83 protein-coding genes are annotated in these 84132 nt (G+C 45.7%); 66 read left to right on the forward strand and 17 right to left on the reverse strand.

The genetic code is table 11. The features are described 5' to 3' along the window. Together FFM78_RS14170 and FFM78_RS06495 are read left to right on the forward strand one after the other, a co-directional pair. The coding region (locus FFM78_RS14170; protein ID WP_137637389.1) for an IS3 family transposase at window positions 1–85 on the forward strand (85 nt) is incomplete at its 5' end. 154 nt (window positions 86–239) lie between these two features. After that, on the forward strand, window positions 240–1199 hold the full coding sequence (locus tag FFM78_RS06495) for an L-lactate dehydrogenase (RefSeq protein ID WP_137637638.1): 960 nt from the start codon (window positions 240–242) through the stop codon (window positions 1197–1199). Between the two features lie 127 nt (window positions 1200–1326). Here FFM78_RS06495 and FFM78_RS06500 read toward each other — a convergent pair whose 3' ends face one another. From FFM78_RS06500 to FFM78_RS06515, 4 genes are all read right to left on the reverse strand, one after another. Then, on the reverse strand, window positions 1327–1632 hold the full coding sequence (locus FFM78_RS06500; protein ID WP_137637639.1) for a DUF960 domain-containing protein: 306 nt from the start codon (window positions 1630–1632) through the stop codon (window positions 1327–1329). A gap of 122 nt (window positions 1633–1754) precedes the next feature. Continuing rightward, entirely contained in the window at window positions 1755–2615 is an 861-nt protein-coding gene (locus FFM78_RS06505; RefSeq protein ID WP_137637640.1) for a DUF4097 family beta strand repeat-containing protein, read from the reverse strand. Then, the gene (locus tag FFM78_RS06510) at window positions 2612–3220 is read right to left on the reverse strand and encodes a DUF1700 domain-containing protein (RefSeq protein ID WP_137637713.1); all 609 of its coding nucleotides are present in this window, start codon (window positions 3218–3220) and stop codon (window positions 2612–2614) included. Before FFM78_RS06510 ends, FFM78_RS06505 begins: the two co-directional genes overlap by 4 nt. Then, window positions 3220–3537, reverse strand: a complete 318-nt coding sequence (locus FFM78_RS06515) for a PadR family transcriptional regulator (RefSeq protein ID WP_137637641.1) — start codon at window positions 3535–3537, stop codon at window positions 3220–3222. Before FFM78_RS06515 ends, FFM78_RS06510 begins: the two co-directional genes overlap by 1 nt. A gap of 115 nt (window positions 3538–3652) precedes the next feature. On the opposite strand from FFM78_RS06515, the gene FFM78_RS13850 reads away from it, so the two are divergent. After that, window positions 3653–3790 carry a hypothetical protein gene (locus FFM78_RS13850; RefSeq protein WP_171001855.1) on the forward strand — a complete coding sequence of 46 codons (138 nt, stop codon included), beginning with the start codon at window positions 3653–3655 and terminating at the stop codon, window positions 3788–3790. Window positions 3791–3823: 33 nt separating this feature from the next. On the opposite strand, the gene FFM78_RS06520 is transcribed toward FFM78_RS13850, so the two are convergent. Continuing rightward, on the reverse strand, window positions 3824–4753 hold the full coding sequence (locus FFM78_RS06520) for an SPFH domain-containing protein (RefSeq protein WP_137637642.1): 930 nt from the start codon (window positions 4751–4753) through the stop codon (window positions 3824–3826). 305 nt (window positions 4754–5058) lie between these two features. Between FFM78_RS06520 and FFM78_RS06525 the strand changes: the two genes are divergently transcribed. After that, on the forward strand, window positions 5059–5865 hold the full coding sequence (locus tag FFM78_RS06525) for a Cof-type HAD-IIB family hydrolase (RefSeq protein WP_137637643.1): 807 nt from the start codon (window positions 5059–5061) through the stop codon (window positions 5863–5865). A gap of 43 nt (window positions 5866–5908) precedes the next feature. On the opposite strand, the gene FFM78_RS14085 is transcribed toward FFM78_RS06525, so the two are convergent. Next, the gene (locus tag FFM78_RS14085; protein WP_263390746.1) at window positions 5909–6034 is read right to left on the reverse strand and encodes a hypothetical protein; all 126 of its coding nucleotides are present in this window, start codon (window positions 6032–6034) and stop codon (window positions 5909–5911) included. 150 nt (window positions 6035–6184) lie between these two features. Here FFM78_RS14085 and FFM78_RS06530 point away from each other — a divergent pair, with 150 nt between their 5' ends. Continuing rightward, window positions 6185–6739 (forward strand): TIGR01440 family protein, encoded by a 555-nt coding sequence (locus tag FFM78_RS06530; protein ID WP_137637644.1) that lies wholly within the window; start codon window positions 6185–6187, stop codon window positions 6737–6739. 2 nt (window positions 6740–6741) lie between these two features. Further along, complete coding sequence (locus FFM78_RS06535) at window positions 6742–7611, forward strand: SPFH domain-containing protein (protein ID WP_137637645.1); 870 nt, start codon at window positions 6742–6744, stop codon at window positions 7609–7611. A gap of 1141 nt (window positions 7612–8752) precedes the next feature. Here the strand turns inward: FFM78_RS06535 and FFM78_RS06540 are convergent. Beyond that, window positions 8753–9289 (reverse strand): dihydrofolate reductase family protein, encoded by a 537-nt coding sequence (locus tag FFM78_RS06540; RefSeq protein ID WP_137637646.1) that lies wholly within the window; start codon window positions 9287–9289, stop codon window positions 8753–8755. A 234-nt stretch (window positions 9290–9523) separates the two neighbouring features. Between FFM78_RS06540 and FFM78_RS06545 the strand changes: the two genes are divergently transcribed. From FFM78_RS06545 to FFM78_RS06605, 13 genes are all read left to right on the forward strand, one after another. Further along, the gene (locus FFM78_RS06545; protein ID WP_137637647.1) at window positions 9524–10480 is read left to right on the forward strand and encodes a hypothetical protein; all 957 of its coding nucleotides are present in this window, start codon (window positions 9524–9526) and stop codon (window positions 10478–10480) included. Between the two features lie 4 nt (window positions 10481–10484). Next, window positions 10485–11171, forward strand: a complete 687-nt coding sequence (locus tag FFM78_RS06550; protein WP_137637648.1) for an NAD-dependent protein deacylase — start codon at window positions 10485–10487, stop codon at window positions 11169–11171. A gap of 1030 nt (window positions 11172–12201) precedes the next feature. Then, window positions 12202–12489, forward strand: a complete 288-nt coding sequence (locus FFM78_RS06555; protein ID WP_137637649.1) for a chorismate mutase — start codon at window positions 12202–12204, stop codon at window positions 12487–12489. A 36-nt stretch (window positions 12490–12525) separates the two neighbouring features. Next, complete coding sequence (locus FFM78_RS06560; protein ID WP_137637650.1) at window positions 12526–13011, forward strand: NUDIX hydrolase; 486 nt, start codon at window positions 12526–12528, stop codon at window positions 13009–13011. 44 nt (window positions 13012–13055) lie between these two features. Beyond that, window positions 13056–13517, forward strand: coding sequence for an RrF2 family transcriptional regulator (locus FFM78_RS06565; protein WP_137637651.1), 462 nt, complete (start codon window positions 13056–13058; stop codon window positions 13515–13517). A gap of 128 nt (window positions 13518–13645) precedes the next feature. Further along, window positions 13646–13969 (forward strand): hypothetical protein, encoded by a 324-nt coding sequence (locus FFM78_RS06570; protein WP_137637652.1) that lies wholly within the window; start codon window positions 13646–13648, stop codon window positions 13967–13969. Between the two features lie 21 nt (window positions 13970–13990). Further along, window positions 13991–14833 carry a DUF72 domain-containing protein gene (locus tag FFM78_RS06575; RefSeq protein WP_137637653.1) on the forward strand — a complete coding sequence of 281 codons (843 nt, stop codon included), beginning with the start codon at window positions 13991–13993 and terminating at the stop codon, window positions 14831–14833. Between the two features lie 20 nt (window positions 14834–14853). Continuing rightward, complete coding sequence (locus FFM78_RS06580; RefSeq protein WP_137637654.1) at window positions 14854–15399, forward strand: DNA-3-methyladenine glycosylase I; 546 nt, start codon at window positions 14854–14856, stop codon at window positions 15397–15399. A 214-nt stretch (window positions 15400–15613) separates the two neighbouring features. Continuing rightward, window positions 15614–17644, forward strand: a complete 2031-nt coding sequence (gene metG, locus FFM78_RS06585) for a methionine--tRNA ligase (RefSeq protein WP_137637655.1) — start codon at window positions 15614–15616, stop codon at window positions 17642–17644. Between the two features lie 305 nt (window positions 17645–17949). After that, window positions 17950–18723 (forward strand): TatD family hydrolase, encoded by a 774-nt coding sequence (locus FFM78_RS06590; protein WP_137637656.1) that lies wholly within the window; start codon window positions 17950–17952, stop codon window positions 18721–18723. Then, window positions 18720–19292, forward strand: a complete 573-nt coding sequence (gene rnmV / locus FFM78_RS06595; RefSeq protein WP_137637657.1) for a ribonuclease M5 — start codon at window positions 18720–18722, stop codon at window positions 19290–19292. The genes FFM78_RS06590 and rnmV overlap by 4 nt, the downstream gene beginning before the upstream one ends. Further along, window positions 19285–20175, forward strand: coding sequence for a 16S rRNA (adenine(1518)-N(6)/adenine(1519)-N(6))-dimethyltransferase RsmA (gene rsmA / locus FFM78_RS06600; protein WP_137637658.1), 891 nt, complete (start codon window positions 19285–19287; stop codon window positions 20173–20175). The genes rnmV and rsmA overlap by 8 nt, the downstream gene beginning before the upstream one ends. Before the next feature lie 106 nt (window positions 20176–20281). Next, window positions 20282–20539, forward strand: coding sequence for a Veg family protein (locus FFM78_RS06605; RefSeq protein WP_137637659.1), 258 nt, complete (start codon window positions 20282–20284; stop codon window positions 20537–20539). Window positions 20540–20964: 425 nt separating this feature from the next. On the opposite strand, the gene FFM78_RS14175 is transcribed toward FFM78_RS06605, so the two are convergent. Further along, window positions 20965–21090: an IS3 family transposase gene (locus FFM78_RS14175; RefSeq protein WP_137637660.1), complete on the reverse strand. Its 126-nt coding sequence runs from the start codon at window positions 21088–21090 to the stop codon at window positions 20965–20967. A gap of 516 nt (window positions 21091–21606) precedes the next feature. On the opposite strand from FFM78_RS14175, the gene FFM78_RS06615 reads away from it, so the two are divergent. Continuing rightward, a complete protein-coding gene (locus FFM78_RS06615) occupies window positions 21607–23325 on the forward strand; it encodes an FAD-dependent oxidoreductase (protein ID WP_373280663.1) in 1719 nt (572 codons plus the stop codon). 58 nt (window positions 23326–23383) lie between these two features. On the opposite strand, the gene FFM78_RS06620 is transcribed toward FFM78_RS06615, so the two are convergent. Further along, window positions 23384–24313 (reverse strand): LysR family transcriptional regulator, encoded by a 930-nt coding sequence (locus FFM78_RS06620; protein WP_137637662.1) that lies wholly within the window; start codon window positions 24311–24313, stop codon window positions 23384–23386. 214 nt (window positions 24314–24527) lie between these two features. Here FFM78_RS06620 and FFM78_RS06625 point away from each other — a divergent pair, with 214 nt between their 5' ends. The 10 genes from FFM78_RS06625 (at window position 24528) to FFM78_RS06665 (ending at window position 35894) form a co-directional block, all read left to right on the forward strand. Beyond that, window positions 24528–25409 carry a shikimate dehydrogenase gene (locus tag FFM78_RS06625; RefSeq protein ID WP_137637663.1) on the forward strand — a complete coding sequence of 294 codons (882 nt, stop codon included), beginning with the start codon at window positions 24528–24530 and terminating at the stop codon, window positions 25407–25409. A gap of 26 nt (window positions 25410–25435) precedes the next feature. Then, window positions 25436–26200, forward strand: coding sequence for a type I 3-dehydroquinate dehydratase (aroD, locus tag FFM78_RS06630; RefSeq protein ID WP_137637664.1), 765 nt, complete (start codon window positions 25436–25438; stop codon window positions 26198–26200). 295 nt (window positions 26201–26495) lie between these two features. Next, on the forward strand, window positions 26496–28034 hold the full coding sequence (locus FFM78_RS06635; RefSeq protein WP_137637665.1) for an L-lactate permease: 1539 nt from the start codon (window positions 26496–26498) through the stop codon (window positions 28032–28034). Between the two features lie 186 nt (window positions 28035–28220). Further along, on the forward strand, window positions 28221–29087 hold the full coding sequence (gene ispE / locus FFM78_RS06640) for a 4-(cytidine 5'-diphospho)-2-C-methyl-D-erythritol kinase (protein ID WP_137637666.1): 867 nt from the start codon (window positions 28221–28223) through the stop codon (window positions 29085–29087). 950 nt (window positions 29088–30037) lie between these two features. Continuing rightward, entirely contained in the window at window positions 30038–30865 is an 828-nt protein-coding gene (gene purR, locus FFM78_RS06645) for a pur operon repressor (protein WP_137637667.1), read from the forward strand. Window positions 30866–30868: 3 nt separating this feature from the next. Next, window positions 30869–31381 carry a VanZ family protein gene (locus tag FFM78_RS13980; protein ID WP_223877025.1) on the forward strand — a complete coding sequence of 171 codons (513 nt, stop codon included), beginning with the start codon at window positions 30869–30871 and terminating at the stop codon, window positions 31379–31381. A gap of 146 nt (window positions 31382–31527) precedes the next feature. Continuing rightward, window positions 31528–32016 carry an RDD family protein gene (locus tag FFM78_RS13985; RefSeq protein WP_263390747.1) on the forward strand — a complete coding sequence of 163 codons (489 nt, stop codon included), beginning with the start codon at window positions 31528–31530 and terminating at the stop codon, window positions 32014–32016. 318 nt (window positions 32017–32334) lie between these two features. After that, window positions 32335–33714 carry a bifunctional UDP-N-acetylglucosamine diphosphorylase/glucosamine-1-phosphate N-acetyltransferase GlmU gene (gene glmU, locus FFM78_RS06655; protein WP_137637668.1) on the forward strand — a complete coding sequence of 460 codons (1380 nt, stop codon included), beginning with the start codon at window positions 32335–32337 and terminating at the stop codon, window positions 33712–33714. A 116-nt stretch (window positions 33715–33830) separates the two neighbouring features. Further along, window positions 33831–34811 carry a ribose-phosphate diphosphokinase gene (locus FFM78_RS06660; protein ID WP_137637669.1) on the forward strand — a complete coding sequence of 327 codons (981 nt, stop codon included), beginning with the start codon at window positions 33831–33833 and terminating at the stop codon, window positions 34809–34811. A gap of 117 nt (window positions 34812–34928) precedes the next feature. Continuing rightward, window positions 34929–35894 carry a YdcF family protein gene (locus FFM78_RS06665; RefSeq protein WP_223877027.1) on the forward strand — a complete coding sequence of 322 codons (966 nt, stop codon included), beginning with the start codon at window positions 34929–34931 and terminating at the stop codon, window positions 35892–35894. Window positions 35895–35926: 32 nt separating this feature from the next. Here FFM78_RS06665 and mscL read toward each other — a convergent pair whose 3' ends face one another. Next, window positions 35927–36316 (reverse strand): large-conductance mechanosensitive channel protein MscL, encoded by a 390-nt coding sequence (gene mscL / locus FFM78_RS06670; RefSeq protein ID WP_137637670.1) that lies wholly within the window; start codon window positions 36314–36316, stop codon window positions 35927–35929. A gap of 156 nt (window positions 36317–36472) precedes the next feature. On the opposite strand from mscL, the gene rlmN reads away from it, so the two are divergent. Further along, window positions 36473–37549 (forward strand): dual-specificity RNA methyltransferase RlmN, encoded by a 1077-nt coding sequence (rlmN, locus tag FFM78_RS06675; RefSeq protein WP_137637671.1) that lies wholly within the window; start codon window positions 36473–36475, stop codon window positions 37547–37549. 329 nt (window positions 37550–37878) lie between these two features. Beyond that, the gene (locus tag FFM78_RS06680; protein WP_137637672.1) at window positions 37879–38331 is read left to right on the forward strand and encodes an NUDIX hydrolase; all 453 of its coding nucleotides are present in this window, start codon (window positions 37879–37881) and stop codon (window positions 38329–38331) included. On the opposite strand, the gene FFM78_RS06685 is transcribed toward FFM78_RS06680, so the two are convergent. Beyond that, window positions 38328–39674 carry an HD domain-containing protein gene (locus tag FFM78_RS06685; RefSeq protein ID WP_137637673.1) on the reverse strand — a complete coding sequence of 449 codons (1347 nt, stop codon included), beginning with the start codon at window positions 39672–39674 and terminating at the stop codon, window positions 38328–38330. The genes FFM78_RS06680 and FFM78_RS06685 overlap by 4 nt on opposite strands. A gap of 300 nt (window positions 39675–39974) precedes the next feature. Between FFM78_RS06685 and FFM78_RS06690 the strand changes: the two genes are divergently transcribed. From FFM78_RS06690 to FFM78_RS06720, 7 genes are all read left to right on the forward strand, one after another. Beyond that, a complete protein-coding gene (locus FFM78_RS06690) occupies window positions 39975–40421 on the forward strand; it encodes a YwiB family protein (protein ID WP_137637674.1) in 447 nt (148 codons plus the stop codon). 225 nt (window positions 40422–40646) lie between these two features. After that, a complete protein-coding gene (gene rpoE, locus FFM78_RS06695) occupies window positions 40647–41288 on the forward strand; it encodes a DNA-directed RNA polymerase subunit delta (protein WP_137637675.1) in 642 nt (213 codons plus the stop codon). Window positions 41289–41634: 346 nt separating this feature from the next. Continuing rightward, window positions 41635–43236, forward strand: coding sequence for a CTP synthase (pyrG, locus tag FFM78_RS06700; RefSeq protein WP_137637676.1), 1602 nt, complete (start codon window positions 41635–41637; stop codon window positions 43234–43236). A 325-nt stretch (window positions 43237–43561) separates the two neighbouring features. Next, window positions 43562–44851 carry a UDP-N-acetylglucosamine 1-carboxyvinyltransferase gene (gene murA, locus FFM78_RS06705; protein ID WP_137637677.1) on the forward strand — a complete coding sequence of 430 codons (1290 nt, stop codon included), beginning with the start codon at window positions 43562–43564 and terminating at the stop codon, window positions 44849–44851. Between the two features lie 98 nt (window positions 44852–44949). Beyond that, window positions 44950–46242: a transcription termination factor Rho gene (gene rho / locus FFM78_RS06710; protein WP_137637678.1), complete on the forward strand. Its 1293-nt coding sequence runs from the start codon at window positions 44950–44952 to the stop codon at window positions 46240–46242. 157 nt (window positions 46243–46399) lie between these two features. Continuing rightward, window positions 46400–46672: a type B 50S ribosomal protein L31 gene (locus FFM78_RS06715; protein ID WP_003677625.1), complete on the forward strand. Its 273-nt coding sequence runs from the start codon at window positions 46400–46402 to the stop codon at window positions 46670–46672. Window positions 46673–46854: 182 nt separating this feature from the next. After that, window positions 46855–47535 (forward strand): DUF2238 domain-containing protein, encoded by a 681-nt coding sequence (locus tag FFM78_RS06720; RefSeq protein ID WP_137637679.1) that lies wholly within the window; start codon window positions 46855–46857, stop codon window positions 47533–47535. Window positions 47536–47556: 21 nt separating this feature from the next. Here the strand turns inward: FFM78_RS06720 and FFM78_RS06725 are convergent, their stop codons facing one another. After that, a complete protein-coding gene (locus tag FFM78_RS06725; RefSeq protein ID WP_137637680.1) occupies window positions 47557–48777 on the reverse strand; it encodes a multidrug efflux MFS transporter in 1221 nt (406 codons plus the stop codon). A gap of 242 nt (window positions 48778–49019) precedes the next feature. Here FFM78_RS06725 and FFM78_RS06730 point away from each other — a divergent pair, with 242 nt between their 5' ends. The 5 genes from FFM78_RS06730 to cshA all read left to right on the forward strand — a co-directional run bounded on the left by FFM78_RS06730 (window position 49020) and on the right by cshA (window position 55073). Beyond that, on the forward strand, window positions 49020–49580 hold the full coding sequence (locus tag FFM78_RS06730) for a LemA family protein (RefSeq protein WP_137637681.1): 561 nt from the start codon (window positions 49020–49022) through the stop codon (window positions 49578–49580). Between the two features lie 158 nt (window positions 49581–49738). Continuing rightward, complete coding sequence (locus tag FFM78_RS06735) at window positions 49739–50512, forward strand: hypothetical protein (RefSeq protein WP_137637682.1); 774 nt, start codon at window positions 49739–49741, stop codon at window positions 50510–50512. A gap of 111 nt (window positions 50513–50623) precedes the next feature. Beyond that, window positions 50624–51700: a D-alanine--D-alanine ligase family protein gene (locus tag FFM78_RS06740; protein WP_137637683.1), complete on the forward strand. Its 1077-nt coding sequence runs from the start codon at window positions 50624–50626 to the stop codon at window positions 51698–51700. Between the two features lie 38 nt (window positions 51701–51738). Then, window positions 51739–53121, forward strand: a complete 1383-nt coding sequence (locus tag FFM78_RS06745) for a UDP-N-acetylmuramoyl-tripeptide--D-alanyl-D-alanine ligase (protein ID WP_137637684.1) — start codon at window positions 51739–51741, stop codon at window positions 53119–53121. Window positions 53122–53528: 407 nt separating this feature from the next. Next, the gene (cshA, locus tag FFM78_RS06750) at window positions 53529–55073 is read left to right on the forward strand and encodes a degradosome RNA helicase CshA (protein ID WP_137637685.1); all 1545 of its coding nucleotides are present in this window, start codon (window positions 53529–53531) and stop codon (window positions 55071–55073) included. A 239-nt stretch (window positions 55074–55312) separates the two neighbouring features. Here cshA and FFM78_RS06755 read toward each other — a convergent pair whose 3' ends face one another. Both FFM78_RS06755 and FFM78_RS06760 read right to left on the reverse strand, forming a co-directional pair. Then, a complete protein-coding gene (locus FFM78_RS06755) occupies window positions 55313–55891 on the reverse strand; it encodes a flavin reductase (protein WP_137637686.1) in 579 nt (192 codons plus the stop codon). A 102-nt stretch (window positions 55892–55993) separates the two neighbouring features. Further along, window positions 55994–57037, reverse strand: a complete 1044-nt coding sequence (locus FFM78_RS06760) for a D-alanine--D-alanine ligase family protein (RefSeq protein WP_137637687.1) — start codon at window positions 57035–57037, stop codon at window positions 55994–55996. Window positions 57038–57247: 210 nt separating this feature from the next. Here FFM78_RS06760 and acpS point away from each other — a divergent pair, with 210 nt between their 5' ends. From acpS to FFM78_RS06795, 7 genes are all read left to right on the forward strand, one after another. Next, window positions 57248–57607, forward strand: a complete 360-nt coding sequence (acpS, locus tag FFM78_RS06765) for a holo-ACP synthase (RefSeq protein ID WP_137637688.1) — start codon at window positions 57248–57250, stop codon at window positions 57605–57607. Further along, the gene (alr, locus tag FFM78_RS06770; RefSeq protein WP_137637689.1) at window positions 57607–58737 is read left to right on the forward strand and encodes an alanine racemase; all 1131 of its coding nucleotides are present in this window, start codon (window positions 57607–57609) and stop codon (window positions 58735–58737) included. The genes acpS and alr overlap by 1 nt, the downstream gene beginning before the upstream one ends. A gap of 89 nt (window positions 58738–58826) precedes the next feature. After that, window positions 58827–59081, forward strand: a complete 255-nt coding sequence (locus FFM78_RS06775) for a hypothetical protein (RefSeq protein ID WP_137637690.1) — start codon at window positions 58827–58829, stop codon at window positions 59079–59081. A gap of 28 nt (window positions 59082–59109) precedes the next feature. Continuing rightward, a complete protein-coding gene (locus FFM78_RS06780) occupies window positions 59110–59466 on the forward strand; it encodes a type II toxin-antitoxin system PemK/MazF family toxin (RefSeq protein ID WP_137637691.1) in 357 nt (118 codons plus the stop codon). 159 nt (window positions 59467–59625) lie between these two features. Further along, a complete protein-coding gene (locus FFM78_RS06785; protein ID WP_137637692.1) occupies window positions 59626–60522 on the forward strand; it encodes an ABC transporter ATP-binding protein in 897 nt (298 codons plus the stop codon). Continuing rightward, the gene (locus FFM78_RS06790; protein ID WP_137637693.1) at window positions 60515–61816 is read left to right on the forward strand and encodes an ABC transporter permease; all 1302 of its coding nucleotides are present in this window, start codon (window positions 60515–60517) and stop codon (window positions 61814–61816) included. Before FFM78_RS06785 ends, FFM78_RS06790 begins: the two co-directional genes overlap by 8 nt. 123 nt (window positions 61817–61939) lie before the next feature. After that, window positions 61940–62449 (forward strand): DUF2798 domain-containing protein, encoded by a 510-nt coding sequence (locus FFM78_RS06795; protein WP_137637694.1) that lies wholly within the window; start codon window positions 61940–61942, stop codon window positions 62447–62449. A gap of 170 nt (window positions 62450–62619) precedes the next feature. Here FFM78_RS06795 and cbpA read toward each other — a convergent pair whose 3' ends face one another. Continuing rightward, entirely contained in the window at window positions 62620–63258 is a 639-nt protein-coding gene (cbpA, locus tag FFM78_RS06800) for a cyclic di-AMP binding protein CbpA (RefSeq protein WP_137637695.1), read from the reverse strand. Window positions 63259–63383: 125 nt separating this feature from the next. On the opposite strand from cbpA, the gene FFM78_RS06805 reads away from it, so the two are divergent. Continuing rightward, window positions 63384–64052, forward strand: a complete 669-nt coding sequence (locus tag FFM78_RS06805; protein ID WP_137637696.1) for an O-methyltransferase — start codon at window positions 63384–63386, stop codon at window positions 64050–64052. A gap of 233 nt (window positions 64053–64285) precedes the next feature. Here FFM78_RS06805 and FFM78_RS06810 read toward each other — a convergent pair whose 3' ends face one another. Both FFM78_RS06810 and FFM78_RS06815 read right to left on the reverse strand, forming a co-directional pair. Beyond that, entirely contained in the window at window positions 64286–65662 is a 1377-nt protein-coding gene (locus tag FFM78_RS06810) for a L,D-transpeptidase family protein (protein WP_137637697.1), read from the reverse strand. Between the two features lie 483 nt (window positions 65663–66145). Continuing rightward, entirely contained in the window at window positions 66146–66775 is a 630-nt protein-coding gene (locus FFM78_RS06815; protein ID WP_137637698.1) for an ECF transporter S component, read from the reverse strand. 246 nt (window positions 66776–67021) lie between these two features. Here FFM78_RS06815 and FFM78_RS06820 point away from each other — a divergent pair, with 246 nt between their 5' ends. From FFM78_RS06820 to lysS, 14 genes are all read left to right on the forward strand, one after another. Beyond that, window positions 67022–67621, forward strand: a complete 600-nt coding sequence (locus FFM78_RS06820) for a TetR/AcrR family transcriptional regulator (RefSeq protein ID WP_137637699.1) — start codon at window positions 67022–67024, stop codon at window positions 67619–67621. Window positions 67622–67639: 18 nt separating this feature from the next. Continuing rightward, window positions 67640–68212, forward strand: a complete 573-nt coding sequence (locus tag FFM78_RS06825; protein ID WP_137637700.1) for a YiiX/YebB-like N1pC/P60 family cysteine hydrolase — start codon at window positions 67640–67642, stop codon at window positions 68210–68212. 261 nt (window positions 68213–68473) lie between these two features. Continuing rightward, on the forward strand, window positions 68474–69040 hold the full coding sequence (gene pth, locus FFM78_RS06830) for an aminoacyl-tRNA hydrolase (RefSeq protein WP_137637701.1): 567 nt from the start codon (window positions 68474–68476) through the stop codon (window positions 69038–69040). A gap of 2 nt (window positions 69041–69042) precedes the next feature. Then, window positions 69043–72564 (forward strand): transcription-repair coupling factor, encoded by a 3522-nt coding sequence (gene mfd / locus FFM78_RS06835; RefSeq protein WP_137637702.1) that lies wholly within the window; start codon window positions 69043–69045, stop codon window positions 72562–72564. Window positions 72565–72573: 9 nt separating this feature from the next. Continuing rightward, the gene (locus FFM78_RS06840; RefSeq protein ID WP_137637703.1) at window positions 72574–74145 is read left to right on the forward strand and encodes a putative polysaccharide biosynthesis protein; all 1572 of its coding nucleotides are present in this window, start codon (window positions 72574–72576) and stop codon (window positions 74143–74145) included. Window positions 74146–74326: 181 nt separating this feature from the next. After that, entirely contained in the window at window positions 74327–74590 is a 264-nt protein-coding gene (locus FFM78_RS06845; protein ID WP_137637704.1) for an RNA-binding S4 domain-containing protein, read from the forward strand. Between the two features lie 272 nt (window positions 74591–74862). Further along, window positions 74863–75276: an FtsB family cell division protein gene (locus tag FFM78_RS06850; RefSeq protein ID WP_137637705.1), complete on the forward strand. Its 414-nt coding sequence runs from the start codon at window positions 74863–74865 to the stop codon at window positions 75274–75276. Window positions 75277–75354: 78 nt separating this feature from the next. Continuing rightward, on the forward strand, window positions 75355–75855 hold the full coding sequence (locus FFM78_RS06855; RefSeq protein WP_137637706.1) for a S1 domain-containing RNA-binding protein: 501 nt from the start codon (window positions 75355–75357) through the stop codon (window positions 75853–75855). Window positions 75856–75924: 69 nt separating this feature from the next. Beyond that, window positions 75925–77289: a tRNA lysidine(34) synthetase TilS gene (tilS, locus tag FFM78_RS06860; protein ID WP_137637707.1), complete on the forward strand. Its 1365-nt coding sequence runs from the start codon at window positions 75925–75927 to the stop codon at window positions 77287–77289. A 58-nt stretch (window positions 77290–77347) separates the two neighbouring features. Next, a complete protein-coding gene (gene hpt / locus FFM78_RS06865; RefSeq protein ID WP_137637708.1) occupies window positions 77348–77890 on the forward strand; it encodes a hypoxanthine phosphoribosyltransferase in 543 nt (180 codons plus the stop codon). Between the two features lie 98 nt (window positions 77891–77988). Continuing rightward, on the forward strand, window positions 77989–80133 hold the full coding sequence (gene ftsH, locus FFM78_RS06870; RefSeq protein WP_137637709.1) for an ATP-dependent zinc metalloprotease FtsH: 2145 nt from the start codon (window positions 77989–77991) through the stop codon (window positions 80131–80133). Between the two features lie 136 nt (window positions 80134–80269). Next, entirely contained in the window at window positions 80270–81151 is an 882-nt protein-coding gene (gene hslO, locus FFM78_RS06875) for an Hsp33 family molecular chaperone HslO (RefSeq protein WP_137637710.1), read from the forward strand. Between the two features lie 231 nt (window positions 81152–81382). Continuing rightward, window positions 81383–82381, forward strand: coding sequence for a tRNA dihydrouridine synthase DusB (gene dusB / locus FFM78_RS06880; protein ID WP_137637711.1), 999 nt, complete (start codon window positions 81383–81385; stop codon window positions 82379–82381). Window positions 82382–82534: 153 nt separating this feature from the next. Next, complete coding sequence (gene lysS, locus FFM78_RS06885; protein WP_171001858.1) at window positions 82535–84028, forward strand: lysine--tRNA ligase; 1494 nt, start codon at window positions 82535–82537, stop codon at window positions 84026–84028. Window positions 84029–84132: the final 104 nt, after the last annotated feature.

Genomic DNA, 84132 nt, shown 5'->3' on the forward strand with positions numbered 1-84132 from the left:
CTATAATAATAAAAGAATTAGAACAAAACTGGCCGGAAAAACTCCGGTTCAATACCGAAATCTTTCCGACCAGTTAGTTGCTTAAAATTTACTCCAATTTATGGGGTTCAGTTCACAGTCCCTTTTTTGTGCACTCTATAGTAACAAAAATTAAAACGTTGTTGACAAAAAATATATTATTCGATAAAATGTAAGCGTTTACTAATAGAATATCAGCTATTTAGAAAGTGGGTAATGTAATGTCAAATTTAGGCAATCATCAAAAAGTTGTTTTAGTTGGTGATGGTTCAGTTGGTTCAAGTTACGCTTTTGCTATGGCTCATCAAGGAATTGCTGAGGAATTTGTGATCGTCGATATTTTGGAGGATCACATCGTGGGTGATGCATTGGATTTGGAGGACGCCCAAGCATACACAACACCGAAGTTTTTCCATGCCGGGACTTATGCTGACACGAAAGATGCCGATTTAGTCGTCATCACTGCCGGCGCACGGCAAAAACCTGGTGAAACACGGTTAGAATTAGTCAACAAAAACTTGCGGATCTTCAAGGGTATTATTAGTGAGATCGTCGCTGCAGGTTTCGATGGCATTTTCTTAATTGCTTCAAACCCAGTTGATATTTTGACTTATGCAGTTTGGAAATTCTCTGGCTTCCCAAGCGAACGCGTGATTGGGACCGGTACTTCACTGGATACTTCCCGTTACATGGTTGCTTTAGGCAAACTTTTAGGGATCGACCCACGCAGTGTCAACGGCTATATTTTAGGCGAACACGGCGATTCCGAATTTGCGGCCTTTGATGAAACCACAATTGGTGGCGTTCCTTTGAAGACTTTGACTAAGGAAAAGGGTGTTACGGACGAAGATCTAGCTAAATTGGAAGATGATGTACGTAACAAAGCTTACGAAATCATCAACCGTAAAGGGGCAACTTTCTACGGGATCGGGACTTGCCTAATGCGGCTTTCCAAGGCTATTTTACGTAATGAAAAGAGTGTTTTGCCAATTGCGGCTTACTTAGATGGTGAATATGGCTTGAAAGACATCTTCATTGGTACACCAGCAGTGATCGGTAACAAAGGGGTTGAACGTGTCTTCGAAGTACCGTTAACTAACGGTGAGGCCAAAGCCATGCAGCAATCGGCAGCGACTTTGAAGCAAACAACTCAAAATGGTTTAGCTGAATTAGAAAAATAATTTTTTCAGTTGAGCATTATAAAAACAGGTAGCGCGGCTTTATTGCCGCACTACCTGTTTTTTTGGCTGGACTGGGTGAAGCGCATATCCCTGAGTTGGCCGGTAACTTGGCCAAAGGTAACGCGCCTTAGTTAGTTTCGCTAGGCAACAGAATCGTTTGCCGGGAGCCATCATCATAGGCGAGAACCGTTGCTGGGTAATCGCTGGTGTATGAATAAGGTGTATCAAAGCTCGCAACGACTTCGTGATCCTGCACGTAGTCATAGGTGACTTGACCTTTATTGTTACTGATTTCAAAGACTAATGTCGTTGCCAATGGGAAGACACCTTGAAGGTTGTTATCAATGATCGACCAGATTTGATCGATCATTTCTCCGGGGATGCTGGCAACGACTCCGTAAGATGCAAAACGACTATGTTGATTACTAAACATATTTCAGCCTTCTTCCTGTTCCGCGTGACTATTCTAGTTGATTATTATACGCCATTCGGAGTTAAAATACTTAATCAGACCTTGTTTTCATCTAAAATAATCGTTTTTGCAAATAAGCCAATTTATTCAATATCAATATCGCCACTGTGATTGATGATCTCTAGACGATCGGCGGCATTGGGGTCATGATTATAGGGTGACGCGTGTTGTTTGTCGTGAACATTGATTTCGCCAGAGTCGGTTTTTAAACAGTAACCGGTGGTGGCACTGTTGTTGAGTTCAACGTCACCGCTACTGTTGGTCACGCTGGTCACGCCGCTAAGTTGACTGTGTTCGATAGCGGTATCACCACTATTGTTGATCGCGGTGAAGCCTTTCAAATGGCTGGCAGTGATCGCTAAGTCACCTGAGTTTAACTGGCTGGTCACCTGATTCAAGGTGGTGTGGGCAAACGCAATATCGCCACTATTGTTTTTGATGCGGCCGCGCTGGTTAACGCTGAATTGTTTGGCCGTTAACTGACCAGAGCCGAGGGTGATCGTCGCCGTATTTGTGGTGAGCTGCCGAATGGTCAGATCGCCACTATTAAGTTTAAGGTTAAGTTGGGTCAAGGTTTTCTGCGGCAACGTAATTTTGATCCGCGGTTGCTGATCGGCAATAAAATTAAAGCCAAAGCCCGGAATTTCCGCGGCCCGACTGACCGTTAAGTTACCGTTACTGACGTTGACTTTAGTCGCTTTGACTTCAGGACCGGAAATGGTGACGCGGGCTTGTTGGCCGGCCACTAATTCGACGGTTGCACCGTCAACCTTTAGATTGACTTGGCGAATCCGGCCTAATTTGCGCGTTGTCGTGCCATCGTGGACGATCCGGAAACCATGATCATAAGTGATGCTGTTGACGCCGCCGAGTAGCGCACCGATCGCGGCAAAGAGGAAGCCGATCAGTAAAACGATCGTTGCCCATTTAGCTGTTTTTCTCATGCGTTACGCGCCCCTTTCTGATGACGAGTTTGTAATTTGTGATAAATAAATTTAATGATCACGACGCCCATTTGGAGGAGGACTTTGACGACCAAATAACCGATCAGTAAGGCTAAAACGCCGGCCCCCAGTGTTGCTACGCCAGCCCCAATGTAGAAAATACCGGTTGCGAAGGATTTTAGTAAAAGTGCCAAGCCGCCGATCAAAGCAAAACCACCGGCCAGCATTAAACCGGCGACCACCACTACAGCCGCTAAGATGATCGCACCGACCACTAAAATACCGGCTAATAAAAGCGCGATCACGGCGAGCGCCAACGGAATGGCGAGCGGTGAAGCAAATAAGGCTAAAACGATGATCCAAATCAGCCGGGCGTTATGCCGCGGTGTGGCCATTGTCGGCGTAGTTTGCCGCAGTGAATAATCGGCCAGCGTTTTGCGCGCTAACTGTTGCGGGGTGCCTAATTTAGTCATAGCTGCCGTATAGTCAGCCAGATCAGCGTCTAAAATATATTCTTGATAATATTCCAACACGTCGCTGGTTTCAGCGGTATTTAGTCCCGTCAATAAGTGTTCAAATTCGTGTAAATAATCCCCGGTGCGCATCAAATTTCGCCCTCCTTTTTAAGTAACCAGTCAATATTGTGTTTGTAGTCCTCCCAATCATGCCGAATTTCACCGAGCCGCTTGGTACCGGCCGGCGTAATACGGTAGTAGCGCCGGTTGCGGCCCTTAAAAGCCTCGTCATAAGTTTCCAACGCGCCGTCTTTTTTCAAGCGGCGTAAAACCGGGTACAGCGTTGATTCTGAAATGGTGATGGTCTGCTGGATCTGCTGGGTGATCGTGTAGCCGTAATAATCCTTAGCGGCCAGCAACGCTAAAACGCAGCCGTCCAGCAGTTCTGAACTCACGGGAATCTTCATAGTTATGCTCCTTACTATATTATATGACGTATAGTATTGATTCATAAATATCATAGCGGCTGGCGGATTATCTGTCAAGTAATAAAAAAAGAGTGTGCCATAAGGCGCCCAGCTTTTGAGCATTAGCCTAGAGCGGCGAATAATTCACGCAGTGGATTATTTGACGATCGTAGCTAAGCGGAAAAAGTTGCCTTATGTCACACGTTTTGGCTATATTGTTCGGAAGTACAAAGAAGGAGTTGGGCATAAATGACTTATGTCACAACTCCTAGATAAGTGGGTTGATTTAGTCGTTACTAACGACAGTTTTGTTTTTGGCTTTATCAATGGTCAACAGATTACCGATCACAGGTAACTGCCCCATGCTGTCCGCCGTTGCATTCGGCAAGACCACCGTGTTAGCTGAGCTTTTAGCTAGATCACGGAAAGCATCAATGTTTTGTTGAACGAAGTAATTCTGTCCGGCATCCGCTAAGGCGGTGTTTAACTGCTGGGTTTGATAAACTTGGGCATCGGTTGTTGTCCGCAAGGCGGTTGCCTTAGCCGTTGCGGTATTGACTAAAACTTGGTTGTTAGCTTCGTTGGTTTCCAGTAGGGCCTGATTGTTAGCTTGGTTTTCTAGGGTGATCGAACGAGCTTTACCTTCAGCGCTGGCGATCGCTGCATCCCGTTCACGGGTAGCTTGTAACAACTTATTCATGGAAGCCTGGATATCAGCAGAAGGGTTGACGGAATCAATGTTGATCCGGTCAACGTTCAGCCCATAGCCGGCAGTAACCGAAGAGATTTCTTTGAACAATTCTTTGTTGATTTCTTGCGTACCGTTTAAAACTTCATTTAATTCTTTGTTACCGATGATTCCCCGTAACGCCGCACGGGTATCTTGGATCATGGAACGGACGGAGTCTTCATTTTTAAAAGTGAAATCTTCGATGTCGGTTACGTGGTACTTCAAAGAGATCTTCACCGAAATTTCGGCGTTATCTTTAGTGATCACCACTTGTTGGTTCAGATCCACAGGTGTTTGCGCGGTGCCGACGGTAATAATATGGGAAATAAACGGTTTGATAATGTGGATCCCAGGTTCCAAAATACCATCGAAACGACCTAAGGTGACGACCACCCCTTTGTTAGGTTGATTGACGATCTTGACTGTTAATAACAACAGGATAATAACGAGAATAATGATGATGCCGCTCACGATCCATGTGCCCATTTTAAATTCCTCCAATTAATTTGTTCCCTAAGCCAGTCTAAAAAATCAGCTTAGGGTTACTTGATCACTTATTTAACGCAGTCGTGCAGGTGAAAGCCAAAACTTTAACCACTTCTGGCCCGTAACCATACGCTAAGTATACCTGATTTAATCAGACAAAAGGGGCATAACTTGTTAGCTGCAAAAAAATAGTACGGTGGCCCGGTTATGGGCAGGTTTGCCAGCAAGCTCTTTTGCAACACTGACTAGTTTTTTCCGGGGTGGATGCGTTAAACTAGAAGTACTTAATGTAAGGAAGTGGCAAAATGATAAAATTAGTGGTTACCGACATGAATGGAACTTTGCTTAACGCCGCCCAACAGGTCGATCATGCCCGTTTAGCCCATTTGCTGCAGCGTTTGGCGCAGCAACATGCTTATTTTGTTGTTTGTAGCGGTAATCAATATCGTCATTTACGCGAAGTGTTAGCACCGCTTAACGCCACTAACTTGGTGTACGTTGCGGAAAACGGCGCTTCAATTTATTGGCACGCGCAGCAATTATTCGACGGGGCTTTGCCCGCCCAGCAGCTGGCCGCATTTCTAACGGCTTATCAGGCTCAGGTGTCGGCATTGCAACACGCTTACGTTATTTTAACGGGCAACGAACGCTCATACACAAGTCAAGGGGTAGCGCCGACGTTACTTGAGCAGGCCAGCAAGTTTTACGCTAATTTGCAGGCCACCGATTTGAAGCAGGTCACCGATTCGATCAAGAAAATTAGCTTAGCCTACCGGGGCGGCCACGCAGCGGACCATGTGGCCGCGTTGAATCAGTATTTTGCTGGGCGTTTAGTGGCGCATGACAGCGGCTATGGCGTCATTGATCTTGTGCGGGGGGATGTTGGCAAAGCTGCCGCCGTTACTTTTTTGCAGCAGCACTGGCAGATCACCGCTGCCGAGACGGTTGCTTTTGGTGACGGAGCCAACGACATGGCCATGTTACAAGCAGCCGGGCAGAGCTACGCCATGAAAAACGCGGCTGCTTTTGTTAAAACGGCGGCCCAGCAGGTTACCGAATTAGACGCGGAACATGGCGGTGTTTTGGCGACGTTAGAAACTTTATTGGCCTAAACGAAAAGAGTCAGGAACAAGGTTGGCTTGTTCTTGACTCTTTTTAATGGCCGGTGCGCCGGGTGCCACGTTTGTGAGCACTCAGTTGATTGGCCTGCTTTTTGAATTTTTCCCAAGTCTGTTCACGCTGGCTGCTATTAGGATTGCGCGGGCGTTTGGTGTACTTCATTGCACTCACCTCTGTTCAAAATTAGTCCTTACTGGTTGAATTAGTGGTTACCATTATAACGCAGATCCGCTGCTTGTCCATAATAACTTGACCGGCGGAAGGGTGCCGCGCATAATGTGAACAACTAAACAATTATGGAAGGTGATTTAATTGATCGATTTAACAACGATCGCCACGCAGGTCAAACAAGGCGCCAATGAGTTGCTGGCGCAGGCCAAGCTTGCGGCTGGTGATGTGTTTGTGCTCGGCTGCAGTACCAGTGAAATTCAGGGTGAGCACATTGGCCAGGATTCCAGTCGCGAAGTGGGGCGGACTGTGGTCAAGGCTTTGCGGGAACTTTTGGTGCCGCAGCAGATCCAGTTAGCGGTGCAAGGCTGTGAGCATATCAACCGCGCCTTAACCGTTGAACGGGCAGTAGCTGCTGCCCACAATTGGGAAATCGTGAGTGTGGTTCCGGCTTTGCATGCTGGTGGCGCCACGCAAATGGCGGCTTTTGAGAGCTTTGCTGATCCTGTCGAAATCGAACACATCACGGCGCAAGCAGGCATGGATATTGGCGATACGGCCATTGGTATGCACGTTAAATTTGTTCAAATTCCCGTTCGGACTAGTATCCAAACCGTCGGCAGTGCGCACACAACTTATTTACGGAGCCGGCCAAAATTGATCGGTGGTGCACGGGCACAATATGTTTGGGAGGCATAAGCATGACTGAAAAAAAGGCGTGGTATATTAATGGGTATGTTGGCATTATTATTTTGTTGGTATTGACGTTGTTAGGTATTGGTTTGACTGCCATTGGGGCTTTACAACAGCTTTGGTTCAGCTTGGTCGTAGGGATCCTTATTTTAGTTGTCGCCGCATTTTTCTTCAGTGCTTTGACGATCATTGCGCCTAATGAGGCTCAGGCGTTGACCTTTTTTGGCCAATACATTGGGTCGATCAAAGCCAGCGGTCTTTTCATTACGGTGCCGCTGACAAATAAACGGCCGATCTCGTTGCGGGTGCGGAATTTTAATAGCGATATTTTGAAGGTCAACGATGAACAGGGGAATCCAGTGGAAATTGCGGCGGTGATCGTATTTCGCGTGACGGACACGGCTAAGGCTTTATTCAACGTGGATCATTACGAAGAATTCGTGCAAATTCAAAGTGAAGCGGCGGTGCGCCACGTAGCTAGTCAGTACGCGTATGATACCTTTGCGGACGCGGATGCGATCACGTTACGCGGCAATACCGCCGAAGTTTCACAAAAATTATCGGCAGAGTTGGAAGCCCGGCTGCAGGTGGCCGGTGTCGAGATCATCGAAACGCGGTTGACACATTTAGCTTACGCGACGGAGATCGCCAGTGCGATGTTACAGCGACAGCAAGCTTCAGCCATTTTAGCTGCCCGTAAGATTATTGTGGAAGGTGCGGTAGCCATGACGGAGGATGCGCTGACACAGCTAGAAGCCAACGATAAATTGAATTTTGATGACGAGCGCAAAATGCGGATCGTCAATAATTTATTGGTGTCGATCATCACCGATCGGGGCACCCAGCCAGTGATCAACACTGGGGAAACGGAGCGCTAAATTGCAAAACTAGCGAATTCGATCTCTGGCTTACAGGTAAGCAGAGAGTTTGGTCAGGTTCCATTCCGGCGCTGGCGTATGGAACGCGTGCGACTTGGACTTGCCGGTTTTTGGCTTAGTCCAATCGACAACGGGAAGCACGTTCTGTTTAGCGAACACGTTCAAACAACAAATGTTTGCTAAATTTAGTTTCTAAAAACGGGCGATAGTGGCGCATTGACAAGCTAATTTTCTTTCCGATTAAAAACCAGTCGGAAAAGAAAATGGATCTTGTCAAACGCGCAAGGTGCTAAATGACCACAATTCGGTCATCAAGCACCTTCGACACAGCTGCGACTTGAACTTGGCGGTCTTTGCCTTAGTTCAATCGACAACGGGAAGCATGATCTGTTTAGCGAATACGTTCAAACAATTGATGCTTGCTAAAATTAGTTATTAAGAACGAGCGACAGTGATATGCCAGCGCCTCCATTCCACCTTGGCAGTGGTTGAACATCAACTGTCGATCAATTTAATCGTTTGGTTAGTCAATCAGGTGTGACTAACAGTTTTAGTAGTTCGCAATTCTCAAGTTGAGCAGCACTATTAACTATAAGTAACCCTGGAAACAAATTTTTCTACTACACTCGACGGTGTACTTTCACTATAGCTGCCGCCTACACAAACAACATTTCAATGCTCGGCTGCGGCCAGATGGAATGGAGGGACGCGAGGATCAGCTGTGTCGATAGTTCTTAATGGTGGTCCTTACCATTTAGAACTATGCGGTATTGGCGAGATCCACTTTTCCACCCGCTTTTGTTTTAAACTGGAAAAGCTAGCTCGCCAAACCGCCACGCGTTGCCATGTTTCTTGCGGCCCGGTTTTGGCCACAAGAATGGACAACGACGCGTTAATCAAGACTTTGGAACAAAGTCTACCGCTATTAGCTAGTCCGTCCTCGCGTCCCGGAATGGAATCTAACCAGTTCCGCTTTGTTCTAACTAAACTTTAGCGCTTTGAAAATCAACTACCTGCTTTAATGTGCTGATCATGTGCACTAAATACACGCAAACCATAAGGTAATAAAACAACAGCCACCTTCAAATTGATCTTGAAAGGGGGCTGTTGTTTTATCGTTTTTTACTGTTTTGAATATGATTTATTGGTGATCGACGGCGTAAGTTAATTCCACTAAGCGGCCGATCTTTTTAGTCGCGATCAGATTTAATGGGACGTCCTTTAAATTGGTATTCAGTAACGGGGTGCCGGTGCCTAGTAAGACAGGCGCGATCGAGATGATCAATTTATCAATTTCGTTAGCTTTAAGTAACTTGGCAAATAGATCGGGACCGCCGACTAGCCAAATATCGCCGCCTTTTTCTTGTTTCAATTGGCGAACGAATTCAACCACATCACCGGCGACAACGGTTGCGCGGTCTTCAGTATCATGCATGGTCGTTGTGAAAACAAAACTTTGTTTGTCGCTGTATGGGTAGCTACCAGCCCGTTTTGTGGCCCGGGTATACGTTTTGCGGCCCATAATAACGGTCTCGACACGGCTGTAGAAATTTTGAAAGGCGCTGTCTGCTTCTGTTGTGTTGAGCTGTTGTAACCAAGTCATGGTGCCATCGCTTTCGGCAATATAGCCGTCAAGACTTTGAATCAGATATAAAAGAACGTTGCGTGTTTCTGCCATAAATTTCACCCCGTTAATTTTTCTTTTAAACGCAATACAGATCGCAAAGGCTATCTTTGCCGACCTGCGGACACTAAAGCTACAGTTAGGTAATCATTGAAATTATTTCCCAGGCTACCTTAAGTTAATTATATCACGAAAGCGCTTTGATTAATATGCATAGCTTGGTTCACAAGCGGACCGCGCTTTGCTAGAATGGAACATGACAGGTAAAAAGTGGAAGGAAGCGCAGCGATGACAGAAGAATATGCACCAGCAGTAAATAAATTAATTGATGAGGCACGCCATGTGCTTAAACGTAAGGTCATGGTGCAGCTGGGCACCAAGGCGGTCGGCTATATTCGCCACGGTCAATCACGGCAAGTCGAACATCCCGATGGTGATATTACGATCAATGTGACCGACACCACCAACGTTGACTATACCTTGAGCCATGAATTATTGCATTTATTATTAGCGCATCACGATTATCCGCAGATTCGGTTTGACCTGACGACAGGTAAGGACATGATGGATCGACAATTATGGGCGACCGCCATTGAACTATACAATGTGGTGACCCACGTGATCATTGGCGCGCAGCAACGTGATCTTGGTTTGGTGGACGAGCAAGTCCGGGAACAATATTTAGAGGGTATTTTAGCGGAAATTCCGGCGGAAGAAAAGGATGATCATATGATCGTTTTCCGTGTACTGGCGTTGCTGGATACACTCGTCTTTTTTGAAGGGGAATCGGCGCGTTTTGAACAACAGTTTGAGCGTCAGTACCCGCAGGCCTTTGCCGGTGCCCGCGAATTATACGCGGTGATCGCGGCCAAACCGATTGATTCGCCCTTTACATTTCGCCGGGCGGTGGTCAATTTATTCGCGGCCTTCGATCCATGGTTGGCTAGTGTCGGCTTGCAACCGACCAATCATAATCAGTTGATCACACTGGACGGCGTTTTTTCCAAGCGCCAAGAACGTTTGGAAATGCGCCAGGTATTTGAAATTTTGCATTCAGAATTAAATATTCGGGCCAACGGGCAGTCAGCCTATATTGGCTTAGGCAAAAATGATCAGCAAAATACATTTGTGATCGCTGCGCCGGCAGGTGAAACTGAAAGTGCGGCGTATTTCAAAAAGATCTATGATCAATCCGTGCAGACCTTCATGCAGGAACAGCACATCACGTTCATAGAAAGGAAATGAGTAGATGGTTGATTTAAAAGCGGCCATTCAGACGGCAAAATTTGTCACGTTTTTAACTGGTGCTGGCGTTTCCGTACCTTCCGGAATCCCGGATTATCGTTCGAAAAATGGCCTTTACGCCCATCAACAAAATCCAGAATACTTACTGAGTACGGACAATTTGCAGGCGCACCCGGCGGATTTCTATCAATTTGTGAAGTCGAGTATGTATTATCCCCAGGCTAAGCCGAATGTGATCCACGAAAAAATGGCGGCGATCAGTAATCAAAAGGGTGCCATCGTGACGCAAAATGTGGACGGCTTGCATACTGCCGCCGGCGCTAAAAATGTGGTGGAGTTCCACGGCAATCTATACCGTATTTATTGTCAGCACTGCCACCAAAGCTTTGACTATCAACAATATCTAAAAAGTGATCGGCACGCTGCCGACGGTGGTATTTTGCGGCCGGACATCGTTTTATACGGCGAAGCTTTGTCCCAGCAGGCGATCAGTCAGGCGATCACAGCGGTGGGCCAAGCCGATTTGATCGTGATCTGCGGGACGTCATTTCAGGTCGCGCCGTTTTCGCTGCTGGTTAATTATGCCCAGCCAGGGACCCGCGTGATCGCCGTTAATGAACAAAAACTGATGCTGCCGTTTAAATTTGAGATGATCCAGGCGGATGCCCAAGCCATTTTTGCGCAACTTTAAGTTCGTGGATTTGATTGCAGGCTGTGTGCTATGAGTTTTCAGCATAGGCTGACGCAGTGTAACTATCACAATTAAAGGCTTTAACTAATTTTTAGAATTTTGAAGTTTTTGAAGCTTGGTTGGAACGAAGCAGCGCTAGTTAGATTCCATTCCGGGACGCGAGGACGGAACGCGTGGCGGTTTGGCGAGCTAACTTTTCCAGTTTAAAACAAAAGCGGGTGGAAAAGTGGATCTCGCCAATACCGCATGGTTCTAAATGGTAAAGCCCACCATTAAGAACTATCGACACAGCTGATCCTCGCGTCCCTCCATTCCATCTGGCTGCAACCGAACATTAAAATGTTGTTTGTGTAAGCGGCGGCCATAGTAAAAACAGTTATACCATCAAGCGTAGTAGAGAAAGTTTATTTCCAGTGTTGCTTATAGTTAATGCTGCTACTCAACTTGAAAATTGCGAACTATTAGGGCCGTTAAGCCACACCTGATTGACTAATCAAACGATTAAATTGATCAACAGTTAATGTTCAACCACTGCCAAGGTGGAATGGAGGCGCTGGCGTATCAGCTGTGTCGAAGGTGCTTGATGACCGAATTGTGGTCATTTAGCACTTTGCGCGCTTGACAAGATCCATTTTCTTTTCCGACTGATTTTTAATCGGAAAGAAAATTAGCTTGTCAACGCGCCACTATCGCCCGTTTTTAGAAACTAAATTTAGCAAACATTTGTTGTTTGAACGTGTTCGCTAAACAGAACGTGCTTCCCGTTGTCGATTGGACTAAGCCAAAAACCGGCAAGTCCAAGTCGCACGCGTTCCATACGTCAGCGCCGGAATGGAACCTAACTAGCGCTTCGTTTAAATAGCAACATGGCCGAGATCAGCAGTTTTTTGGCAGTCCATCGGCGCTAATTTTGGTGTCAATGAGCGCTAAAAACTAATTAAAAGCGCGTTTACCCACCAGGTCTAACTTGTTTTGCGCCGCTAATTTGCTTAGAATTAAAACTAACTTAAATTTGGATGGTGAAATTAACATGTTAGAAGCTGAACGTCAAGAGATCAATGCGATTGATGCCCAATTAACGGCCTTATTTGAAAAACGTTTGGCTGTGGCCCATAAAATTGCCACGGTCAAGTACCAGAATCAATTACCGTTGACCAATGTTTTACGCGAGCAGGAAGTGATCAAGCAACAAACGGCGGCCTTAGCCGATCCGCAATTAGCACCGTACCTCACTGATTGGTACCGCACGACCATGCTGATCGCGAAACAGTACCAAGCACACGTTATCAAAGGGCTGCAAAACGACACCCAAGCTTAGGTATGCTAAAATTTAATTAAAGGAAGCGCTGATCAAATGGCTTATAAATACACTTTAGCGTTACTTCACTACCAGGGACAATTGCTAGTGCTTAATCGGCGAAAACCACCTTATCCCGGCCAATGGAACGGCGTTGGCGGTAAATTGGAACCGGGTGAGGCACCTAGTGCAGCCGCTAAGCGCGAGATCTTTGAGGAAACTGGCCTTAGTGCCACTGCCTACAAGCTAAACGCTGCCGGCGTGATCGATTGGTTTATTGCTGGCGCTTATCAAGATAGCATTTATTTATACGTTGCCGAATTACAGCAGGTCGCGGTGACGGCCTATCCGCAGTTAATGCGGGAAGGCTTATTAAATTTTTGGCCAGTCACATGGCTGACGCGGCCGGATAACTTAGGGGTCGTTCCTGATTTTAAGCGCCTGATCACTCCTGCTTTAGCCGGCAAGCAGCAGCGGTATATCACTAATTTTGTGGCTGAACAATTAGTTGATTTTTGGGTCAAGCCCTTGGATCAGCCTTGAATGCCAATAATTTTAAGCTTTAATAACAGAAAGGAAGTGTCGCCATGCGTCTCGATTTTTCAGTAGCAGTCCATAGCCTGCTCTATTTAGAACAGAAGCAACCACGGTTAGTTTCTAGCCGTGAGCTGGCGGTTTCGATGGCGACCAATCCAGTGATGATCCGCAATATTTTATCGGTGCTGCATAAACAGCATTTTATTCACGGTGTGGTCGGCAAAAATGGCGGCTACCAACTTGATCAGCAACTTGATCAGATCAACGTGGGTGCGCTTTACGATTTAACGATCCCGCCGACGATCAGTTATGCCCGCTTTACAACCGGTAATACCGCCGCGGTGGGGGATGGTAGTGAGATCAGCCGCAACATTGCCGAAACGCTGACCGATCTTTTTACCTTAGCCGATCAGGAATACCGTGCGTTCTACCATCAATTTACCATTGCTGATTTGAAGCAGGACATGCGCCAACATGGCTACTTTAAGTCGTTGAGTGCTAAGCCGCATTAGGAGGCGCACACGGCCGCTACATTTGGGTCAGAACCTGATGGCAATAGGTGCTTTGAACTGACTTTAAAATCGTGTGGCCCGCTAAAGCGCTGCTGCCAACGCCTATTAGGTACATTAAGGAGGAAACAATGGCCCGTGAGGATCTGATCCTGGTATTACAATTGATCACCCAGCGTCTGCGCAACGTGCGCCGTTTACAATTTACGCTTGATTTTCTGTTTGCGTATATTTTATTGCGGGTGCTCGCCAGCGGGCAGCAGCTAACTATTTTAAGCTTAGGCTTCACACGCGGGCACGCCTTGGCCGTGGCTTTTTTGCTGGCGCTGGTCGGGTTATGGTTACACCGTATCCGGCAAGGTTACCGCCGGAATGGTCAGGAAGTTATTGTGCTCCTCGGCGAAGCGCGTGACCCACAAGAAGTACAGCTCTATCGCCAGTTTAAACGCTATTAGTCTTAGAAACGGGGGAAGAAAATGATCACACTTGGTTTGACGACTTGGAGCGAACACGGCAGTTTGTTACATGAAGGCCGTGAGCGCAAATTAACCTTGTCTGAATACAGTCAGTTTCTACCTTGTGTCGAGTTGGATACGCCATTTTATGGGATCCCGCGGCTAAGCTCTTTTGAAAAATGGGCTGCGGCAACACCGGCTAACTTCCAATTCATTGTTAAAGCGAATCAGATCATGACCCGTCATCGCGGCCCGGAGACTGCTGGTGCCTTAAGCGAAGAAGAAGTTTTTGCCCACTTCAAACAAAATAGTGCACCATTAGTGGCGGCAGGTAAGCTCAAGACGATTCTGCTACAGTTTCCGCCTTTTTTTGGCGTCACCACAGAAAACGTTAATTACCTGCAAAAAGTCCGCACTTATTTAGGCACGTTACCTGCGGCGGTTGAGTTTCGCAATCAAGTTTGGTACCAAGAAGAATTTCGCCAACAAATGCTCGGTTTGCTGCGGCGGTTGAATTTTAGCCACGTGATCGTTGATGAACCGCAAACCCCGACTGGCAGTGCGCCGTATTTTCCGGTGGCCACCAATCAGCTCGCAATTTTACGTCTACACGGCCGTAATTTTGCTGGCTGGGCCAATCAAGGCAAGGATTGGCGTAGTCAACGAACCTTGTGGCGTTACAGTCAAAGTGAGTTGCGCAGTTTTGTGCCGGACATTCAGCGCCTGACGCGGGAAACGCAAGAAGTTTGTGTGATCTTCAATAACAATTCTGGTGGTGACGCAGCGGATAATGCGTTGGCTTTACAAAAGTTATTAGGACTTGAATTTACCGGTCTAGCACCACAACAGATCGACTTGTTTTGAATTTAGAGGGGTTTTAAAAGATGACAGAGCAACAACGCTGTAGTTGGGCGAATTCCAGCCCGGCCATGCAGGCTTACCATGATCAGGAGTGGGGGCGGCCCACCCAGGATGATCAGGAATTATTTGAACGTTTATGCATGGAAACTTACCAAGCCGGTTTAAGTTGGTCCACGGTATTAAATAAACGGGCGGCATTTCACCGTGATTTTCATGATTATCAAATTCAGGCGGTGGCGGCGATGACACCGGCGGAAATTGCTGCGGCCATGGATGATCCGGCCATTATTCGCAACCGCCGTAAGTTGGCGGCCACCGTGACGAATGCGCAGGCGTGGTTGAAAGTCGCCGCTGCTGAAGGCAGCTTTGCCCACTATTTTTGGGCGTTTATTGGGGTGCCACAACAACATGACGGCCAAACAGTGCCTACGCAGACGCCATTGTCAGCGCGCTTAGCCAAGGATTTGAAGCAACGCGGTTTCAAATTTATTGGGCCGGTGGCCGCCTATGCCTTTATGCAAAGCGTCGGTGCGGTTAATGATCATGAACTAAACTGTGCTTGGCGTTGAGTTTCAGAGCGATGTTCAAAGTCTGGGGCAATCCGTTTTAATGTAAACGCTACGGCCACAGTCGCACTCAAAAGCTGAGTGCTTTTTTTAATACCTACGGCAAGATCACCGGCCGAGCTATTTCCTGGTTTTTATTATCGCGGGAAGCCCCAACCGGCCGTTTTTTTGTGCTATAATTTTGGTAACTATCTACACAAAAGCGAGGAACAAAAATATGGCAGCAGAAACTAAACCAACATTCTACATCACATCACCAATTTATTATCCATCTGGGCGGCTACACATTGGCAATTCGTACACGACAATTGCCTGTGATGTGTTGGCGCGTTATAAGCGTCTGTCCGGTTACGATGTTTTTTATTTGACCGGGACCGATGAACATGGCTTGAAGATCGAACAAAAGGCTGAAGAGATGGGGATCACACCACAGGAATACGTGGACAATATGGCCGCTGACGTTAAGAAACTGTGGCAATTATTGGAAATTTCCAATGATAAGTTTATTCGGACTACCGATGATTATCACGTGAAGGCGGTACAAAACATCGTCGACCGGTTGATCAAACAAGGCGACGTTTATTTAGGCGAGTACGAAGGGTGGTATTCCGTTTCCGACGAGGAATACTTCACTGAATCGCAATTAGCTGAAGTTTACCGCGACGATAACGGTAAGGTGATCGGTGGCAAGGCGCCTAGTGGGCACGAAGTTTCCTTGGTCAAGGAAGAATCTTATTTCTTCAAGATGGGCAAGTACGCTGATCGCTTGGTTAAATATTACAACGATCATCCCGATTTCATTCAACCTGCTTCACGGAAAAAGGAAATGTTGAAAAACTTTATCGAACCAGGTTTGGAAGATCTAGCCATGTCACGGACTACCTTTAATTGGGGGGTTCCTGTTAAAGGTAACGACAAGCATGTGGTCTATGTGTGGGTCGATGCGTTACTGAACTATATTACGGCACTTGGTTACGGGACACCTGACGATACCTTATTCAAGCGTTACTGGCCTGCGGATGTGCAACTGGTGGGTAAGGAAATCGTGCGTTTCCACACGATCTATTGGCCAATTATTTTAATGGCTCTAGATATTCCGCTGCCTAAGAAGGTTTTCGGTCACGGTTGGTTGTTGATGAAGGACGGTAAAATGTCCAAATCAAAAGGCAATGTGGTGTACCCCGAAATGTTAGTTGAACGCTATGGCTTAGACGCGTTGCGTTATTATTTGATGCGCGCTATTCCGTTTGGCAACGACGGGGTTTTCACACCGGAAGATTTTGTTGCGCGGATCAATTATGATTTGGCCAATGATCTCGGTAACTTATTAAACCGGACGATCGCAATGATCAATAAATATAATGGCGGTGAGGTGCCTGCTGCGACGGCCAACGTCACTGAGTTTGACGCTGACTTAAAGGCTGTGGCTACGGAGACCCTTGCGAAATACGAAGAACTGATGGATGATCTGCATTTTTCCGATGCGTTAGACGAAGTTTGGCGCTTGATCAGTCGGGCTAACAAGTATATTGACGAAACTGAACCTTGGCGTTTAGCGAAAGATACCACTAAAAAGGCCGAATTAACTAGCGTATTGGGTCATTTGGCGGAAAGCTTACGGTTAGTGGCGTTGTTGTTACAGCCGGTAATGACGCACGCACCGAAGCAAATTTTCACGCAATTAGGTTTGAATTTTGACGATCATGCTAACCAAGAGTTTAGTTTTGGCCATTTTCCAGCGAACACGCAGGTGATCGCCAAAGGCACACCAATCTTCCCACGTTTGGATATGGATGAAGAGGTTAAATACATTCAAGCACAAATGCAGATGACGGTGGGCACCAACAAGAAGGAACAAGAAAAGACCAATGCCCCTACTGGCTGGGATCCAACCCAAACAGAATTAGCGTTGTCGAAAAAGGCGATCAAGTTCGATGATTTCGACAAGGTTGAACTGAAAGTGGCGGTGATCAAACACGTCCAAAAGGTGGCTGGTGCGGATAAGCTATTACAGTTCCGTTTAGACGCTGGTGACGGTGAAGATCGGCAAATTCTTTCCGGGATCGCTGAATCTTACCCGAACTTTACGGAATTAACTGGCAAACACGTCATCATTGTGGCTAATTTGAAACCAAGAAAGATGCGGGGTCAGGTCAGTCAAGGAATGCTACTCTCGTCAGAAGAGGCGGGTAAGATCACTTTATTGACCGTTGATGAATCCATCCCTGCTGGTGCATTAGTCGGTTAAGTTTAAGGAGAGTATGACATAAGGCGCCCAGCTTTTGAGCATTAGCCTAGAGCGGCGAATAATTCACGTAGTGGATTATTTGACGATCGTAGCTACTACGCCACAATAGTGGTTGATTTTCGTACCGAAAATCTTAAATGTTTCGGACGTTGACCATTCAACTAAGGCGAAAACCGCCAAGTTGAAACATGGCAAGCGGAAAAAGTTGCCTTATGGCACACGTTTTGGTTATATTGTTCGGAAGTACAAAGAAGGAGTTGGGCATAAGTTACTTATGTCACAACTCCTTATTTTTGGAGGCAGTTATGCAAATTTTTGATTCTCATACCCATTTAAACGACGCGCCATTTAAAGGCCGAGAAAGTGCTTATATTCAGCACGCGCAGGAATTAGGGGTCACTAAAATGGCGATCGTTGGCTCCGATGCAGCCTTAAATCAAGGCGCATTGGCGCTGGCGGCACGTTTTGATAACTTATATGCGATTGTGGGCTGGCACCCTGAATTTGCCATGGACTATGATCAACAAGTGGCTGACCAGTTACGGCAGCAGTTGCAGCAGCCCAAGGTGATCGCGGTTGGCGAGATCGGGCTGGATTATCACTGGGACAGTGAACATCATCCGCAGCAACAGCGCGTTTTTCGTGAACAAATCGAATTAGCCCGGGCGTTACATTTACCGATCTCCGTGCACACGCGGGACGCACTGGCCGATACCTACGCTATTTTAAAGGACGCCCATATTGATGAATACGGTGGGGTCATGCATAGCTTTAATGGCAGTGTTGAGTGGCTCAATAAGTTTTTAGCGCTGGGGATGATGATCTCTTTTAGCGGTGTGGTCAGCTTTAAGAACGCCCCGTTGGTTCATGAAGCGGCTAAGGCGGTGCCCAGCGATCGGTTGCTGGTGGAAACGGATGCGCCGTATTTAACACCGACACCGTACCGGGGCAAGCAAAACGAACCAGGTTATACTCGCTATGTGGTGGAAGCAATCGCCAAGCTCCGTGGGGTCAGCGTGGAAACGATCGCGGCACAGACTTATGCCAACACGACTAAGTTTTTTAAGGTGACGCCATGACCGAAAAAATCAGAGAAGTGATCGTCGTTGAAGGGCGTGATGATACCCGTCGTTTGCAAGATGTGGTCAATGCTGATACGATCGAAACGAATGGCTCAGAGATCAGTGCGGCGACCTTAGCCGAAATTGCGTTGGCCCAAGAAAAGCGCGGGGTGATCGTTTTTACTGATCCTGATTTTCCCGGTGAACAGATCCGTAAAACAATCAGCCAGGTGATCCCCAATGCTAAACACGCTTTTTTGCGTTCGGGGCAAGCACAGCCGGCGGATCACCACAGCAGCCTAGGCGTGGAACATGCCAGTAATAAAGCCATTTTGGCGGCGCTGGCACATTTGTATACTTCGATGCCGGACGCACCAGCTGTGATCAGTCGGCAGGCGCTACAGGCGGCCCGTTTGACGGCGGGGCCAAACGCCCGGGTACGGCGGCAGCGCTTAGGCGATATTTTGCATATCGGCTATACTAATAGCAAGCAACTTTACAAGCGGCTGCAGTTATTTCAAATCAGTCCGACTGATTTTGCGGCTGCAGTGGCGCAACTAAATAGAGAGGAACAAGTTAATGACTGAAGAACAAAAACCGATCGGCAGCCGGGCGCGGACGCGCGAAATTTTGGCAGCTTATGGCCTGACCTTCAAAAAAAGTCTGGGGCAAAATTTTCTGACCGAGCCCACGATTTTACGCCAGATCGCCAGTGCCGCTGAATTAACGGCGGCCGACGATGTTTTGGAAATTGGTCCGGGGATCGGTAGCTTGACGGAACAATTAGCCCAAAATGCCCACCAAGTATTAGCTTTGGAGATCGATCAACGGTTGTTGCCGATCTTAGCCGATACGCTAGCGCCTTATCCCAACGTGACCGTGGTGAACCAGGATGTTTTGAAAAGTGATCTTGCAACCTTGATCCGGGACCATTTTGATGGTCAGCATCAGATCAAAGTGGTGGCCAATCTACCCTATTACATCACGACCCCCATTTTATTACGCTTGTTGGAAAGTGGGGTCGCGTTCAGTCAGATTGTTGTCATGATGCAAAAGGAAGTCGCTGAGCGTTTGGCGGCAGCGCCAGGCAGTAAGGCTTATGGTTCGTTGTCAGTAGCAGTGCAGTACCAAATGGCGGTTAAGTTAGCCTTTATCGTGCCAAAAACCGTTTTCGTGCCCCAACCCAATGTGGATTCGGCGATCGTCGCCTTGACCCGCCATGTAACGCCGCCGGCAGTGGCCACCGACGATAAGGAATTTGCGCGGCTAGTGCGCGGCAGTTTTGCCCAGCGGCGGAAAAGCTTGTGGAATAATTTAACCGCCTTGTATGGCAAAGATGAGGACACTAAAGCTGCCTTGACCGCAGTTTTAGCTGCCGTGGAAATCGCGCCTGGTATTCGCGGTGAACGCTTAAGCGTAACCGATTTCGTGCGCTTGGCGAACGCAATCACGGCGAATGTGAAACTTTAATTTTTTTCCTGCGCTTTTTGTTGCGCTAAATAAAAGCTTGTGGTATAATTGCAAATTTTACCAATTCATGATATACTAGACTTTATCTTAAGAAGAGGTGAAGCAGATGCCAATTACACTAGCGAGCATTAAAGCCAATCTCGATAGTAAAGTCGGAAAGAAAATGATGGTCGTCGCGCAAGCTGGGCGGAAGAAAGTTACCAAACGCAAAGGAATTTTGCACGAAACATACCCTTCCGTTTTCGTCGTTGACTTAGATCAAGAAGAAAATGCTTTCGAGCGGGTTTCTTATAGCTATGCCGATCTATTAACGAAAACAATTAAAATTGAATTTGATGATGACCAGCAAACTGCGGCATCTTAAAAAAAGAATTTTTGACTCAGGGCTAAATAAGCCCTGAGTTTTTTTGTCCCCAATTCGGGCTAATGAGCGGAGCGTTTATAGTTAAATTGGATTAAGATTGGTGGATTCCATTTCAGCGCGAGTGGACGGAACGAGTGGCGGTTTGGCGAGCTAACTTTTCCAGTTTAAAACAAAAGCGGGTGGAAAAGTGGATCTCACCAATACCGCATGGCCCTAAATGGCAAGGACCGCCATTAAGCGCCATCGACACATCTGATCCACTCGCGCTTCCATTCCATCTGGCCGCGATAACACGTGCCAAATCTAGTTACGCAGCTGGCAATTATTATTGCACAACAAATATAAGCTGTACGTAAAAGTGCCAGTAAAAGCAGTTAGACCTGTTTTGAATTGCAATAGAAAAGTTAGATGATTTATATTTTAAGTTAAGCTGCCATGGTTTGGTGCCGGTATTCCACAGGGGTCAGGCCATTTTTGTTTCTTGGGATTCTAACGTTGTTGAACCGGTCCACATACACAGTTACGAGTTTACGCAGATCAGTCAAACTCATCAATCCGATATCTATTTAAGCATTCACGCTTGAGTAGGTTGAAGAAGTTCTCAATCGGCGTGTTATCAAGACTTTGGCACAACGCTATCATCCGGCCAGGGCAGCTAAGCGCTTCGTTTTCATCCCATTTCGGCGCGCGCCATTTCTTTACTGCCTCCAAAATAATTCGCGTAAAATAGCCAAATTAATTTTGTGTAATATTGATCATGAAAGCTGATAAAACATGGATTTGTTTATTATATAGCCTTAATTAATAGATGAATTCTATTGATTCGTTCACGAATTATTATTTATTTTATCGTTATTAAGCGGCATGATTACGGTATAGTCAATCAACTTATTTTAGTCGTCTGCTTGTGGTGTGGGTGCCCAATAAAAATATTATTTCACAATTAAGTGGTCAACCAAAACCAGTAGGCGGTGAAAACTAACTTTGCAGTCTTTGCTCAACCCAGCAAGGTTAATCAGTATTTTGTCAGAACCTAATCGATGAACGTTTAACAGGAGGTTATGATCGTGAAAACATTAGATAAAATTACGGCCCAAGCGCAAGGACATAACGGCCCGATCACTTTTGAAGTTGCAGTGGATAATGATCATATTGAGGATCTACAAGTGGTACGTCATTCGGAAACACCGGGGATTTTCAATCAAGTATTCGATAAATTAAAAGCCAGCGTACTGGAACAGCAAACGTTTGACGTTGATACGATCAGTGGCGCCACAGTAATGACCAAGGCGATTCTAGATTCAGCGCAAAAAGCAGTTCGTACGCAGGGGGTCAAGTTGGTGCCAGCGACCACTAAGAAAGTTGCGCATGAAACGGTTGCTGTTACCGCGGATGTTGCGATCATTGGTGGCGGTGAAGCGGGGCTAGTTGCGGCTTGCCGGGCCCTGAGTTTAGGTAAAAAAGTGGTACTAGTCGAAAAAAATGGCTATTTAGGTGGCGCTACAATTTTAAACGGCTCTAATGTGGTTGGTACCGGGTCTAAGGTTAGCCAGGCCATTTTTGGCACCGCAGCCGCCGCTGATTCACCTAAGCGGTTATTTGACGATGTTGCGCGTGAAAGCGGCAACACCAACTATCCGGAACTCAGTTATTTAATGGTGCATAACATTGGTGCCGCAATTGATTTTATCAGCCAGTTTGCCGGGTTAAACTATCAAAAAGCGCAGACGCAAACCCCAGAGCATTCACTGGAACGGCAAATTGAATTACCAAGTGCCAGCAGCTATGAATTTATCAAAAATGTAGCGCAGGCCTTTGCGGCTAAAGGTGGCCAGATTTTGCTGGATACGCGGGTCGAGGAGCTGTTGCGAAATAAGTCTGGCCAACTAACGGGTTTTGTGGCGGAAGGCGCGCATAAAACAACCCAGGTGCACGCAAAGGCGGTTGTACTGGCTTCCGGTGGTTACGGTGCCAACGATAAGATGCGTAGCACTAAAAGTCAGCAGATCGACTACTACGGGCCGATGACTTCCACTGGGGACGCCTATCAATTTATGGCACCATTGAACTTGAAGACCCACGATCTTGATTGGTATAAAGTTTATCCCCACGGTGTTGAGGTGGAACCAGGGATCGCGAAGTTGACCACCTACGCCTCCAAAAAGGCGACGGATATGGGGGCCATTTACGTCAATAAAAAAGGTCACCGGATCGTTAATGAATCTGATGTTTACGTTAAATTCCGGGACGCGATTTTACAGCAGCCTGATTCGATCGCCTTTATGGTGATGGATGCGCGGACTTGGCACGAATTTTATCATTTGTTAGTACTGCACGACTTTACTGCCGCAGAGATCGCAGGTTATTTTGCTAACAACGGGCAACATAGTCCGATTTTAGTCAAGGGCTCCTTGACCACCGCCGCAAAAGCAGCGGGGATCGATGCGGCGCAATTAGCTGCTACCGTAAGCCACTATAACGACTATGTTCGCGCCCAAAAGGATCTTGAATTTGGCCGGCAACCAGAATTCTTGCATGAATTTGTTGGTGATACGTACTATATTATTGAGCAACGGGATCGTTTTGCCACGACTCTAGGTGGTTTTTCAGCGCGGGCCAATACCTTAGCGTTGGAAGACAATAACGAACAACCGGTGGCGCATTTATACGGCGCAGGTGAAGTGGTCGGCGGCGCCAACGGCCATGATTCAATGCCGAGCATGATGAATACTTGGGCGATCGCTTCGGGCTACATTGCCGGAGCGGCGGCCAGCAAAGGGCAATAAGCACGCAAAAATGTGGCGCACGTTAGCGGTGATCGACTGCAGACGTGGCGCCACATTTTTAAAGCAAGCGTTGGGGAGTCGTAAAATTTTCCTGGCAATAACGCTCAACAAAATTTTGAAAGCGGGTTGCTGAAGGGGCAATGAAGTGGTTATCTTTTAAGACCAAATAAATTTGGTGCTTGGCGTCGGCTTCTTTTAGGTGAATAATATGTACTAGGCGGCGGTCGAGTTGTGGTAGGTTAGGCACTAAAGCGATACCGTAACCATATTGAACAAAGCCGATCACCGTGTGATCCTCTTCAATTTCACTTTGAATGTTAGGTTGAACGTGAGCGGTCTGTAATAATTGATCCAGCAACGGGCGCAACCCACTATTTTTGGTAAAATAAATTAAGGGGTAGTTCTGAATTTGCTTCAACGAGATCGTATCAAAGCGCGCTAAGGGATGTTTGTTAGGCACCGCCAAAACGATTTCTTGCTTGACCAAAGGCACAAAAGTTAATTTATCGCGCAGGCTTTGGTTGCCGATTTTGGCGATATAAGATGACAGAACGAAATCGTATTGGTCATTTAATAAGCCGGTTAACAATTCGGTGGTGTTGTTTTGGCTAAACGAAAAAGTGATCTGGCGATTGCTTTGTTGTTTTTGAAACTCAGTGACTAATTCAGGGACCAAACGTTGCCCGAGAGTGTACGTGAAACCTAAGCGAATGTGGCCGGCGGTGACGTCCAGGAGCTGTGCAATCAATTCATCCCCGTGATCGAGTTCATCCAGCGCCCGCTCAACAAAGGCCAAATAAGTTTTGCCGATCGCAGTTAATTTAATATTACGGCCGGTTTTTTCAAATAGCGGCGCGCCTAGTTCTTGTTCCAAATGACTGATGGCGTAACTTAACGATGGTTGGGAAATATCTAAATTTTCCGCAGCCTCAGCCATGTACTGCGTCCGGGCTAATTCCCGGAAAAAAATTAAATGACGAAGATTCATGATGTCCCTACTTTCTTAACGCGGTTTAAAATAAGGTAAACTGATCAGCGAATCGAGTTAGCTTGGTTCCAACTAAACTTCAATGTTCTAAAATTATAATTATGGTGCTAAATGACGCTAGTTTCATTTTAAGCTGAAACATAGATAAATTCTATTAGTATTTACTTTTCATTAAATTTTTAATGGTTATTTCATGAAAGAAGGAAATTTTATTATGGTTGAACGAATTGATGGGCACACAATTTTAATTGGCTTAATGGCGTATCCGATCCGGCATTCAATGTCGCCGACAATGCACAATAATGCTTTTGCTAAATTAGGTTTGAACTACGCTTATTTGGCGTTCGATGTCACTAACAAAGAATTGCCGGGAGCTATCGCAGCGATCCGCAGTTTAGGGATGCGCGGGTCGAATATTTCCATGCCGAATAAACAAAAGGTGATCCCGCTGTTAGACAAATTGGATCCGGCAGCGGAAATGGTCGGCGCCGTGAACACCATCGTCAACGATAATGGAATTTTAACCGGTTATACGACTGATGGGACGGGGTTCATGCAATCTTTAGCCGACGAAAACTTAGATATTCGCGGCGAAAAAATGACTTTGGCCGGTGCAGGCGGTGCGGGAACGGCGATCGCCATTCAGGCGGCGTTAGATGGCGTTAAGGAAATCACCATTTTCAACGCTCAGGATGCGCAATGGGCCCAGGCCAAGAAGAATGTGGCCACGATCAACGCTCAAACAAAATGTCACGCGACTTTGTATTCATTAGATGAACAGGCTAAGTTACGTTCTGAAATTGCTGAGTCGGCGATCTATTGCGACGCAACTGGGGTTGGGATGAAGCCGCTGCAAGAGATGAGTTTGATCACGGATTCCACCTTCTTCCGTAAGGATATGATCGTGTTCGACACGGTGTATGCACCACGGGAGACTAAATTAATGCAGGTCGCGCAACAAGCTGGCGTTGCGCACGTCTTTAACGGCTTAGGTATGATGCTGGAACAAGGGGCGCAAGCGTTTAAGCTTTGGACTGGCGTTGCGATGCCGGTTGACTATATTCACGAATTACTGTTCACGGATGCCGGTAAATAAGTCACGCTTAAAAAGGAGTGTTGAGATTGACTACGCAAGTCGTTAAATTAAACCAAGTCACCTTGGGACAGGGACAACCAAAAATCGCCGTGCCATTAACTGGGCGCGATCAGGCTGCCGTGTTGGCCCAAGCCGAACAAGCCGTCGCCGCGCAACCTGATCTGATTGAATGGCGGTTAGATTATTATCAGGCTATTTTAGACGCCGCAAGTTATCGGGCTACCGCCACCAAATTATTGCAGTTATTGGGGCCGATCCCGTTGTTGACGACTTTCAGAACACAAGCAGAAGGTGGCGCAATGGCGTTGACCACCGCGGCTTACGCCAGTATATACCAGCAGGTGATCGCTGATCAGCTGACTGCGGCGTTGGATATCGAACTATTTTTGCCGGCTGCGGTGGTTAAGCCATTGGTGGCCGCGGCGCATGCGGCTGGGATCGCCGTGATCATGAGCAGTCATGATTTCGAAAAAACACCGCCGCAAGCAGAAATTGTCCAGCGTTTGACGCAAATGGTAGCTTTAGGTGCGGATGTGGCTAAAATTGCGGTGATGCCGCAATCGGCGGTGGACGTAGCGACCTTGTTAAGCGCCACGGCAGTAGCGCACCAGCAATTAGCGGTGCCTTTGATCACCATGGCCATGGGCGAGCTGGGTAAGGTGAGCCGGATCAGTGGCCAAGTTTTCGGCTCAGCCTTAACTTTTGGTACGGTCGGTGCAGCCTCCGCGCCGGGACAAATTGAGCTAAAAACCCTACGGCAACAATTACAAGCCTTAACGTTGGCTGATTGATCCAATCTACAATTGAGAAGTTAAACTCAGAGTTGAGAAGACGCTGAGTTTTTTTTATTATTTTTTAAACGAACCCTGCACGTTCTTCGTGAAAAAATGACTTTGGGTTCAGTTGGCTAGATCAAGGGCGGGGCATTACTTTAGCCATCCCGAGAACGATTTTTGTGCAAAAATAGGCAAATAAAGCGCAGGATTGATCTAAGTTGGCTAAGGTAAAAAGGATTACAGCAGCAATGAAATCGGTTACAATGTCATTATCGGCTGATATTAATTTTATTATAAGGAGGTACAATTTATGCATTGGGGATTATTTCTAACGGCATTGTTACCAATTATTTGGCTTATTTTTGCGCTAGGCGTATTGAAAATGGCAGGTAGTAAAGCTTGTTCCATTGGACTTATTTTGACGCTGGTATTGGCAATCTTTGTTTTCCGGATGAATATTCTTGATAGTTTGACAGCTGCTCTGGAAGGTGCGGTAATGGGGATCTGGCCGATCGTCTACATTATTATTGCCGCAGTTTTTACGTACAATTTGACCACCGCCAGCGGCAGTATGGCAACGATCCGTAATGGTTTATCTAGTATTACCAGTGATAAACGATTATTGGTCTTGATCATTGCTTGGGGCTTTGGTGGTTTTTTGGAAGCTATTGCCGGGTTTGGTACAGCCGTTGCCATCCCAGCTAGTATTTTGATCGCATTTGGGGTCAATCCGATTTTATCCGCAACCATTTGTTTAATCGCTAACACGACGCCAACTGCTTTTGGTGCGATCGGCTTGCCGGTGACCACCTTGGCGCAGATCAGTGGTTTAGACGTGATGCACTTATCTTACTTAGTCACGATTCAATTATTACCGTTGATCATTATCATTCCATTTGTGATGGTTGCTTTGATCGGTGGTGGGTTTAAAGCCATTCGCGAAGTTTGGGCACCGACGTTAGCTGCCGGCCTTGCTTTTGGGTTACCCCAAATTTTTGTTGCGCGTTTTCTAGGCGCAGAATTACCAGCAATTATTGGTTCCATTGTTTGTATTATCGTCACGGTTTTATTCGCACTACGGTACGAACATAAGCATCCAGGCACGAAAAAAACGGCGGTCGCTGCGCCTAAGGCCAACGAATTTGTGTTAGCTGCCATGCCTTTTATTCTCGTTTTTGTTTTCGTCATGTTGGCCTCACCATTAGTACCACCATTGAATCACTTCCTGACTGGAATCAAGTCAGCGATCACGATCTATACTGGTGCTGGTGCCAAGCCGTATGTTTTCAATTGGGTATCGACGCCGGGGACGCTGATTATTTTAGCGACGATCATCGGGGGACTGATCCAGAAGATGAAGCTCGGTGAAATTTTCAAAATCTTAGGCAAAACGGCGGTGCAGATGGTCCAAACTTTGATCACTGTCTGCGCGATCGTCGCCTTAGCCAAAGTGATGGGTTACAGTGGCATGATCGCGAGTATCGCCGCAACCTTAGTGGGCCTATTGGGCGCGTTCTATCCGATCGTGGCGCCATTGATCGGTGCTTTAGGCACCTTCGTAACGGGGTCTGACACGTCGGCCAACGTGCTATTTGGTAACTTGCAGCGGCAGGCGGCCGTTGCGCTACATGATAGCACCTACTGGGTCGTCGCCGCCAATGCCGTTGGGGCAACTGCAGGTAAAATGATTTCCCCCCAAAGTATTGCCGTGGCTTCGGCTGCTACCAACTTGCAAGGTCAAGAAGGTGAGATCCTTAAAAAGAGCATGAAGTTTTTCTTGATTTATTTAGTGATAATTTGTATCTGGATCTTCGCATCCGGGTTATTCATTCACGCACTGCACATTTAATTTTAGTGAGCTAGCCGGTGCTTACTTCACATTATTGCTCTAAAAAAATAGACGCAGTTGGTACGCATGGTTTAGGTAATGTTGCCGCTGCGTTTTTAAGTTGCTTTTTGATAGTTGATCCTACTTTTAACTTGGCGTAAAAGTTAGTATAATTGGAAACAAATCAAGTGATCAGGTGGAATGAGCATGGAAATAACGGAGAAGGCACCGGCAAAAATAAATTTAAGCTTAGACGCCCTTTTTCAGCATGCCGATGGTGAGCACGAATGGAAAATGGTGATGACTTCAGTCGATTTGGCGGATTACGTTGAGTTGGCAACAACCACAACCCGACAGATCACGGTGACCACAGATAGCGGCTTCTTGCCGGTGGATCACCGTAATTTAGCTTTTCAAGCGGCCCATTTGCTGCAGCAGCAAGCAGGCGTGACTTATGGTGCGCGGATCCATATTCGCAAACAGATTCCGGTGGCCGCCGGCTTAGGTGGTGGCAGTTCGGATGCAGCGGCCGTCTTACGCGGGTTGAATCGTTTGTGGCAATTAAATTGGCCGCTGGCAAAGCTGGCCCATTTAGGCTTGGCCATTGATTCGGACGTTCCGTACTGTGTCTACTCGCAAACGGCGCTGGTGACTGGACGCGGGGATGAGATCACCTTGTTGCCTAAGTTACCGCCGTTTTGGGTGGTGCTGGCTAAACCTGGCGCCAGCGTTTCGACACCTAGTATTTTGCGCGCCATTTCGTATGATGCGCAACTTTACCATCCACCGATCGACCAAATGGTTGCCGCTATTGAAACCGGGGATTATCCGCAAATTTTGGCTAGCATGGGCAATACTTTGGCCGAGATCACTAGTCAGCGTTACCCGCAGATCAAGCAATTGCGCCAGCAAATGTTGCGCTTCGGTGCCGATGCAGCACAAATGAGCGGCAGTGGGCCTACGGTTTTTGGCTTATGCGCCAAATATTCACGGGCGCAGCACGTTTTCAATAGTATGAAAGGCTTTTGCCGCGAAGTTTATCTGGTACGGCCATTATTAAATGGTTTGAACTAGCAGAGTGGGTTTGATTCCATTCCGGGGCGCGAGGACGGACTTGCTAATAGTGGCAGACTTTGTTCCAAAGTCCTGATTAACGCGTCGTTGTCCATTCTTGTGGCAAAATTAAGGAGCGTAGTTGTAAAGTCCGCAACTGCGTTTCCTCAACGCAAACCGTTTCGGTCACCGCAAGAAACATGGCAACGCGTGCGACTTGGACTTGCCGGTTTTTGGCTTAGTCCAATCGACAACGGGAAGCACGTTCTGTTTAGCGAACACGTTCAAACAACAAATGTTTGCTAAAGTTAGTTATCAAGAACGAGCGCCAGTGATACGCCAGCGCCTCCATTCCACCTTGGCAGTGGTTGAACATTAACTGTTGATCAATTTAATCGTTTGATTAGTCAATCAAATGTGGCTTAACGGCTCTAATCGTTCGTAATTTTCAAGTTGAGTAGCAGCATTAACTATAAGCAACACTGGAAATAAACTTTCTCTACTACGCTTGATGGTATAACTGTTTTTACTATAGCCGTCGTTTACACAAATAACATTTCAATGCTCGGCTGCGGCCAGATGGAATGCAGGGCGCGAGGATCAGCTGTGTCGATAGTTCTTAATGGTGGGCTTTACCATTTAGAACTATGCGGTATTGGCGAGATCCACTTTTCCACCTGCTTTTGCTTTAAACTGGAAAAGTTAGCTCGCCAAACCGCCACGCGTTCCGTCCTCACGCCCCGGAATGGAATCTAACCCACTCTGCCCTGTTCCGGCTAAACTTCAAAGTCCTAAAAATTAGTTAAGGCCGTTGATCTGATAACTACGATGCATTAGTACTTTTTGCGCGCCACACTAGTCCCTTTTTAATTAAAAACGAACTATTTTGGCTAAAAGACGATAAATGCTAGCCTTTTTGAGGTAAACTCTATATAATAGACAAGCGAATGTCTTGAAATGAGGTGGATTAATTGAAAATAAGACGAAGTGAACGGTTGATCGATATTACCCGCTATTTATTAGAGCGGCCCCATACATTAGTCCCATTAACTTTTTTTGCGAAGCGTTATGAATCGGCTAAGTCTTCGATCAGTGAGGATTTAGGTATTGTACGCCGAACCTTTCATAATCGCGGAACTGGGATCTTAGAAACGATTCCTGGTGCGGCTGGTGGTGTCCGCTTTATTCCAACGATCAGTCAGGATGAAGCAACAGAATTTATTGAAGCGATGACGGCTGAATTGTCCGAACAAAGCCGCCTTTTACCTGGTGGCTACGTTTATTTATCTGATCTTCTCGGGCAGCCAGAAGTTTTACGTACGGTTGGCCGGCTGATCGCCACCCAATACGTTGCCCAAGAGGTTGACGCGGTGATGACGGTGGCAACCAAAGGGGTCCCGATCGCACAAAGTGTGTCCCAATACTTAAACGTTCCGTTTGTGATCGTGCGCCGCGATTCGAAAATCACTGAAGGATCGACGGTTAGCGTTAATTACGTTTCCGGATCGTCCGAACGAGTGGAAAAAATGGAATTATCCAAGCGCAGTTTGAAAAAGGGCTCGCGTGTTTTGGTCGTTGATGACTTTATGAAAGGCGGCGGCACCGTCAACGGAATGAAGAGCTTGATCGAAGAGTTCGAGTCTGAATTGGTTGGCGTGACTGTTTTTGCTGAATCAGCGTTTGCCGGTGAGCGGGCGATCGCCGATTACACGGCTTTGTTGTCGGTGGATAAGGTTGATAGCCGAGATAAAACAATTCACGTGGCCCCAGGCAATTATTTGCGCCGCACCTTTAAGTAACGTATGCGCGCTTATTTATACCCAATCAAAATCGCATTGTTAGTTTTTCCATTTCTAGCGTTAGCGATCACGATCCCGTTTTTGATCCATCAATACCGTAAGTATGGCGCGCTGACTGGTTGGCGTGCTTTTGTTTTGTATACGTTTGTTTTTTATTTGTTGACGGCTTACTTTTTAGTCGTGTTACCGTTACCGCCACGGCATTTGGTGGCGTTATACACATCGCCACACTACAATTTAAAACCATTTTTATTTGTTCGCGAATTCATGCAGGAAACGGTTCTACAGTGGCGTGAGCCGAGTACTTATTTGCCGGCGCTTAAGCAGAGTGCCTTTGTGCAGCCAACGTTTAACGTGATTTTGACCATTCCCTTTGGTGCCTACCTGCGTTATTATTTTCAGCGTCGTTTTCCGCAGGTCTTGCTGTTAAGTTTTGCCTTGACCCTATTTTTTGAAACGACACAACTTTCAGGCCTTTACGGGATTTATCCACGGCCTTATCGGCTATTTGGATGATTTAATGCTCAATACGTTAGGGGGACTGATCGGTTATGGGTTAGCGCCTTTGCTGACACCGTTGTTTCCAACTTCACGTCAAATGCTGACCACGGCGTTAGTTAGTTAAAGGGCGCCGGGTCAGTTTTAGCCGCCGGTTGGTCGCCTTGATCGTTGACTGGTTATTTTTGACGGTGGTCAGTGCGCTGGTCGACTTGTTAAGTCGCGACTTGCCGTATAATGTGACCCGCATTCCCAGCTTGTGGTACGCCTTAGAAGTATTAGGCTATTTTGTGATCTTGCCTGGTTTGTGGCGCGGCAATACGCTAGGTAAATGGGTGGTCAAAATTCAGATCACTGCCGCTTTGCCCGTTCCGTTACGGTGGTGGCAGCTGTTCTGGCGGCAACTATTATTGTACGGCGCAGTGGTGCCGACACTTAGTTTACCTGTGCTTTTGCTACACGGGTTAAGTCGGGCACCGCGCAGCCAGTTTGATTATTATTTACTGGCGTTGTTAGTGGTCGGGGTGGTGCTGGCTGTTTTTGGCCTGCACGTTATGCTGACAATGGCTTTTCGCCGGGACCGTTTATTTTATGAGCGGCTCAGTCATACCAAGGAAATCAGTACGCTGACAACAACGGCGCAGCCAGATTGATAGAAGTGCAACCCTTAGCCAAATCGACTGTGGGGTGCACTTTTTTTGCGGCCTAGGGCAGTGCTAACGGTGAGCGTGCTGCTGACACACCGCCTTTTTGGCCCTTTTTCGGTGGCACCACTTGTCAGTGATTTATGACTAGGCTATGATAGTTAGGTAAATGCTGTTTAACCAAATCATTGGTCTAGCGGAGGTAGCAATTAGTTTGCAGCGTATTTTTCGCTTGCTTGCGCGGCTTATTCGGCAAGCTAACTTTTTTGCTATTTTCTAGGTCATTGCAGTGGTGCGGCAGCATAATCGCGGAATAGAGGTAGAGAAATGACAGCAAAGTACACGGTGATTTTGGCGGCTGGCCAAGGGACCCGCATGAAATCAAAATTAGCAAAAGTTTTACATCCCGTTTGTGGTCGGCCGATGGTGGATCACGTGTTGACCCAAGTCGAGCAATTGCAACCGGATAAGATCGTTACGGTGATCGGCCACGGGGCTGACGCGGTGAAGGCAGCTTTAGGTCAACGAACGGATTATGCGCTTCAGGCGGTGCAAAAAGGTTCTGGGGATGCCGTTTTGCAAACGGAGGCGCAACTAGGTGATCAAGCAGGGATGACCATGATCGTCAGTGGCGATACGCCACTATTGACCGCTAAAACTTTTGAACAGTTATTTGAGTACCATAAGGAAAAAGGCGCCAAAGCGACTGTTTTGACGGCGACGGCAGCGGATCCCACAGGGTACGGGCGTATCATTCGTAACGACTTAGGCGTTGTGGAAAAAATCGTTGAGCAAAAGGATGCCAGTCATGAAGAGGCTGCAATCACGGAGATCAATACCGGCGTTTATTGCTTTGATAACGCGGCGTTATTTGCGGCTTTGCATGAAGTCGGGAATGATAATGCCCAAGGTGAGTATTATTTAACGGACGTGATCGGTATTTTAAAGGCTAAAGGCGAGATCGTTTCGGCTTACCGGATGAAGGACTTCGAAGAATCACTTGGGGTCAATACGCGGGCGGCCTTGGCACAGGCCACTGCGATCATGCAGCGCCGAATCAATGAACAACACATGGTCAACGGCGTCACGTTGATCGACCCAGCGGCGACGTATATTGAGATCGGCGTTGAGATCGGGGCCGACACCACCATTGAAGCCGGGGTCACATTAAAAGGAAAAACGGTGATCGGCAGTGACTGCTATATTAGCGCGGGTTCAACTTTGCGTGATGCAAAAATTGGCAATGATGTTCAGATCACCAGTTCCACTATCGAAGAATCGGTTATGCATGACCACAGTAATATTGGCCCAATGAGCCATTTGCGGCCTCAATCTGAGATCGGCGAATACGTGCATATCGGTAATTTCTGTGAAGTTAAGAAAGCACAATTAGGTGCGTACACGAAGGTGGGCCATTTATCCTATGTCGGGGATGCCACCTTAGGTGAACATATCAACGTTGGTTGTGGGGTTGTTTTTGTTAATTATGATGGTTTGAATAAGCATCACTCCAACGTTGGCGACTGGGCTTTTGTTGGCAGCAACGCTAATATTGTTGCGCCGGTCGATATCGCTGACCATGCTTTTGTTGCGGCAGGCTCTACGATCACCAATGATGTGGCTTACCATGATATGGCCATTGCCCGCGCGCGGCAGACCAACAAAGCCGATTATTGGGCCAAACTACCCCACGAACCTGAAAATTAATCTTTCATGAAAATAGCGTAAGTTTTCGCAGTCACGCTTGATTTGTCCGGCTAAATTACCTATTATTTATAATGTGGGTTTAACTTAAACGACATTAAATTAAAATGGAGGCTCTCATGTCAGAACATTATTTTGATCCAAAGCTAAAAATCTTTGCTTTGAATTCAAACAAGCCATTAGCGCAAAAAATTGCCGATGAAGTCGGGGTCGAGCTTGGTAAGACCACGGTGGATCGCTTTAGCGATGGTGAAATTCGCATCAATATTGAAGAAAGCATTCGTGGCGACAACGTTTACGTGATCCAATCAACTTCCGCACCAGTTAATGATAACTTAATGGAATTGATGATCATGATCGATGCTTTACGCCGCGCTTCTGCTGCATCAATTAATCTTGTGATGCCTTACTATGGTTATGCGCGGCAAGACCGTAAGGCGCGTTCGCGTGAACCGATCACGGCTAAGTTAGTGGCTAATATGTTAGCAATGGCAGGCGCCACCCGAATTTTGGCGTTGGATCTGCACGCTGCGCAAATTCAAGGTTTCTTCGATATTCCCGTTGATCATTTAATGGGGGCACCACTGATCGCTGACTATTTCTTAACACATGGTGTTGACGATGATGCGGTGGTGGTTTCACCTGATCATGGTGGCGTTACGCGGGCCCGGAAATTAGCAGAATTCTTGAAAGCACCATTAGCGATCATCGACAAACGGCGGCCTAAGGCTAATGTTGCTGAAGTTATGAACATCATCGGTGACGTTAAAGGTAAGAAATGTATTTTGATCGACGATATGATCGATACTGCCGGCACCATTACTTTAGGGGCGCAAGCCTTAATGGATGCTGGTGCAACCGAAGTTTACGCCAGTGCGACCCACGCCGTTTTATCTGGCCCAGCGATCGAACGTATTTCCAATTCACCGATCAAACAGTTAGTGGTCACTGACTCGATCCAACTGCCTAAAGAAAAATTGATCGCCAAAGTCGTTCAGATCTCCGTTGGCCCACTGATTGGCGATGCGATCAAACGGATCCACGAAAACAAGCCAGTAAGTCCCTTGTTTGAAAATAAATTCCATAAAGAAACGAAATAAAGTTTCGACTTAGAGCATATTTGGATAATTAGCGGTATTACTAATGTGGTATTTAGCCAGCATGACTGAATACTATTCCAAATACATTCTAAATAAGCGTGCTAAATTAGCGGTTAAATGGCTAGTTTGAGCACGCTTATTTCGTTAACTGAGGTGAGTGATATGTGGTGGTTGATCGTCTTTTTAGGTGCTTTTTCACTGCTTTTGGCTGCTTGGCGCCAGCAATTTTGGTTGGCAGGTTATGGCCTAGTCGCAACCGGCTTATTGCTTGTTTGGCAATTGGATCTGGTTAGCCGCTTGGCGCCCCTTTTGCCGGGACTTTACGTGCTGACTAGTGGCCTATTTTGGCTGATCGGTTATTTATTTTGGCGCTTTGCTCGCCGGTTGATCCGCCAGCACGGTGAGCACTTGGCCTACCGCGCTTTGCAGTTAGTGGCCTTGCTTTTACTTGCTTTACCGCTGGTGACGCTGTGGTGGCCAAGTCAATTGCTTCGATTGTTATGGTTAAGTGTGGGGTACTTCAGTGCCGGTTGGGTGGCGTACGTGCTGGGAAGTTTACTTTTGGTGCTTTATCCGCAGTCCCAGGTACCGGCAACAATCATTGTGTTAGGCTCCGGTTTGCGTCCCGATGGGCAATTATCGCTGACCTTGGCTTACCGCGTCCGTCAAGCAGCCCGCCTTTACCAGCGTTATGGTTGTCAATTGGTGGTTTCTGGTGGGCAGGGAGCAGATGAGCCCTGGTCGGAAGCACAGGCGATGGCCACCGCGTTACAGCAAATGGGGGTACCAGCCGCAGCCCTTATTTTAGAGACCCGCTCAACGTCGACTTGGGAGAATTTACAGCTATCGGTGGCCAAATTATCCGGCACAACGCTAGGGCTATTGACCAGTAATTTTCACCTTTTACGGGCGGCATTGTACGCCCAACGTTTGCCGTATCAGTGGTGCTACTACGCGGCGCCGACGCCACTCAGTTACATTGGCTTAGGGGCTTTACGCGATTATTTGGCGCTATTGGTGCTGACGCGCTGGTGGCAATTTGGCGGTTGGCTTTTGGTGCTAGCGCTTGGTATTTGGTATTAAAAAAATCCGCAATGCTTGCGGATTTAGGCCCTTTATTTATTTTGTTGCTGTTGCGTTAATAAATCGCGAATTTCTTTCAGATATTCTTCTTCCTTAGTTGGTGGTGTTTCTGCTGCAGCGGTTTCGTGGGCCGCTAGATTCCGCAGTTTGGTAATGCCTTTTAGCAGTAGGAAAATGACGAAAGCGATCACGATAAAGTTGATCACGTCATTTAGAAACGCACCGACTTTGAATTGCGCCGTGCCTAAAGTCAAAACGATGCCAGATAGATCGACTTTACCTACGAACAAGGCCAGTAGTGGATTGATCAGGTTAGTGGTCAGTGACTTGACGATCGTGGTAAAGGCGCCACCAACGATCACGGCCACCGCCAGATCCATTACGTTGCCGCGCATCAAAAAGTCCCGAAATTCTTTTAACATACTAAAACCCCCTTGTTAAAATAAGTATAACTAAAAAAGTAGCAGAACCCAATCACAACGCGTCATTTTAGCGCGGGCAACGAATTAACTTGCGTGGTGCGCTGAGTTAGGCTAACATAAGCGTTATTGTGAACACAGAAAAACGGAGGCAGGATAATGGCAAAAACGTCCATTTATGGATTGAACAAACAAGATTTAATTGATTGGTTTATTGAACATGGTGACAAAAAATTTCGGGCAACGCAGGCGTGGGATTGGCTTTATATCAAACGGGTAACTAGTTTTGCAGCGATGACAAACCTGTCTAAGGCAACAATCGCATTATTGGAAGAAAATTTTGATTTTACCCCCTTAAAATCATTGGTGGTTCAAGAATCTAAAGATGGCGAAACCGCTAAGTATTTATTTGAGTTAGAAGATAAATTAATGATCGAAACTGTTTTAATGCGCCACGACTACGGTTTATCCGTCTGCGTGACCACGCAGGTCGGCTGCAACATTGGCTGTACCTTCTGCGCCAGTGGCCTAGTTAAGAAGCAGCGGGATTTGACCGCCGGCGAAATTGTGGCCCAAGTCGTCCAAATTCAACGGCATTTAGATGAAAAAGGTGAAGGCGAGCGGGTCAGCCACATTGTCGTTATGGGCATTGGTGAACCGTTCGATAACTTTGACAACGTGATGAAGTTCTTAGAAATTGTTAACGATCAAAAAGGCCTAGAGATCGGGGCGCGCCACATTACCGTTTCCACCAGCGGTTTAGCCAACAAAATTCGTGACTTTGCGGACCGGGATACGCAGGTCAATCTAGCAATTTCGTTGCACGCACCTAACGATGAGTTACGTAGCAAGATCATGCGGATCAACCGCACTTGGAATTTAGACAAGCTATTCGCTGCGGTGCATTATTATCTGGCCGCAACTAACCGCCGGATCACGTTTGAATACATCATGCTTAATGATGTTAATGATCACCCAGAAGAAGCGCTACAATTGGCGGCCTTGTTGAAGAATATCCGTCATTTGGCTTACGTCAATTTGATTCCGTATAATCCAGTTGCAGAACACGATCAATATTCACGTAGTCCCAAAAAGCACGTTATGGCGTTTTATGACACCCTGAAAAAACAGGGGATCAACGTTCAGATCCGCCGTGAATTTGGCACGGAGATCGACGCTGCTTGTGGCCAGTTGCGGACCGAAAAAATGAAGGAACTAGACCAGTTGCAGAAGTAACTATTGTTTTAAGTGTTCCCTTGACGATAAAAGCGTGCCTAGCTGAACTTAAATTTTAAGTTCAATTAGGCACGCTTTTTACTTTGGCGAACAGGCGTAAACAACGGCTGCTTGCTAAATTCAGTTATTAAGAACGGGTGCCAGTGGGGTATTGATCGGTTGTAACGCAGCTACTAGTTTATTTAGCGTATTTTAAGTTGAATTCATTTTTCCACTGGCCACTCGGCAATGAGTCAGCTACAATATAGATAATTTCAACATTAGCCTTAAGTCAGGCTAGTGCGCCAAATCTGCACGCTTTTTTAAACACACGCTAGGAGGAATTAATTGTGGACGAAATTGTTTTTGGTGAACGCGATCCTAAGTTAACTTATAAAACGCGAATCGGTGCGTATGTGGTCGTGCCGGATGCCGCCAAGCAGCAAATTTTAGTCGTTGAGCCGCCTAACCATACCTTTTTGCTACCAGGTGGCGGCATTGAGCCTGGTGAATCTGATGTTGAAACGATTGCCCGTGAATTGATCGAAGAGGTCGGGGGCACTTTGCAGATCACCGCTTATTTGGGCCGAGCTAGTGAATATTTTTATTCCACTTGGCGCAAACAGGCCTATTATCATCCCGCCCATTTTTATGCCGGAACGGGTTTAGTCAAAACCCAAGCGCCACTGGAAGGTGATTTTAATCAGATCAAATGGCTACCGTTAGCTGAAGCCGCGCAAAAGCTAAAACGGCCAACACATCGGTGGGCGTTAGCGCAGTGGTGCCGGCAACAAGCGCTTTAAGGCACCAAAGTTCCGTTTAAAATATGACTTTGAAATGCTTGATAAGTTGAGGCGAATAGGTTGCCGGTGTTTTCGCGGGTCAACATTTCCTTAGGGAAGAAAAAGCGTTCATCCCCCGTCATTTTGCCGCTGATCGCCGCCACAATATCACTTAGCGTTGACAATTCGATCAAGCTGCCATCTGGTTGGCTGATCTCGATTTGCGTTTTGGGATTTGCGGCGTGCGGATCATAGGCATCGTAAGGCAGATCGTAGCTGTTATTGATCGCAGTATAATAGGTGGTATCATAGCCGACAGCGGCGATCAATTGGCGCATCTTGGGCAGCATGCTTTGCGTTTTTTCGGTGACACTCACGGATTTAAGCGGCCGCCGGTTTAAGAAGCGGCTGGCCAGATCACTTAGGATCGGGTCGTCGAAATCCTGCCACTGAATGAAGTAGGTGGTCAGCACCCCATCATCTAATTTAAGGTAATCAGCTAAAGTGAAGTCGTTTTCCAAAAATGGCAACAACAAATGGGGTACATTTTCGGCGGGGAGGGCGCCTTCTTCATACAACGTTTTCGCCCGCTGCAGTAAATGCTGTAGGATCATTTCCATTGAGCGGGAAACCGGATGAAAATAAACCTGTAAGTACATTTGGAAGCGGCTGAGAATGTAGTCTTCAACTGCGTGCATGCCGTCCATGGAAAAGGCGATCCCTTCCTTATACGGGCGCATAACCCGCAGAATTCGCGTTAGATCGAATTTACCATATTCAGTGCCGGTGTTGTAAGCATCGCGTAACAAATAATCCATCCGATCGGCGTCGATTTGGCTGGAGATCATTTGCACAACTTGGGGATTAGGGTAGTCGTGGGTGATCACACTGGCGACCTGCTCAGGGAAATCTGGGCTGACGCGTTGCAAAACGGCATTGACCTCGGTGGTTGGATCCGTTAAAACCGCAACGGTGATTTGTTCGTGATTGGTTTTGAAAATATGCTCAAAAGTATGCGAGTAGGGGCCATGACCGATATCGTGTAACAGAGCCGCACATAAGGCAACTAAACGTTCGTGGTCGTCCCATAAGCCGTCACCAGGCTTTTGCGTTGGAAAATTACGCTGAAAGTTATCACAGATCTGCCGGGCAATTTCGTACACGCCAACCGAATGACTGAAGCGACTGTGTTCAGCACCGTGAAAAGTAAATGAGGCCGTCCCTAATTGTTTGATGCGCCGTAAACGTTGAAATTCTTTGGTATTGATCAAGTCTAAAATAACTTGATGCTGCACGTGAATATAATTATGCACCGGGTCGCGCAAAACTTTTTCACGGGGTAAAATTTGATTACGATAATCCATAATAACTTCCTTTGATTGATTTTTTAAGGGCTGCGCGTTGCAATATTAACAAAGCGGCCACTAGTTAAGTACTTTCAGTAATTTTATAAAAGCTGCCTGTGAGCCGCACGTAAATCCGGCGTAGTTCCAGCTGTTCAGGAGCTCAATACTTTTGCACACACCGCCTTGCGCTGGTGTCTGATCACCTCATTATACCTTTTCCGTAAAGTCCCTGCGACTACTTGAAGTTGGATAGTACGCAGAAAGTGGCGGGACTGATATAATGAATCTATAGACTTTGAAAAAAGGTGGCAATAAATTATGGATCTTTCAACAAGCTTACCGATCATGATTCATTTAGAGACGGTGGTACAACAAGCTGGTGACTCGACACAGCATATTTTTGATGAACCTGGCCAGTTAGTGCAGGTGGGGCGGGCCCTCTATATTCGGTATAAAGAAACATCCGAAGACGACGGCACACCGATTCCGGTGACGATGAAGTTGGAGGCTGATGGCGATGTTAAACTCACGCGTGGTGAGCAAAAAGGTAACCAGCGGCTACAATTACATTTTAGTCGTAACACCCGCGTTATCGCCCGTTACCAAACGCCATATGGTGTGATCCCGATTGAAACGGTCACGCCGCGACTAGATATGCGGATCAAGGAACAGCCGGTTTCTGGAGAGATTTACATTGAATATCAATTGTTTGCTGGCAGCGATCATCTCGGCGATTATCAATTGCGACTTGTTTTTACGGCTTGATATTGCTTTTTCAAATTTGGCATAGTATGATGTAGGATAGACTGCAGAGCCGTGCTCCTTGCGGTGACCGCAACGGTTTGAGTGGGGGAAACGCAGTTGTGAACTTTGCAACTGCGTTCCTTAAACTGGCCACAAGAATGGCTACTGCCTGAAATAGCAGCACCTTATTGGTGGCCTTGAGCCGATAAACTAACATTAATAGCGGCGTGAAAGGACGTGTACCTGTTGGAACTCGACGTTTTTAAAGGACAGAAAAAAAACGAATTATCAATGATCGAAGTGGCACATGCGATCTTAGAACAAAAAGGGGATGTTTTACCTTTTGCCGACCTAGTCAATGCCATTCAAAAATATTTAGGTGAAAGTGATGAGGAAGTCCGTAATCGGCTGTCACAATTTTATACGGATCTAAATGTTGATGGTAGCTTTATTTCATTGGGTGAAAACGTGTGGGGTCTACGTTCGTGGTACCCATTCGATTCAGTAGATGAAGAAGTCAACCATCCAGAAGACGAAGAAGATCAACCACAGCGCAAGCGGCGCAAGAAGGTCAATGCCTTTTTAGCTGACGTCAGTGATGATGACGATGTGATCGACTATAACGATGATGATCCTGAAGACGATGACGATGATCTCGACGATGAAGAAGATTATGTTGACGACGATGACGATACCGGCGTTAGCGATCATACTGATCATGATCTGTTAGCCAACGTTGACGATGATAGCGATGATGCACCAGACGAAAGTTTGCCGGATGGTATTGAAGGTGAATTAGCTGAGTTTGATGATGATGATCTCGACGCGGACGATGACGATGACTTCGGTACCGCCACGGACGCAGATGATGATGACGATAAAGCTTAATTGCTTGTTCTTGAAATTGAATGCTTGACGCTTAAGTGATTTCCATGTATTATATTGCTTGGGCGCTTTACAAGTATTTGTAAAGCCAATGAACGGTTATGATAAGCTCCCTATTCTAAGGAATGGGGAGCTTATTTTTATTTTGAGAGTGTTTTGAAAGGCGCCTAGGTTATGGAGTTTAGCCTAGCTTACTGATAAGATACGCGTAGCGGATCGTTCAGCAAGCGTAGCTAGACGCAATAACCTGCCTTTCAAAACACGTTTACGTTGAATTTGCTATGAGCGAATGACAAAAACGTGGCCCACTCTCAGGTGTTCCCCCGAATAATATTGAAGGAGTTATGTTATGACCAAGTATATCTTTGTAACAGGCGGCGTTGTTTCATCACTAGGCAAAGGAATTATTGCGGCATCATTGGGACGGCTACTGAAAAACAGAGGTTTGAAAGTAACGATTCAAAAATTTGATCCTTATATCAACATTGATCCCGGCACAATGAATCCCTATCAACACGGGGAAGTCTTTGTGACCGACGATGGTGCAGAAACCGATCTTGATCTTGGTCACTATGAACGTTTTATTGATGAAGATTTAAATAAATACTCCAACGTTACGACAGGGAAAATTTATAGCGAAGTTTTACAAAAGGAACGGAATGGTGACTATCTCGGCGCTACCGTTCAAGTAATTCCGCACATCACGGATGCGCTGAAAGAAAAAATCATGCGCGCGGCGAAAACAACTGATTCCGACATTATCATTACGGAAATCGGCGGGACCGTCGGCGATATTGAATCGTTACCGTTTGTGGAAGCAATTCGCCAAATGAAGGCCGATGTTGGGCGGGATAATGTGTTATATATCCACGCTACTCTGATTCCTTATCTGCGTGCGGCTGGCGAAATGAAAACCAAGCCAACGCAGCATTCGGTTAAAGAATTGCGCGGCATGGGGATCCAACCTGATATTTTGGTTGTTCGTTCTGAAAAACCGATCACGCAAGATATGCGCAACAAAATTGCGCTATTCTGTGACGTTACACCAGAAGCCGTCATCGAATCCTTAGATGTTGATACGCTATACCAAATTCCAGTTAATTTACAAAAGCAGAAGATGGATGACATCGTGTTAGATCGGTTCAACATGAAAAATGTTCCGGCTGCTGATATGACGGAGTGGAATGGCCTGTTGCAAAAGGTTCGCAATTTGAAAGGCAAAACTAAGATCGCTTTAGTTGGTAAATACGTTGAATTACAAGATGCCTATATTTCGGTTACCGAAGCGTTGAAGCATGCCGGTTACTTCTACGATGTTGATGTGGAAATTGCTAAATTTAATTCCGAAAATGTTAACGACGCGAATGTGGCGGAATTGTTAGGCGATGCTGATGGGATCTTGGTTCCCGGCGGTTTTGGCGACCGGGGCCTTGAAGGTAAAATTACGGCCATCAAATACGCGCGGGAAAATAATGTGCCGTTCCTCGGTATTTGCTTAGGTATGCAAATGGCTTGTGTTGAATTTGCCCGCAACGTTGTCGGCTTGAAGGCTGCTGGTTCCACGGAAACCCAACCTGATATTGCGGATCCCATTATTGATTTAATGGCGGATCAAAATGCTAAGGAAAACTTAGGTGGGACTTTACGGTTAGGCCTATATCCTTGTGTGCTTAAAAAAGGTTCCGTGGCCGCTGCTGCGTATGATAACGTGCCTGAGATCCAAGAACGGCATCGGCACCGGTATGAATTTAACAACAAATACCGGGAACTTTTAGCTGCTAAAGGGTTAGTTTTCTCAGGTGTTTCTCCTGATAACCGGTTAGTTGAAGTAATCGAATTACCACAAAATGATTTCTTCGTGGCGGCGCAATATCATCCAGAATTTTTGTCCCGGCCAAGTCGGCCTGAAGGGTTATACAAAGCCTTTATCAAAACCGCTAGCCACAGCTAAGCTTTTTCCAAAATGAACTAAATAGCTTAAATTAGAGGGCTAGCGGCTGATTTAACTGCGGCCCTCTATTTTTGTCAGTTGACAGACGGCTTAAAATTCTGTTAATAAGCTTAAATAACAGATTACAGTAGATGACAAATATTAAGAATTGGTAAAATCATAAAACTGGTTTTACTGATTATTTTTCGGTATGGTTAGCCTAGATAAGCTTTGCGGCTGTAAAGAAATTGTTAGAAATTACTAACCAAAGCGGCTAAGGTATTGTATTTTTAGGTTACATTCTTTATCATTGAAATGATTATAATTGAAGTGAGGAAAGTAGCATATGAAGAAAATGAGGATCCAAGGTGGCAAACCGCTATCCGGTACGGTGACGATCGGCGGCGCAAAAAATAGTACCGTTGCGCTAATCCCCGCATCGATCTTAGCTGATACGCCGGTGACACTGGATGGGGTACCTGATATTCGGGATGTACATAATTTAATGTCGATCTTGGCATCGATGCACGTGACCTCAACGTTCACTGCGGATATCCTCAAGATCGACCCAACAAAAATTGTACCTACACCGCTGCCAAATGGGCGCATTAAAAGTTTGCGCGCTTCTTATTATTTTATGGGGGCTTTGTTGGGTAAGTTTGGTGAGGCAATTGTTGGCTTGCCTGGTGGTGATGATATTGGCCCGCGGCCGATCGACCAACACATTAAGGGCTTTGAAGCGTTAGGTGCGCAAGTTACCAACGAACACGGTGCGATGTACATCAAGGCACCAGCTGAAGGATTACACGGTGCGCGGATCTTTTTAGATATGGTTTCTGTTGGCGCAACAATCAATATTTTATTGGCTGCAGTTCGCGCAAAGGGGCGGACGATCATTGAAAATGCCGCTAAGGAACCGGAAATTATTGATCTAGCTACATTTTTAAATAACATGGGCGCGCAGATCCGTGGCGTTGGGACCGATATTATTCGGATCGACGGTGTGGATCGTTTAGAAGCGCATAATTCACATACGATCATCCCTGACCGTATCGAGGCCGGCACTTATTTAGCGATGGCGGCAGCGGTCGGCAATGGTGTTTTGGTCAAGAATATTATTCCGGAACATTTAGATGCCTTTCTGGCAAAAATGGAAGAAATGGGTGTCCAGCTGGATTATCATGAAGACAGCATTTACGTAAACCCTTCGGATCATTTGAAAATGGTCCAGATCAAAACCGCCGTTTATCCTGGTTTCGCTACGGATCTACAGCAGCCGATGACGCCGTTGTTGTTAAAAGCGCGGGGTGAAGGCTTGATCATTGATACGATCTACCCGAAACGGGTCAAGCATATTCCAGAGTTGATCCGGATGGGCGCTGATATCACCATTGAAAATGATGTGATCATTCTGCATCACGCTGACCAACTTTACGGCGCTGAGGTTTCGGCTGACGAAATTCGGGCTGGGGCGTGTTTAATGACGGCAGGGCTGATGGCGCAAGGTGAAACCGTGATCAGCAACGTGGAAAATATTTTGCGCGGATATGAACGGGTCGTTGATAAACTACGTGGTCTTGGTGCACAAGTTGAAATTGTGGATGATGTCGAGCAAATTTCGATCACATCCCGATAAAAATAGTAATGGAACGAAAGGTGACGGCTGCGCTGGTAAGCAAAAGCAGTGCTTTTCGTTCCGTTTTTTGTATTAATTTAAATGAACGGAGCAATTTAATGAGCGACTTTTTGACCATGGGCGAATTGGAAAATCAAACCCTGAAAGAAATTTATAAGTATGCGCGTGATTTCAAGATTCCTTATTACAGTCAAATGAACAAGAAAGAATTATCCTTGGCCGTGTTGCGGGCACAGGCTAAAAAGCAAGGTTTTGTTTCAATGGAAGGCGTTTTAGAGATCGTAGGCAGCGAAGGCTTCGGTTTTTTGCGGCCGATCAATTATGGTCCTTCCCAAGAAGATATTTATATTTCGGCTTCCCAGATCCGCCGTTTTGGCCTACGCACCGGCGATAAAGTGGTGGGGCGGGCGCGGCCACCTAAGCCGAGTGAACGTTACTATGGGTTGATGCACGTTGATACCGTTAATGGCAAGAATCCAGAAGAGGCGAAGCAGCGGCCGCATTTTCCTGCTTTGACCGCTTTATATCCGCGACAACAAATTCGCTTAGCCACCAGTGAACAACAACTGGCCACGCGTTTGATCGACATTTTTGCGCCGATCGGTTTCGGTCAGCGCGGGTTGATCGTGGCGCCACCTAAAGCCGGGAAAACCAGCTTACTTAAGGCCATCGCAGCCGGTATTGCCCAAAATTATCCGCAGGCGTATTTGATCGTCCTTTTAATTGACGAACGGCCGGAAGAAGTAACGGATATTGAGCGTTCAGTCAAAGGTGATGTGGTTTCTTCCACCTTTGATCAACAACCGGCCAACCATACGCGTGTGGCCGAATTGGTTTTAGAGCGGGCCGAACGCTTAGTTGAAGATAAGCAAGACGTGATCATATTACTGGATTCGATCACGCGCCTTACGCGTGCTTATAACTTAACGACACCGTCCAGCGGGCGTACCTTATCTGGCGGGCTTGATCCAGCTGCCTTTTATCGGCCGAAGCGTTTCTTTGGTGCGGCCCGTAACATCGAAGAAGGCGGTAGTTTGACTATTTTGGCCACAGCGCTGATTGATACGGGTAGCCGAATGGATGATGTGATCTATGAGGAATTCAAGGGAACCGGTAATTTGGAATTACATTTATCCCGGGAATTAGCTGAACGGCGGATCTTCCCGGCCTTGGACATTAAGCAATCTGGTACCCGTAAGGAAGAATTATTGTTGCCTAAGGCGGAATTAGAGGCCTTGTGGAAGCTTCGGCGTTCAATGACCGGCGATGCGCTAGATTACACGGAGCCGCTTTTACGCTTTATGCAACGCACATCTGACAATCACGCCTTCTTCCAAAATTTGAATAAATTGGATTTAAGAACAACACGAACAAAAAATTTTCATCACTAATTGCAAAATTAAGCGGCACATGGTACTATTTATTAGTTGTGTAACCAAATTATCTCTGTTTCGCAGGCTGGCTTAGGTTTAACTAGTTAGGCTGTTTCCGGCTAACGACGTTAACACGCTAATGTTAGTATGATTCAGGGCAAAGGAGCGAATAGTAATGAAAAAAGGAATCCATCCAGATTACCATCCCGTCGTTTTCCGTGACTCCCAGACAGGTTTCCAATTCTTGTCCGGCTCAACGAAAACATCTGACCAAACGGTTGAATGGGAAGACGGTAACACTTACCCATTAGTTTTAGTTGAAATCAGTTCCGACTCACATCCTTTCTACACCGGCAAGCAGAAGTTCACGCAAGCCGATGGTGCAGTTGATCGGTTCAACAAAAAATATGGTTTTACCGATGCCAATGCGGCACCTGCTAAAGACTAAGCAATTGCAATGGACGCCTGATGAAACTATGGTTTTGTCGGGGGTCTTATTTTTTTGCTTTAGAATAGGGTGGTTCACTAGCCAGATAAAGCAGTAACCCATCCGCTAGTTCTTGATTATGGTATAATCGATTCGCTTTCTAATATTTCCGGTGCAAAAATTGAATTACGAGGTGAGATTTAGTGAAAAAATGGCGTTTTTATAATTATTTGTTAGCCTTTATTTTGCTCTCAATGTTACTGTCGTTAACCTTGACGGTCGTTGCCGTATCGACAGTGCCCGTTACTGGACGCGGTAAGCAACTTTTTCTATTGTTGGAAATTATTCTCGGTGTGGTGATCTTATTGTTGCCCCAATGGATCGCGCGCTTAGGCCATTTTGAATTGCCAGAGATTTTATATGTGTTGTTCCTACTATTTATTTACGGTTCCGTTTACCTAGGCACAGTTTATCAGTTTTACGGTCGCGTTCCGTATTGGGACAAAATTTTACATGTCGGCAGCGCGATGTTACTGGGCTGTTTAGGCTACGCGCTGATCGGCGTGTTCTTCCGTGGCAAGCAGTTGACCCAATTATCGCCGCTATTTATGAGTATTTTTGCCTTTACCTTTGGCCTGTCGGTCGGCGTATTCTGGGAGTTTTATGAATTTACTTTTGACGGCTTATTAGGTCTAGATATGCAACGGTTCATGGTGCACGGGGTTTTATTGCAAGGACGAGCCGCATTAATGGATACCATGGGCGATCTGATCGCCGATGCGCTAGGGACTTTTGCGGTGGCAGCGCTAGGTTATATTGGGATCAGACGTGATGTTCATTGGTTAGATAAATTTATGTTTCGGAAAATCCCGCTAAAAAAATAATCGTCAGCTAATTGCCGACGATTATTTTTTTTGCTTAGAACGAAGGCCTTTGGTACTGCGCCAGACCCAAACAAAATTAACAAATTCTAAAGCGGCAGTGGTGAAAAACACGCCGTTGTAACCGAGAAAACCGGAAATACCGGAACCGATCAGTGGCCCAGAAACTTGGCCGACTGACTGGAAGGACTGATTGTAACTAAAGATTCGACCAGCCACAGTGTGCGGCGAGTATTTGGCTAGAATTGTCTGGACAGCCGGCAGTAGGGCCGCATCGGAAATTCCGACAAAAATCCGCAGCACGGCCAGCTGCCAAACGCTGGTCACAAAGCCTTGCGGCAAGTAAATCAGCGTGGCAAAAATCAGGCCTAATAACAAGATTCGTTGTGTCCCAATTCGATCACCAAGCTTACCGAATTGGGGTGCCGCAATTAAGGTGGCGATCCCAGGTAAAGCCGCAACGATCCCACTGATCAGCGGCACATTGCCGTGATTATGCATTAATTCGCGGACAAATAAACTAATGATCGGACTGATCGAGTTGTTGGCGGCCATAATGAACATGGTGGTGACAAACATCCCGATGATCAGGCTGGGATAAGGGAGTTGCTTAATGATTTCTTTTACCGGTTGCTGTTTACCTTTTTCAACTGGTTCCAGCGTTTCGTGAACGAAAAATAGGCATAAAACAAAGCCGGTGGCTAATAAGGCCGCCGTGATCAAAAAGGTGACGCGATAACCGAAGAAACCGGCGATGGTGCCACCAAGCAGCGGGCCGATCATTTGGCCCGTCACACTGCCCGTTGACAAAGTACCTAGTGCTTGGCCGCTTTTATTCCGCGGAGCCGAAGTGGCGATCAAGGCGTTGGCATTGCTGATAAAGCCGGAGACAACGCCTTGTAACGCGCGCAACGCAACTAATTGGTAAACGTTGGTCACAAAAGCCATGGCCCCCATAACGATTGCCATACCGGCGGAAGCCCGTAATAACATTAATTTGCGGCCTTTGCGATCGGCTAAGCGGCCCCACCAAGGTGAAACGATGGCGGTGACTAAGTAAGTAGCGGAGTAGGTGAGCCCGCTCCAAAAATTAAGTTGCATGTGGGAAAAATGGCCTAGTGTGTCGATATAAAGTGACATAAAAGGTAATACTAGACTAAAGCCCATACCCGCCATGAAACAGCCAAACCATAAAACATAAAGATTTTGTTGCCATTGCGGGCGTTTGTGCCGAACCGAGTTCAAGCGCTCACCTTCTTTCTGAAAAACAAGATAATTCTATGTTAGCACGATTCAATAAAAATAAAAGGATGACTATCCCACAATCAGTGCTAAGAACTTTTGTAAGCGTACCTATAGTCTGTAAGCGACTTAGACCAATCAGTAATTTACCGCGAAAAACTAGTAGCAACATCATAATTGACAAGTTGAATCGTATCTGTGACAATTAATGCAAATGAATCAGTTAAAAGAAAAGAGGGTTTGCGATGCTGTGGATTATTTTAATTGCGATTTTATTAGCGGCGGTGGTCGTGATTGGGTATATCGGCTTCTACAATGGTTTAGTGCGCAGTCGTAATTGGACCGATGAGGCTTGGAGTCAAATTGATGTTCAGATGAAGCGCCGGAATGATTTAATCCCTAATTTAGTGGAAACCGTTAAGGGCTACGCTAAGCATGAACAAAGTACTTTAGAGAATGTGATCACTAAGCGTAATCAGTTGGTGCAAGTTCCAAGTGATGATCATCAGCAGGCAATGGCGGTATCGAATCAGCTTACTGCTGGTTTAAAGGATATTTTTGCTTTGTCGGAAAGCTATCCGGACTTAAAAGCAAATCAGCAGTTCGGACAGCTTTTGGATGAATTGACCAATTCAGAAAATAAAATTGCTTACGCGCGGCAGTTATATAATTCAAGTGCCGTTAATTACAACAATAAGATCCAAACTTTCCCCGGCAATATTTTGGCGCCGGTGCATAATTTCCAAAAGATCAATTATTTGGAAACGCCGGAAGCCGAAAAGGCAACACCAAAAGTTTCATTTTAAATTTAAATGAAAGTTAACTGCGCTTGATATTTACGGCGCAGTTTTTATTTTTTTACAGCTATGTGTCAGTTAGGTGAATAATTGTTTTTTGGCTGGTTTTGCTTGCTTTTCGTAGTACAATAAAGTGAGTATTGGTTAAATTGATGTGGAGTGGGATCATGAGTGCGAATGTGGTATACGTCCATTTAGAGACGGTTTCTAATTTAATATTGTCCTATGGCATTAGTTTACAGGATTTTGCTGGTGCGTTACCGCGGGTGCCGCATCATTTATTACTGTTGACGCCAGTTGATCTGGATGATGATGTTGATCCCCACACTGGGTTCAACGTTATTTCGGGTGCGCCGGCGATTGCCTCATACTTGACCGATCCCCATTTGTTAACGCATAAGTGGATCGATTTTGCGCATGAACTATACCTAGAGCAGGTCACGCCGAACGAAGTCGCGCAGCTGCTCTATTTGGGGCATGCTTATACCCATTTGGAATCACCATTCTACTATAAGTTGCAAAACGATTACGTTTATTTGGATTTGCCTGATGGGACGGTTAAAACCTATTATCGGCATTTACCGCAATTTTACGCTGTTTTGAATCGCAGTCTAAAACGGCATTTACAAGAAAAATACCCGGATATGCGTTTCTTGTTTCGGCGGCGGTCACTGATCCAAGATATTGATCCCGTGATCTTGCAACAACTACAACCATTATTCATTGACGGGGCGCTATTTTCGTTTGAGGATATTGATAGCCGGCAGAAGGAGATCCATATTCCGATCCTTTATTTGAATAGTCGGTTTAAGTTAGTTAATGAGGACTGGCACAGTGCTGATCAAGAACGGGTGGCAGAATTGATCTACGACCATAGTATTCAAAAATGGCGGCTAAACGTGATCAACGAAGCTGCCTTCGCCAATTCAGGCTTACTTTGAAAATTAAAATTCAGTCAATAAAATTTAGAATTTGTAGATTAATGGCCTAAATCTAATGCACTAGGTCAGATGTGACGTCACTTTTTTCTACACTAAGAAAGCAGGGCGCGTATGCAGATTTACCTACTTTATGGCGGTCAAAATGCGGAACATGATTTATCGATCAATTCGGCGTTCGCAGTCATTCGCGCAATATATTTTAAATACTATTCCGTGTGCCCGATTTATATCACACAAACCGGTGAATGGTTACGCGGCGCAACTTTACATGAACCATTGAATAATGCTGCCGAATTACGGCTACTTGCTGGGGAGACGGCACATTTTACAGCTGAAGGCCCTTCGATCGGGGTTGCGGTACGTCCCGGGGATATGACCATTACTGATGCAGTCGTTTTTCCAGTGATGCACGGACAAAATGCCGAAGACGGTACGATTCAAGGCTTATTACAGTCGTTGGGTGTTCCGTATGTTGGTGATGGCGTTTTGGCCAGTGCGGTAGGGATGGACAAGATTGTTAGCAAAATGCTATTCCAGCAAACGGGCATTCCGCAAGTACCTTATGTACCAGTATTGAAGGCGCAGTGGCAAGAAGCTGCGGATAAAGTTTTGGCTCGTTGTGAAGGCTCGTTATTGTACCCGATGTACGTTAAACCTGCGAATCTTGGTTCTAGTTTAGGGGTCAGTCAAGTCAGTGATCGGGCCGAATTAATGGCGGCCATCGAACGAGCTTTCAGCTATGCTTCCCGAGTACTAGTCGAGCAGGGCGTGGTGGCTCGTGAAATTGAGCTTGGTCTGTTAGGCGATACGACTTTAAAATTTACGATGCCAGGTGAAGTGATCAAGCAAACTAACTTTGTTGACCACGGCGCTAAACAATCCCGTGGCCAATTGAAGTTAGAAATTCCGGCAGCGATCGCCACCGAAATAATCACCAAGATGCAGACGTATGCGCAACAAGCTTATGCCATCATGGATGGTTCGGGTTTAGCCCGTTGTGATTTCTTCCTAACGGCTAATGGTGATGTTTTCTTGAATGAGATCAATACCATGCCAATGTTCGATCAATACGCCATGTATCCGCAGCTCTGGCAGAAAATGGGACTAAATAGTGGTGATCTGATCGAAGAATTGATTCAATTAGCGTTGAAACGGTTTAAACGTCAACGTGCGCAACAGAATTTTTAAACCTTAAACTTTAAATGATAAGTAGGAGTTTTTAATTTATGAAAATGCAACTTGCAGAAATCGCCCAAGCGGTTGCCGCGGAAAATGATTATTCACGCTGGCAAGATTTAGAGGTCACCAGTATTGGTTTTGATTCTCGCCAGCTAACTGCCGGCGCCTTATTTGTTCCGTTGGTTGCCGCTAATGATGGTCACGATTATATTGGCAATGCCCAACAAAATGGTGCAGTAGCCGCGTTTTGGCAATTAGGCCATCCAGGCAAACCCACTGATTTTCCGATTTTAGAAGTGCGTGATCCACTGAAGGCCTTGCAACAGCTGGCCAAGTATTATTTAAATAAGCTTGACCCGCGGGTGATCGCTATTACGGGCAGTGATGGTAAAACGACTACCAAAGATATGACGGCCGCAATTTTAGCACCTCACACCAACGTTGTTAAAACGCACGGTAACTTTAATAATGAAATTGGGGTACCGGTTACGATTTTAAATATGAGTGCTAACACGGAAACTCTGGTGTTGGAAATGGGGATGGATCGTCCCGGCCAACTCGATTTTCTTAGCCGGCTGGTGGCGCCTGACATTGCGGTGATTACAATGATCGGTGAAGCTCACATTGAATTTTTTGGCACGCGGGCTAAAATAGCCGACGCTAAAATGGAGATCACCCACGGCCTCAAGGAAGATGGCGTTTTGATCTATAACGGTGACGAGCCACTACTGCGCAGTCGGACAAAAGATTTGGCCCAGCGCACTAAAACTTTTGGTCAGGAACCCAGCAACGACCTTTACCCAACTGCGGTGACTGCCGGCAGTAAACAGATCGACTTTACATTAAACCAATTTCCGGAGACCAACTTTCATTTGCCATTGTTAGGCACTTATAATGTGAACAATGCGATGGCTGCGATCACTATTGGCACTATTTTTCAGATCCAACCGCAGCGGATGCAAACTGCTTTAGCTGAATTACAGCTCACCAAAAATCGGACGGAATGGGTCACAGGGGCACAAGGTGAACAAATTTTAAGTGACGTTTATAACGCCAACCCAACGGCAATGATGGCTGTTTTGCGGGCTTTTGCCGCAGTGCCAGTCACCGGCCGGCGGATCGCGGTTTTAGGTGATATGTTGGAACTCGGTGAGCAAGCACCAGCACTTCACGCTGAAGTGGCGCAGGCGTTGGATCCGGCGACAATTGATGCCGTTTATTTATTGGGTTCGCATATGCAGGCTTTGGCTGATGCGTTGGCTAAAAAGCCGGATTTTGCGGGACGTATTCATTATTATCCACTGAATAAGAAGCTGACGATGATCACTGACCTGTTGGCCACGATCACGGCGACGGATGCGGTGTTGTTAAAGGCCAGTAACGGGCTGCACCTCGATGAAGTGCTCCACGCTTTACAGGCCACCGCTTAGTTGACAATATTAGATCATAGCCGAACTAAAAGTCGCTAACCCGGATTTAGGGACTACTTAAAGAATTGCGCCACACAAAAATAGCGCGTTAAAATGATTTAAAAAAATAAACCAAAGGTCATAACCAGCATTAGGACTTATTTAAGTTAGGCTTCAAAATAAGTCCAATGATCTTGTTATGATCCTTTTTAGTTGCTGGTTCTCATTGTAAATGGGGGTCACTGATGTAGCGAATATCAGAACGGTTTCATGAAAATCAATTGTTGCAAAAATTTGTTTTTAGTGGGTATTCATGATAACATAGTAAAGATGCAAATTTGAAAGCATCAAAAGTTTTTGCAAGGCAGACGCGAATGGGATCGGGAACTGTTTTGCAAATCGTTTAACAGACCCGAGGAGGAAACTATTTGAAATTTACAGATTTAGGTTTAGATCCAGAGTTACTAAAAGCAATTAAACGCCAAGGCTTCGAGGAAGCAACCCCAATTCAATCGGAAACGATTCCGTTGGCATTAAGTGGCGTCGACGTTATCGGCCAGGCCCAAACTGGTACCGGTAAAACTGCTGCTTTTGGCTTGGCGATCTTACAGAGAATTGATCTCGAAAATCCTAACGTACAAGCATTGATTATTTCACCAACCCGCGAATTAGCTGTCCAAACCCAAGAAGAACTTTACCGCTTAGGTCAGGACAAACACGCCAAGGTTCAGGCCGTTTATGGCGGTGCTGATATTGGTCGGCAGATTCGCTCATTAAAAGATCATCCCCAAATCATCGTCGGTACACCTGGTCGCTTACAAGATCACATCAACCGGCGGACAATTCGTTTAGACCACGTGCAAACGTTGGTTTTAGATGAAGCTGACGAAATGCTAGATATGGGTTTCTTGGAAGACATTGAAAAGATTGTCCAACAAGTACCCGAAACACGGCAAACATTATTATTCTCCGCAACGATTCCGGCCGCAATTCGTAAAATTGCTGACCGTTTCATGCACGATCCCAAAATGGTTCAAATTAAAGCTAAAGAATTAACGGCTGACTTATTGGATCAATATTTTGTTCAGACAAAAGAGTTTGAAAAGTTTGATGTTATGACCCGGTTGTTTGACGTTCAACAGCCAGAATTGACGATCGTCTTTGGCCGGACTAAACGGCGCGTTGACGAATTATCTAAAGGATTACGTGCCCGGGGCTACAACGCTGAAGGTATTCATGGCGACTTGTCGCAACAAAAACGGATGAGCGTTTTACGGTCATTTAAGGCTGGTCGTTTGGATATTTTAGTGGCTACCGATGTTGCTGCGCGGGGCTTGGATATTTCCGGGGTTACCCATGTTTATAACTATGATGTTCCCCAAGATCCAGATAGTTATGTTCATCGGGTTGGCCGGACGGCTCGTGCTGGCCACAAAGGCACTTCGATCACTTTCGTAACACCTAACGAAATGGGTTACTTACGGACGATCGAAAAATTAACTCGCCTGAAGATGCAACCATTGAAGGCACCAACGGCTAAAGAAGCCCTCCAAGGTCAGTTGTCTTCTGCAGTTGAAACGATCCATGAACTGATCGACGATAAAGATTTGACTGGCTATGAAGCCCAGGGTGAAAAGTTATTAGATGACTACACACCATTGCAATTAGCTGCAGCTTTGTTAAAAGCAACTGCTAAGGACGATGCTTCCGAAGTACCAGTTAAAATCACACCGGAACGGCCGTTACCTCGCCGTGGCGGTGGTCATAGCGGCAATGGTCGCCGTAGTGGTGGCTACCGTGGCGGTCATCGCAATAATGATCGTGATCGGCGTGGCGGCAACAGCAGCCATAATGGTGGCGGCCGCAGTGCTGGTGGTCACAGTAAATCACGCGACAATCGTTATGATCGTAAAAAACGGTTCGATAAAAAAGATGGCGGCAAACGTAATTACACGATCCATACACACGCTTAACCAGTGTGCTAGTTCGTAAATTAAATGATTGCTAAACAAAAAACCAGTAAAAACAGGTAAATCTGCTTTTACTGGTTTTTTTGCGTACAATTTGGGCTATTTCGAGTTACGCAAGGAAATTACCGGTTGCCCACCTAATTCTGACACATGCCAACGCGGTCGAATATAAGCTAAGTCACAGAAAAGAACTGGCAGTATGCCGTCATTTTTTTGTGCGTACAGCTTGTGCACCGTTATTGCTAGTCAGGCGTCCTTTTCTTGTTCTTTTGCCGGGCCTGTTTAAGGTAGGCGCCATTAGCAGTAGTAGTTTCGGTGACAAAGCGGTATAGTCGCCTGTGGTCATCGCCGACGTACAAAACTGGTTGGAGGCGGGCGGGCTGAAATTTGCCGGCCTGGATCAAGTGGTCATTTGCCCAACGTTGCTGAATATGTCCGGTGAAGTTAGTGTAGTCACCAACTACTGTGATCGTGTCGATTTTGACCAGTAAATTGATTTGCGCCTGTTCCAAAAGGGGAATTTTAGTGTTAGCCGCAAAATGATAGGCAATGGCCGTGCTTAATTTTGCTTGGCGATGATGGAAACCTGCCTGTTCGACGAGCAGCATGTCAGCCGCGCCCAGCACATTGAGTGAACATTGGCGGTAATGCGTGATTTGCTGCGCCGCATTGGTGTCGCTGGCGAGGCCAAAAACTAGCATGTTACCTAAGGAATACGATGAACTGCAGGTCGTCAAATTGGCGCCAAATTGCTGATCAGCGTAACCGAGAATGAAAATTGGAAAACCGTAATAAAGTTTGTTGGTTGTTAAAGCTTGCATTTTCTCACCCCATTTGTTGTGAGTATAGCAAGCAAATCGGGACAGTACAAGCTAAAAAAAGCCCAGTTCGCAGTAGTTGCGAATTAGGCTTTTTAGCATAAGTTATTCGGCCGCATAAAGGGCCAGTTTACCTTCTACGATCTGTTCACATAGGTCGGGATAGCTGATACCAGCTGCCGTAGCTTCTTGTGGTAGTAAGGACAGTGGCGTCATCCCAGGCAGTGAATTACCTTCGATCACATAGATACCATCGTCATTCCAGAAAAAGTCGATGCGGCCGTAGTTGGTCAAGCCGAGGACGTCCATTGTTTGGATCGCAATGGTTTTCATCTCGGCGTGAACATCGTCAGGAATAGCGGCCGGTGTTTTAAATGTTGTCTGATTTTCTTGAAATTTATGTTCAAAATCGTACCAACCATCATTGACGATAATTTCAATTGCCGGCATAGCCACACCATTAACCACGCCCATTGAGAATTCACGGCCGTTGATATATTCTTCGATCACCACTTCGTCATCAAACTGAAAGGCATCCGGTAAAGCCGCTTCTAATTCGGCTTGATCATTGGCGATCTGCATACCGATGCTAGAGCCACCATTTGATGGTTTAACCACAACAGGAAAGCCGAAAGTTGGGTGGGGCGCAGCTTGCCCCTTTTTAACCGCAATGTAACCGGCGGTTTTAATGCGATTGTGCAGTAATAATTCTTTAGATATTTTCTTGTCCATGGTGACACCAGATGCTAATGAACCGCTACCGGTATAACGAATGCCAAAAAGGTCAAAGGCCGCTTGGACCTTACCATTTTCACCGTCTTCGCCATGCAAACCGAGAAAAACGATGTCCGCAGCAGCACAAATTTCAAGTACGTTTTGACCAAACAGACCTTTGGTGCCATCTGTGCGTAAAGCGTCGATGGCTTCGTTAGTTAAAATTTCGTCGCTAATGGCATAGTTTGTCGTCGTTGCATCCCGTTGGAAAACCTCATCAACGGTTTTGACGTCACTTAACTTATCGCCTAAGAACAGGTCGATCAAAACGGCTGCGTGACCTTTTTCGCGTAGCGCGTTAGTGATTTTAGCGCCGGATGATAGGGAAACATTTCGTTCAGGGCTACGTCCGCCCGCGAGTATAACAATCTTCATAAATTAAGCCTCCGTATTATATTGAACCTAAAGTTTACCACAAAATCGCCTTAACCGGTAGTTGGAAGCGCTTAAAAAATAAGAAAACTTTTCAAAATGACCACCGCTAGATAAATTTAGCGACAAGTTTATGCAGTTGCCGGCAAAATTTGCTAGAATGTAAAAGTAGTTTATTTTTTAAAATTAGAACTTGATGAGGAGCGCTGACGGTTGATTTTTGGACTGGGTGTTGATATAACAGATATTGCGCGTATTCAAGCAGCACAGACTAAAAATTCGCAATTTAAAGCGCGCGTATTGACTGCTGCGGAATTAGCAATCTATGCAGATTTGTCGCCTAAAAGGCAGGCTGAATATTTAACGGGCCGTTTTTCGGTTAAGGAATCTTTTGGCAAAGCGTTAGGCACCGGCTTAGGCCAAGTTAGTTTTCTTGATATTGAAGTGCTCGATGATGAATTAGGCAAGCCAGTTGTAACGAAGAATCCGTTCGCTGGCCGGGCATTAGTTTCGCTTTCGCACACTGATACTTTGGTGATGTCGGAAGTTATTTTGGAAAGAGGGACCGCTTAATGGTAAGTGGATTACATCGGCCGACGCAATTAGTGATCGATCGGCAAGCAATTAAAGCTAATATTCAACAAGAATTGAAAACACTGCCGCAGGCGACAGCTTTGTGGGCAGTGGTTAAAGCTAATGGCTATGGTCACGGGATGGTTGAAGTAGCGACAACCGCTAAGCACGCTGGGGCAACTGGCTTTTGTGTTGCTATTTTGGATGAAGCGTTAGGACTGCGGCAAGCGGGTTTCACGGAGCCAATTTTAGTATTGGGAATCACCAGTCCGGCTTACGCTAAATTGGCAGCAGCAGCGCATATTTCGTTATCTGTGGGGTCACAAGATTGGTTAGCGGCAGCTTTGCCGGTGCTCCAAGCTGGACAACTGACGGCTAGTTTGGCGATTCATTTTGCAGTGGATAGCGGGATGGGCCGCATCGGTTTTCGCGATGCGCCGGCCTTACAACAAGCAGATACATTTTTACGGCAACACGCCGAATTTAATTTGGAAGGCCTGTTTACGCATTTTGCCACTGCCGATGAACAGGATACAACTTACTTTAAGCAGCAAGTTGCTAGTTTCCAACAGATGCGGCAAGCATTAGCAGTTGAACCGCGCTATGTGCATGTTTCTAACTCCGCCACTAGCTTATGGCACGCGGCTTGTAATGGTAATATGATACGCTTTGGTGTGGCGCTATACGGGCTTAATCCATCCGGGGCGGCACTGCAGCCGCCCTATCCGTTGCAACCAGCCCTAAGTTTTGAATCGGAATTAGTTTTTGTTAAGCAAATTCAAGCTGGTGCTGCGGTCAGTTATGGTGCCACCTATCACGCTAAACAAACGGAGTGGGTCGGGACTTTGCCAGTTGGTTATGCTGATGGTTGGCAGCGGCGGCTACAGGGTTTTCATGTTTTAGTTGCCGGTCAATACTGCGAGATCATTGGCCGAATTTGTATGGATCAATTGATGATTCGGTTACCTAAACAATTGCCGGTGGGAACTAAAGCGACTTTAGTTGGCGAAAATGGTGGCCAAACGATCAGTTTACAAGATGTTGCCGCATATGCGCAGACGATCCATTATGAAATTGCTTGTAACTTAACTGAGCGGGTACCGCGGATCTATTTACCAGAAAAAGCTTAGCTTGTGAATTTACCTTTTCATTCACAAGCTTGCGTGGTACTATAATGGAGATAATATCTTGCACTAATGGGCTTTTGGGGGTCATCAACATGGAACTAAAAATAAAACAGCAGTTGGCGGTTGATCAGGATCAAGCGTTACGCAATAAAGTTAACGTTTTTTGTGATTATTATGGGATCAACGAAACGAAGTTAGATCATGATGACATGCTGGCTTTTTTGGCTAAGCATCAAGCCAAATTAGATTCCCTTGCGCATGGTTACGCGGAAATGGCTTCTTTGAATACAGAAATTTGTGCGGAGTTTTGTAATTGTGAAGAAGAGGCTGCAGCACGTATCCGTTAGTGTAACGGTATCAGTTAGGGGGTGCTGATTGGAGCTAGTTGTTAAGCGCGGTGATATCTTTTTCGCTGATCTTTCACCGGTAGTGGGTTCGGAGCAGGGGGGTATGCGCCCTGTTTTGGTGATCCAAAATAATATTGGTAACCATTACAGCCCGACGGTGATCGTCGCGGCGATCACTGCGAAAATTCAGAAACCAAAAATGCCGACGCACGTTGGTATTAAGGCGCGACAAACGGGAATCGAAAAAGATTCCGTCATTTTATTAGAACAGATTCGGACAATTGATAAGCAACGGTTACGCGATAAAGTTACCCACCTAAGCGATGAGGTGATGACGCATGTTGATGAAGCGTTGGCTGTTAGTGTTGCTCTAAAAAACCTTTAATACTTAGTGGTGATCACTGCGTTGATTGCTGCAGATCAGAACTAACTTACTTAAAGAGGACCCCAGTGGCAGAATTGCTGCGGGATCTTTTTTTATTGGTTGTGTTAGCGCTTACGCTACGGTATTCTAAAGTTATTTAAAATAATGGAGGCGAAATGATTGCTTGAGCTTAGCGATTTAGTGAAAACGTTTGGCAATATGACGGCAGTAGATCATGAAAGTTTTAAAGTAGCAGATGGCCAGATCTTAGGTTTGATCGGCCAAAACGGGGCTGGTAAAACCACCACCTTTCGGATGATTTTAAATTTTCTGACTCCAGATACAGGAACCATTTTATGGAATGGTCAACCGTTGACCCGTCACGATTATAATGAGATCGGTTATCTACCTGAGGAGCGGGGTTTATACCCTAAAATGACGATCGAACAGCAGATCGTTTATTTTGCTGAATTACGCGGTAAAAAAGCGCGGGTGATCAAACCGCAAATTGACGGTTGGTTGGATCGCTTTCAAGTTAAAGGTAAAAAAACGGATAAAATCAGGGACTTGTCTAAAGGCAATCAGCAAAAAGTGCAATTGATCGCAACGATGATCCACCAACCTAAATTAATGATTTTGGATGAACCTTTTAGTGGCCTAGATCCGGTTAATGCAAGCTTGTTAGAAGCTGGTATTTTGGAAATGAAACGTCAGGGTAGCGCGATTATTTTTTCAAGTCACGATATGGCAAACGTGGCGGCGATCAGTGATCATTTAGTTATGCTGCGGGGTGGGCAAGTGGTATTAAATGGGGAAGTTGCTGCGATCCGCAATCACTTCGGGCGAACCAAATTATTTCTGCAGTCGCGGTTGACTGCAGCTGAGTTACATCAATTTACAGGCGTTAAGAAAATTGTGCAGCATGGTGAACGATTTGAATTGACCTTGGCTGATCCAGCAGTGGGTCAGGTGATCTTTACTGCCGCAACTAAAGACGGTTATATTCCGGAATTTAGTCAGCAACCACCGAGTTTAGACGAAATTTTCCGAATGAAGGCAGGTGTTAGCAATGACTAAGTTTTGGGTAGTGACCCGGCAAGTTTATTTGAAAAATTTACGCAGCGGCACTTTTTTGTGGATGGTTCTTTCACCTCTAGTGATCGCGCTGATCGGGGGGATCATTGGCTATTTCTTTGCAACGGGCCAAGAAACGCCTAAGATCGCCGTGATCAGTGATCGAACTGCCTATCAAATCGTGACGCCGACAAAAAAAGCGGCTAATGGGGTTCAGGTCAATCTCAATGATCCCAGCAATAAGAAATACCAAGTCGATCGCAAAATAACCACGTTAACGGCGGCCAAAAAGGCCTTGCGTCAGGAAAAAATCGCAGGTTACTTGACCTTAAAGCAGGCCCAGCAACGCTTAACGGCGACCTACGTCAGTCGTGATAATAGCCCCCAGTTGGACACTAAAGTGCTCAGTGAAGTTTTGACCAACCAGCATATGCTGGTAACGGCAACACAGTTGCAACTGTCACAGGCCGAGCTGACCCGTTTATTACAGCCAGTCACCGTCCAACACCGCACAGTCAGTTTTACTCAAGGTAAGCAAGAAAACCGTTCTAACGCGCAGCAAGCAGCCAATGGTAGCTTAGCAATGGCGATCACGGTGATCATTTTATTGTTCATCATGAGTTATGCGGGGATGATCGCACAAGAAATTGGTGCAGAAAAAGGCTCACGAATTATGGAGATCGTTCTTTCCAGTGTTAGTGCGACGACCCAATTTTTTGGTAAAATTAGCGGTATGCTTGGCTTGGTGATCACCCAACTGTTGATTTATGGTGTTTTTGGTGCAGTTGGCTACATTTTCGTCCACCACTATGCTTTTGCGCAAGCCTTTTTGAACCAACTTGATCTACAACAGTTATTCTCTGGGCCGATCCTCTTCACGATTTTATTTGCCTTTTTGGCGATTTGTTTGTACACCGTGTTAGCGGCCATGTTGGCGTCATTAGTTTCACGTCAAGAACAGATCCAACAGGCGATCACGCCGCTGACCGCGTTAGGTTTTCTAGGCTATATGGGCGGCTTTTTGGCGATGGGCAATAATAATTCGCCGGTGGTAGCCATCAGCTCGTATATTCCCTTTGTTTCGCAAAACGTTATGACTGTCCGTTACGCGATGGGCAATGTTACTGCAGGACCAGCCTATTTGAGCTTAGGAATCACTTTAGTCACGCTGATCGGGTTTACTTTTTTAGCGTTGCAATTATATCGGGCCAATGTTTTAGTCTATTCCGATGCAGGAGTCTTCAAATCGTTGCGCAAATCAATTCGCATCTTGATCGCAGAGCGGCATTCAAAATAGAAAATAAGGCGTGCTAACTTTGAACGATCAAGGCTTACAAGAAATGTAATATAAATGTAACTTACGTGGCGGCTTGATTTTTTGTATACTGATCAACATTGTGTCAGGAATAGGAGAAAAATAATGCCACGTAATTGGAAAGAAGAAGTTGTTTTTACGGCCATCATGGCTGGTTTAATGGTATTCGTTATGGTTTGTTATAACGTTATGCTAGTTCAAGGATTTACCAAGGGCTTTTTGTTAAATTCATTGACTGAATACCCAGGCGGTTTATTAGTTGCCGTTATTTTAGATCTATTAATTGTGGGTCCGATCGCTAAGGGCTTGGCCTTTCGCTACATCATTAACGATTACATGAAGAAAAATGTTGTTTTGATCGGCATTACGATTTCTGTGATGATGGTGCTCGGTATGGTGTCCTGTATGTCGCTTTTCGGTATGATCATGGCGCACAATTTAGGGGGCAATGTTTTAGCTACTTACGGGCATACGTGGTTGTTTAATTTAATCGTTGCCTTACCGTTACAATTATTGATCGTAGGGCCAATCGCCCGGGCAGTTTTAGGTAAAATGCAAAGTGCTGCCGCTAAGGCTAATGCACCGCATGAAGAAACCACCGATGAGATTGATTAAATTGGCTGACTTGATCCGTCTGTTTTGACGGCCATTTTAACCAGCGAGTTTGGTAAACGAGCAAGACGGTGACCAGGTTAGTTCAAGGTCACCGTCTTTTTTGTTTGCCAATCAAAAAATCATTTATTTCCATAGCCGTTCAGGAAATAAATGATTTAAAAAATTAACTTCTATTCAGCACGCAGATCTTCAACTTCAGGAACGGTAAATTCCTTGCGTTGCAGATGATCAATGATTTTGTGTAAAGTGTCTTCAGAAGTACCCGCTGGTAAAGTGAATAAAGTCCGCCGAATCAATTCACCTTGTTCCGAATCTAAAGTAATGCAATTGGCGATCGACACATAGCGCGAGATGATCCGGGACATATCGGTTAGATCCCCGCGCTCACCAGTAGAAACAACGGTCAGCACGTAGCTCCCAACGTTAACGTTCCAAGATTGTGATAACATAGTCATCAGATGGTTGTGGGTCAAAATACCATAAAAGTAATTATGCTGGTCCAAAACGGCGACGTAAGGTAGATCCTTGATCGTAAAGAAAATTTTGAAAAATGGGGCATCGATGGGAATATATTTGGTGGCATTTTTCAATAAATGAGTAACGGGCAGATCCATCGCGCCGCCCCGTGATTTATGCCGATAAATATGCATTTTGTAGATATTACCGCGAAAAATTTGGCCGGATTCATCGAGAATCGGCACGCAACGGTAGCCAGTATCTTCCAAAATGGTCAGTGCTTCAGCTAAGGTTGCAGTTTCCTTGATCGTGGTCACCTGCTCCTTGATTTGCACCAATGATTTTAATAACATGCTTTTTTTGCCTCCAGATTAGATAATTCTCATTTTAATTCTACCATAGCATAATCTATAATCGAATAATAGACCATTATTCGGTTTAACAAATTAGAAAAATTTAATGAAAGTAGGAACGATAGATGCACAATGAAATGATGCACCGCCCAGTCGTTAAGCCTGAGGTACTAGCCTTTTTACGCCAGCAAACGACCCAATTAACGGGCGCTTTAGGTGAGTTAGAAAAAAAGGCCCATGCGGATGGGGTGCCAGTGATTCCACATGAAACAGTAACATTCATGCAAACCTTGATCAACCTGCAACGGCCACGGACCGTGTTGGAAGTAGGCACCGCCATTGGCTTTTCGGCTAGTTTGTTTGCGACTTGCATGGGGCCAACGGGACAGGTGACCAGCATTGACCGTTATCCGTTAATGCTGGAACACGCGCGCGCAAACATTGCGCGTTTAGGTTTAGAAAAACAGATCAATTTGTTGGCAGGCGATGCCGCAGATATTTTACCAACCTTAACGCCTAGCTATGATCTTATTTTTATGGATAGTGCTAAAGCGAAGTATTTAGATTTTCTGGATGATTGTTTACGTCTGCTGGCCACGGATGGGGTATTGTTGATCGACGATGTTTTACAGGGCGGTACCGTTTTCGCCGCTAAAACCACCATAGCTCATCGTAATCAAGCCATTCACCGCAAGTTAAACCAGTTACTTGAACGTGTATTCAATGAACCAACTTTGATCGCAACGTTACTGCCCTTAGGGGATGGCCTGCTGCTGATCACTAAAAAACATTAACGGGACTTGCTGTACCTTGGCTTAGTCCAAGCGACAGTAGGAAGCAAGTTCCGTTTAGCGAATTAGTACGCTAATACTTGCTAAACTGTATTGCCAAAAACGCGCGCCCAATTAAGGTGAAAACCGGCAAGCGGAAAAACTGCCTGGTGGAACATGTTTTATCTATATTGATTGTTCGGCGGTACAGAAATAGGAGTTGTGACATAAATCATTTATGTCACAACTCCTATTTCTTAGAAAATAATAACGGGTGTACCGGCGCTGACGGCGGCATATAATTTAGCGACTGCTGCGGTTGGGGTGTTAACACAACCATGAGAACCATGGGTCTTATACCAATCGCCACCGAATTTCGGCTGCCAAGAAGCATCATGGATACCAACACCAGTATAATCAACTGGCATCCAGTAGCTAACTGGTGAAGCGTAGGCGGAACCATCGTCATTAGTTCCTTTCAGAGTAGCATTGCGCTGTTTGCTCCAAATATAATCGACTCCAGATGGTGTATCCTGCCCAGGTTTACCAGTAACGACATCAGTATCAAGGACTAACTTGCCATCTTTGTAGTACCACATGTGCTGGTTGGTTTTATCAACTTCAACATAGGTATTACCAATATCGGATTTATCCGTACTGTAGCCAGTTCCTTGAATGGTTGGTGTTCTAGTGAAGTCCTTGCCCTCAAGCACCTTGGCCATCAAAGTTGTTGTTTCACTGGCGGTATTGATGCTCCAACCATAGATACCGGCTGGAACCGTGACCGTCCCGCGCTTAGTGCTCTTAAATTGCCGGGACTTATTGATCGTTGCGTATTTTGTATTCAAGCTAGTGATATAAGCTTTAACCTTAGCTTCATCTAAGCTGACTTTACCGTTAGCGAACGTTGTCCAGCTGTAGATCGTCGCTTTAGGTACAACGACCTTGTAACCATTGATCGTGTAAGTGATCTTTTCATTATGAATTTTTTCCAACTTACTAACGGCCGTTTTTAGAGTAGCACTGTCAGCGGTCACTGTTGGTTTAGTGTAAGCAGCCTTGACCGTTATTTGACCGCTACTGGTGGCCAAACCTTGTTGAATCGTTGCCTTTAGTTTTTTAGCACTAAATTGATTACCATTAACGGCTTTGCTAATGGTATAACTGCCATTTTGCTTGATCACCGCAGCATTTTTGCTAGCTGTACGGCCTTGATTAAGTTTGTGCAGGGCCTGTTTATAGAACTGATCAAATGTACTTTGATCAATATTCAAGCTTTTGCTGGCCTGAGCCGTACTAGTGCCGGTCAGCAAATGTAGGGGCCAAGCCCAACGGTTCTGCTGTTGCTTCAACTGGGCCAATTTTTGGCTGAAGTCAGGGTTGACCCCGGCTGTTTTACCGGTAAAACTCAATAATTGCTTTTTACCTTCGACTAAGGTGAATTTTTGTTGCTTGAAATGCTTCTGTAATAGCTGATTGGCTTGGGCTTCAGTTTTACCGCCTACATCGACCCCAGCAACTTCTGTCCGGGGCAAGTAAGTATCACGGTAACGCTGGCTTTGCAAAATATAAAGTCCGAAAACCGCAATGAGTATCACGCTGAAAGCAATCACCAATTGACTGCGATTTTTCATTGGATACGGTCCTCCTATTAATTATTCTTTAGCTGAGTGTAGCATTTCCATCTGGAAAATGATAGCTGTTGAACCTTTAAATTAACTTAAGTTTACGCCAATTAAATTGTAAAAACGTCTTTTAGTTTACAATAATTGAATTAGAAAAAGAAATTTTAATGGTGATCACAACTAGAACCACGGCGCACGATACCGCAGCTTAAGCGCAAAAAAACGCCTGCAATGCGCAGACGCTGCTTCGTAATAGCTGGAAAATAATTTGGTCATTGTTTTCAAATCATTTTAATTTAATGCCTATAAGCCGACCCCTGTGCCCGGTTGGATGCCAGGGGATTAAGCGAGCCAAGTGCAGGAGCACCAAGTTTATAACTAGTGATCGCGGTGGCGGCAAGGAAGCCTGCTTTTTCATTCTAGCCGGTATTGCGACTACCATAGTTCAACCACTATTATAGACTTAATCGTAAAGTAAAAAACGGCTGAAAATTATTTTGTCGGTTTTAACAAGCGCTTTTCGACTGCATTAAAGGCGTTGGCCAGTGAAATAGTGACTAGGGTTGCCACGATCATTTCAACAAAGCCGTTGGAAAGAATGACGCCACCGATCATGATCAGAACCGCATTTAAAGAGTGGTAGCCTAATTGCTGACCGAAAATCAGGCCCATTAAACCTAACACTAAAACCGTATTCGTCAATGAGCCAATAAAGCCGGCGATTCCATAACTTAAACTACGATTGAGTTCTTTTTTGCGTAACAGGGCAAAAACTAACGCTGGCATGATGCCAACCAACACCCGCGGTAAAATTGAAACCACAAGGGCCAAAAGATTGCCGTGACCAGTGCCAGGGACGGGCACAAAAGGTGAAAAAACAAAACTTGTGGGTGTCATTGTGACGGTTGAGCGGTATAAACTCAACAGGCCAAAGACTAGACCTAGGAAAGCACCGCGTTTATAACCGAGCAGGATTGAACCAACGATAACCGGAATATGTAAGGTGGTGATCGCAAAAGGGCCTAGTTGCAAAAAGCCTAGTGGCGTAACGTACAATAAGAATAAAATGGCCAACATGATCGCAGTGTAAACTAATTTTTTTGTGTGTAGATCGTTTGTCATAGCTGTTCGCTCCAATTTTTTAACGCTGCCGTGATTGCGTGGGTTACGAAATAAGCACCAAAATAAATCAAGCAGGGTTTTTAGTTAAATAAATGAATTCATGTATAATAAATGGAGATAAAAACAGGTAATGGTTATAGTCAGGGCAGTCAGTTCAATTAATGATACCGGTATCATTGGGGTGATTATACTTCAAAATGACACGTGTGTCATTAATTATTTTTCGTAGATAAAAGAGGTTTGTTAATGCCAAGCAAAACAAATGAAGAGCGAAAGCAAATTAAACGCGCGGCAATTTTAGAAGGCGCGCGGCAGGTTTTTAGTCGCAAAGGGTTATTAGCTGTGACCATGAAGGACATTATTGATGAGTGCGGTATCAGTCGTGGTGGCATCTACTTGTACTTTGATTCGGTGGATGCAATTTTTATTGCGGTGATCGGCCAAAGAAGTAGTCGCAAATTTGATGGCATCCGTGCTGATATTCGCGCCAATTATCCCTTTGATGATTTACTGGCTAAATATTTTGCCGAACATAAGGATCGCTTATTAAATCACGTCGGCAGCAGTTTGCTGCGTGCAACTTACGAATATTACTATACGCATAACACCGCCGCTGATCATGCCTTTCAACAAGCGCAGATCAACGCTAGTCAACAAACTATTTATGCGATTTTAGAATTAGGTGTGACCCAAAACGTTTTGCGCGCGCAACGCTTAACCGAGCTTGCGGAAACATTCATGCTGATCATTGAAGGATTAAGTGTGTTGGCGATCACTGGTGCCATCACTGCGCAGCGAATCGATGATCAAATTGAGATGATGCAAGCAATGCTGCCCCGCAAATAACCGTTAAAGGATTTGAAAATGATGCCAACTGAGTTATTTAAAAACGCTGATCTACTATTTATTACCAGTCGTGCCGATGCTTTTGCCAATGCGATCGTCATGAGTACGACCACTGCTGGACAACACCTACATTATGATCATGTGGCTTTAGTTGAAGTGACCGCTAAGCACCAGGTTTTTGTGTTACACGCGTTACCAAAAAGTGGCAGCATTCGGGAACCTTACGCAGCGTTTCAAAAGCGTCATTATGCGCTGGTCGACTTATACCGTGTGCAACACCCTTTGCAAGCAGAGCTAATTATTGCTCAGGCTAAAAGCCAATTGGGGCAAGTGTACAATCATAGTTACGCGCCAACAGCAGCCGGCTATTACTGCGCCGATTTTATTTTTGCGGCTTTTGCTAGTGATCAGATTTTTACGTTGCGCCCAATGAGTTTTAAAGCACCTACGCAGCAGACACTGTTGCCTTTTTGGCGCGCTTATTATGCACAGTTGGGATGTGCCGTTCCGGAAGGTGAGTTGGGCTTGAACCCTAACGCCATGGCTCGTCAAAATTGCTTGCGCAAGGTCACGACTTTAGTTGCGCCGTAATTAGGTGATGGGGGTAGCTCGTTTCCCCTAATTATACAGGGTCAAAGCGGCGTGACGGCAGAACGGAGCCGGAAGCGGTATGTTATAATAGCCAGTAATAATCTGTTGTAACCGGCAAATTGGTTTTGCCGGTCGTTTTCGTGTCAACAATTTTTAGACACATTAAGTTTGGACTAGGTCTAAAAAGTGCTGTTGACACAAACAATTAGTCAAAAGATAACGTTTAAAGATAACTTTAGATAAGGTGGAGAGATTTTAAAAATGAAAATGATTGTTGGTTTAGGTAATCCTGGACAAAAGTATTTACACACGAAACATAATGTTGGCTTTATGACGGTGGACCGAATGGCGGCGCAGCATCAGGTCACTTTTAGCCACAATCAATTTGAAGCTAACTACGCCACTTATTTTGAAAATGGTGAAAAAGTCTTTTTAGTTAAACCACAAACTTTCATGAATGATTCTGGGCGGGCGGTTAAACCGTTAATGACTTATTATCAGATCCAGATGGATGAGTTGATGATCGTTTATGATGACATGGATCTCGTACCTGGTGGGCTACGCCTGCGGCAACACGGATCCGCTGGTGGGCATAATGGTATTAAAAGCCTGATCAGTTTCTTACGGACTTCTGATTTTAATCGGGTGCGGATCGGCACGGGCCACCCCCAGCGGCAAAGTGTGGTTGATTGGGTGTTGACGCCTTTTAGTGCCACCACGCGCCCTTTAGTTGATCAAAGTATTGATACGGCAATTGCAGCGTTGGAAGCTTGGGTACAAGGTGCTGGTTTCATGCAGGTCATGAATCAGTACAATCGGAAAGGATAATTATGGATTTAACAGAACTGCTTTTACAAGCCCCTAAAATTAAAACTTGGTTAGGTCAAGTGACCCCCCACAGTCGCCAATTAGTCACTGGCCTGCAGGATTCGGCGCGTTCATTGCTGCTAAGTGCAGTGTTACGTGCTAAGAAGCAACCCCTGTTAGTGGTGACTAATAGCTTGTTTAATGCCAGTCAGTTGGTGGATGATCTGACTAACTTATTGCCAGAGACCCAAGTTCATCTATTTCCCGTGGATGAGGTCATGGCGGCCCAGGTGGCAGTGAGCTCGCCAGAATATCGTAGTGAGCGCGTTCAGGCGCTTACTTTTCTGGCGCAACAGCAGCCGGGCATCGTCGTTGCGTCATTAGCAGGAATCCGGCAATTGTTGCCGTCACCAGATTTATGGCGGGCCAGCGCGCTGACCATTAAACCTGGTGGACAATTAGACCCTTTGCAGCTACGCCAGCAATTAGTCGGAATGGGCTATACGCGGGAACAATTAGTGGGGCGGCCGGGTGAATTTGCCATGCGGGGGGATATTATTGATATTTATCCTTTAAATACCGCCAATCCAGTGCGAATCGATTTGTTTGATACTGAGGTCGACTCTTTACGTTATTTTGAAGCTGGTAGTCAACGGAGCATTGAGAATTTAAATGCGTTCACCTTGTTGCCGGCAACCGACTTTTTGGTGACGCCTGCTTTGTTGCAACAGGCAGCGCCACGTGTGAAGAAAGCGTATCAGGCGGAACTAGCTACATTAAAGGAAGCCAGCGCACAGACCGTCTTAAAAAATAATTTGTTACCGTTGATCACCGCACTGGAAAAAGGTGAAGTGACGCCAGAATTAGTGCGTTACCGGGATATGATCTATACACCGGCGGCTAATTTAACCACTTATTTACCAGCAGATGGGCTGATCGTCTTAGATGACTATCCGCGGATGCAGGAAAGTGAAACCGAACTGGCTGCTGACAGTGACCAATGGGTGGCTGAAGAAATCGCCGCTCAGCGCATGTTGCACAGTCAAACAAGCCACCAAGATCTAAAGGGTCTTTTACGTAAAAATAAACATACCCATATCTACCTGACCTTGTTTCAAAAAGGAATGGGAAATTTACGGTTAGATCAGATCCTGGACCTACAAAACCGGGATATGCAGCAGTTTTTTGGCCAAATGCCGCTGTTTAAGGCGGAAATTGACCGGTGGCAGGCACAGCAGCAAACCGTTGTGGTCATGGTTGGTGATGATGAACGCCGGGAACGTGTTGGTAATATTTTACGTGATTTTAAAATCAAGGCGGTGTTAGCCAAGGAGGCTACGTTACAGCCACAGCAAGTGCAGATTGTTGCGACTAGCTTGCAAAATGGTTTCGAGCTGCCAGACGCTAACCTGGTAGTGATCACCGAAAAGGAATTGTTTAATCAACCGGTAAAAAAGCGGGTTCGACGGCAAACTTTGGCCAACGCGGAACGGATCAAAAGTTATAACGAATTAAATCCTGGTGACTACGTGGTTCACGTGAATCATGGGATCGGTAAATATGTTGGCATGCAAACTTTAGAAGTAGACGGTGCGCACCAAGACTACATTACGATTTTGTATCAAGGTAACGATAAGTTATTTATTCCAGTCAGTCAGCTGAATATGGTCCAAAAGTATGTTGCCTCTGAAGGTAAAACGCCGCGGATCAATAAATTAGGCGGCAGTGAATGGGCAAAAACTAAACGTAAAGTTAGTTCAAAAATCGAAGATATTGCGGATGATTTAATTGAGCTTTACGCCCAACGGGAAGCTGAAAAGGGATTTGCTTTTTCTCCAGATAATGATTATCAACGTGAATTTGAGGATGCCTTTCCTTATACCGAAACCGCTGATCAGCTACGTAGTGTGGCCGAGATCAAACACGATATGGAACGAGAAAAGCCGATGGATCGCCTTTTAGTGGGGGATGTTGGCTTTGGTAAAACTGAGGTTGCTTTGCGGGCTATTTTTAAAGCAGTTCAGGATGGCAAACAGGCCGCCTTTCTGGTTCCCACAACAATTTTAGCGCAGCAACATTTTGATACCATGTTACAGCGCTTTGCCGATTTTCCGGTACAAGTTGAATTACTATCGCGTTTTCGGACGACGAAGCAGATCCATGCGTCCTTGGCTGCCATCAAAAGTGGCCAAGCTGATATTGTGATCGGTACGCACCGTATTTTATCTAAAGATGTTGATTTTCATGATCTAGGGTTGCTGGTAGTGGATGAAGAGCAGCGTTTTGGGGTCAAGGCTAAAGAACGGCTGAAAACTTTGCGCGCTAACGTAGACGTTTTAACCATGACGGCGACGCCAATTCCACGGACGTTGAACATGTCGATGGTGGGCGTACGTGATCTTTCTGTGATTGAAACGCCGCCAGCCAATCGCTATCCAGTTCAAACCTATGTCATGGAGCAAAATGCTGGTGCTTTGCGTTCTGGCATTCAACGGGAATTAGCGCGGGGCGGCCAAGTTTTCTACTTACACAATCGCGTGGAGGATATTGAACGTACGGTGGCCAACATTGAGGCGCTAGTCCCGGCGGCCAGTGTTACCTATGCTCACGGTCAAATGACGGAAGCGCAAATGGAGAACACACTGTATGAATTTGTGCACGGTCAATATGATGTGATCGTCACGACCACGATCATTGAAAATGGTGTCAATATGCCTAACGTTAACACCTTGTTTGTTGAGGATGCCGATCATATGGGCTTGGCCCAGTTATATCAATTGCGGGGCCGGGTCGGACGTAGTAGTCGGGTGGGCTATGCTTACTTCATGTATCGTCAAGATAAAGTGCTGACCGAAGTCAGTGAAAAGCGCTTAGCGGCGATTCGCGACTTCACCGAATTAGGTTCTGGATTTAAAATTGCGATGCGCGATCTGTCGATTCGTGGTGCCGGTAACTTATTAGGTAAGCAACAGCATGGTTTCATTGATTCAGTTGGGTACGATCTGTATTCACAAATGTTAGCCGATGCCGTTGCCCAAAAGCAAGGTAAGGTGGCGCAAGTTAAAAGTGATGCGGAAATTGATTTGGGGATCGAAGCCTATTTGCCCACCGAATATATTAATGATCAACGACAAAAAATTGAATTGTATAAGCGAGTGCGCGAGCTGACTAGCGCGGCTGATCTAGAAGAATTACAGGCAGATCTTTTTGATCGTTTCGGCGATTATCCAGATGCAGTGGCTCATTTACTGGCAATCGGTTTACTGAAAGTGTATGCTGACCAAGCGCTAGTTGAACGGGTTCGACATTTGGATAGCCAACTGCAAGTTAAGTTATCTGCGCAGGGAACACGCCAAATTGCGCCAGAAGATGTTTTCAAAGCGTTGAGTAGAACTAAATTAAAGGCGACGGTGAAAATGGCAGAAGATAAACTGGTGGTCGCGTTGATCATCCAGCCAAAAATGCAGCAGGCCGATTGGCTTATTGAACTGACACAATTTCTTAAAGGGTTAGCTGCGATCGTGCAGCAAACTGCTCCTGCCTGAGGCGTGCGTATGCAGAATAAACAAATGAAACATATGGTCAATGGTGCCTTTATTCTTTCTTTAGCGGCATTTATCGCTAAAGTGCTCAGTGCTGTCTATCGCGTTCCTTTTCAGAATTTAGTCGGTAATACTGGTTTTTATGTTTATCAGCAAATTTATCCGTTATACGGGATCGGTATGACCTTTGCGTTATCCGGGTTGCCGGTATTTATTTCTAAATTGATCGCTGAACAAACTGATCTTGGGTGGCAGCGTGAAATTTTACGGCGCAGTGCGTTACTACTAGCTTTGTTGTCGGCACTAGTTTTTATCGGTTTGCAAATAGGTGCTTCCTGGATCGCGCAAGCAATGGGTGATCTGCAGTTGGTACCATTGATCGATGCGGTGGCGTGGATGTTTCTGTTCATGCCTTGGTTGGCTCTTAGTCGCGGTTTTTTCCAAGGACAATTCAGTATGATCCCCACAGCCTTATCCCAGGTTGCTGAACAAATAGTCCGGGTGGCCGTGATCTTGATCGCTGCGGTTTGGGCGGTACGCGCCCATTGGACGGTTTATAAAATGGGTGCTTGGGCGATGAGCGGTGCTGTTTTTGGGGCTGTTGCCGCAAGTAGCGTGTTGGCCTACTTTTGGTGGCGGCGGCCGCGCGTCCAAGTGGCGGTTACTCAAGTGAGCGTGCCGCGTTACCGGGATCTGTTGCGGCGCTTTTTAGCCGAAGGGGGTTCCTTATGCCTATTTGCTTCCTTGATCGTTTTGTTACAACTATTAGATTCTTTTTCCGTGAAAAATAATTTAGTGGTGGCGGGCTTAGGCCAAGCTGCGGCTAAAAGTTTAAAAGGGGTGTATGATCGCGGTCAGCCTTTAGTTCAGTTAGGGTTGGTTTTGGCGACGGCTTTAGCGACATCGTTACTACCTAGTCTGACTCGTGCTTTACAGCGCAAGCGGCGCAATGAATTCTACCGCCAGGCCGTGATGATGATCCACTTGAGTTTTGCTTTTTCGGTAGCCGCAGCCGGCGGTTTGATCGCCTTGATGCCAGGAGTGAATCGGCTGTTATTTGGCAATACGGAAGGCGATCTGGCGCTGGCAATATATATGCTGAGCATTATTTTAATGGCATTGATCTCCAGTTATAGTAGCGTTTTTCAAAGCTTAGGTGAGTATCGCTTACCAACACTGGCATTGGTAGTTGGTTTAGTGGTTAAATTATTATTTAACGGCTGGGCGGTGCGCCGGTGGCAAATTAATGGGGCTAGTGCGATCACGATTCTGGCGCTAGCAGTAATGTTTGGCTTGATTTGGTGGCGTTCCCGTAGCTATTTGCGCCAGGCGCTGGTTCGTCACTTCTTTTTATTGAAGCTAGTGGCGTGTGCCGGAACAATGACCGTGTTAGTGCGTCTGTTGTTTATGTTGCTTAGCACTTGGTTGCAGCCAGGTCGCCTTGCCACCGGCGGAGTTGTTTTTGTCTGTATCTTACTAGGTGGTGGGTGGTTCCTTTTTTGGGCACGTCAATTGCGGTTATTGACCGTCCGTGAATGGCTAGCACTACCCTTAGGTAAAAAATTTTTACGCCGATTTAAATAACCGGCAAAATTAGTAGAATAATCGTAGGCGTAACAACTTGTATATTGAAAAATAACCTTAATTATGAATAGGAGCCTGTCCGCCTTGCCGCATTTTTTGCGGCTTAGAGCGGAAGGACATCCGTGACGAAAATCAATTTTTCGTTGAAAAATAACCTTAATTATGAATAGGAGCGAATATTATGCGTTTAGATAAATTCTTAAAAGTTTCGCGGATCATTAAACGACGGACGGTTGCTAAGGAGATCGCCGATAAAGGGCGGATCTTGATCAATGATAAAGTTGCTAAATCATCCACAGATGTGGCGGTCGGTGATGTTGTTACCATCAAATTTGGTAATAAAACGTTGACGGTCAAGGTCAAGGCCTTATTTGAAACCACTAAAAAGGATGCTGCTGAAGAAATGTACGAAATTGTTTCTGAAACTTTTGCTGAGAAATTTTAAGTTTAGCTGGCTTGTTATTGCTGTACCTGGGAGCTAGCTTATTCAGTACTTTAGCGGCAACACGGCAAAAATCTAACTGCCGTTTGACACTACTTACTAAGTGATCGCAAAAATAATTAATGCTGATCTACTTTTATGAAATATTATCTGTTTCTACGTGGACACTGCCGCGAAAGCTTGCTATACTTTGGGTAGAATTAGCTGAAAATAAAGGTTATTTTACCAATAGCTTGACTAAATCAACCATATAGTGATGAAAGAGGGATGCGGTTATGCTGCTTACTAAGAAAAAAGCAACAATTAATAAGCAGACAAAAATTGACCCATATGCGGAGATTGCGCGTGTACGGCAGCAAAAGCAGGCACGGGCCAAGTACGTTCAGCATGTGCATAAACGGCGGATCATGCTGATACTTGGTGTGCTGGCAGTCGTCTTTCTGGTGTGTGGCGTACAGATTTATCAAGCGCACCGTTCACTAGCAACTACCAATCAGCAGCTAGCAACGCGGCAAGTGAAGTTAAAAAAAACCAAGGCACGGCAGCGCGAATTAAAACTTAAAGAAAGTCAACTAAAAAATGACGATTATTTACAGCAAGTGATTCGTCAAAAGTACTATTATTCAAAAGGAAACGAAACTATTTATAGTTTGCCACAGGATAAAGCCCCGACGATCTCAGCAAAATAAACCCGAGCGAGACGCTTGCAACCGACCTTTCCTGTGCTATACTTATGAGTACATGATTTAAGGAGGAAAAACTTTTTTATGTCAATTGAAGTCGGAGCTAAAGTTTCTGGTAAGGTTTCTGGAATCACGAATTTTGGTGCGTTTATCGATTTAGGTAATCGGAAGACAGGCCTAGTTCATATTAGTGAAATTTCGGATAGTTATGTTAAAGATATTCATGATGTCCTAACAGTCGGCGATGAAGTCACAGTTAAGGTCATGTCCGTTGGTGATGACGGTAAGATTGGTTTATCAATTCGTAAAGCAGTTGATAAGCCAGCTTCCGAACATCAAGAACACACAAATCATCACGCACCACATCGTTCGAATGATTCTAATCCACGGCAAAATCGCTCTAATCACAACAACACGCATACACAAGGGCGTGCTGGCGGTGGTCGGCGCCATTTCCAGGAAACCAAAAAGGAAGACTTTGACGATCTTTTATCCGATTTTCTTAAAGACAGTGAAGCACGTTTAACTGACTTAAAGCGCAATACTGAAGGTAAGCGTGGTGGCCGTGGCGGTCGCCGTAGCTAATAAACAGTCAACGAGTTCGGGCTAGCCTGAGCTCGTTTTTTTAGTTGACTATTTTTTGGGGGTGGGTTTGTGCAAAATGAATTTAGGGCGCATGTTCGGCGGCTACAATTATGGCCGGCGGGTACGCCGGTACTAGTTGCCGTATCGACTGGTGCGGATTCGATGGCCTTACTGGATCTATTAGCCCATTTACCGGTAACGCTGCGCCCACAGATCAATGTTGTTCACGTTAATCATCAATTACGCGCGGCTAGTGTGCAGGAGGCAGCCTTCTTAACCCAGTATTGTGCAGCACACGGTTGGCCATTGTATCAAACAAAATGGCCAGTAGCGGCACATCCGCAACATGGTACAGAAGCGGCGGCGCGCCAATTTCGGTATACTTTTTTTGCTCAAGTTTTGCAGCAGCACCGGATTCCAGTGTTGTTAACGGCGCACCACGCCGACGATCAGCTTGAAACAATGTTGATGCGGTTGATCCGTGGTGGGGATATTCAGCAGTTGACCGCAATTGCGCCAACGCGACCGTTTCAGCAGGCCACGTTGGTACGGCCACTATTACCGTTTACGCGGCAACAAATTCGTAATTATGTTACGCAACGCCAACTAACTTATTTTGAAGATAAGACCAATCAAGACACAGCACTGACACGGAATCGTTTGCGGCAGCACGTTGTTCCAGAATTAAAGCAAATACAGCCGTTGGCAGCTGAGCACGCTACAGCATATGCGCAACAGTTACAGCGATTGCTCCGTGTGAATCAGCACCAAATGGATGCGCTTTTGATAGCCAGCGGGCATTTCTTAACGCCGGGCTATTATGGTGAGTTAGCAGCCTGGCAGCAAATGACTACTGATGTGCGGTATTTAGCACTAACGCGCCTACTGACCCGATTATTAGTGGCTACAGGCAACCCAGTTAAGCAACGGCAAAAAAACGAGCTGCTTCAACTTTTACAAAGTGAGCGTCCGCAAGGCCAGTTAGCTTTAGCAGGCACTTGGCAACTGGTTAAAAGTTACCACTATTTCACCATTGCACCGCGGCCAGCTGCAGTGGTTACTCCTAATTTTGAGTTGTGGCCGGGCACAACGATTCAAGCCGGACCGTGGCAAATTGGTTTGCAGGCAGCTACCCAGGCGTTACCCACCGGTAGTGCGTGTTTAGAGGTTTGGTTGGCGCCTGCGGAATTACCGTTGATCATTCGTCACCGGCAGGCCGGAGATCGGCTGCCATTGCGGCACGGCCACCAGAAAATCAAACGAATTTTAAGTGATAAGAAGGTGCCTCAACAAGAACGTGAGCAGTTATGGTTGATCGCAACACAACAAAATCTCGTGTTGTGGTTACTAGGAATTAAACGATCACAATTGTTTAACCCGCAACAAACTGATAAAATACATTACAGACTAATTATTAAAAAGCAAACAAGCTAAATGATGACTAACTTATCGTTTAGTCATAACTTATTGTAAGCGGGAGAGGAGTTTACTGATGCATCAGGATATTGAACGTATTCTGTACGATCAAGCAGCAATTGCCCAGGTAACGGAACGTTTAGGGGCACAAATCACCACCGACTATGCAGGTAAAAATCCCTTAGTGATCTGTGTTTTAAAGGGTGCAATGCTATTTATGGCTGATTTGGTTCGCCAGATCGATACGCATTTGGAAATGGATTTTCTAGACGTATCGAGTTATCAAGGTGGAACACAGTCAACAGGTGAAGTTAAGATCATTAAAGATCTTGATACGCCGATCAAAGACCGCGATGTTTTGATCGTTGAAGATATTGTGGACACTGGGCGGACCCTGAATTACTTAGTTGATCTACTGAAATACCGTCAGGCCAAGTCGGTTAAGATCTGTACGCTACTGAATAAGCCAGAAACACGGGTGGTCCCCGTTCATGCTGATTATGTTGGCTTTAAAGTACCTAACGCATTCTTGGTCGGCTACGGATTGGATTATGCGGAACAATACCGTAATTTACCGTATATTGGTATTTTAAAATCAGCAGTTTATCAAACGAAATAATAGTCAATGAAAGTCAAATATGCTATCATCAATAACTGAAATGATATGACAAGGTATCATTTTTAAAATTGATAGCAATTCGGAAACGGAGGTCACGTATGAATAATAAGCGAAATGGACTTTTTCGCAATAGTCTGTTTTATATTGTTATCTTCCTAAGTTTGATTGGGATCATCTACTTCTTCTCAAACGGGCAATCAAATTCACAGTCGAAAGAACTACAGTCTAGCGAATTTGTCAGCCAATTGAAGAGTAACAAAATTAAAGACTTTAGTGTACAGCCAAATAATGGTGTCTATAAGATCACCGGTGACTATCGCAAAGCGCAAAAAGTTTCCTCAAACAGCGGTGGATTTGGCTTAACGTCAAACTCAAAGACAAGTGTTAAAAGCTTTACAACGGTCATGTTGGATAGTGATTCACAAGTTGCCCAAGTGGCCCGCTTAGCTGAAAAGAATAATATTAAGATGGACACTAAGGCCGAAGAATCTAGTGGTTTCTGGATTCAGATCTTGTTGTACGCCTTACCACTAGTGATGATCATTTTCTTCTTCTATATGATGATGGGGCAAGCTGGTCAAGGTGGCGGCAACAATCGGGTGATGAACTTTGGTAAATCTAAGGTTAAACCAGCCGATAAAAAGGCTAATAAAGTCCGCTTCTCTGATGTAGCTGGTGCTGAAGAAGAGAAGCAAGAATTAGTCGAAGTCGTTGAGTTCTTGAAGGATCCCCGAAAATTTGTTTCTCTAGGTGCCCGCATACCAGCCGGTGTCTTGTTGGAGGGCCCTCCTGGTACTGGTAAAACTTTACTGGCGAAAGCCGTAGCCGGTGAAGCTGGCGTGCCATTCTTCTCAATCTCTGGTTCTGACTTTGTTGAAATGTTCGTCGGTGTTGGTGCTAGTCGTGTGCGTGACTTGTTTGAACAAGCTAAAAAGAGCGCACCAGCGATCATCTTTATTGATGAAATCGATGCCGTTGGCCGTAAACGTGGCAGCGGTGTTGGTGGCGGTCACGATGAACGTGAACAAACCTTGAACCAATTGTTAGTGGAACTTGATGGTTTTACTGGTAGTGAAGGGGTTATTGTCATTGCGGCAACTAACCGTTCTGATGTTCTTGATCCAGCCTTACTACGTCCAGGCCGCTTTGACCGGAAGATCTTAGTCGGTAGCCCTGACGTTAAGGGTCGTGAAGCAATCTTGAAAGTTCACGCCAAAAATAAACCATTGGCTGACGATGTTGATTTGAAAGTTTTGGCCCGGACAACTCCTGGTTTCGTTGGGGCGGATCTAGAAAACTTATTGAACGAAGCTGCTTTAGTAGCGGCTCGGCGCGATAAGAAGAAGATCGATGCTTCCGATGTTGATGAAGCCGAAGATCGCGTTATCGCTGGTCCTGCTAAGCGTGATCGAGTGATCAGTCCGAAAGAACGGACGATGGTGGCTTACCATGAAGCCGGTCATACGATCGCTGGTTTGGTTTTAAGTGATTCACGGATCGTCCGTAAAGTTACGATCGTACCACGTGGCCGCGCCGGTGGTTACGCAATCATGTTACCGCGTGAAGATCAATTCTTGATGACTAAGAAGGAATTGACTGAGCAATTGGTTGGCTTACTGGGTGGTCGGACTGCTGAAGAAATCATTTTTGGTACGCAGTCAACTGGGGCTTCCAATGACTTTGAACAAGCAACACAATTAGCACGGGCGATGGTGACACAATATGGGATGAGCGCTAAGTTAGGCGACATTCAGTATGAAGGTCCAGCAATGCAACAAACTGAATTTGGTGTTCGGCCATACTCTGAAGCGACGGCAACCGCCATTGATGATGAAGTTCGGCGGATCATGAACGAAGCGCATCAACAGGCTTACGAAATTATTCAGGCCCATCGTGCGCAACATAAATTGATTGCCGAAGAATTGCTCAAGCGTGAGACTTTGAATGAAAAGCAAATTCTTAGCTTGTTCAATACTGGTGAAATGCCTGATGAAGCAGGTTCACCAGAGTTTCCAAGCGAAAAGGCGGCAACTTTTGAACAATCCAAGCAAGAATTGGAACGTCAAGATGCGGCTAAACAAGCAGAAGATAAACAAAATGCGGATTCAACTGATTCAGCAGCACCAGAATCGGAAGAACCAGCTTCCTCTGCTAGTTCTACTGCTGATTCTGCAGCAGCATCACAGTCTAGCGCGGCTTCTAACGCTGACCAAGCTGATTCGCAATCAGATCATAAAGCATAAAACCAAAGGCTGGAGCAATTGTTCCAGCCTTTCGTTTTGGCAAAATTAGCACCGGCTACACTAAAACTGTTGAACTTTATTGATAAAGCAGCTTTAGGGGCTAGCCTCGTTAACTGAAAAGGAGCAAAAAGTAATTATGAGTGATTATTTAGTTAAAAGCATGGCCTATAATGGAACTGTTCGCGCCTATGCAGTTGATGCCAGCGGCGTTGTAGCAGAAGCACAGCAACGTCATGATACTTGGAGTGCTTCGTCGGCTGCCCTTGGTCGCACTTTAGTGGCAACTTTATTGATGAGTACCGCCGGTTTACAGGATGAACAGAAAATGACCGTTAAAGTACTAGGTGATGGACCAGCTGGTGCCATTGTTGCGGATGGTAATGCTCAGGGTAGCGTTAAAGGCTATATTCAAAATCCGCATGTCCATTTACCATTAAATGCAAACCAGCACATTGATGTTCGCGGTGCGGTAGGCACAAAGGGTACGATCGCTGTAACCAAGGATCTTGGCCTTGCGCAACCGTTTACCGGCCAGACCCCCATTGTGTCTGGCGAACTTGGCGATGATTTCACTTATTATATGGCGGCCTCGGAACAGATTCCCTCGGCCGTTGGTGTTTCAGTTTTTGTGAATCCTGATAATACGGTTGAAGTAGCTGGCGGTTTTTTAATTGAAATGATGCCTGGTGCCGCTGCTGATGTCGCTACCGATCTGGAGGCTAAATTGAAGACGATCCCGTTGGTTTCTGAGTCGTTACGTCAAGGACAAACGCCAGAACAAATTTTACAGGCAATTTTTGGTGCTGATCTAGAAGTTCTTGAAAAATTACCAGTGGCTTTTAAGTGTGATTGTTCTAAAGAACGTTTTGGTAAAGCAATCGCTGCACTAAAGCCAGCGGAGATCCAGGCCATGATCGATGAGGATCATGGTGCTGAGGCGGTTTGCCATTTCTGTGGTCAGAAGTATCAATTTAGTGCCGCTGAGTTGCAGAAATTAAAAGATAACTACGAAGCTTAAGCAATGGTAGAAGAGTCGATCACTTAGTTGGTCGACTCTTTTTTCAGAAACAGGTGAGCTAGTCGGTTTTCGTGCTTCGTATTTTGTGCTATGATACAAAAGATGTTCTTAGCAAAATCTAGCCTATTATTTTGAACTAAGTTAACGTAGATAAACTTGAAAAGCGGTTTGTTCGTGAATGAATAGCTTTTTCAGGTGTGCTGAATTTTAAATTAAAGGTGGTCAAATAAAATGGAATGGCAGATCGGTAATGTTAAAATCCCTAATCAGGTTGTTGTTGCCCCGATGGCTGGGATCACAAATGCTGCGTTTCGGGTCATTTGCCGGCAATTTGGTGCTGGTTTGGTAGTTTGCGAAATGATCAGTGATCGTGGTATTTTACACCACAATACTAAAACCCTAAGCATGTTGTTCGTTGATCCAACCGAGCATCCGGTTAGTGTGCAGATCTTTGGGGGCACTAAGGAAACTTTGGTGGCGGCCGCACAGTTTGTCGACCAAAATACCAGTGCTGATATTATTGATATCAATATGGGTTGCCCCGTAAATAAAGTGGTTAAAACGGATGCTGGTGCGCGCTGGCTGCTGGATCCAGATAAGGTATACGAAATGGTGGCTGCAGTAACGGCCGCTGTCAGCAAACCCGTAACCGTGAAAATGCGGACGGGCTGGGATGAAGATCATATCTATGCTGTGAAAAACGCGCAGGCGGCCGAACGCGCTGGAGCCGCAGCGTTAGCCATGCATGGGCGGACCCGTAAACAAATGTACAGTGGACACGCTGATTGGAATATTCTAAAGGATGTGCGGGACCATATTACAATCCCATTTATGGGTAATGGGGATGTGCGTACACCTGAAGATGCTAAACGAATGTTAGACGAAGTCGGTTGCAATGCGGTCATGATCGGCCGCGCGGCGTTAGGTAATCCCTGGATCTTAAAGCAAACAGCAGAATATTTAGCGGATGGGGTCCTATTGCCTGAACCAACGCCCTGGCAAAAAATTATCACTGCAAAAGCACATTTACATCGCTTAGTAGCGTTAAAGGGTGAACGAACTGGCGTCCACGAATTTCGGACTTCTTCGGCCTACTATTTAAAGGGAATCTCCCGAGCAGCTAAAACCAAAGTCGCCGTTAACCGGGCTGAAGCTGAGGCTGAGGTGGATTCAATTTTAGATGCTTTTGTGGAGCAAGCTGAAGCACGTGAGTTACAACGGACTAAATAATACTGGGGTTAGCTTTTGTTGTGTGCCACCGCTTTTTTGCAATGCCAACTAAAATAGGCTTGCAATTTAAGTGGGAAATCGGCAGAATATAGATATGTGTGACGTTGAAATGGAGGAATTATAGTGGCTAAGAACGGTCAAAAACCGACTGAAATGAATGACCAATTGCGGGTTCGCCGCGAGAAAATGGATGAATTGCGTGAAGAGGGGATTGATCCCTTTGGTCAGCGTTTTGAGCGCGATGCAACGAGTCAGCAGATTCGCACGCAATATGCAGATGAATCAAAAGAGCAATTAGAGGCCGAAGAACATGTGGTAACGATTGCTGGCCGGATGATGACTAAACGGGGCAAGGGCAAGGTCGGTTTTGCAGATTTTGCTGACCGTGACGGCCGGATTCAAGTCTATGTCCGTAAAGACCGTGTTGGTGAAGAAAATTACCATATTTTCAAACGCTCAGATTTAGGGGACATCATGGGGATCACCGGCGATGTTATGAAAACTGATACTGGTGAATTAACGGTTCGTGCTAATCACGTTACTTTTTTGACGAAGGCATTGCGGCCTTTACCTGATAAATACCATGGTTTACAAAATGTTGAACAGAAATACCGGCAACGTTATTTGGACTTGATCGCTAACCGGGATAGTTTTGAACGCTTCATGAAGCGGAGCAAGATCGTTTCGGCAGTACGTGAGTATTTAGATAATAACCAATTTATCGAAGTAGAAACACCAGTTTTACATACCCAGGCTGGTGGTGCTTCAGCGCGGCCTTTTATCACCCATCATAATGCATTAAACATCGACCTGTATTTGCGGATTGCTTTAGAGTTGCATCTCAAACGCTTGATCGTTGGTGGTATGGAACGTGTTTATGAAATTGGCCGGGTTTTCCGGAATGAAGGGATCGATACTAAGCATAACCCTGAGTTTACCATGCTAGAAACCTATGCTGCTTATTGGGATCTTGGCGATGTAATGGATGAAACTGAAGGCATCGTGCGCTTTGCGGCCCAAAAAGTTAACGGAACAGGCCAGATCACTTATCAGGGCCAGCCTATTGACTTAGATAAACCGTTTGCCCGTGCACACATGGTTGACTTGATCAAGGAAAAGACTGGTGTTGATTTCTGGCCAGAAATGACTGTCGCACAGGCTCAGAAATTAGCCGACGAGCATGAAGTTAAGTATGAAGAATGGTGGCAAGTTGGACACATCATCAATGCCTTTTTTGAAGATTTTGTTGAAGATACTTTGACTCAGCCAACTTTTGTGTACGGCCATCCAATTGAAATTTCACCATTGGCTAAAAAGGATCCTAAAGACCCACGTTTCGTTCAACGTTTTGAATTATTTATTCATGGCGGTGAGTACGCAAACGCCTTTACTGAATTAAACGATCCTATTGATCAAAAGGAACGCTTTGAGGCCCAGGCAACAGAGCGTGAAGAAGGTAATGACGAAGCTCACGGTATCGACGAAGATTACGTAGAGGCTTTGGAATATGGTATGCCGCCAACTGGTGGTCTAGGAATTGGGATTGATCGGTTAGTAATGTTGCTAACGGATGTTGATTCAATTCGCGATGTCCAATTATTCCCAACTATGCGACCAGAAAAAGCATTATCTGAAGATGAATTATAAAAATAGGCTCTCTGTCAAATCCTGTTGATAGTCAATTTTACAGCATTAGAAGTTATTTAACTTCTAATGCTGTTTTTTTACTTGGTTTGGTCCGCATTTGTTGT

Origin of the sequence: Loigolactobacillus binensis (assembly GCF_005405165.1) — a bacterium.
Classification (GTDB): Bacteria; Bacillota; Bacilli; order Lactobacillales; family Lactobacillaceae; genus Loigolactobacillus; species Loigolactobacillus binensis.

What these genes read in the sequence shown, in the direction of transcription:
- FFM78_RS06495 (WP_137637638.1), top strand. Translation starts at nt 240, where the DNA reads ATGTCAAATTTAGGCAATCATCAAAAAGTTGTTTTAGTTGGTGATGGT.
- FFM78_RS06500 (WP_137637639.1), bottom strand. Translation starts at nt 1,632, where the DNA reads ATGTTTAGTAATCAACATAGTCGTTTTGCATCTTACGGAGTCGTTGCC.
- FFM78_RS06505 (WP_137637640.1), bottom strand. Translation starts at nt 2,615, where the DNA reads ATGAGAAAAACAGCTAAATGGGCAACGATCGTTTTACTGATCGGCTTC.
- FFM78_RS06510 (WP_137637713.1), bottom strand. Translation starts at nt 3,220, where the DNA reads ATGCGCACCGGGGATTATTTACACGAATTTGAACACTTATTGACGGGA.
- FFM78_RS06515 (WP_137637641.1), bottom strand. Translation starts at nt 3,537, where the DNA reads ATGAAGATTCCCGTGAGTTCAGAACTGCTGGACGGCTGCGTTTTAGCG.
- FFM78_RS06520 (WP_137637642.1), bottom strand. Translation starts at nt 4,753, where the DNA reads ATGGGCACATGGATCGTGAGCGGCATCATCATTATTCTCGTTATTATC.
- FFM78_RS06525 (WP_137637643.1), top strand. Translation starts at nt 5,059, where the DNA reads ATGATAAAATTAGTGGTTACCGACATGAATGGAACTTTGCTTAACGCC.
- FFM78_RS14085 (WP_263390746.1), bottom strand. Translation starts at nt 6,034, where the DNA reads ATGAAGTACACCAAACGCCCGCGCAATCCTAATAGCAGCCAGCGTGAA.
- FFM78_RS06535 (WP_137637645.1), top strand. Translation starts at nt 6,742, where the DNA reads ATGACTGAAAAAAAGGCGTGGTATATTAATGGGTATGTTGGCATTATT.
- FFM78_RS06540 (WP_137637646.1), bottom strand. Translation starts at nt 9,289, where the DNA reads ATGGCAGAAACACGCAACGTTCTTTTATATCTGATTCAAAGTCTTGAC.
- FFM78_RS06545 (WP_137637647.1), top strand. Translation starts at nt 9,524, where the DNA reads ATGACAGAAGAATATGCACCAGCAGTAAATAAATTAATTGATGAGGCA.
- FFM78_RS06550 (WP_137637648.1), top strand. Translation starts at nt 10,485, where the DNA reads ATGGTTGATTTAAAAGCGGCCATTCAGACGGCAAAATTTGTCACGTTT.
- FFM78_RS06555 (WP_137637649.1), top strand. Translation starts at nt 12,202, where the DNA reads ATGTTAGAAGCTGAACGTCAAGAGATCAATGCGATTGATGCCCAATTA.
- FFM78_RS06560 (WP_137637650.1), top strand. Translation starts at nt 12,526, where the DNA reads ATGGCTTATAAATACACTTTAGCGTTACTTCACTACCAGGGACAATTG.
- FFM78_RS06565 (WP_137637651.1), top strand. Translation starts at nt 13,056, where the DNA reads ATGCGTCTCGATTTTTCAGTAGCAGTCCATAGCCTGCTCTATTTAGAA.
- FFM78_RS06570 (WP_137637652.1), top strand. Translation starts at nt 13,646, where the DNA reads ATGGCCCGTGAGGATCTGATCCTGGTATTACAATTGATCACCCAGCGT.
- FFM78_RS06575 (WP_137637653.1), top strand. Translation starts at nt 13,991, where the DNA reads ATGATCACACTTGGTTTGACGACTTGGAGCGAACACGGCAGTTTGTTA.
- FFM78_RS06580 (WP_137637654.1), top strand. Translation starts at nt 14,854, where the DNA reads ATGACAGAGCAACAACGCTGTAGTTGGGCGAATTCCAGCCCGGCCATG.
- metG (WP_137637655.1), top strand. Translation starts at nt 15,614, where the DNA reads ATGGCAGCAGAAACTAAACCAACATTCTACATCACATCACCAATTTAT.
- FFM78_RS06590 (WP_137637656.1), top strand. Translation starts at nt 17,950, where the DNA reads ATGCAAATTTTTGATTCTCATACCCATTTAAACGACGCGCCATTTAAA.
- rnmV (WP_137637657.1), top strand. Translation starts at nt 18,720, where the DNA reads ATGACCGAAAAAATCAGAGAAGTGATCGTCGTTGAAGGGCGTGATGAT.
- rsmA (WP_137637658.1), top strand. Translation starts at nt 19,285, where the DNA reads ATGACTGAAGAACAAAAACCGATCGGCAGCCGGGCGCGGACGCGCGAA.
- FFM78_RS06605 (WP_137637659.1), top strand. Translation starts at nt 20,282, where the DNA reads ATGCCAATTACACTAGCGAGCATTAAAGCCAATCTCGATAGTAAAGTC.
- FFM78_RS14175 (WP_137637660.1), bottom strand. Translation starts at nt 21,090, where the DNA reads ATGAGTTTGACTGATCTGCGTAAACTCGTAACTGTGTATGTGGACCGG.
- FFM78_RS06620 (WP_137637662.1), bottom strand. Translation starts at nt 24,313, where the DNA reads ATGAATCTTCGTCATTTAATTTTTTTCCGGGAATTAGCCCGGACGCAG.
- FFM78_RS06625 (WP_137637663.1), top strand. Translation starts at nt 24,528, where the DNA reads ATGGTTGAACGAATTGATGGGCACACAATTTTAATTGGCTTAATGGCG.
- FFM78_RS06635 (WP_137637665.1), top strand. Translation starts at nt 26,496, where the DNA reads ATGCATTGGGGATTATTTCTAACGGCATTGTTACCAATTATTTGGCTT.
- ispE (WP_137637666.1), top strand. Translation starts at nt 28,221, where the DNA reads ATGGAAATAACGGAGAAGGCACCGGCAAAAATAAATTTAAGCTTAGAC.
- FFM78_RS13980 (WP_223877025.1), top strand. Translation starts at nt 30,869, where the DNA reads ATGCGCGCTTATTTATACCCAATCAAAATCGCATTGTTAGTTTTTCCA.
- glmU (WP_137637668.1), top strand. Translation starts at nt 32,335, where the DNA reads ATGACAGCAAAGTACACGGTGATTTTGGCGGCTGGCCAAGGGACCCGC.
- FFM78_RS06660 (WP_137637669.1), top strand. Translation starts at nt 33,831, where the DNA reads ATGTCAGAACATTATTTTGATCCAAAGCTAAAAATCTTTGCTTTGAAT.
- FFM78_RS06665 (WP_223877027.1), top strand. Translation starts at nt 34,929, where the DNA reads ATGGCTAGTTTGAGCACGCTTATTTCGTTAACTGAGGTGAGTGATATG.
- mscL (WP_137637670.1), bottom strand. Translation starts at nt 36,316, where the DNA reads ATGTTAAAAGAATTTCGGGACTTTTTGATGCGCGGCAACGTAATGGAT.
- rlmN (WP_137637671.1), top strand. Translation starts at nt 36,473, where the DNA reads ATGGCAAAAACGTCCATTTATGGATTGAACAAACAAGATTTAATTGAT.
- FFM78_RS06685 (WP_137637673.1), bottom strand. Translation starts at nt 39,674, where the DNA reads ATGGATTATCGTAATCAAATTTTACCCCGTGAAAAAGTTTTGCGCGAC.
- FFM78_RS06690 (WP_137637674.1), top strand. Translation starts at nt 39,975, where the DNA reads ATGGATCTTTCAACAAGCTTACCGATCATGATTCATTTAGAGACGGTG.
- pyrG (WP_137637676.1), top strand. Translation starts at nt 41,635, where the DNA reads ATGACCAAGTATATCTTTGTAACAGGCGGCGTTGTTTCATCACTAGGC.
- murA (WP_137637677.1), top strand. Translation starts at nt 43,562, where the DNA reads ATGAAGAAAATGAGGATCCAAGGTGGCAAACCGCTATCCGGTACGGTG.
- rho (WP_137637678.1), top strand. Translation starts at nt 44,950, where the DNA reads ATGAGCGACTTTTTGACCATGGGCGAATTGGAAAATCAAACCCTGAAA.
- FFM78_RS06715 (WP_003677625.1), top strand. Translation starts at nt 46,400, where the DNA reads ATGAAAAAAGGAATCCATCCAGATTACCATCCCGTCGTTTTCCGTGAC.
- FFM78_RS06730 (WP_137637681.1), top strand. Translation starts at nt 49,020, where the DNA reads ATGCTGTGGATTATTTTAATTGCGATTTTATTAGCGGCGGTGGTCGTG.
- FFM78_RS06735 (WP_137637682.1), top strand. Translation starts at nt 49,739, where the DNA reads ATGAGTGCGAATGTGGTATACGTCCATTTAGAGACGGTTTCTAATTTA.
- FFM78_RS06740 (WP_137637683.1), top strand. Translation starts at nt 50,624, where the DNA reads ATGCAGATTTACCTACTTTATGGCGGTCAAAATGCGGAACATGATTTA.
- FFM78_RS06745 (WP_137637684.1), top strand. Translation starts at nt 51,739, where the DNA reads ATGAAAATGCAACTTGCAGAAATCGCCCAAGCGGTTGCCGCGGAAAAT.
- FFM78_RS06755 (WP_137637686.1), bottom strand. Translation starts at nt 55,891, where the DNA reads ATGCAAGCTTTAACAACCAACAAACTTTATTACGGTTTTCCAATTTTC.
- FFM78_RS06760 (WP_137637687.1), bottom strand. Translation starts at nt 57,037, where the DNA reads ATGAAGATTGTTATACTCGCGGGCGGACGTAGCCCTGAACGAAATGTT.
- alr (WP_137637689.1), top strand. Translation starts at nt 57,607, where the DNA reads ATGGTAAGTGGATTACATCGGCCGACGCAATTAGTGATCGATCGGCAA.
- FFM78_RS06775 (WP_137637690.1), top strand. Translation starts at nt 58,827, where the DNA reads ATGGAACTAAAAATAAAACAGCAGTTGGCGGTTGATCAGGATCAAGCG.
- FFM78_RS06790 (WP_137637693.1), top strand. Translation starts at nt 60,515, where the DNA reads ATGACTAAGTTTTGGGTAGTGACCCGGCAAGTTTATTTGAAAAATTTA.
- FFM78_RS06795 (WP_137637694.1), top strand. Translation starts at nt 61,940, where the DNA reads ATGCCACGTAATTGGAAAGAAGAAGTTGTTTTTACGGCCATCATGGCT.
- cbpA (WP_137637695.1), bottom strand. Translation starts at nt 63,258, where the DNA reads ATGTTATTAAAATCATTGGTGCAAATCAAGGAGCAGGTGACCACGATC.
- FFM78_RS06805 (WP_137637696.1), top strand. Translation starts at nt 63,384, where the DNA reads ATGCACAATGAAATGATGCACCGCCCAGTCGTTAAGCCTGAGGTACTA.
- FFM78_RS06810 (WP_137637697.1), bottom strand. Translation starts at nt 65,662, where the DNA reads ATGAAAAATCGCAGTCAATTGGTGATTGCTTTCAGCGTGATACTCATT.
- FFM78_RS06815 (WP_137637698.1), bottom strand. Translation starts at nt 66,775, where the DNA reads ATGACAAACGATCTACACACAAAAAAATTAGTTTACACTGCGATCATG.
- FFM78_RS06820 (WP_137637699.1), top strand. Translation starts at nt 67,022, where the DNA reads ATGCCAAGCAAAACAAATGAAGAGCGAAAGCAAATTAAACGCGCGGCA.
- FFM78_RS06825 (WP_137637700.1), top strand. Translation starts at nt 67,640, where the DNA reads ATGATGCCAACTGAGTTATTTAAAAACGCTGATCTACTATTTATTACC.
- pth (WP_137637701.1), top strand. Translation starts at nt 68,474, where the DNA reads ATGAAAATGATTGTTGGTTTAGGTAATCCTGGACAAAAGTATTTACAC.
- mfd (WP_137637702.1), top strand. Translation starts at nt 69,043, where the DNA reads ATGGATTTAACAGAACTGCTTTTACAAGCCCCTAAAATTAAAACTTGG.
- FFM78_RS06840 (WP_137637703.1), top strand. Translation starts at nt 72,574, where the DNA reads ATGCAGAATAAACAAATGAAACATATGGTCAATGGTGCCTTTATTCTT.
- FFM78_RS06845 (WP_137637704.1), top strand. Translation starts at nt 74,327, where the DNA reads ATGCGTTTAGATAAATTCTTAAAAGTTTCGCGGATCATTAAACGACGG.
- FFM78_RS06850 (WP_137637705.1), top strand. Translation starts at nt 74,863, where the DNA reads ATGCTGCTTACTAAGAAAAAAGCAACAATTAATAAGCAGACAAAAATT.
- FFM78_RS06855 (WP_137637706.1), top strand. Translation starts at nt 75,355, where the DNA reads ATGTCAATTGAAGTCGGAGCTAAAGTTTCTGGTAAGGTTTCTGGAATC.
- hpt (WP_137637708.1), top strand. Translation starts at nt 77,348, where the DNA reads ATGCATCAGGATATTGAACGTATTCTGTACGATCAAGCAGCAATTGCC.
- ftsH (WP_137637709.1), top strand. Translation starts at nt 77,989, where the DNA reads ATGAATAATAAGCGAAATGGACTTTTTCGCAATAGTCTGTTTTATATT.
- hslO (WP_137637710.1), top strand. Translation starts at nt 80,270, where the DNA reads ATGAGTGATTATTTAGTTAAAAGCATGGCCTATAATGGAACTGTTCGC.
- dusB (WP_137637711.1), top strand. Translation starts at nt 81,383, where the DNA reads ATGGAATGGCAGATCGGTAATGTTAAAATCCCTAATCAGGTTGTTGTT.
- lysS (WP_171001858.1), top strand. Translation starts at nt 82,535, where the DNA reads ATGAATGACCAATTGCGGGTTCGCCGCGAGAAAATGGATGAATTGCGT.